Genomic DNA, 115343 nt, shown 5'->3' with positions numbered 1-115343 from the left:
CGCTTTTTAGTGACACAATGGAGACAGCTTGCGGGCCATCCCGTCCGCACCGTGTTTGGCGATTCTTAAGGAGCGCACATGTCCAGCACCTCGTACGACGTCGTTGTCCTCGGAGCAGGCAGTGGCGGCTACGCCGTGGCCCTTCGGTCCGCCCAGTTGGGCAAGAAGGTGGCCCTCATCGAAGGCGATAAGGTTGGCGGCACCTGCCTGCACCGCGGCTGCATTCCGACGAAGGCGATGTTGCACGTGGCCGAGGCGGTCGAGGAAATCAAGGACGCCGAGAAGCTCGGCATTTTTGCCAGCTACGACGGCGTCGACCTCGAGGTCGTCGGCTCGTACCGCCAAAAGACGATCGACCAGCTGCACAAGGGTCTGCAAGGACTCATTGCCTCGCGCAAGATCGACGTCATCACCGGCTGGGGTCGTCTCGTCGACAACCACACAGTCGAGGTCGACGGCCAAAAAATCACGGGCGAGTCGGTCGTGTTGGCGACGGGTTCGTATTCGAAGTCGCTGCCGAACCTGCCGATTGAGGGCCGCGTCATCACGTCCGAGCAGGCGCTTCAGCTCACGTGGGTGCCGCGTCGCGCCGCGATCCTCGGCGGGGGCGTCATCGGTGTCGAGTTCGCCTCGCTGTGGGCGTCCCTGGGTGCCGAGGTCACCATCATCGAGGGCCTGCCCCACCTGGTGAACAACGAGGACATCGATATCGCCAAGGGGCTCGAGAAGCAGTTCAAGGCTCGCAAGATCGCCTTTAAGACGAAGACGATGTTCAAGGGCGTCACCCAGGACGACTCGGGCGTTCACGTCGAAACCGACAAGGGCGACGTCATCGACGCCGACCTCCTGCTCGTCGCCGTCGGGCGCGGCCCGCGCACCCAGGACATGGGCTTCGAGGAGGCCGGGGTGAAGCTCGACCGCGGCTTCGTGCCGGTCGACGAGAACCTCCAGACCTCGTGCGAGGGCGTCTACGCCGTCGGCGACATCGTTCCGGGCCTACAGCTGGCCCACCGCGGATTCGCCCAGGGCATCTACCTGGCCGAGAAGCTCGCGGGCCTCAACCCGGCCCCGCTCATCGAGGCCAACATCCCGCGCGTGACGTTCTGCAACCCCGAGATCGCCTCGGTCGGCCTCACCCAGGCCCAGGCCGAAGAGGAATACGGCAAGGACAAGGTCAAGACGCAGGTCTTCAACCTCGCCGGCAACGGCAAGTCGCAGATTCTCGGCACGGGTGGCCTCGTCAAGCTCGTCAGCGTCGCCGACGGCCCCATCGTCGGCTTCCACGCGCTGGGCAAGCGCATGGGTGAGCAGATCGGCGAGGGCCAGCTCATGGTCAACTGGGAGGCCTACGCGGAAGACGTGGCTGCGCTCATCCACGCCCACCCGACCCAAAACGAATCGATCGGCGAGGCCGCCATGGCCCTCGCGGGTAAGCCGCTTCACAACTAGATAGCTAGAGGAGACACAACCCACTATGTCTACGAAAGTCGAAATGCCCGCCCTGGGCGAATCGGTGACCGAAGGTACGATTTCGCAATGGCTCGTTGAGGTCGGCGAAGAGGTCGAGGCCGACCAGCCGATCGTCGAGGTCGCGACCGACAAGGTCGACTCCGAGGTTCCGGCCCCCGTCGCCGGTGTCATCCTTGAGCTGCTGGCCGAAGAAGACGACACCGTCGATGTCGGCGCTCCCATCTGCGTCATCGGCGACGCATCCGAAGCCGGCGATAGCGGCGACAGCGAGGACTCGGCCGACGAGGCCCCCGCCGAAGAAGAGGCCGAGGACGAGGCGAAGGACGACGAGGCCGAGAAGGTCCCGGCAGAAGCTGAGGACAAGGACGAGAAGAAGGAAGAGTCGATTCCGGCTGCTCCCCCGGCCCCCGAGCTGCCCGGCGAATCCATTCCCTCCTCGGTGTCTCAGGACGACGGCCACTCGGTCGTCTCGTGGGCCTACCCGCAGGTCGGTTCGGGCTACCCCGGCACGCAGACCGCGCAGGGTCAGGTCGCTCCGCCCGAGGCCCCGAAGGCCCCCGCTGCCCCGGCCTCGGCGGACACGGGTTCGGGCGCCCTCTACGTGACTCCGCTCGTGCGCAAGCTGGCGAAGGACAAGGGTGTTGACCTCTCCCAGGTGACGGGCACCGGTCAGGGTGGCCGCATCCGCAAGCAGGATGTCCTCGCCGCGGCCGAGCGTGCCGCTGCCCCCGAGGCCCCCGCCGCCGCGTCGGCTCCGGCTGCCCCGGCCGTCGAGGAAGACACGAAGCTGCGTGGCAAGACCGAGAAGATGTCGCGCATGCGCCAGGTCATCGCCGATCGCATGATGACGTCGCTGAACTCGACCGCCCAGCTGACGACGGTCGTCGAGGTCGACGTCACCCGGATCGCCGCGCTGCGCGCTCGCGCCAAGGACTCCTTCGCCAAGCGCGAGGGCACGAAGCTGTCGTTCCTGCCGTTCTTCATCAAGGCGGCGACCGAGGCGCTCAAGGCGCACCCGAAGATCAACTCGCGCGTCGAGGACAAGCAGGTCACGTACTTCGCCGAGGAACACGTGGGTATCGCCGTCGACACCGACCGCGGCCTCATGGTTCCCGTCATCCGCGACGCCGGCGACCTGACGATCGCGGGGATCGCGAAGAAGGTCAACGAGCTGGCCGAGGAGACCCGCAGCGGCAAGATCGATCCGTCCAAGCTCACGGGGTCGACGTTCACGATCACGAACACGGGATCGCGTGGCGCCCTGTTCGACACCCCGGTCGTGAACTACCCCGAGGAAGCGATCCTCGGTCTGGGCACGATCGTCAAGCGGCCGGCCGTCATTAAGGACGCCGACGGCAACGATTCGATCGCCATCCGCTCGATGTGCTACCTCGCGCTGAGCTACGACCACCGGCTGATCGACGGCGCTGATGCGGCTCGCTACCTGACGAGCGTGAAGAAGCGTCTGGAGGATGGCGACTTCGCGGCCGAGCTCGGCCTCTAAGTCCCCGATCTTCTCTCGTCTCGGCGGGGTCACCGACACGGTGGCCCCGCCGATGTCGTTGCCAGCTGCTATCCGCTGGCGTCGATGGACCTGACGGCGCCCCTCTCGCCGGTCAGGGTGATTCGCACGGTGCGCCCCGGTTGTGCGGGAACGTCCTCGCACGTGGAGCCCTGGCAGCGGCGGTAGGCCTGTTGTTGTACGTGCACGCTGACGACGACGCCGCCGTCTGGCGCGTCGGGTTCGCGAACGACCTCACCGACCTTCGTCGCCAATCCCTCGAGCCTGATGTCGGCGGCCGCGAGGGCATCGGCCAGGGCATCGTCCTCGGCGCGCGCCGGCGAGTCGGGAGCGGTCAGCGCCGCGAGCTTCTCGCGGTTGCCGCGCGCCAGGGCGGCGTCGCGATCGGTGATGAGCGCGCGCACGTGATCCGCGAGCACATCGCGTGTGGCTGCCTGCTGCGTCGTCTTTTCGGCGGCCGCGGGGGTCGCCTGTGAAGAGGAGGGCCACAGGAGGGTGGCGGCGCCGGCACCGATGAGGGCGATGCCGATGACCGTGGCGAGGAGGCCGCGCCGGTTTCGCCCGCGAGCCTGGCGTCGTCGAGCCTCAGCCGAGCGCACCGGCTGGGTGCGCTGGGTGGGCGGGCGGGTGAGTTCCGCACGGATGGGATCATGGGACTGCGGTGGCGGCGCGGGAGTGTCCTCGGGCCGACGCGTGCGCACCGGCGTATCGACGTCAGCAAGCGCGCGGGCGATGTGGCGAGCCGCGGGGCGTTTCGTGGGATCGGCGTCGCAGGCCCGAGTGAGGATCGGCGCGCTCACGCCGAGGTCACGCGCGAGGATTCCCAGGGCGTAGACATCGGCGGCGAGGCTGACGGCGCGCTCGGGCGCGCGATAGTGCGGCGTCGGTTCGGCCTCGTCGAGCAACGGGTCGATGAGGGCCACCCCGCTGCGCGTGGCGTGGATGTTCGCGGCCGACACGTCGCCGTGGGCGAGTCCGGCTGCGTGAATGCGAGCGAGCTGGCAGGCGACCTTGTGAATCGCGGAACGGGCGTGATCGCCACGCCAGCTCTCGTCTCGCGCAAGCACGCCGAGATCGTCGCCCTCGCGGATCTTCGAGATGACCCCGACGCGTCCAAGGTCTGCCGGGGCAATGGCGACGATCCCGCATAACCTGCCCCGGGCAAAGCGATCGGCCCGCTCCCCGGCGTCGGCGCGCACGAGTTTCGCCGCCCACGCGCGCCCGCTCCCGTCGCGGACCCTCCAGACGGTGCCCGCCTGAGAGCGGCCCAGCGGTGCCACTAACTCATAGCCGTCGATCTCCATGTTTCCTACACCACCACAGGAAACGCGGCACGTGGTGACCGCTCACGCATCTGTGGATAACGGCGGCACGACGCGCCGGCGTGCTGGGTTAGACTGAGGAATCATGGCTAACGATCTCACCTCCCAGACTCCGGCGAAGCGGCGCTGGTACCACAATCTTCAAGACGCGTTCCGCGTCACGAAACGCACCTATCCGTGGGTGGGTTGGGTTCTTGCTCTCATCCCGCTTGTGTTGGTGGTCCTCGCCATCGTCGTGTGTCTCGCGACCTCGTCTCCGCTGCTGGCGACGATCGGGTGGGTCGTCGTCGCCCTCACCGCGGGTGCGTTCATCGATACGATATTGCTGACGCGTCTGCTCACCCAGGCGATGTATCGCCAAATCGATGGCACCCAGGGTGCTGTGCAGTGGGTGCTGTCGCAGATTAAGCGCGGCTGGTCGATCGAGTCCGAGCCCGTCGCGATGAACCGGAAGCAGGATCTCGTGTGGCGCCTCGTCGGTCGCCCGGGCATCGTCCTCATTTCCGAGGCTCCCGCACAGCGCGCCGCTTCCCTGCTGGGTGAGGAGGAACGCAAGTGCCGCCGGGTTGCCCAGTCGGTGCCCGTTCACACAATCCAGGTCGGGCATGGCGAGGGGCAGGTTGCCCTCAAGGATCTCATGCGCACGCTGCGTAAGCTGCCGAAGTCGATCGCGAAGGACGACGTTCCGCTCGTCGCCAAACGCCTGGAGTCGCTGCGGATGCGCACCCAGTCGATTCCGCGCAGCGTCGACCCGTCGCGGGCGAAGATCAACCGCCGAATGTTCCGCGGTCGCTAGTTTGTGCGCCTGTCTCGCCCCGCCTGCCTCACCGGTCGGCGGGGCGAGAGCTTATTCGGCCTCGTCGATGCCGTAAATGAGGCGGTGGGCAACGACGCGGGCGCGGCGCGCCGCCCGTCGATAGTCTTCCTGGACGTCCTGCTCGTGGCCGTGGGGATATCCGAGCAGACGTCCGGCAGTGACGAGGTCGCCCGGCTGGGTCGCGATGACGTTGAGCTTGCGAGCGGAAATCGCCCGGTGGGCCAGGGCGTTTGCCGCGCGGATACGGCTGGCAAGCTTCCATGACGTCGCCAGCGTGTCGGCGTCACCCGCGTCAACCAGCCCGGCCTCAACGAGCCCACGAAGGCCCGCGAGCGTGCCCGTATGGGCTAGCTGAGGATGGGCGTGGGCGTGAGTGAGCTGCTGGATTTGCACCGCCCATTCGACGTCGCTGAGTCCGCCGGGACCGAGCTTGACGTGATAGGCAGGATCGCAGCCCCGCGGGAGCCGCTCGTTTTCCATGCGGGCCTTGAGCAACCGGATTTCTCGGAGGCCGCGTTCATCGAGTCCCGTGCCATAACGGTGGGTGTCGGCAATCTCGGCCCAGGCAGCGGCGAGGTCGTCGTCACCAGCGATGACGCGCGCTCGCAGCAACGCCTGGCGCTCCCACACGCTGCCCCACCGCTGGTAGTGATCGCGATAGGCCGCCAGCGACGGTGACAATGCACCCCGGCTTCCCTCGGGACGCAGGTCGTAGTCAATGGAGAGGGCCGGTGCCTGCCCGAACGTCGTGCACAGCTCGGCGAGGCGACGCGCCACCTTCACCGCGATCTCGGCGGCCTCGGCGTCTGCCGTATTCCGGGGATCGTGGAGGACGACGGCGTCGGCGTCGGAGCCGTAGGATGCTTCTCGCCCACCCTGGCTGCCCATGACGATGAGGGCGAAGGCGACGCGCCCATCCGGGTCGAGCTCGCTGCGCGCAGCCTGAAGGGCCGCCGCCAGCACCTCGTCGTTAACTGCCGCAATCGCCTCGTGAGTGCGTTCCTCGTCGATCCCCTGGGTAACTTCGCGCATGGCCTGACGCAGCAATTCACGCGCGCGCAGATCGCGCAACGCGCCGATAGCGCCGGCCGCGTCGTGTCGAGCGCTCAGCGACGCGACCTCGGCGTGAAGGCGCTCGTGCGGCAACGGATGGAGCTCGGCGTCGTCGTCGAGCCAACCGACCGCCGCCGGATGCAGCTCGAGTCGCTCGGCGACGAAGGGCGACGTCGCCAACACCCGGCATAGTCGTGCGGCCGCGACTCGCGAATCGCGCAAAAACCCCAGATACCAGTGCGACGACCCGATCGCGTCAGAGAGGCGGCGAAACGCCAACATGCCCTGATCGGGATCGGGACCCGTCGTCAACCACTCGAGGATGCCGGGCATCAGCTGGCGTTGAATAGCGGCTCGTCGGCTCACGCCCTCGGTGAGTGCCGTCATGTGGCGCAGCGCCCCGTCGGGATCGCGATAGCCGAGGAATCGCAGGCGCTCCTCGCCGGCGCGAGTGCTCAGCCCCACCTCCTGCGTCCCCGCCTGCGCGACGATATTGAGCAGGGGTCGATAAAACAGGTCGTGGTGGAGGTCGCGCACCCGCGCACGAACCGCCAGCCACCTCTCGCGTATCTCTGCCACGGCATCGCCGCTGGCACCCATGCTGCGCCCGATGCGCCGCAACTCGGTTTCACTCGTCGGCACAATGTGGGTGCGCCGCATCCGCCCCAGTTGTGCCCGGTGTTCGAGGACGCGCAAGAATCGATAGCACCTGGCCAATTCGCCGGCGCTGTCGCGCCCAATGTAGCCACCGGCGGCGAGCGCGTCGATCGCTTCCAGGCTCGAGCGACATCGCACGGTCTCGTCGGTGCGCCCGTGCACGAGTTGCAGCAGCTGAAGCGAGAATTCGATATCGCGAAGTCCCCCCGGTCCCAGCTTGATGTGGCGGTCGCGTTGGGTCTGCGGGATATGGTCCTCAACGCGGGCACGCATCGCCCGGGCGTCGTCGACGAAATTCGGCCGCGTCGACGCCGACCACACGAGCGGGGCCACGTCCTCGATGAGGCGACGCCCCAACTCACGGTCTCCCGCGCATACGCGGGCCTTCAGCAGGGCCTGAAACTCCCAGTTCTTCGCCCACGAGCGGTAATAGTCGAGGTAGGACGCGGGCGTGCGCACGAGCGCCCCGTCGCGTCCCTCGGGGCGCAGGCCGACGTCGAGTTCCCATAGGGGTGGCTCGCTACCGGGCCCCGACACCGCCTGAGCCACGGCAACTGCCAGCCGTGAGGCACGCTCGCGCCCGCGCCGGGCATCGGCCCCGTCGCTCTCGGCGACGTACATGACGTCGACGTCAGAGAGATAGTTCAGTTCGCGCGCCCCGGTCTTCCCCAATGCGATGACGGCGAACTCGCACTCTGCCTCGGGGTCGACGTCGCGTCGGGCCAGCGCTACCCCCGCCTCAATGGCGGCATCGGCTAATGCGGCGAGTCGCGCGCTGACGGCACCGACGTGGGCCTGGGGGGCGTCGCCGGCGAGATCGGTCGCGGCCAGCGTGTAGAGGTGGCGGCGGTAGATACAACGGATGTCGTCGCCGCTGCCGCGGCTGGCAACCCACGCCCCCGGGCGAACCTCGCTGGCACCCAACGCGTCGAGCATCTCGGCGCGCACTGCTTCTGCGGCGTCCTCGGCCACCTCATAGGCCTCGGCCAGGTCGAGCGGTAACTCGGGAACCTCGGTGCGCACCGCCTCGATGACGTCGGGGTGGGTGAGCAGATAGTCCGCGCCGGCGCGCGAGGCACCGACCAGTGCGATCAGTCGACGCGCTGCCGCGTCGTCGAATTCTGCCACGTCGATTCCGGCCTCGCGGGCACGGGCGAGAGCGATGACAGCCTGGTCGGGATCGCCCGCGTGCGCCAGAGCATCGATGCGCGCGGGCGTGTCGAGGAGACCGACCTCGCCGGCCTCGATCCAGCCGGCCACGCGTTCGACGTCGCGCACGCCCGCGCGGCGCAGGCGTTGACTCAGGCTCAGGCGACGGCTCATCGTCAGGACAGCGAGATGAAGCGCGCGATTTCTTTGGGCGTGATCTGCTGAGAGTAATCACGCCACTCGTGCTCCTTATTTCGCAGCACGAAGGCGAACACCTCCTCGCCCAGCGTCGTGGCCATGAGTTCGGAACGGCGGAAGTGGACGAGGGCCTCCTGTAGCGAATGGGGCAGCTCGGCGATCCCCAGGGCGCGGCGTTCGGCACCGGAGAGTTCCCACACGTTGTCCTCGGCCTCCTCGGGCAGGCGGTACCCTTCCTCGACCCCCTTCATTCCCGCCGCCAACAGGGCCGCGAGCGCGAGGTAAGGATTGGCCGAGGAGTCGGTGGCGCGGTATTCGATGCGCGCGGCCTTGGGTTTGTCGGGTTTGTACAGCGGCACGCGCACGAGCGCCGAGCGGTTGTTGTGTCCCCAGCACACGTAGCAGGGCGCTTCTCCCCCGCCGTAGAGGCGCTTATACGAGTTGACGTACTGGTTGGTGATGACCGACAGCTCGGCGGCGTGGCAGAGGATGCCGGCCATGAACGAGCGTCCCGTCGCCGAGAGCTGGTATTGGCCGGCCCCGTCAAAGAAGGCGTTGCGCTCGCCCTCGAATAGCGACATATGCAGGTGCATCGCCGAGCCGGGGGCGTCGATGAGGGGTTTGGGCATGAATGTCGCGAGCATGCCTTCTTGCAGGGCGATGTCGGAGACGACGGCTCGGAACGTCATGATGTTGTCGGCGGCGCTGAGAGCATCCGTGGCGCGCAGATCGATTTCGTTTTGGCCGGGACCGCCCTCGTGGTGGCTGAACTCGACCGAGATCCCCATGTTCTCTAGCGCCTCGACGGCGCGGCGACGAAAGTCGTTGGAGCCCCCGCGCGAGACGTGGTCGAAGTAGCCGGCCCGATCGATCGGTTCCAGCGGTGCGTCGAGGCTTGCCGGAGGTTTGAGCAGGTAGAACTCGATCTCGGGGTGGACGTGGAAGACGAATCCCGCTTCGGCGGCCTTCGCGAGCTGGCGCTCGAGCACGCCGCGCGGGTCAGCGCGGGCCGGCTCGTCCAGCGGCGTCATGACGTCGCAGAACATCCGCCCGACCGCGACGTCGTCGTGACGCCACGACAACAGCTGAAAGGTCGAGGCGTCGGGATAGAGCAGCATGTCGGATTCGTATACGCGGGTGAATCCCTCGATGGTCGATCCGTCAAAGCCGATGCCCTCGCTGAAGGCTTTTTCTAGCTCGGCCGGGTCGATGGCCACCGACTTGAGCTTGCCGAGCACGTCGGTGAACCACAACCGCAGGTAGCGGACGTCCTTTTGGGCAATGAGGCGCAGCACCTCGTCTTGTTGGCGATCCATGGCTTACCCGTGTGCCCACCAGCGCTGGTCGTCGTGACGCCCGGCGCGCAGATACATGGAAAACGTCTCGGACAGGTTCTTCGACGTCAATACGTCCTCAAGTTCACCCGAGGTGACGATGCGACCGTCCTTAAGCATGAGTGCGTGGGTGAATCCCGGTGGGATTTCCTCGACGTGGTGGGTCACCATGATCATCATCGGCGACGTCGGGGCCGACGCGAGCTCCGCGAGCGCCCCCATGAGGATCTCGCGTGCCCCCAGGTCCACGCCGGCGGCCGGCTCGTCGAGAATGAGGATCTCGGGATCGGCCATGAGCGCGCGGCAAATGAGGACGCGCTGTCGTTCCCCATCGGACAGGGTGGCGAAATGCCGCTGCGCCAGGTGAGAGATCCCGAAGTTCTTCATCAACCAGTCGGCGCGGGCCTCGTCGACCTGTTCATAGCTCTGGTAGTGGATCTTCACCAACGTGCCGTAGGCCGCCGACAGCACGATGTCGCGCACGCACACCGACGGGTCGATGGTCTTGAGCAGTGCCGACGAGCAGAACCCGACGCGTTCGTGAATCTCTTGGGTCTCGACGTTGCCCAGCTCCTCGCCGAGGATGCTCACCGCCCCCTCGGTGGGAAACAGGCGCGCGGCAAGCATCGACACGAGCGTCGTCTTGCCCGCCCCGTTGGGTCCGAAGATCACCCAGTGCTGGCCGGATTCGGCCTGCCAGGTGACGTGAGACAGCAGCGGGTTGCCGCCGCGGACAACGCTGACGTCATCGAGTTCGACCAGGGATTCCATGTGGTCTACCTTACGGGGAATCCGCCTCACGCACCGCGCGGCAGGCCCGACTCACACGAGCGAGCGATAGAGGGCGACCGTTTCCTCGGCGACAGCGGTCCACGTGAAGTGCTCCTCGACGCGTGCGCGCCCCGCCTTGCCCATGCGCCGGGCCAGCTCGGGATCGGCGAGCAGCGCGTTGATGCGCTCGGCCATGTCGGCCTCGAACTTCTCGGGGTCGAGTGGGGTACCCGTGCCGTCGGTCTTCTGGTCGATCGGCACGAGATAGCCGGTGACGCCGTCGTCGATGCAATCGGGGATGCCGCCGGTCTTCGTTCCGACGACGGGCAGCTCCATCGCCGCGGCCTCGAGGTTGACGATCCCCATGGGTTCGTACACCGACGGGGTGACGAAGACGGTGGCCTGCGACAAGATGTTGACGACGTCGTCGTGGGGCAGCATGTCGGGGATGAGGATGACGCGCGAGCGTTCCTCGCGCAACTCGGCCACCAGCTCGTCCACCTCGCGCTTAATGCCCTCGGTATCGGGAGCCCCCGCACACAAGACGATCTGGGTGTCCTCGGGAACGCGCCGCAGTGCCCGCAGCAGGTGCGGCAGACCCTTTTGCCGGGTGATCCGCCCGACGAAGGCGACCGTGGGGGCGTCCCTGTCGATCCCGTGTTGGGCCAGCGTCGCCTCGATCGCGGCGTCGTCGCTCGGCAGCGCCCAGTCGTCAAGGTCGAGACCGTTGTGAATTACCCGAACGCGATCGGGATCGAGCGAGGGATAACAGCGCAAGATGTCGTCTCGCATCCCGTGCGACACGGCGATGACGGCGTCTGCTCCTTCGTAAGCCGTCTTCTCGGCCCACGACGACACCCGGTATCCCCCGCCCAGCTGCTCGGCCTTCCACGGGCGCAGTGGCTCGAGCGAGTGGGCCGTCACCACGTGAGGAATGTCGTGCATGAGTTTCGACCAGTGCCCCGCCATGTTCGCGTACCACGTGTGGGAGTGAACGAGGTCGGCTCCCTCGGTGCGCTGCGCCATGCACAGATCGACGCCCAGGGTCTTCAACGCGGCGTTGTCATCGGCCTGCTCGGCGCAGTAGTCGTACCCCGTTACCCCATCCTCGCAGCGCGGACCATCGAACGCGTGGACATGAACGTCGACGTGGTCGCGAAGAACCTTGGCGAGTTCGGTGACATGGACGCCAGCACCGCCATACACGTGCGGGGGAAATTCACGGCTGAGCAGGTCCACCCTCATGGTCGACACCTTTCTGCATACGGGCCACGCCCGATCGATCGCGGGGATATTGCCACACTAACGGATCTCAAACGCGCCCGCGGGCGATCGATAAACCCTAGGCTGCAGATATGGCTAAGAACAATGTCCTCGCAATCGTCCTCGCAGGCGGCGAGGGTAAACGGCTCATGCCTTTGACCCTCGATCGCGCCAAACCCGCCGTTCCCTTCGGTGGCCACTACCGACTCATTGATTTCGCCCTGTCGAACCTCGTCAACTCGGGCTATTTGCGCACGATTGTTCTCACCCAGTACAAGTCGCACTCCCTCGACCGTCACATCGTCCAAACCTGGCGGATGTCGGCCAACCTCGGCAATTATGTCGCCCCCATTCCCGCCCAGCAGCGCCAGGGTAAACACTGGTACCTCGGCTCGGGAGACGCCGTTTACCAATCGCTCAATGCCGTGCGTGATGAAAAGCCGGACTATCTCGTTATCGTCGGCGCCGACAACATCTACCGCATGGACTTCTCCCAGATGGTCGAGTCCCACATCGCCTCGGGTAAGCCGTGCACCATCGCCGGGATCCGCCAGCCCATCGAGCTGTCCAGTGCCTTCGGCGTCATCGACCAGGATGGCGGCGATGTCAAGGCCTTCCTCGAAAAGCCCACCCACTGCGAGGGGCTGAGCGACGACCCGACGAAGATCCTCGCCTCCATGGGCAACTACGTGTTCACGACCAAGGACCTCATCGAGGCCCTTGAGCGCGACGCCGCCAACGAGGACTCGGCCCACGACATGGGCGGCGACATCGTCCCCTATTTCGTCGAGCACGGCGGGGTCAACTGCTACGACTTCATCGACAACGAGGTCCCCGGTGCCACCGAACGCGACCGCGACTACTGGCGTGACGTCGGCACGCTGGATGCGTTCTACGACGCCCACATGGACCTCATTTCGGTCCACCCCGTGTTCAACCTCTACAACTTCGAGTGGCCCACCTATACGAAGGCCGACGCGTGGCTGCCGCCGGCAAAGACGACCTTCAACGACGCCGACCGGCGCGGTGTCGCCATCGACTCGATCGTCTCCAACGGCGTCATCATTTCCGGTGGCAACGTCGAGCACTCGATTCTGTCGCCGGGAACCTACGTCCATTCCTATTCCTCGGTCTCCGAATCGGTCCTCATGCACAACACGCGCATTGGCCGCCATACCGTCGTCGCCAAGTCGATCCTCGACAAGGACGTCGTCGTCGAGGAAAACGCGACGATCGGCGTCGATCCGGAGCGCGACCGGGCTCGCGGATTCACCGTCACCGAATCGGGAATCACCGTTGTTCCCAAGGGTTCAATCGTGCACCCGTAAACCACTCCGGATGCGCTGAGCGCCTATACCGCCGGCGGCGACTCGCCTGTCAGGGTGTGTCGCCGCCGGCGCACGTCAATGAGACTCGGACGCGCGCACGTCCTCAAAGGGAACGTCGCGCACGGGAAACGAGCGATAGGCCAGATAGGAGTGCAGGTAGTCGCGGTGCTCGTCGCAGGCCAGCCACGTCTTCTCCCGGCGGGTCGGCAGCGCAGGATTCGACCACACGACGGCCCACCGGGCGTCGGCCTCGCACCCGCGCGCCGAGCAGATATCGTCAGCCGGTCCTGCCGTAAGCGCCATAACTTCCCTCCCCTAACTACCATGAGCCTATGACGACACTACGCACCCTCACGCTCGTCCGCCATGCCCAAGCCGGGTCGGGTTTTGGCGTCGACCACAAGCGTCCGCTCACGGCCACCGGTACGCGTCAGGCCGATGCCCTCGGCCGCTCACTCAGTTCCGTCATCGCACCCCAGGCTATCCATCACTCCTCGGCCCGGCGCACGACGCAGACGGCTCGGGCGCTCGCCGAACAGCTGGGCCCGTGCGATCTCGTGAGCGTCGACAATCTCTACGATGCCTGGTGGGACGACGTCGTCGCCTACGTGCGGGGATTCGACCCCGGCCACACCGACGTCGTGGTCGTCGGGCACCAGCCGACCATCGGGGCGTGTGCGTGGGAGCTTACCCGCGACGATTCGATCGGCGCGGTGGGCACAGCCACGGCATTCGTTCTCGAATGGCGCGGCAGATGGGATGAGCTTGCTGGCGGCCGCTGCCGTCTGCGCGCTCGCCATCACGCCCCCGCCTAGCCGTCGTGTCGCGGGTGAGTTCACCGTCGTACATGCGGTAGACGGCGTCGCAGTAGTCGATGAGCCTCTCGTCGTGGGTAACCATGATGGTGGCGCGTCCATCCTCGTGGGTGAGATCGCGCAACAGCTTCACGGTCTCGAAGGCGCGTGCCGTGTCGAGGGCGGCCGTCGGCTCATCGGCGAGGATGACGGCGGGGTCGTGCATGAGTGCCGTGGCGATCGCCACGCGCTGGCGTTCCCCGCCGGAGAGGGCATCGGGGTATTTTCCGGCCAGCGACGCGATGTCGAGACGGTCCATGAGTTCGTCGCGCCGACGCGTATCCGGCGTGGTCCCGGCGACCTTCGCGTGGAAGACCATCTGATCGCGCACGGTCAGGAAAGGCACGAGCGAAGACGACTGCAAGATGAACCCGAGCTTGGTGAAGCGCTGACGCGACAGCTCTTTGCGCGAAATCTCCGTGAGATCGACGTCGTCAATGCATACCTGTCCCGTGCTCGGCGTCAGCAGCCCGCCCATGATGGTCAACAGCGTCGACTTGCCGGAGCCCGACGGGCCGAGGATGGCACAGAACTCGCCATCAGGGATGGTCAGTGTCGTCGGCTTGAGGGCATGGATCGTCTCGGATCCCTGCGTGTAGTCCTTGGAAACATCGGTCAGTGTGATCATGGTGCTACCCAATCGCCGTCATCGGATCAATCCGCGAAATCACGCGGATGGGGAACAGGCTGCCCAGCAGTGTGAACACGACGAACGCCGCGCTGAGAGCGGCGAAGAGCGGCCACGACACGGCAAAGGGCACGGCGCCCCGCAACGCGCCGCCACTGCCCAGCGCTGCCGCCGCCCCGAGGGCAACACCGCACAGGGATATCAGCAAGGTCTGTGCCGCACCGGCGCGGGCGATATAGCTCGTCGGCACCCCCTGGGCTTTCATCACCCCGAAAACATGGGACTTTTGCAGGGTGAGAACGTACATGAAGATCCCCAACACGAGCGACAAAATGACGATGAGGGCACCGATCATCAGGCTGAACGTCAAGTATTGGGCGCGATAGCCCGGGAGCTCATCGATGAAGTTGTCAACGGGAATGGTCTCGACGTCGACCCCACCAATTGTGCTCGGCAGGCCCGCGCCCGACTCCGACACGATGATGCTCGTGAGATCCCTGCCCTGGGGGCCGGCGATGTCGGCGATGTCGCTTCCCGCAACCATGACGGGGGGATGCCTGGAACCGAGCAGGCTCGGATACTCCGACGATGCGCGCCGTGGCTTCGGGCAGCTCAAGCCGGTCGCCAACGTGCCAGCCTGCACGCTCAAGCGTCGGATCGATGACGACTTCGCTCGCTTCGCGCCCCCACCGGCCCTTTTGCAGGTGCGGACGCAGCCGCTCATCGACACCGGCGATAAAGACGTTGATCCGCTCGCCGTCAGCCCCCTCGGAGCGATCGTCGATCGCGGCCGGCACAAAGGAGATCCCGGCGGCGTCCTCGGGCAGGCCCCTCAGCGCCGATGTTGACAGCCTCGAGGCCAGCGCCGACTTGTTGGCATCCTTAGCCAGGGTCACCGTCTTCGCCGACCACGTATCGATGACTTCCGTGTAAGACGAGGCCAACCCGAAGGCAAGCCCGGTGAGAAAGTACACGAGGTAGCTGACGAGAAAGACCACCAGGGTGATGGCGGCGTAGCGAGTCTTCTGATGGAGGATTTCCTTGATCGCGAGAAACACGACACTCCTTCGGGCAGACGAGAGCACCCTTCGTTGTGCTCACCTATTATTCCCGTCGAGCTCGCTTAGCGCGCGTTGTCCTAGGTCAGTGTGACGTAGTCCAAGTACTCCTCACTCCACAGATCCTCGTCGCCATCGGGCAGGATGAGCACGCGATCGGGGTCGAGCGCTTCGACCGCGCCGGGATCGTGGGTGACGAGCACGACGGCACCGGCGTAGGTTCGCAAGGCCTGAAGAATTTCCTCGCGGCTAGCCGGGTCGAGATTATTTGTCGGCTCATCGAGGAGCAGCACGTTGGCCGCTGACGTCACGAGCGTCGCTAACGCCAGGCGCGTCTTCTCGCCGCCTGACAGGACCGCTGCGGGCTTATCGGCGTCAGCGCCCGAGAACAGGAACTGCCCGAGAATGTTGCGCACATGGGTCTCATCGAGGTCGGGTGCCACCGCCGCGAGGTTGCCGTAAACCGAGCGCGTGTCGTCGAGGGTCTCGTGTTCCTGGGCGTAATAGCCCACCTTCAGCCCCACTCCCGCCACGATCGTGCCGGCGTCTGGCTGTTCGATCCCCATGAGCAGTCGCAGCAAAGTGGTCTTGCCGGCACCGTTCATGCCGAGAACGACGACCTTCGACCCGCGGTCGATGGCGAGGTCGACGCCGGCAAAAACCTCGAGAGAACCGTAGCTCTTGGCCAGTCCCTGCGCGCTGAGGGGGACCTTCCCACACGCCGCGGGCGTGGGAAACCTCAGCCGGGCAACCTTGTCCGGGCCGGTCTCGGGCTCGAGATCGTCCAGGAGCTCCTGGGCGCGGCGCAGCATCTGTTGGGCGGCAACGGCCTTGGTCGCCTTCGCCCGCATCTTCTCGCCCTGTAGGCGCAACGCCTCGGCCTTCTTCACGGCGTTGGCGCGCTCGCGGCGACGCCGCCGCTCGTCGTCGCTGCGCTGGCGCATGTAGGCGTCCCAGCCCATGTTGTACACGTCGAGACGCGCGCGGGTGGCATCGAGGTAGAGCACCTGATTGACGGTCTCGCGCAGCAGGTCGACGGAGTGGGAGATGATGAGGACGCCGCCGGAATAGGAGCGAATGAAGTCGCGCAGCCACACGATGGAGTCGTGATCGAGGTGGTTTGTCGGCTCGTCGAGCAGCAGCGTGTCGGCCCCGGAGAAGAGGCAGCGGGCGAGCTCGACGCGCCGCCGCTGACCGCCCGACAGGGTCGGCAACGGCTGAGCGAGCGTGGCCTCATCAAGACCGAGATTGGCGGCGATGTGGAGGGCCTCGGATTTCGCCGCCCAACCGCCGGCCTGCTCGAACTCGTGATCGACGCGCGCGTAGCGCTCCATCGCCTTGGCCAGGGCCTCCCCCTCGGAGGTGGCCATCGCCTCCTCGGCGCGCCGAATCCTCGCCGCCAGGGCATCGAGTCCGCGCACCGCCATGATGCGTTCGAGTCCGGTCTTCTCTGTTGCCCCCGTATCGGGGTTTTGTTCGAGGTAGGCCAGGGTACCGCGGCGGCTGAGCTGACCGTCGTGCTCGATGACCCCCTCGTCGTCGACGCGCCCGGCCAGCAGGGTCATCGTCGTCGTCTTCCCCGCACCGTTACGGCCAACGAAGCCGACCTTGTCGCCCTTATCGATACGAAACGACGCGTCGGCCACCAATACGCGAGCGCCGATACGGACGCTGAGGTGGGAAGCGGTGATCACAGCCCACCATCCTAGCCGCCCCGCTAAACGTTCTCGCGCACCGCTGTCGTGCGAAAGCAAAAGGAGTCGGGGTGGTGGCGCGACACCGTGTACTCGATGAGGTTGCCCAGGTGATCGAAGGTCTCGGAGGTGACGACGACAACGACACTGGCGTCGCCGAGGTCGAGCAACGACCGATCGCGCGAGGTCGCCGCCTCGACGGTGATGGAGCGCTTCGACAAGGCGACGCGCATACCCAGCGTGTGCTCAAGATGGCGATAGATCGAGTCTTCGGCGATCTCACCGGTGAGGCCCCCGACGAGGCTGAGAGAAAAGAACGAGGTATCGAGAATCAGCGCCGCCGAATCGATGATTCGCACTCGCTCGACACGGGTCAGAGTCTCCCCGGGGGCAAACCCGGAGCGCTCAGCCAGCGAGGGACTCGCGTGCACGGTCGTCAACGACACGACGCGGGTGCGCACGTCGCGCCCGTGGCGCTTCGTCACCTCGGCAAAAGACTCGATGCCCCCCAGCGCCAAATCGGGACGCGGGGTCGGCCGGTAGGCCACGCGCACACCCTTGCCGGGCACGGGCTGAACGTAGCCGCGCTCGTTGAGCATCCGCAGCGCCCGCCGCACCGTGTTATTCGAGCACGAGAAACGCTGCGTCAACTGGGCCTCTGAGGGCAGGTACTCACCGAAGGCCGGGGTTCCTTTTTCGAGGTCGGCGAGCAGGTCGGTGAAAATCTGATCGTAGCGTCGACGCATGGGGCCAAGTGTAGGACAGCCGAACGTGACAAACGCCACGAGGCGACTTATTCAAATAGCTACCCTCGCACCGCGCCGCGCTTTACGATCAACTTATTCACATAGGTTGCATCAATGGAGTGTGACCTCCCCGGTGAGAGGAGAACCCCATGGGGAAATTTCGCGATGACGCGCAGGCGCTCCTCGCGCTCGTCGGCGGCGCCGACAATATCAGCGCCGTCAGCCACTGCATGACGCGCATGCGTTTCGCCCTGGTCGACCCCAAGAAGGCCGATATCGACGGCATCGAGGACCTCCCCTCGGTCAAGGGCAGCTTCACGCAGGCCGGTCAGTTCCAGGTCATCATCGGTAACGCGGTCGCGGACTTCTACGCCGACTTCATCGACGTCTCCGGCGTGAGCGGCGGATCGAAGGACCAGGTCAAGGCTGCGGCGCGGTCGAACCAGAACGTCGCGCAAAAGGTCATGAGTAATCTCGGGGAGATCTTCGCCCCGATCATTCCCGCTTTTATCTGCGGCGGTCTCGTCCTCGGTTTCCGCAACGTCATCACCTCGGTGCCGATGTTCACCGAGGCCGGGGGCTTCTCGCTGGACGCCGGGACCCTCACGCCCGCCGACGTCTCCCAGTTCTGGGCCGGGATCGGTTCGTTCCTGTGGCTCATCGGTGAGGCCGTCTTCCACCTCCTGCCCGTGGGAATCTGCTGGTCGGTGACCCGCAAGATGGGCACCACCCAGATGCTCGGCATCGTCCTCGGCCTCACGCTCGTCTCGCCCCAGCTGCTCAACGGATTCGCGGTCGCCGATACCCCGGCCAAGGACATCCCCGTGTGGGACTTCGGTTTCGCGCAGGTGCAGATGATCGGCTACCAGGGGCAGGTCATCACGGCGATCCTCGCCGCCTTCGTGCTCGTTTACCTCGAGCGGGGCATCAAGCGGATCTGCCCGGAAGTCGTGTCGATGATCGTCGTGCCCGTCTTCTCGCTCGTCCCCGCCGTTTTCCTCGCCCACGTCATCGTCGGTCCTATCGGCTGGTGGATCGGCGACGCCATCGCGGCGGCGGTCTACGCGGGGCTCTTCTCCCCTCTCCGACTGCTGTTTGCCGCCCTATTCGGCTTCCTCTACGCCCCCGTCGTCATGACCGGGCTGCACCACATGACCAACGCCATCGACACCCAGCTCGTCACCGCCTACGGCGGCACGCTGTTGTGGCCGATGATTGCGCTGTCCAACATCGCCCAGGGGTCGGCGGTCCTCGCCATGTCCGTGCTGCAACGGCGCAACGAGCGCGCCCAGCAGGTCAACGTGCCCGCCTGCATCTCCTGCTATGCTATCTCGGCGTCACCGAGCCGGCGCTGTTCGGCGTGTCCCTGAAGTACAAGTTCCCCCTCATCTGCGGCATGATCGCCTCGGCCTGCGCGGCCATGTTCTCGGTTGGCTTCTCGGTCGAGGCGGCGAGCATCGGCGTCGGTGGCCTTCCCGGCATCTTGTCGATCAAGCCCCCGTTCTGGTTGGCCTTCGCCGGCGCCATGCTCATCTCCATCGGCGTGTCCTTCGCGCTGACCTACGTCATCGGTCGGCGCCGCCTCACCCCCACCCAGCGCACCGGCGCCGACCCGGCCGCTATCGCCACAGCCCCCGCCGGGGCCGCGACCAGCGCCGACTCCCCGGCCGAATCTCCCGTTGAGGACGGCTCCGTCACGCTGACCGCACCGGTGTCAGGCGCCGTGGTTCCCATTGAGGAGATGCCCGATGAGGTCTTCGCGAAGAAAACGCTCGGAGACGGCGGCGTCGCCATCACCCCGTCAACCGAGGACGTCCTCGCCCCCGCCGACGGCACGGTCCTCGTCACCATGGCCGACACCGGCCACGCCGTTGGCCTGACTCTCACCGATGGCACCCAGGTCCTCATCCACGTCGGCATCGACACCGTCGCCATGGGTGGGGAAGGCTTCACCTGCCATGTCGCGCGCAAGGATCGCGTCACGCGCGGCCAGCCGCTCATCAGCTTCGACCGCGCCGCGATCGCGAAGGCCGGCAAGTCCGACCAGGTCGCCGTCATCATCACCTCCGAGGGCGAAGCGGGTCCGCTCGACCTGCGCTCGGGCTTCGACGCCGTCGCCGGCGAAACGGTCATCGCGACGACCTCAAGCGAGGCGACGGTCGATGCCTGACTTCTCCTCGAGCGTCGTCTACCAGATCTACCCGCGCTCGTTTGCCGACACCACGGCAACGGGCACGGGAGATCTGCCCGGAGTGATCGGCAAGCTCGACTACCTCGCTGACCTCGGGGTCGACTACGTGTGGCTGACGCCTGTCTTTCCCTCGCCGGGGATCGACAACGGCTACGACGTCGCCGACTACTGCGCCATCGACCCCCAGTTTGGAACGTTGGACGACCTCGACCGACTCATCGCCGCCGGTCGCGAACGCGGAATCGGCGTCATCCTCGACATGGTGTTTAACCACACGTCGACGAGCCATCCGTGGTTCCGCCGCGCACTCGCGGGGGACCCCACATACCTGGACTACTACCACTTCGTCGAGGGCTCGCCCACCAAGCCCCCGACAAACTGGCAGTCCAAATTCGGGGACCTGCGTGGGAGTATGTGCCCAAGCTAAAGCGGTGGTACCTTCACCTGTTCGATCGCACCCAGGCCGACCTCAATTGGGATAACCCCGCCGTGCGTCGCGAGGTCGCCGAGGTCGTGCGATGGTGGAAGCGCCGCGGCGTCGCCGGTTTCCGCTTCGATGTCGTCAATCTCATTTCCAAGCCTGAGCACTGGATCAGCGACGATAGTGGCGACGGCCGCCGGTTCTATACCGACGGTCCCCACGTGCACGACTACATCGCCGAACTCGTGGATCGGGCGGGAATCGGTGAGGACCTCACCGTCGGCGAGATGAGCTCGACGAGTCTCGAGGAATGTGTGCGCTACTCCAACCCGCAGTCTCACGAGTTGGCGATGACCTTCAACTTCCACCACCTCAAGGTCGACTACGCCGACGGGGACAAGTGGGCGGTGTGCGCCCCCGATATTCCTCGCCTGCGCGAATTGCTGTCGACCTGGCAGCAGGGCATGGCTGCCGGCGGCGGGTGTCAGGCGCTGTTTTGGAACAATCACGACCAACCGCGTGCGCTCACCCGATTCGATACGACGGGCGGCGCCTACCGCGACCAGATCGCCCGCATGCTCGCCGTCGTCACCTTCACGATGCGCGGTGTTCCGTTTATCTACCAGGGTGATGAACTCGGGCTGCCCGATCCGTGCTACGGCTCGCTCAGCGACTATCGCGATGTTGAGTCGCTCAATTACGCGCGTATCCTGCGTGAGCGAGGCATGAGCGACGACGACATCCTCGCGGTTATTCAGGCGCGCTCACGCGACAACGGACGCGTGCCCGTGCCCTGGGACGACACCGCGACGTGCGGGTTTTCGGAGGCGACGCCGTGGCTGGCGATCCCACCGTCATTCCGCCAGCTCAACGCCGCCGCGGCCCGACGTGACCCAACCTCCCTGTGGCACCTCTACCGCGACCTCATCCGGTGGCGGAAGCGCCATCGAGTCCTCACCGAAGGGGACGTCCGATTCCTGCCCGTGCGTGATGCAGACGTCATCGCGTATGAGCGCACGCATGGAACACACAGAGTCGTCGTCGTCACCTCGTGGTGCGCGAGGCAGGCCACGGGAATTGATGCCGCCGAGGTGGACGACCTCAGCGAGATCACCGCGTGGGCAACTGCGCCACTCGCTGCCGTGACCGAGACCGTGGACCTGGCGCCCTACCAGGTCCGCGTCTTCGCCACGGCCTCGCTCCACCCCTAGCGCGGGCGGGTAGCGACTAGACGTTGAAGCCGAGGGCGCGCAGCTGGTCGCGCCCTTCCTCGGTGATGCGATCGGGTCCCCACGGCGGCATCCACACCCAGTTCACCCGGGCACTCGTCACCATTCCGGCGAGGATCGTCTGCACCTGGTTCTCGATGACGTCGGTGAGGGGGCATGCCGCGGATGTCAGCGTCATATCGAGGATGACCGAGCCGTCCTCGTTGAAAATGACGCCGTAGAGCAAGCCGAGATCGACGATGTTGATCCCGAGTTCGGGATCGATGACGTCGCGCAGAGCCTCGCGAACGTCTTCCTCGGTGATGCCTCCCGGCCCGGCTGCCGCCGGGGTCGAAGTCTGCTCACCCGGAACCTCGGCGAAGCGCTGAGGAACGGGGTCGGGGTCTGCCATCGGGTTCGTCACTTCTCCTCCTTCGCTCCCCCTCGGCGTGAACGAGGGCGTCACGCAGGGCCATCCATCCCAGCAAGGCGCATTTGACGCGGTTGGGGAACTGCGAGGTTCCCTGCAGACTCGCGGCATCGCCAAGCGTGTCGAGGATGTCGTCGTCAACGTCACCACCGCGCGAGTGCATCATTGTGGAAAAGGCCTCGTCGAGAGCGCGGATTTCCGCGGGAGTTTTGCCGTCAACGAGTTCGCACATCATCGACAGCGACGCCTGCGAGATCGAACATCCCTCGCCTTCCCACACGAGATCATCGATTGTCCCATCCGTGCCGAGGCTCAGCGCCAGCGTCACCTCGTCGCCGCACGTGGGGTTCACCTGGTGCGACGAATTCGTCGCCGTGTCCGGGATCGTGCCGCTGCCCGTGCGAGCCTGGGCGTGATCGAGAATGATCTGTTGATAAAGCTGGTCAAGCGAATGCACGATGCCTACCTTATAAAGAACTGGCGAACCTGCTCGAGGCCGCGAGCCAATCGGTCGATCTCGTCCACCGTTGTCGTCAGCGAGGCCGAGGCCCGCGCCGAGGCGCGCACCCCAAAGAAACGATGCAGAGGAATCGCGCAGTGGTGGCCGACGCGGATGGCCACGTCCGTGGCGTCGAGAACCTGGCCGATGTCGTGGGGGTGGACGTCGCCGAGGGTGAACGCCGCGACGGCAACCCGATCGCGAGTGTGCGCCGGTCCCAACAGGCGCACCCCATCGATGGCCGAGATCGCGTCGATGAGCGCCTCGGTAATGTGCCGCTCGTGCGCAGCCACGCGCTCCATCCCGATGCCGCTGAGAAACTCGACGGCTGCCTTCCAGCCGGCGATTTGGGCGACGGGCTGCGTTCCCGCCTCGAACTTCAGCGGTGGATCCTGATACGTCGTCGTCTCCATCGCCACGTCGGCAACCATCGATCCCCCGACGAGTGCCGGCGGAAGCGCCTCGGCGACCTCGCGACGTACGTACAACGCCCCGATGCCCGTCGGACCGCACATCTTGTGCGCCGACAGTGCGGCGACGTCGACGTCGAGAGCATGCAGGTCGAGCGGCACGTGAGCCGCAGACTGGCACGTGTCGAGGACGACGAGAGCGCCGACGTTGCGAGCGGCGGCGACGATCGGTAACCGGCGAGAACGCCCCCGTGACGTTGGACAGGTGGGTAAAGGCGACGACCGCCGTATTCGGCGTGATGACGTCGAGCGTGTCGAGGTCGATGCGACGTCTGGGGTGAGGTCGAGCCAGGCAAACTCCGCTCCCACCCGCGCAGCCAGCCGCTGCCAGGGCACGAGATTCGCGTGGTGTTCCGCAGTGTGACGACGATCCGAGCGCCCTCGCCCAGCTGGTAGGCCCCGTGCTTGGCCAGCGTGGCGTCAAGCAGCGAATAGGCAACGACGTTAAACGCCTCGGTCGCGTTTTTCGTCCACGCGATCTCATCCGGGTCGGCCCCGACGAAGCCGGCTACTGCGGCGCGGGCGTCTTCGTAGATCGCTGACGCCTCGTCGGCAAGCACGTGAGTGCCCCGTTGACCGCGCCGTTGGAGCGGGCGTAGAAGTCCGCCTCAGCATCGATGACGACCCGAGGCTTTTGCGACGTCGCCGAGGCATCGAGATAGGTAATGGGCGAGCCGGCGCGCCCGGTACGCGCCAGCAGCGGAAACTCGCTGCGCAGGTGCGCCACCTCGTCCGCTGACAGGGGTATGGCCGGGCGCGTCGACTCGCTCATCGTGTCTCCTCGCTACGCCTCGATGTACTTGTCGTAACCGTCGCGCTCGAGCATCTCGGCCAGCTCGGGGCCACCCGATTCGACGACGCGACCACGGGCGAAGACGTGGACGTAGTCGGGCTTGATGTAGTTGAGGATGCGCGTGTAGTGGGTGATGGCATGACGCCGCACCCAACCTGGTCGTGCACGTGGTTGACGCCCTCGGACACGACGCGCAGAGCGTCGATGTCGAGACCCGAGTCGGTCTCGTCGAGGACGGCGAACTTGGGGTGCAGCAGCTGCATCTGGAGGATCTCCAGGCGCTTCTTCTCACCGCCCGAGAAGCCGGCGTTCAAGTCGCGCTCGGCAAATGCCGGGTCGACGCGCAGCTGCTCCATCGCTTCCTTCATTTTCACCCACGACGCAGCGCCGGGGCCTTGCCGTCGATCGCCGTGCGCGCCGTGCGCAGGAAGTTCGACACGGTGACGCCGGGGACCTCCACGGGGTACTGCATGGCGAGGAACAGACCGGCCTTCGCGCGTTCGTCGGGCTGCCCTCGAGGATGTTGTGGCCGTCCAGGAGGACTTCGCCGCCCTCGATCTCGTAGGAGGGGTGCCGGCGATCGCGTAGGCCATCGTCGACTTTCCGGACCCGTTGGGTCCCATGATCGCGTGGATCTCGCCGTCCTTGATCTCGAGGTTGACGCCGTGGAGGATTCTTCGGGCCGTCTTGGGTCTCGACCGAGACTTCCAGGTCCTTAATTTCCAGACTCGACATATCGATAGGTTCCTTACGCTTGAGTTGGGTGATCGACGTCGACGAGGACGCGGTCCTCATCGATCGATAACGGATATACGGGGGGTGCGTCGCCGGCAGCGTGGGCGTGCCGGTGTGAGGTCGAAGCGCGCCGAGTGTCCCCAACACTCGATGCTGCCGTCTTCGACCTCACCCTCGGACAACAGCACGTCGCCGTGGGTGCACCGATCGCCGATCGCGTGCCACGTACCGTCCGAGTCACGGCGATGGCGACGGCCACGTCAGTGGCATCGGCGGTGCTCAGCGTCACGATAGGGCCTCGGCCGGGCCGATGTCAGCTGTTGAGCAGGCGTGCTGAAAGCTCACAGATTGCCCCCCGCTTCGAGTTCCGCATCGACCGCATCCAGCAGCCGCTGCTCGACGTGGGGAATCTCGATCTGATGGATGAGCTCGGCAAAGAACCCGTGGACGACGAGCTTGCGGGCCGTCGATTCATCCATGCCGCGGCTCATGAGGTAGAACAGCTGTTCATCGTCGAATCGACCGGTCGCCGAGGCGTGACCGGCTCCCTCGATATCGCCGTTCTCGATCTCGAGGTTCGGCACCGAGTCGGCTTTCGCCCCCTCGTTGAGAACGAGGTTGCGGTTGAGCTCGTAGGAGTCCGTGCCGAAGGCGCCGGAGCCGATGAGGACGTCGCCGATCCACACCGCGTGGGCACGCTGCCCCTGGAGGGCACCCTTGTACGTCACGCGCGAGCGGCAATTGCGCAGGTCGTGGTCGACGTAGAGCCGGTGCTCGTGGTGCTGATCGGTGTCGGTGAAGTACAGGCCGAGCATCTCGACCTCAGCCCCCTCGCCCACGAAGTTGACGTCGGGGGTCAGGCGCACGGTCTCGCCGCCGAGCGTGACGACGACGTGCTTGAGCTTCGCCCCGCCACCGATGTTCATCCGGTGCGCGCACGCGTGCACGGCTTCGGCGTCCCATTCCTGCAAGGAAACGAGCTCGAGCGACGCGTTCTCGCCGACGTTGACCTCGACGGTGCCATTCATGACGAGCGAGCCGGTGTGTTCGAGGATGATCTGGGCCGACGCGTCGGCGGCAACGTCGATGACGAGGTGGCTAGCCTGCGGAGCACCGCGCTGCGCACCGGCATAGCGCACGTAGATGGGCTCGTCCACCTGCGCGCCTCGAGGAACCGTGAGGACACATGCGCGCTCGAACGTGTTCCACGCGACGACGCTCGTGCGATCGCCGGGGGCCTGGACGCGACCCAGCCGCTCATCGCCGCGCTCAACCTCTTCGACTGTGACCGCGTCAGGTCCCTCGACCGTCGGCAGGACGGTTCCGCCGTAGGTCGCGGGATCAAACAGGTCGCGCACCCGCTCGATCGGGGTAAAACGCCAATCCTCTTCTCGTCCGGTCGGAACCGGCAGATCGGCTAGTTCGAAGGAACTGGCGCGATCGGCGCGCGAGGACGCAGCCTTGTCCTGGGTGATGGAGATCTCGGACACTAGCCCACCGATCCTTCCATTTGCAGTTCGATGAGACGGTTGAGTTCGAGGGCGTACTCCATGGGGAGCTCGCGCGCGATCGGCTCGACGAAGCCACGCACGATCATCGCCATCGCCTCGGTCTCGGTCATGCCGCGGCTCATGAGGTAGAACAGCTGATCCTCGCTGACCTTCGACACCGTCGCCTCGTGTCCCATTTCGACGTCGTCGGTGCGCACGTCGACGTAGGGGTAGGTATCGGTACGCGAGATCTGGTCGACGAGCAGGGCGTCGCAGACCACGGACGACTTCGAGTGGCGCGCTTCCTCGTTGACCTGGACGAGACCACGGTACGACGAACGCCCGCCGTTGCGCGAAATGGACTTCGACACGATCGATGAGGAAGTACGCGGAGCCATGTGGATCATCTTGGCGCCCGTGTCCTGGTGCTGGCCCTCGCCGGCGAACGCGATCGACAGCGCCTCACCACGCGCGTGGGGACCCGTCAGGTACACCGAGGGGTACTTCATGTTCATCTTCGAGCCGATGTTGCCATCGATCCACTCCATCGTCGCGCCCTCGGCGCACACGGCGCGCTGGGTGACGAGGTTGTAGACGTTGTTCGACCAGTTTTGGACGGTCGTGTAGCGGCAGCGGGCTCCCTTGTTGACGAAGATCTCGACGATGGCCGCGTGAAGGGAGTCGGTCGAGTAGATCGGCGCCGTGCAGCCCTCGACGTAGTGGACGTAGGAGTCCTCGTCGCAAATGATGAGGGTGCGCTCGAACTGCCCCATGTTCTCGGTGTTAATCCGGAAGTAGGCCTGCAGCGGGATCTCGACGTGGACGCCCTTGGGGACGTAGATGAACGATCCACCCGACCACACGGCCGTATTCAGCGCGGCGAACTTGTTGTCACCGGCGGGAACGGCCCGGCCAAAGTATTCCTGGAACAGCTCGGGGTGTTCCTTCAGCGCGGTATCGGTGTCGAGGAAGACGACGCCCTGACGCTCGAGATCCTCGTGAATCTGGTTGTAGACGACCTCGGATTCGTACTGCGCGGCCACCCCGGCGACCAGTCGATTGCGTTCCGCCTCGGGAATTCCCAGGCGGTCGTACGTGTTGCGGATTTCCTCAGGCAGGGCCTCCCACGTGTTCGACACCTTGTCCGTCGAGCGCACGAAGTACTTGATCGACTCCATGTCGAGGTTCGACAGGTCCGGCCCCCACGTCGGCATGGGCTTGCGATCAAAGACAGTCAGTGCCTTGAGGCGACGCTTGAGCATCCATTCGGGCTCGTTCTTTTGAGCCGAGATGGAACGAACGATGTCCTCGTTGAGACCACGCTGAGCGGCCTCGCCGGCGGCATCGGAGTCGTGCCAGCCGTAATCGTAGGTCGTTCCGATCGAGTCGATGATCTGCTGGTCGGCACGTTCCTTTTCTTCGGACGTCGCCATAACCGGCGGAGACGATGTCATCTATTTTCCTTCCTGATACATCCGCACGCCCTAGCGCTCCTGATGGGAATGGCGCCTGCGGGGTGTCGGTAAGGCGACGGGAACCGACGTCGTACAGACGTGGTCACCGTCGGCCAACGTGGCGAGACGCTGCACGTGCACGTCGAGCAGACGCGCAAATGCCGCGGTCTCGGCTTCACACAGCTGGGGAAATTCCCCGGCCACATCGCGCACGGGGCAATGCCCCTGGCACAGTTGAATGACGAATCCGCCATCGCCGACGTCACGGATCGTCGCGGCGTATCCATCCGCCGTCAACGCGTCCGCGAGCGCGAGCGCCGCGCGCGCGGATCGGGCCCGGCGTCGCGCACGAGCGGGGCATAGCGCCGCTCGATGACGCGCGAGCGCGCGGCGGCAAACGAATCGACGGCTTCGTCGCCGGCAATCTGGGCGATGTAGCCCATGGCTTTGCGCGCGAGGTCGGAATAGCCGTCAGACAGGCCCGTGTGTCCCTTGCCCGTGGCGACGTAGTGACGGGCAGGGCGGCCGCGTTTGCGCGGCTTGGTCGATGCCTGGCCCTCGTAGACGGCGATCATCCCGTCGTCCTCCAGCGAGGTGATGTGTCGGCGCACGGCCGCCGTCGTCAGGCCGAGGATCTTCGCCATGACGGCGGCGGTGACGGGGCCTTTTTCGATGACCAGATCGAGGACCGCTTGGCGGGTGGGTTCGGACTCGCTCACGATCCCTCCTTGCTGCGCGTCATGTCCTCGGCGTGTGGTCGCTCACCACTCTAAACCCAATTTGGCAACGACGCACTTAAGTAAATACGCGTCGCCGGGTGGGGACTCTCACACGGCGTCACCCGGCATCGCGCGATCGGCCTGCCACGGCGCATCGGCGGGCCGCAGCCCGACGAATCCAGACGTGATTGCGTGAGCGGTCGTGAGGACTCCGACGAGCAGAGACGGGTTGTGCACGTGCCCGCTCAAGATAGCCTCGATGACCTCGGCCAGGGGCACGAAGCGGCATTCCATGTCGGCCTCCTCTCCCTCACGTACGAAGCCCTCGGCGGCGGTCTCGTACAGGTCACGAGCCAGGAAGATCCGCAGCGCTTCGCTCGTGCACCCGGGCGAGGTATAGAAATCGGCGAGCGTGTCCCACCGGCGGGCGCCGAGCCCCGCTTCTTCGGCCAGTTCGCGCTGAGCCGCTTTCACGAGCGATTCATCGGGAACGTCGGTGAGGCCGGCCGGAACCTCCCACAGCCGCATGCCGACGGGGTGGCGGTACTGGTTGACGAGGCAGATCTCGGGTCCGTTCTCGCCCTCGGCGAGCGCGACGATGGCGACGGCTCCCGGGTGATGGATGTAATCGCGGGTAAGCGGCTCGGCTGTGTCGTCGAGAGAGATCTCGTCGGAGCGGAACGAGAAGACCGCACCGCGGTAGATCGTCGCGCTCTTCTTCACCTCGGCGTCCTGAACAGTGTCGCGGATCATCAGTCACTCCTGCCCTGGGTGTGCGCCTGCGGGTGCATCAGTGTCCGGGCGGCCCGCATATATCCGCTCGAGTTGGGCGTAGACGTCTGCTGGTCTCGGCAGCCTCGTCGCCCTCGAGCGTGCGAGCTGTCGCAGCCGCGCCTGGCCTTCCTCGTCACCCATGAGTGTGGAGAGAGTTCGGGCGAGGGCGTGGGCATCGGTGGCCACGATCTCGCCCGCGTTGCCGAGAACCTCTCGCGTCCCGCCGACGTCGGTAGCGACGATGGCGCATCCGGCGGCGAGCGCTTCTTGAACGGCGACAGGTTGGCCTTCGGAGCGCGATGTCTGGACAAAGACCGTGCACCGCATGAGCCGGGAGGCGACGTCGTCGCAGTGTCCATCGAGATGGACGGGCGCGCCACTGCGCGCAATCGCGTCCTCGGTTTCGGCTCGCAGGGGACCGTCGCCGCAAATGTGCCACGCATGGTGGCATCCCGAGGCCGCGAGCAAAGCAGAGGCTTCGACCGCCAGATCGATCCCTTTTTGCGGGGCGAGGCGGGCGATCGTGAGGATCTCGCGATCCGCGCGAGCGATCCCCGCCGCGCGGGCGCGCTCGATACGCCCGTCGCTCACGCTCGGCGGCGGCACGAGGGCACGCTCGACGCGGCGAGCGCCGCAACCGCGAGCGCGCTCCCCCAACGCCTCCGACACAGTCAAGACCACCGCGGCTCGGCGAGCGACGACGTGCATCATGACCTCACTCACGCGCGAGCGCCCGTCGCCACCCGGCACGGAATGCCACGTCGAGACGAGCCGGACCCGACGAGGCAGCGCGAGCGCGGCGACGAACGACGAGCGGATGCCGTGGGCGTGCACGACGTCAGCGCCGCGGGCAACGCGGCGGAGCCGACGCAGTGCCGTCACTAGTTCAGCCCCCGGACGATCGCCAATCTCGACGTCGATGCGGCGAATCGAATCAGCCGCCCGGAAACTCGCCGGAGCCGCCAAGATGACGTCGTTGCCGGCATCGCGGGTGAGTTCGACGACCTGGCGCACGTGCGCAGCCATGCCCCCCTCGGCGCTTCCAACGACTTCAACGATCCGCATGTATACCTCCCTAGTCGCCGCCTACAGCGCCTTCGCACGCAGCGCCCGCACGAGACCGGGACCGCAAATAACGGCGGTGACGACGATACCGATGAGTGAGCGCGCGAGCGCGGCGATGAGCGACGACGAATCGCCGACGAGCAGGTGTTGGAGTCCCCAGGCCAGGGGAATGACGATGACGGCGGCGACAAGACATAGCGCGCAGGTACGGCCAAAGGACGACAGCGCGTCAGGCCGCTGGCGCGCAAGGTAAAAGAGAAGAATCCCCGCGCCGAGGATCATGCCCACGGACTGGGCCAGGCCGAGGCTCACCATCGTCGTCACCTCGCGGCTGGCCGCGCCCTCGCTGAACCGGGCGCGCGACGAACGAGCCAACACCGACCACGATCCAGCCGGTTGACGTTCCCACGACGACCGCGCGCGATGCCGATAGGGCGTAGAGCACCCGCGTGAGGTGGTAGATGAGCGCATACGCGGCCAGGCCCGGGGCCATGGCCAGCAGCCCCTCACGCATTCCCGGCACGGGGTTGATCGTCGCGAATACGTCTTCGGCGGCACGGGCCTGCGTGGCCAGCAGCACCCCCCCGGCGAATCCGAAGGAAGCGACGAGACCTGTCGAGTGCCGGCACCACGCGGCAAAACATGCGGGGTCATCGAGAGTTTTGGCTAACCGCGGGAACATCGCCGTCGCGATCGGCACCGCGCCGACGGCGTAGGGCAGCAGGTAGACGGCTTGCGAATACTGGTACACCGGCAACGTTCCCGGGCCGCCATAGCGACGGGCGACGAGGAGCACGACGAGGACGGCGATCTGTTGGGCGACCAATCCGATGACGCGCGGCGCCTCCGAGGCCAAGCGCGCGACGAACGTCCGCACGTGGCAATTGCAATCCGGGACGCAGGCGAACGCCCAGTCGCGCGACGGGAAGGAACAGCGGCACGCTCAGCATGGCCACGCCCAGCGTCGTGCCCCACCCGAGCACCATGACCTGTGGCGTCGTCACCTGCATGACCTCGTGGTGGCCGCCGCTGAGCCACCCAAAAAGCGCATAGGTGGCGATGACGCTGATGGACGACAGCAGCGGGACGAGTGCCGGCCACAGGAATTTCTCGTGAGCCTGGAGCGTCCCCGTCAGGACGGCACAGATTCCGTAAAGGGGGATCTGGGCACTGAAGATCGCGCAGAAACGTCGTGATGAGTTCGACTTGAGCCTCGGGATTCGCTCCGGCAGGTGTCGGCATGGCGTGCCCGATGATCGGCGCGATCGCCCAGACGATAAGGGCCAGAGGCACCAAGATGATGAGGACCCACGTGAGCAGGACCGAGGCGATGTGATCGGCTCGTGCCCGCTCTCCCCGGCCCAGAGGCTGGGCAATGAGAGGGATCGTCATCCCGGCGAGCGCTCCCCCAACGGCCACTTCATAGGCGACGTTGGGAATTTGGTTCGCTGAGGCGTAAGCGTTGGCGAATTCGCCGGTGCCACACCACGCCGACTGAGCGAACCAGCGAACGAAGCCGACGACGCGTGCCGATAGGGTCAGCACCGAAATGAGGCCGGCGGCCCCCACGAGGGGGCCGAGGACGGCGCGCTTAGGCATCCGCGCGGCGTCCCAGAGAATCGAGGTGACGCAGGAGCGGGGTGGCTTCGATGACGCGCGCGAGAACGAGATCTTCTCAGAGGCGACCATGGCGGCCACGGCGATGCCGGCCGCGCACACTCGCGCGCCGGAGGCAGCGCCGCCGCCGTCGCGACGCCGATCGTCGCCCCCAGGGCGTTCGCACCGGTGTCTCCGAGCATCTCGCGCTCATCGAGGTCGCCGGGCAGCTGCGCGACACTGATCGCGAGCGTACCCGCCGCGAGCGCACCACCGGCGTCATCGCGTCGCGCCAACCCGGCGGCGACGATTGCGGCCGTCTTGAGCGCGCGACCGGGGCGCAGATCGAGAAGATTGGCGACGTTGGCCGAGGACGCGATGAGGATCGTGTCGATGGTCCAGTCAAGCACCGAACCGTTGCCGCGCCGGCGTGCCAGCGCGACGGCCGCCGCGGCTGCTCCCGCGCCGATACCGAGGATCTTGAGCGCTCCCGTCGTCACCTCGCCACGTGCGAGCGCCCCCAGATGCCCGGCAAATCCTTTGGCCGCGCCGGGGTCCGTCTCAGTGTCGTCGACGTAGCCGAGAACGCCGCCGGCACCGGCAGCCACCAGCTGGGCGGCACCGACGTGACCGGAGATGAGGGCGGTCGGTATCCCCAGCGCGGTGAGACCCGCGGCGGTGACGACCCCGCCCTCCAGCGATACCGTGCGCCCGGCATAATTCTGCCGCTCCCACTCGAGGTGCGGCCCCTCAAGGTGAATGCGCTTGCTCACCAGTCGTCGGGCCACAAGCGCGCCGGCGACGCCGTAGAGAACGTGTCGTGCGCTCACGACGCTGCCACCTCCGGCACCAGCTGGGTCGCACCAACGCCCGTACCAAATGCCGCCGGTTTGCCCGCTCGCGCGGCCGCCAAGCCGAGGATAGCGCTGACCCGGCCTCGCGAGGTCGAGATGGAATCGGTGGTCGCCACACTGACGGAGGCATGACGCACGAGCGAGACGAAGTCCTTGTCACTCGTCGCGTCGCCGGCAACCAGTCCGGACCCGTCGAGGGCACCGATGACGCGCGTCGTCGAGCGGATCATCGTCTCATCCTTGCCTTCAGCGGTGTCTTGGCCGAGATCCGCGTGGGTGGCCGTCACCAAGACGACCGCCTGAGCCGGCTCCGAGCCGCTGATCGTCACCAGTTTCCCGTCCTCGCTGCCGAGCAGGTCACGTAGGACCGTTGTGTTGTCGTCCTTTGTCGTCATCGCCCGCACCAAGGCGGTCGACAAGACGTCCGCGTCTGAGCTCGTCGCCGAGACAGCGTCGCCGAGGTAGCCGCTGGCACGCTTGGCCACCGCCGAGCGAGTCGCGGCGCCGTCCTCGCTGAACCACGCGGGCTCGAGCTGGGCCGTCACCGTGACCTTGGCGCCTGCGGCCCCGAGCAGTCGGGAAATGTCGTCAACCGCGCTGTCGGATGCATCGGACGTGCGCACGAGCGCGACGGGAACATCGCTGAGGGTGCCCGCGACCGTGTGTGCCGAGGTTCCCTCGATGAATTCCTGGCCCTGCGTCACCGCTTTGTCCAACCGCGCGTTGGTGTCGGTGAGTTCGCTTTGACGCTCGGCAAGCTTGTCAACCTGTCCGGTCAGTGTGTCCGACAGCGGCCCCTGAAGGGGTCCCGCTCCGAGAATCACCCCGATGGTGAGGGCGACAAGGACCGCCATCAGCGACACCAGGTGGTAACGAAAGTCGATCACGTCTGTACAACCTCTCCTTAGGTCCCCGAAGGCGACAGCCCGATGAGGCTACGCAGGAACGACAAGAAACTCGATAGGTAGATGTCGAGGACGCCGAAAAGCGCCTGGCCGGCCGGGGTGACCGCAAGCGCCGTGATGATGGCGATAATGCCGATGAGAACGAATAGGCCGGCCTGCTTCGTCGAGATGCGCGGCTGATACAGCTGCGACACGCCCTTGGCGTCAACGAGCTTCGAGCCGACGCGCAGGCGCGTGAGGAAGGTCGAGGCCATGCCGGCGCGGCCCTTGTCGAGGAATTCGACGAGCGTCGCGTGCGTGCCGAGCGCAACGATGATCTTTGCTCCGAGCTCGTCGGCCATGAGCATGGCAACGTCCTCGGACGTCCCCGTCGCCGGGAACAGGACGTAGTCGATGCCTTTGTCGTCCAAACGAATGGTTCCCGGTGCCCGCCCATCGCGGTAGGCGTGAACGACGATTTCTGCCCCGCACCGCAGGGCGCGATCCGACACGGAGTCCATGTCGCCAATAATCATGTCGGGGGTCAAGCCCTCATCGAGGATCGCATCAGCCCCACCGTCGACCCCGATGAGCAGGGGCCGGTATTCGCGAATATAGGCCTTGAGCGACTGTAGGTCCTCTTTGAAGTGGTATCCCCGTACGACGATGAGGGCGTGGCGATCCTGGAAGACGGTCTTGACGTGCGGTACGCCGACGCCGTCAAGGAGGAGATCGCGTTCGCGGCGCAGATACTCCATCGTGTTCGCCGCAAAGGCCTCGATCTGAACGGACAGGCCGGCGCGGGCCTCCTCGAGGTTAGTCTCGATCGTGGCCTCGGTCTGTCGGGTGCCCTCGGCGATGAGGTCTCCCGATTCGTTATAGACCGCATCGCCCTCAATGCGGATCTTGTCGAATTCCTTCAACGCCATGATGTCGGTGCCGAGGTCGTCGATGAGGGTGATCCCCGCATCCACGATGATCGACGGCCCCATGTTCGGGTAACGCCCGCTCGTCGAGCGCGCCGCATTCAGCACCGCCGCCGGCTGACACGCGACGAGTGCCTCGGCCGCTACTCTGTCGATGTCTGAGTGGTTGATGACAGCGACGTCGCCGGCTTCTAGGCGTCGAGTGAGGTTCTTGGTTTTTCGGTCCACGCGAACGCGCTGATCGGCACCCGCGCTCGCCGAGGAATCTTCTCGCCTAAACACACTCACCCCGCAATTATGCCATTACGCGCGAGGACAGGAGTTCGGCCGCGTGGGCACGCGCCACGTCCGAGTCCGTCTCACCCGAGAGCATCCGGGCGATCTCACCGACACGCTCGTCTCCGGTGACGTCGCGTAGGCTCGTCGTCGTTCCCGTTCGAGTGACGACGAGATGCGTCGAGGCGTAGGCCGCGACCTGGGCGAGATGGGTCACGACAATCACCTGATAGCGCTCGGCCAAACGCGCGAGGCGCGATCCGACAGCACTGGCCGTCGCCCCGCCGATACCGGCATCAACCTCGTCAAAAATCAGCGTGGGGCGACCAACGGGGTCGCGACGATCGATGAGGGCGGCCTCGAGCGCCAGCATGATTCGCGACAATTCACCACCGGATGCCCCCGATCCCAGCGGCCGCACTCGCCCCTCCGGGTCGGTCAACCCGAAGTTCACCTCGTCACCACCCGCTGCCGTGAGGTTTCCCGGCGCGACCTCGATGACGAATCCCGCACCGGTCATGGCTAGCGAGGCCAGCTCATCGGTAACGTCATCGACAAGCTCGCTGGCGATGGCGCGGCGCGATTGCGTCAGCTCAGCGGCAACGGTTTCGAGCCGCTCGCGCGCGTCGCGTTCGGCCTGGTCGTACGCCTCGACCGAGTGATCGGGATCAGCCAGCTGTGCCACTCGCTCTCGCGCCCGCGTCCCCCACTCCAGGAAATCGGACACGTCCGTCGCGTAGGGCGCAAGCCCGCGCCGCAAATCCGCGAGCCGCTGCTGTTTGGCCTCCAACAGCCGCGGGTCTGCCGACAGATCGTCGAGGTACGAGGCCAGGGATGTCGCGACATCTTGGAGGACGAGGGCCGAGGAGCGCAGCGAGGCCGCATATTCGCCCAGCTCCGCGTCGAGGTCACTCACGCGCTCGAGGCCGCGTTGGGCCTCACCCAAGACGCTCAAGCAGTCCGCGCCCATGTCGCCGGGATCCGACAGGGCCGCGTGCGCCGTCGTCGCGGCGATGCGCAGGTCTTCGACGTTGGCCAGCCGGTCGATCTCGCCGACCAGCACATCATCTTCGCCCGGCGCGGGGTCGAGGTCGTGAAGAACATCGAGGCCCGCCTGTAGCGCCGCCATTTCGCGCTCGCGATCGGCCTCGCTCGCACGTGCCTGCTCAGCAGCTTCTCGCGCCGCCGACCAGTCCCGCCACGCCTGGCGATAGGTCTGCACAAGTCGAGCGTGCTCAGCGTCGCCGGCATCGTCGAGGAGTCGGCGCTGTTCGCCGGCCGATCGCAGCGCCAGCTGGTCGGTTTGGCCGTGCACAGTCACGAGGTGTGCACCGACCTCGGCCAGGATCCCCGCCGGAACGGAGCGGCCACCGGCTACCGCGCGCGAACGTCCCTGCCGCGGCACCGTGCGCCCGAGGATCACCTCGTCGTCATCCGTGTACCCACCCGCCGAGGCGACGACCTCGTGCGCGGGCCCGCCCGCCGGCTCGGTGAACACGCCGTCGACGCCACATACGTCCTCGCCGTGGCGTACGTGCCCGGTGTCGGCCTTCTTGCCCATGAGCAGGCCAATCGACGTCAGCACCATCGTCTTGCCGGCCCCCGTCTCGCCCGTGAGAACGGTCAACCCCGGGCCGGGCCGAAGGTGGGCGTGTTCGATGACGCCGAGATTACGGATATCGATGTCCTCAATCATCGGCGTGCATCCTCCATCCCTTGATCGGCAAATCGAACTTGCGCACGAGCCGACCCGAGAACGGCACATCCGAGACGTGGGCCAGGCGCACGGGCGTGCGCGACTTCGTCGACCGGATCGTCGAACCGGGTCCCCCGGTCAGCCGGCGTCGCCCGTCGCACCACACCTCCACTCCCGACGGCTGGTCGGGAAGGACGAAGACCTCGAGGACGGACGACGGCGAAATGACGAGGGGACGCGTGAACAGACCGTGAGCCGACACCGGCGCCATGACGACCGCCTCGACGTCGGGCCACACGATCGGGCCGCCCGCCGAGAAGGAATAGGCCGTCGAACCTGTCGGCGTGGCGACGATGACGCCGTCGGCGCCGTAGGTCGAGATTCCGCGCCCGTCGATACCGACTCCGAGGTGGGCAGGCTGGGCGCGCATGAGGGACAAGATGGCCGCCTCATTGAACGCCCAGTCCATACTGTGTGTCCCGTCAGATCGGGTCAGCGTGACGTCGAGGGCCATCCGGGTGGACACGTCGTAGGAGCGATGAGCAATCGCGTCGATGACGCTGCCGAGAGCATCGGCATCGACATCGGTGAGGAAGCCCATGTGTCCGAAGTTCACCCCGAGCAGGGGCACATCGCGCGCACGCGCCTTTTCCGCGGCCGCAAGCATCGTCCCGTCTCCGCCCAGAGCGAGGACCAGTTCGATCGGGGACGTCGTATCGTCGGGCCCAACGCACGCGACGCCGGCACGCTCGAGATGGGTCGTGACGGTTTCGGCGTAGGTCGCGGCCTCGGGCCGCCTCACGTGGCTGAGGATCATCACGCACCGCGTTGTCATAGACGCTCCCCGCCTCCCGCCGGTCCGTCTTTCACCGCCGCCGCGATCATATCGCCCAGATCGTCCGCCGACGTCGCCGTCGTGGCCGATCCCTTCACGAGGTGGAGGAAATACTCGACGTTTCCCGCCGGTCCCGGCAGCGGTGACGGGGCAGCATGGGCGACGGTGAGTCCGAGCGAACACGCACACGTTGCCACCCGCGTGACCGTGGCAATGTGATCGGCTGGATCGCGCACCACGCCCCCGGCGCCCAGCCGGTCCTTCCCGATCTCGAATTGCGGCTTCACCATGACGATGAGGTCGGCCTGCTGCGTGCACACGTTCACCAGGGGTGCCAGCACGAGGGTCAGCGAGATAAAGGAGAGGTCGGAGACAACGAGGCTCGGCCGCGGGTCGAAGTCCTCGGGGGTGAGCAGGCGGACGTTCGTCCGGTCGCGAACGTCAACCCGCGTATCTGACGCCAATCGCCAGGCCAGCTGCCCGTATCCCACGTCAACGGCGTAAACCTTGGCCGCCGAGTGTCGCAGCAACACGTCGGTGAATCCGCCGGCAGACGCGCCGGCATCCAGGCATATCCGTCCCTCAATATGCGGCGCCGCAGCGCCCAGATAGTCGAGCGCACCCGCCAACTTGTAACCGCCGCGCGAGGCAAAGTCGGGATCGGTCGTCTCGGCGACGACGATGGCCTGCGCCGGATCGATCTGGCGCGCAGGTTTGCTCGCGACCTGCCCGTCGACGCTGACCCTCCCGGCGTTGATCAGCTGCGAGGCACGCGTGCGCGACGGGGCTAGATTTCGGCGCACCATCTCGGAATCAAGTCGCCGCAACCGCCCCATCAGCGTGCCGCCTCGAAATCCGCGCTCAGTTCCGCGTGGATTCTCGTCAATGCCGCGATGAGCGCGTCCACGTCGCCGTCCTCCACGTCCTCGAGCACGCCGACCCGATCGATCGGCTGGCCCGTGGGCGCGGAGGGGGCGAACATGTGCTCGCTCGGACGCGGCGCCTCACTCATTGATCGGCGCTCTCCTCGGCATCGCGTCCTTCTTCCTCGACGGCCTCAGAGCTGTCATCGCGGTTCTCGGCCGGTTCAGGCTCCCGATCGACTACCGTGCTATCGCCATCGCTCTCGGCAGCCGTCCCCTCGACCGTATCTTCGACGTCGGGGTAAGCCTCAACGACGGTGATCTCGGCCGGAAGATCGACATACGTGCCGTTGTCGCGCGCTTCCCACACCGCCGCGATAAACGCGCGGTAGTCGGGAAGATCGAGGACGAGGGCATCCGTGCTCAGCGCATCGCCGTCACGCAGCACGTGGCCCTCGTGATCGACACGGAATCCCGCGGATCCTCCGCTGGTCCATTCCTTGGTCGGATTCTTCACCGCACCGGGATGCGGCTGCCCGAGCGCGCGAAGATCGAGACCCAGAAATCCGGGCGCTCCTCGCGCTCCGCTAAGGCGACATCGCGCGCATTCGAAACCCCCGTGAGCACGTGCAGCGACCGGTAGCCGGCGGCCCGTGCACCGCGAATATCGGTATTCAGCCGGTCCCCCACCGCGAGGGGGTGGGATGCGCCGGCGCGTTCGACGGGACGGCGGTAGATGCTCGCGAAGGGCTTACCTCCCGCATACGGCTTAACGCCAGTCGCATTCGAGACGCAGGCGACGAGTGACCCGTTACCAATGGCGAAGCCACGTTCAGTGGGCAGCGTCGCATCGAGATTTGTCGCCACATAGGCCGCGCCCGCGTTAATCGCATAGGTCGCTTCGCTCATCTTCACCCAGTCGACGTCGGGAGCATAACCCTGAATGACCGCGGCCGGCTTGTCATCAGCCGATGTCACGATCGTGAAACCGGCCGCTTCAACGGCCTCGTGGACGCCCTCGCCACCGACGATGAGGACCTTCGCCGCCGGCGGCAGCTTGTCCTTCAGGATCTCGACGCCGTCGAGCGCCGCCGTCATAATCTCGTCGGGCTGGGCCGAAATCGAGAAGGTCGCGAGGTGATCGACAACAGCCTGCGGTGTGCGCGACGCGTTGTTCGTGACGAACGCAAGGGCTGTGCCGGCATCGCGGACAGCTTGCAGTCCGTCGCGCGCATGCTCGATCGGGTTCGTTCCCATGTAACACACCCCGTCGAGATCGACCATGACGAGGTCATGAGCCTCGACGAGCGGGCGGCGCGAGCCGTGAAGGTCAGACGCCACGTAGGTTGTGTCTGCCTCGGCGACCTCTTCGAGATCGACGATCGTCACGGCCTCGGGAAGCACCGGCGCCGAAGCGCGGACCTCATCGGCCTCATCCTCGCGGCCCAGTTCCATCAGGACATCAGCCTTGACCGACAGCAGCCGCGCGAGCGCTTCGTCGTCCTCAAGTGAGTGAGCATCCAAAAAATCGTCGATGACGATCAGCGCCGCGTCATGCTGCTCCATGTCGGCACGCGCCCCGCCGCGACGATCGCGAGTTCGGCGAGCTCGAACTCGTCCATTCCCGACGTATCGGTGTCGGCAATAATGTCGAGCGCCTTCTCCGGTTTACCCAGGCCCCGTTCGCAATCCGCCTCGACAGCGCGCAGAACGTCGGAGCCCGACAGCCGACGAGCCGTGCGAACCTCGCGCAGCGCTTCGGTGTATTTGCCACAGGCGTACGCAGCTAGCGCCGCGGCCTCGCGGACTTCGCCGATGCGCGAGGCTCGCGAGACCGCCGCCTGTGCATGACGGTAGGCAGCCTCGGCATCGACGTCGAGCAGCGAGCCCGCCATAACGAGGTGCTTGGCGACGCGCTCGGCGTTATCTGGATTCAGCGGAGCCAGCGCGTCGAGCACGCGGGTGTCGAGATCCTTCGGGTTGACCTTGTCCGGCAAGCGCGGTTCACGTTCCCGCGTCTTGTCGCGATCGCGGTCTCGGCGATCCCACGAGCGGCCCCCACGGCCCGACCGATCACTCCGGTCATGGCGCGGCGACCAGTCCCGATCGCGGCGGTCCCCCCGCCCGCGACCGCGGAAATTGTCGTCGCGGCGACCACGACCCTCAGATTTCCACCCGCCACCATCGCGGCGCGAGCGATCCCGATCGTTACCGTCCCAGCGCCGTTGCGAACTCCGATCACCATCGGTACGGTCCCACCGTCGGGTTGACCGCCGGTCGCCCTCGCTGCGGTCGCGTCCGTCACGCCGATCCCCAAAGCGGCGCTGCCCACCGCCACCGGTGCGACCACCGCGACGATCGTCGCGATCGCCACGGTTCCAGCGCTCATCACGACCGCTACCCCGACGCTCCCCGCGGCCGCCGTCCGAGTAGCTCCGGCCGCCGCGGCCCTCGCCACCCTTGGCCCGACGCTTACGCCACTGCGGCTCGCGCCCGAAAGAGTTGTCATCCCGCGAGCCGCGGTGATCTGAATACTCGCTCACGCTCATCCTTATTCATTGTCCGATTACCGTGACCAGCGTACCCGAGGCGTGGCCCCGAGTTCACGTGGGGCGAGCTAGCTGTGGACGCCTGTCAATGCCCCACGAGCACAGGCCCCTCGTTTTGTTGGGTGTCGCCCCGGCTTCATCTCCCCCCCCGCGTGTCTCATACATCTCGACGCGTGTGTTGTCGTCATGTGTGTTGACGTGGTGTGTGTTCGTGTGTGTGTTGTCGTGATGTGTGTTGATGCATGTCCGTGCCGCCCTGTGTCACCACCACGCACACGCGGGCATAAAAATATGGGTGGTGGGTTGTGGTGGGTCATGTCGTGTGGCAGCGTCTTAGTCTCCCACACCCGCAAAGGTGCAGTACCATCAGCGCTGGCAGGCTTAGCTACCGGGTTCGGAAAGGGACCGGGCGTAACACTACCGCTATGACCACCACACAACACAACCACCACAACCCACCACCCACACGCAACCACCCACACACACGCGCGAGACAGTCACGAAAACTAGGGCAGCGGACCACAAGGGCCGCAACACCACAGATAGTGTGTGCAAGCCACACCCCACACCCCCCCCACAAAAACAAGAGGAGGCACGGCCTAGGGGTGTGTGACGTCTGTTGTGACACCCAACCCACACACGCACCACCCACCACCAACAACAGGCCAGGCGACAGGCACGCGTGTGTGAGCTACAAGAGTGTTCATTGTCTATTTATGGCTCGTCGTGTTTGTCATCAGGCAATTAGTACCAGTCAGCTCCACCACTCACGCAGCTTCCACATCTGGCCTATCAACCCCATCATCTCTAGGGACCCTCCCACACAAAAGTGTATAGAGACCTCATCTTGGAGCCGGCTTCCCGCTTAGATGCTTTCAGCGGTTATCCATCCCGAACGTAGCCAACCAGCCATGCACCTGGCGGTACAACTGGCACACCAGAGGTTCGTCCGTCCCGGTCCTCTCGTACTAGGGACAGCCCTCCTCAAGTCTCTTAACGCGCGCAGCGGATAGGGACCGAACTGTCTCACGACGTTCTGAACCCAGCTCGCGTACCGCTTTAATGGGCGAACAGCCCAACCCTTGGGACCAACTCCAGCCCCAGGATGCGACGAGCCGACATCGAGGTGCCAAACCATGCCGTCGATATGGACTCTTGGGCAAGATCAGCCTGTTATCCCCGGGGTACCTTTTATCCGTTGAGCGACCACGCTTCCACAAGCCATGGCCGGATCACTAGTTCCTGCTTTCGCACCTGCTCGACCCGTCAGTCTCACAGTCAAGCTCCCTTCTACACTTACACTCAACACCTGATTACCAACCAGGCTGAGGGAACCTTTGAGCGCCTCCGTTACCTTTTAGGAGGCAACCGCCCCAGTTAAACTACCCACCAGGCACTGTCCCTGACCCGGATCACGGGCCGAGGTTGAGATGACCAATTACATCAGAGTGGTATTTCACTTGCCGACTCCACCCCCACTAGCGTGAAGGCCTCACAGTCTCCCACCTATCCTACACAAACATAACCAGACACCAATACCAAGCTATAGTAAAGGTCCCGGGGTCTTTCCGTCCTGCTGCGCGTAACGAGCATCTTTACTCGTAATGCAATTTCGCCGAGTTCGCGGTTAAGACAGCAGGGAAGTCGTTACGCCATTCGTGCAGGTCGGAACTTACCCGACAAGGAATTTCGCTACCTTAGGATGGTTATAGTTACCACCGCCGTTTACTGGGGCTTAACTTCAAACCTTCACCCCCAAAGAGGTTGAGTCTTCCGCTTAACCTTCCAGCACCGGGCAGGCGTCAGTGCGTATACATCGCCTTACGGCTTCGCACGCACCTGTGTTTTTGATAAACAGTCGCTTCCCCCCAACATGTGCCCCCCACAAGCCCTAGCCTAGTAAACAGGCTTCAAGCCATGGGGCCTCCTTCTCCCGAAGTTACGGAGGCAATTTGCCGAGTTCCTTAACCACGATTCTCTCGCTCGCCTTGGTATACTCTACCCAACCACCAGAGTCGGTTTAGGGTACGGGCGGCTCATACTCTCACGCCGAGGCTTTTCTAGGCACCACAGGCACACCCTGTTATCCCCACAAAAAAGTGGGCCACCATCACCCCTCACCCTTCACGCCTCCCGGATTTACCTAGAAGACAGGCTGCGGGCTTGAACACGGACAACCACCGCCGCGCCAGGCTACCACTGTGCGTCACCCCTGTTAACACGCTTGACAACCCACCCATGCCCCACCAAGACCACCACACAACCCACACCCCCGAAAGGGCACAGACAGGCAGTAGCGTCGGTGAGACAACACTGATGAGCGCCATGGACGATTATGAGCCGGTACCAGAATATCAACTGGTCAACCATCGACTACGCCTGACGGCCTCGCCTTAGGACCCGACTAACCCAGGGCGGATAAACCTGCCCCTGGAACCCTTGGTTTATCGGCGGACAGGATTCTCACCTGTCACTCGCTACTCATGCCTGCATTCTCACTCCCACGCAATCCACCACACGCTCACACGGCGACTTCAACTCACGCAGGACGCTCCCCTACCCCACACACCACACAGGTGTATAGCCGCGGTTTCGGCGGTATGCTTAAGCCCCGCTACATTATCGGCGCGGAACCACTTGACCAGTGAGCTATTACGCACTCTTTCAAGGATGGCTGCTTCTAAGCCAACCTCCTGGCTGTCACAGCAACTCCACATCCTTTCCCACTCAGCATACTCTTAGGGACCTTAACCGGCGATCAGGGCTGTTTCCCTCTCGACTACGAAGCTTATCCCCCGCAGTCTCACTGCCCCGCTCAACTTAACGCGCATTCGGAGTTTAGCTGACGTCAGTAACCAACACGGCCCATCAGCCAACCAGTAGCTCTACCTCACGCAAGCACACGAGACGCTGTACCTAAATACATTTCGGGGAGAACCAGCTATCACGGAGTTTGATTGGCCTTTCACCCCTACCCACAACTCATCCCCCCAGTTTTCAACCTAGGTGGGTTCGGTCCTCCACGATGTACTACCACCGCTTCAACCTGGCCATGGGTAGATCACCCCGCTTCGGGTCTACAACACGCAACTACACGCCCTTACCAGACTCGCTTTCGCTACGACTACCCCACACGGGTTAACCTCGCCACGCATCATAACTCGCAGGCTCATTCTTCAAAAGGCACGCCACCACCCACCACACAGGCAGGCTCTGACGGCTTGCAGACGCTTGGTTTCAAGAACTCTTTCACTCCCCTCCCGGGGTACTTTTCACCATTCCCTCACGGTACTAATCCACTATCGGTCACCAGGACGTATTCAGGCTTACCCAGTGGTCTGGGCAGATTCACACGAGATTCCACGAGCCCCGCGCTACTCGGGGACACCACTCAAACCCCACCAAACGATCAACCAGCTACACGACTCTCACGCACTCCGGTACAGCATCCCAACTGTTTCACCTCAACCGTCCGATAGGATCTTGGCCACGGCAGCAACCAACAAGCAGACCCCACAACACCGCACATGCAACCCCTGCCGAGTATCACACACACACGGTTTAGCCATCATCCGCTTTCGCTCGCCACTACTCACGGAATATCTTTTCCTGTAGGTACTAAGATGTTTCACTTCCCTACGTCACCCACCACAAGACTATCAATTCACCCTGTGGCAACCCGACACAACTCGGGCTAGGTTCCCCCATTCGGAAACCCCCGGATCAACACTCACTCGCCAACTCCCCGGGGCTATCGCCGGCCGCAACGTCCTTCATCGGCACCTGGTACCAAGGCATCCACCAAACGCCCATACCAACAAACACAACAAACCAAAAACAAACAAGAACAAACTCGCTAAACAAGCATCACAAAGACACTCACACACACTATCCAACACACAAACACCACACCCACACCCACAACCAACCCCAACAACGAGACCAGTCACAAGCGAAGCCAACAACACACACCACCAACCACGGTCACCCCACACCCGCACGCCACCAATCAAGGCGACACACGGAACAACAGGGAACTATCAGCAGTGCACAGACGTGTTGTCCCTACACCCAACAGCATGCCGAGCATCCACACCCAAACCACCCCAACAACAACACCCAACCCCTAACAAGACCAGGCGCCATCACTAAGATGATGTTGTGTATAACCAAAAAAATTCTCCCTAGAAAGGAGGTGATCCAGCCGCACCTTCCGGTACGGCTACCTTGTTACGACTTCGTCCCAATCGCTAGTCCCACCTTCGACCACTCCCCCCACAAACGCGGTTAGGCCGCAGGCTTCGGGTGTTACCAACTTTCGTGACGTGACGGGCGGTGTGTACAAGGCCCGAGAACGTATTCACCGCAGCGTTGCTGATCTGCGATTACTAGCGACTCCACCTTCACGGGGTCGAGTTGCAGACCCCGATCCGAACTAAGACGCCCTTTAAGTGATTCGCTCCACCTCACGGTATCGCAACACACTGTAGACGCCATTGTAGCATGCGTGAAGCCCAAGACATAAGGGGCATGATGATTTGACGTCATCCCCACCTTCCTCCGAGTTAACCCCGGCAGTCTCCCACGAGTCCCCACCACAACGTGCTGGCAACATAGGACAAGGGTTGCGCTCGTTGCGGGACTTAACCCAACATCTCACGACACGAGCTGACGACAACCATGCACCACCTGCACACCGACCCGAAGGAAAACCCATCTCTGGACCGATCCGGTGCATGTCAAGCCTTGGTAAGGTTCTTCGCGTTGCATCGAATTAATCCGCATGCTCCGCCGCTTGTGCGGGCCCCCGTCAATTCCTTTGAGTTTTAGCCTTGCGGCCGTACTCCCCAGGCGGGGCACTTAATGCGTTAGCTACGGCGCAGAAACCACAACAGCCCCCACACCTAGTGCCCAACGTTTACAGCATGGACTACCAGGGTATCTAATCCTGTTCGCTCCCCATGCTTTCGCTCCTCAGCGTCAGTAACAGCCCAGAGACCCGCCTTCGCCACCGGTATTCCTCCTGATATCTGCGCATTCCACCGCTACACCAGGAATTCCAATCTCCCCTACTGCACTCAAGCCTGCCCGTACCCACCGCAAGCTAGAGGTTAAGCCCCTAGTTTTCACGACAGACGCGACAAACCGCCTACGAGCTCTTTACGCCCAATAATTCCGGACAACGCTCGCGCCCTACGTATTACCGCGGCTGCTGGCACGTAGTTAGCCGGCGCTTCTTTACCCACTCAACTCAACACACCCGAAGATGCGCCTAGACCATGAGCGAAAGAGGTTTACAACCCGAAGGCCGTCACCCCACGCGGCGTCGCTGCATCAGACTTGCGTCCATTGTGCAAAATTCCCCACTGCTGCCTCCCGTAGGAGTCTGGGCCGTATCTCAGTCCCAGTGTGACCGACCACCCTCTCAGGCCGGCTACCCGTCAAAGCCTTGGTAAGCCATCACCCCACCAACAAGCTGATAGACCGCGAGCCCATCCCCCACCAGAAAAAACCTTTCCCAACCCCACCATGCGACAAGGCCAGAATATCCAGTATTAGCCACAATTTCTTGCAGTTATCCCGAAGAAGAGGGCAGGTTACTCACGTGTTACTCACCCGTTCGCCACTCTCACCACACGACGACAAGCGCCACGCGGATCCCGTTCGACTTGCATGTGTTAAGCACGCCGCCAGCGTTCGTCCTGAGCCAGGATCAAACTCTCCAAACAAAACAAAACAGAAAAAACCAACCCCAACCAACACACAACCCCAAAACACACCCACCCACACAAGAGCAAGCACACCCCAGAGCCACACGCCAGCCAGAACCAGTCGATCCCAACCATAAAACGACTACCCAACCACAACCACCACACCAACCACCCAGCCAGCCAACACACACCCCACAAAAGAGCACGCATCAACCAAACCAAACAACCAGCGCAACAGTCAGGCCGAGTACCCAAACAAGCATAAACACTCGACACACTGTTGAGAACACAAACAACACACCCACACCCACAACCAACCCCCAAACACGGAGACCAGCCACAGACAAGGCCACACACCCAAGAAACCCAACCACACCAACCGATCCACAAGAACCAGTCCCGGCCAAGCCCTCAACGGCGCAACAGGCATAAACACTACCCACCCCACCCCCACCCGTCAAACCAAAACCACGTGACCACGCACACACCACACAACACACCCACAAACACAACAAAAAAGCGGTGGGACCCGGCCTCAGGCCGAGTCCCACCGCGTGAGGGAGGAGGAGGGATAGTCCTATTCCTTCTTCTTGTCGGTGACTCCGATCGACTTCTTCATCGTCTCGTTCACACGAGCGGCAGCTTGATCGAGGGTGTCGACGCTACCGCCGGACATGATCTCGTCGGTGACGGGCTGCATGATCGATACCAGCTGGGCCCACCGATCGGTCACGGGCGACGTCACGCCCGTGCCCTCTTCCATGTGGGTCGAGAACGCCTTGGCGTCGAAGCCGTTCTTCTCGAAGGCGCTCACCGCCAGCTTCGACGATTCGGAAATCGACGGGAACACGATGGCGTACTCCGCAACCTTGTTCTGGCACTGCGGGGTTGCCATGTACTTGACAAACTCCCACGCCTCTTCCGGATGCCGTGTGCCCTTGTAGATGGAATCGCCGACGGAATTGATAACGGAGGCACGCTTGCCGTTCACACCGATCGGGGTCGGCATGACCTGCAACTTCGCCGCAGCGTCCTTGACGTTGGCCGTGTTCCACGAGCCCTCAACCAGCGTGGCGTAAGCACCCGCCTTGATGGAATCGAGCGCGCCGATACCTGAGGTCACCTGAGCCAGCGACGGCATGTACCCCTTCTCGATCAGCGAGTAGTACCACTGCAGGGTCTTCTTGAACCGCGGATCGGCGTAGTTCCACTTCGTGCCCCACGGATTCTTATCCGCATACGTCCATCCGGTCGTCAGCAAGAACGGCGACCACTGGGTCTGCCCGTAACCGGCACCGGAGTCGTTGAACGAGAATCCGTAGGTTTCGACGTTGTTCTTGTCGAACCCCGGTTCATCCCCGCGCACGCCGTTCTTGTCGATCGTCAGGTGGGCGATGAACTTCTCGAAGGTTCCCCCGTCATCGGGGTTCCACGTGAGGTTCCACAGGTCCTCTTTCGTGTATCCCGCATCGGCCACCATCTTCTCGTTGTAGAAGACAGCTTCGGAGTCCCAGTCCTTCGGCAGACCGTACATGCCCCCATCGGGCGCTTTCCACATGTCGGCCAGACCGGGTTCGTACTGTCCCAAATCGACCTTGTCGCGCTCGATGTAGGGCTTGAGGTCGAGAAGCTGGTCGTACCCCATGAACTTGCCGAATTGGCTCGTGTGATCGATGAACACGTCGGGAGCGGCCTCGGCAACCATGCCGGCGGTGATCTGAGTCCAGTAGTCGTCCCAGCCGTACTGCTCGAGGTTCACCTCAATGTTGGGGTGCTCCTTCTCGAAATCATCGATGCACGTCTGATAGGCGGGCATCTGGGCGGAGTCCCACAGCCAGTATTTCAGTGTCACCTTGTCACCACTGGCACCGGCTTCGCCGGTGCAGGCCGTCAGCGCTCCTACCGCGAGGGCCGCGATTGAGGAGGCGGCGGCGAGTCTTTTCAGTCGCATGAGTCTTCCTCCCTACTTACTTCAGGCCCGAGAAGCCGAGGTTGTTGACGATCTGCTTCCCCAGGATGAGGAAGAGGATGATGATCGGCACGGCCGCCATGAGCGCGCCGGCCATGAGGCCTGCCCAGTCGGGCGAACCCTGCGGCGTCTGCGAGCGGAAGATACCCAGCGCCACCGTGAGGACGCGGACCTCTTCGCGCTGACCGACGAGCAAGGGCCACAGGTAGTCGTTCCACGCCGTAATGAAGGTAAGCACCGCCAGCGTCGTGATCGGTGCTTTCGCCATCGGCACGATGACCTTGAAGAACACGCCCATGCTGGATGCGCCGTCGATCCGCGCCGCCTCTTCGACCTCACGCGGAATCGCGAGGAAGAACTGGCGCAGGAAGAAGATGGCGAACGGCGTCATGAAGAACGTCGGAGCCACGATACCGGCGAAGGTGTTGAGCAGTCCGAGGTCCTTGATGAGAACGAAGTTCGGAATCGTCGTGAAGATCGACGGGATCATCAGGGCCGACAGGAAGAAGGTGAACACAAGATTGCGGCCCTTCCACTGCAGACGCGAGAACGCGTAGGCGGCCATCGCCGAGAACAGCGTCTGCCCCGCCATGACAACCGTCGCGACAATCGCCGAGTTGCGCAGGTAGAGCCAGAAGTTCATCGCGGCGCCCGCTCCACCTTGAGCGAGGTTCTCCTTCAGATCCACCAAACCGAACACGCGCCGGTAGGCGTCGAGAGTGAAATCGACCGGCAGGATCGAGCCCGGATCCGACGACAGCCCCTGCATGGACGACAGCGACGTGCGCAGCATCCAGTAGAAGGGAACGAGGGTAATGACGAGAATGGCGATGAGGCAGGCCCATGCCACCCAGTGCCCGACCGTCTTACGCGGGCCGTTGTGCTGCCTGGCCAGCGCCTTAGCTTCGGCGCTGCGCTTCGTTTGAATAGCCATAGCGTGACACCTCCTACAACTCGTCGGATTCATCGGCGCGCATGAGCTTCAGCTGAACCACCGCGGCGATCATGAGGATGGCGAACAACACGATGGCCAGGGCCGAAGCGTAGCCGAAGTCAAGCTGGCCAAAGGCGAGATCGTAAATGTAGAAGTACAGAACTCGCGTCGCGTTCACCGGACCACCCTTTGTGGTCACGGCAATCGTGTCGAAGATCTGGAACGATCCGGTCACGGTGACGACGAGAACCATCGCGAGGACGGGTCGCAGCGACGGCAATGTCACCGAGAAGAACTGACGCGTCTCAGAGGCTCCGTCGAGGCTGGCCGCCTCGTAGAGGGACGGCGAAATCGTCTGCAAACCAGCGAACAGCAGCAGGGCGGTATAGCCCATGTGGCGCCAGATGTTGATGAACGCGACCGTCGGGATCGCCCACATCGACTCACCGAAGAACGCGACCCGGTCGAATCCCGGTATCGCCTCAAGGACGATGTTCACGATACCGATCTCGTAGTCCATCATGAAGTACCACACGAGCGCGATGACGACGTTAGCGATGAAGTACGGCAACAGCGCCATACCGCGAATCAACGTCGACTTTGTCAGTCGGTGCATGAGCATCGCCAGACCGATGGCGATGATCGTTTGGAACCCAATGTTGAGCACGACGTAATAGATCGTCACCCACAGGGCGTTCCAAAACAGCGGGTCAGAAACCAGCCGAGCGTAGTTCTCGCCTCCGACCCAGCGCGGCGGCTGCAACACCGAGTAGTCGGTGAAGCTGAAGTAGAAGCCGCGGATCGCCGGGATGACGTAGAACACGACGAGTCCAATGGTTGCCGGCAAGAGAAAAATGAGAGCCGTGCGAAAATCCCCACTTAGCGGGATCCTGCGCTTTCTCCCACCTGTGCTGCCGGCGACTGTGCCGGCAGGGGGGGCGGTGCGAGCCATAAGGTACTCCTAATCTTCTTGGGGGTTCATCCTGAGCCGGCGGCTCAGGGCGAGCTAGAGCCGAGTGGCGCGGAGAAGAACCGCGCGCTCGGGATTGACGATGGGACCGGCGACACCGACCTCAGCGAGGAACGCTCCCGACGCGATGACACCGCTCGCCCACCACGCGGGCGCACCCGCAAGCGTCGAGCCGTGGCCACCGTGATCGGGGGGAAGCCCAACCACGGCGTTGTTCGCGATGATCGGTGCCTCAATCCGGTACATTCCATCCGGGTCGAGTCCGGGTAGCGTGAGAATGCCGGCAGGACGCGAGGCACTCGTCCGGGTCTGGATGACGACGTAGTAGGCCTGTGCACCGTCCTCGGCGACAGCACCGACGACACGCGTCGCGTCATCGGGCTGGAGACCTGTGACCAGCGAGCCCGTGTGCGAGACGTCGCGGATATTCTTGTGGGCTGCGACCCATGCCGCGAGTTCCGCGCGCTCGACCTCGCTGGCACGCCGCAGATCCCACTCGATGCCCAGGTGATAGAACTGCGCGTTGAGGCAGCGGAACTGAAGATTCTGGGTGCGTCCAGTCGTGTGCGAGGTCGGGGATGCGATGTGGGAGCCGATGAGTTCAGCCGGCAACAGCAACGACGTACCCGCCTGAATGATCTGACGCTCGAGCGGATCGATGCAGTCAGAGCCCCAAATGCGCTGAGCCCGACGCATAATCCCGAGGTCGACACGCCCGCCGCCACCGGCGCACGATTCGATCTCGAGATCGGGGAACCGCTCGTGGAGACGATCGAGCAGGGCGTAGAGAGCAACGGTCTGGCCATGAACGGCGTATCCGCCGCCGATGCGATCGTAGGCTTCGAGCAGATCCCGGTTGTAGTCCCACTTGATGTAGTCGATCCCCACCTCACTAACGAGGCGTGAGATCGCATCTTCCAGGTAGTCCACGACGCCGGGGGCGGTGAGATTGAGAACCTGCTGATGACGGCTCTCGAGCGGCTCGCGATCCCGCGGACCCATGATCCACTCGGGGTGCGCACGCGCGATCTCGGAATCCATATTGAGCATCTCGGGTTCAAACCACAGCCCGAACTCCATCCCGAGATCGTGCACCATGCGCGCGAGCGGCTGCAGTCCGTCGGGCCAGACGTCCTCCGAGACCTGCCAGTCCCCAAGCCCGGAGCGGTCGTCGCGGCGCGAGCCGAACCAACCGTCGTCAAGGACAAAACGCTCAACCCCCACCTCGGCGGCAAGTCGAGCCAATTCCGACAGGCCCTCAAAGGTTTGCGCGAAGTACACGGCTTCCCAGGCGTTCAACGTGACGGGACGCGGCCTGCTGGGGTGCGCGGTGAAGCCGCGGACATAGCTGTGGAACTTCGCGCTCGCCGCATCGAATCCGTCGCCCCATGTCGCGCTCAGCCACGGCGAGCTGTAGGTTTCGCCCCGAGCCAGCTCGATCTCGCCCGGCATGAGCAGCTCGCCACCGGCAAGGACGAGGTGGCCAAATGGGGTGCGCTCGACCCACTGATCCACATTGCCCGACCACTCCACGTGCCCATAGGCGACGCGGCCCTGGCGAGCGTTGGCGCCGGCAACGGCCGCCCCGAGGATCGTCGAGGCATTGTGATTGCGCGCCCCGCGCGTCGGGCGGTGGTGAACACCAATCGTCGCCTCGTGCATCTGCGTTTGGCGTTCACGCAGGTGGCGACCGGCCTGGTCGACGATCTGGGTGAGCGTCGTTGGCAGCGGCAACGTAGGAACGAGGCGGGCAACACCGAGGGGTTCGTCACCGCTGTTGCGGATGTGAGCGCGCTGCCGGACGATGCCCGAGGGAGTCACCTGGATTTCAATGCGTCCCTCAATCTTGGCCGTGGCATCCGTGACGTCGGCCCACAACCACGCCCCCACCTGCTGTCCCTCGGGACCATCGAGCGGCCACGGCGAATCGTCCGCTCCACCCGATTCCACCCGCGTCGTATGCAGCTTCACAGGGATGAGCCGGCCTCCGCGGGTGAGCATGATGCCAGGCTCGCCCAGCCACCCGGCGGATTCTTCCGGAAGGACACCCACCCGAAGAGGGATGTCGCACGTGCCGGAGGGAACCGAAAGGCCCTGCGACTCGAGCACGGCCTCGACAACGGCTGGATCGTCGCCAACCTCGGGGCCCCAATAGCTCACGCGGGGACAGAACTGCCCAATCGTGTCGACAATGAGCGAGGTACCGCCTGCGCGCAGATGCCATGCCTGCGTACGTGTTGACACGTCGAGCCTCCTTGATCGAGAAATCACATCTTTGTTTCGTTACTAAATTAACCCGTAGCGGTCACGATGTACACTAAGGGAAATGTGACGCCGCGCACAAGATGAAGGAGTTCCTCCATGTCCCGCCTGCTCGATGACTCGACGTGCGCGTTTGCAGCCGAAGTCATCGCCCGCGGTCCCCTAACCCGCACCGATCTCTCGCGGCGCCTGCAACTGTCGGCTCCGTCGATGACCCGAATCCAACGCCTACTCCTAACACGCGACATCGTCGTTGAGGGATCCCCCGAACCCAACCCGCACGCCACCGGACGCCCGACCCACGTCCTCATCCCCTCCCCCTCGCCGCGAACGTTCGTCGGCGTCAAACTCACGGGCGACCACGTGTACGCGGTGCGCACGTCGCTGACGTGCCACCAGGAAGACCAATACGAATGTGCTCTGAGAGACCGCTCGCCCGAGGCGGTCATGGCGCAGACCGCACGCGCCATTGAACGGGTCAGCCCACACACGCCCGACCACGTGGGCATCTCGATCGGTGGTCGCGTCTATGCCGACGGGCGCGTCATCGAGGCCGGCTACCTGGGGTGGGGAAACACTGACGCCGGCCGCCTCCTTCGTGAGGCCGGGTGCCTGGCACCGGTAACCTTCGTCAATGACGTCGAAGCGATCGGCCGCTGGGAACAGTGGTTTGGACTCGGACGCAGCTTCGACAATTTCTCGTCGATCACGCTCGGCGCCGGTGTCGGGCACGTCGTTATTCACCACGGACGCATCCTTCATCGGCGCGAGACTCAACTCGGTTTCATCGGGCACCTTCCGCTAGCCGCCGACTCGCCGCGTACGTGTTGGCTCGGGCATCGCGGCTGTGCCGCTGCCGTGCTCAATCTGGGCGCTCTCGTCGAGGCCGTTCGCGAGGCGTGTCCGGCCTCGCAGCTGCCTGACCTGCGCCCTCGCGTCGCCTCCTCAGTGCCTGGCATCACCGCCGACCCTCAGGTGGCCTGGTTGAAGAGCTGCCTCGACGCCGACATCTCTGGGGCGCGGGAGGTTCTCGACAACGCCTTCGTCTACCTTGCCCGACTGCTGGCCATCATCGTCGATGTCACCGTGGCCGAGGCACTCTCGCTCACCGGCGAACTCGCCGGCATCCTGACCTGGGGATTAGGTGACATTGACGCCGCCTTGAGCGATCTGCGCGATCCCGTCAACACGGGTATCGAGCTGACTATGCGACCTGACACCTTCGATTTCTGGGCCCGGGGCGCCGCCGCCACCGCTATTCGCGCCTGGCTCATCGATACGCTCGACGGGTAAAATCCCGCAGGCGTTCCACGTCGAGCATGCACGAACGTAGGACGCCCTAAGCTTGCGCGCAACGGTGCAACTGCGTCATTTCGGGCACGCACGTTGGTCCAGCGAGGCGGTTTTTTGCCGTAACCGCCACGATCGGCGCCTAACCTAGAGGTGAGCAGACGCGTGCTAGGGCGCACGCACACTGTTCGTTGACTACCTGCTGAGCCCAAGGGGGTGCCTCGAGACCATGGACAGAAGGGAAGCTGACGTCGTCGTCATCGGCGGCGGAGCAACCGGAACAGGATGTGCCAGAGATGCCGCCATGCGTGGATACTCGGTGATCATGGTTGATCGCGCCGATATCGGCCAGGGCACATCGGGGCGTTACCACGGTCTTCTGCATTCGGGCGGACGCTACGTCGTCTCGGACCCGCGCTCAGCCACGGAATGCGCCGAAGAACGCGACATCGTCGCGCGTATTCACGCGGATGCCGTGGAAGAAACCGGAGGGATGTTCGTCTGCACCCCGGGCGATCCCCTTGATTTTGCCGACAAGTTCGCCGCGGGAGCCGTCAAGGCGCGCGTTCCCGCTGAGGAGATCTCCCTCGACCGCGCGCTTGCCCTCGAACCCCGGCTCAATCCCGGCATCACCCGCGCCTTCACCGTCCACGACGGCACTGTTGACGGCTGGCAGATGATGTGGGGCGCCGCTCATTCGGCACAGGAATACGGCGCCGAGATCCTCACCTATACCCGGGTTACCGACATCGTTACGCACGATGACAATGTGCGCGCGGTCATCTGTGAGGACCGCAACGGCGAGGAGATCCGGATCGATACCCGATTCGTCCTCAACGCCGCCGGTCCGTGGTCCGGTCACGTCGCCGAAATGGCCGGGTGTCACGACGTCGAGGTCGTCGCCGGGCGCGGGATCATGATCGCGATGAATCACCGCCTGGTCAACCGGGTGATCAACCGATGCATCTACCCGGCCGACGGAGACATCCTCGTGCCCGTTCACACGGTGTCGATCATCGGGACAACCGACAAGAAGGTCGAGGACGCCGACCGGCTGGCCATTCCCTACGACGAGGTCCAGCAGATGCTGGATGCGGGCGAGGCGCTCATTCCCGGTTTCCGCAAGCAGCGCGCTGTCCACGCGTGGGCGGGGGCTCGCCCGCTCGTCAAGGACAGGCGCGTCGCCGCAGGCGACACCCGCCACATGTCGCGTGGAATGTCGATCCTCGATCACGCCGATCGGGACGGCCTGCGGGGAATGATCACGATCTCGGGCGGCAAGCTGACGACGTATCGGCTCATGGCCAAGAACGCCGTCGACGAGATGGAACGCCAGCTCGGCACGTCGAACCCGTGCCGCACAGCTGACGAAGAGGTGCCGAAGTCGACAGCCGGTCACAACTATCTCGTCACTCATCGCCTGGGTGAACGCGAGAAGGATCGCCTGGACGATCCGGTCATTTGCGAATGCGAACTCATGACGAAGTCGATGTTCGTCGATCTCATGGCCAGCGAAGACGATTTCCAGCTTGACGACCTGCGCCGCCAATTGCGGCTGGGAATGGGGCCGTGTCAGGGCGGATTCTGCTCGATGCGCGCCGCCGGGCTGACGACAACCTGCCACAAGATGACTGCCGAGGAGGCCACCCGGCTGTTGCGGCTGTTCCTGAAGAACCGGTGGATCGGCCTGTGGCCCATCCTCTACGGCCAGCAGGTCCGCCAGACCGCACTGGATAACTGGATTTTCCACGGAATCTTCGACATTGAGCATCTGCCGAACCCCACCGATACGGGACCGGCAATTCCCGACTTGTCCGACACGGACGCCATGGATGGCAGGGAGGACATCAAATGAGCACGGCAATAGTCATCGGTTCGGGACTCGCCGGCCTGACGGCCGCGCTGCGCCTCGACGAGGCCGGTTTCGACACGACGATCGTCACGATGGGTCTGGGAGGGCTCCAGCTCTCGCAGGCACCATTGACGTCCTCGGATACGCGCCCGAGCGGGTCGACAATCCTCTCGAGGCAGCCGGGACCCGCCAGGACCCCACACCCTATGCGGTCACGGGAACCGCGGCGCTGGCCGAGGGAATCGACTGGATTCAGCGGACGCTGCCGGATCTGCTCCACGGCGATGGCGAGCATAACGTCGCATTGCCGAGCGTCGTCGGCGCGATGCGCCCGACTGCCCTCTACCAGCCGTCGATGGCCAGCGGCATTCTGCGCGATGGCCTTGACCTGAGCATTGTCGGTATCAGGCAATATAAGGATTTCTACCCCGAGCTCATCGCCGGCAACCTCGAACGCCAGATGACCCCCGACGGCGGACGCGTGAGCGCAAGAGCCTGCTGGATCGATTTCGAGGTCCGCGACGGCGAGTGCGACTCGTCCGCGGTGACCTTCGCTCGTGCGCTCGATCGGGACGAGGTGTGTGCGCCGTCTTGCCTGGGCGCTCGCCAAGATTCCCGGCGCCGGGCCCATCGGCCTGCCGGCTGTGCTCGGTCTGAAGACGCCGAAACGTCCATGAGCGCCTGCGCGAGCTTGTCGGGCGCGAGGTGTTCGAGATCCCCGGCCTGCCTCCCTCGATCCCCGGAATGCGGCTCAACGAGGCTCTTCGCGCTCTGTGCACTCGGCGTCGGATCCGCCTCGTCCAGGGTGCGAAAGTTATCGGCTTCGACGCCGCCGATTCTCGCGTGAGTTCGATCCGCACCCACGCGGCTGGTCGCGACGTCGATTATCCCGCCGACGTCATCATCTATGCGGGCGGTGGATTTGAATCGGGCGCGCTCGAGGTGACCTCACATGGCCGAGTTCGGGAGTCGATCTTCGGCCTCCCTCTCATCACCCCCGACGGCGCCCTCGTTCACGGGGACTATTGGGGTGAGGAACAGCCTCTGTTTAGCGTCGGTGTCCGCACCGGCTCGGACATGCGAGCGTGCACCGAGGACGGCCACGTCGTCTACGAGAATCTCTGCGTCGCCGGATCGCTGCTCGCGGGATCGTCTCGGTGGGACGAGAAGTCTGGCGAGGGGATTGCCCTCGCGTCTGCTGTCGCCGCGGTCGCCACCGCTAGCTCGATGAAGGAGGACCAATGAGCGAGAACGCTCTCGAATTCGCTGGCCATACGCTCTCGCGGGCAAGCCTCGACTGCTGCGTCAAGTGCACGATCTGCGAGACGCAGTGTCCGGTTCTCGAGGCTACTCCCCTGTTCCCCGGCCCCAAATACGTCGGCCCCCAGGCCGAGCGCTTCCGCAATGGTGCCTCGGGGACGCCAGCGTCGACCTGTGCTCCATGTGCGGGACGTGCACGCTCGTGTGCCCGCAAGGGGTCAAGATCGCCGAGCTGAACACGCAGGCGATCGCCGTCGCCAAGGCCGATCACATGCCGCTGCGTGACCGCCTCATCTCCAACACCCAGCTCATGGGCGCAGCGATGCATCCGGTCGCGCCGGTCGCGAACGCGGCTTTGCAGGTCAAGCCGCTGCGCGTGGCCATCGAGAAGACGGTCGGCATTCACAGGGATGCCCCGATGCCCCACGCACCCACGCAGTCCTTGCGCGGATGGCTGCGCCGACGCGATGAGCCGGTCGCTCCTGCCGCCGGTTCGCGCGGGCCCGTTATTTTCTTCCACGGGTGCGCGGGCTCAAATTTCGAGGTCGATGCCTCAAAGAAGGCGATCGAAGTCCTCGAGTTCCTCGGCTATACCGTGACCGTGCCGAAGCAGGGCTGCTGCGGTCAGGCGGCGAAGTCGAATGGCCTGTTTGAGTCGGCGGCAAAGCAAACGCTCCAGCTGTGCGATCAGCTCATCGCGGCAGGCGCTCAGCTGGGCGAGGACGGCGACGAGATCCCCATCGTCGGTGTGGCCGGCTCGTGCGCGGGAATGATGAAGCACGAAGCGCGCGAAGTCATGGGTATCACCGACGAGCGGTTGGTCAACGTCAGTTCCCGCATGCGGGAGTTCACCGAGTTCGTCGCCGAACTGCTCGACTCGGGTGACTTCCCCACCGAGCTGCTGCGTCCCATGCCCGACACCGTGTTGCCCTACCACCAGTCATGTCAGGTCAAGAGTCAATACATCGGCCAGCCGGCAATCCGCGTCATGGAGGCGATCCCCGGGGTCACCGTTAAGGAATCAGGGCGTGCCTGCTGCGGCATGGCGGGCACGTACGGACTGAAGAAGGAGAAATACGACATTGCCCAGGCCATGGGCAAGCCGCTGTTCGACTTTATTCAGGACGAGAATCCTGCCATCGCCGTGTGTGAGGCGGAACCGTGCCGCTGGCACATCCGCAAGGGCTCGGGAGCCAAAGCCGTTCATCCCTCCCAGGTGCTCCACCACGCATTCGGGCTGTCCGACGACCTCTTCGACAGAAACGTCATCAGCTAATTCGCACCGTTAACGACGTGGCGGGTGTGGCCGGACAGAGCTCCGGTCACACCCGCCACGTCGTGCGAGCCACAGTTCCCGCGCATAGGCCTCGCTATCGGTTGTATTCGCGCATCGCCCGCTCGGCTTCGCGCTTGTCCTGCGCCTCGCGCAGAGCCTGGCGCTTGTCCCAGTCCTGTTTCCCGCGCGCCAGCGCAATCGTCACCTTGACATAGCCGCGAATGAAGTAGAGCTCGAGCGGGACGACGGTGTATCCCTTCGCCTGCGAACGCTGCACGAGCTTGATGCATTCTGCCCGGTGCAGCAACAGTTTGCGTTTGCGCGTGGGAGAATGATTCGTCCACGAGCCGTTGAGGTACTCGGGGATGTGAGCGTGCTGGAGCCACGCCTCACCGCCGTCGAAATCCACCCAGGCCTCGCCAATCGAGGCCCGCCCCATCCGCAGCGCCTTCACCTCGGTTCCCATGAGGGCGAGTCCGGCCTCGATGGTGTCTTCGATGAAGTAGTCGTGGCGGGCGCGTCGATTAGTCGCGATGACCTTCTTGGCATCCGAGCGGGCTTTTGCCTTCTCGCCTTCGGTGGGCTTCGGCTTCTTCCAGGATTTGGGCATGATCCGTCCTAGAGCATTCCCATGGGGTCGATGGTCGACCCGTTCTTCCAGATCTCGAAGTGCACGTGGCATCCCGTGACGCCGCCGGTCGCGCCCGTGTAACCGATGAGCTGTCCCTGGCTGACGGTCTGGCCCGGGCTCACGGCAAATGCCGACATGTGCCGATACGTCGTCACCCACGAGATCCCGTCGATGAGGCCGTGGTTGATCGTCACAGTGTTGCCGCCAGCGCCCTCGTAGCGGGTCGACACGACACGCCCGGCAGCCGAAGCGAATTGTTGTTCGCCGCACGCCGAGGCCAGATCGACGCCCATGTGGAGCTTGCGATATCCCAGGAGCGGGTGGATGCGATAGCCATATGGAGACGTGATCACAAGGGCGTGGTGTAGTGGCGAAGCGAATATCGATGAGCCATGCGTCGTCGTGGTGCCGGGTGTCGGGTTGGCCGGCTGCGCCTGTTGCTGGGCTGCCAATTGCGCGGCGGCCTCAGCCTGGCGACGGTTCTCTTCGTCGATCTTGGCGATCTCGGCCTTCGCCTGCTCGGCCTCGGCTTCGGCACGTGCAAGGTCGTCTTGCAGCGACGCCTTCTTCGTTTCGAGATCGGCCTGAGCCGCCTGCGCCGACGTCTTGAGGTCGGCCACGCGCTGTGTCGCCTGCTCGGCTTTTTCACGTGCCTCATCCGCGGCGGCGACCTGAGTCTTCGCCGTCGCTTCCAGATCCTGGATCTGATCGGTGAGCGCGCTCTGGCGCGCCCGCTGAGCGCGTGCACGGGATAGACGTCGCTCGGCGGCGTTCATCTCGCGGGCATGGACATTGGCAGCCATCCCGGCAGCCTGGGCGGTGGCGGCGAAATCGGCCGTTGTTTTGGACTCGAGCAGCAGGGTCAGGGGACCGCGTTCACCGCGCGAGAGGTACTCCGTGCGCGCCAGCGTGCTGATCGCCTCGCGCTCATGGGCACTCTGCTGCTCGTCGGCGGCGATCGCCTCCTGTGCCGCATCCAGGTTGGCCTGGGCAACGTGAAGTTGATCGAGCGTCGCCTGATGGGTGCGCTGAGCGGCCGCCAGCTGCGCTTCTGCCTCGCTCTGGGCCACCTGCGCCGCGTCAAGCTGATCGGACAACTCGGAGACACGCAAGACGGCCTCAGCCAGATCAGAGTTAATGCCCTCCAGCTCCGAGCGCGCCTTATCTGCCTCGGATGCCGCGCGCTGTTCGCGCGCGACCTGGTCGTCGCGCGCATCGGCGAGGGCCCCGGAGCTACACAACCACGACGCCCCGCTCAACGACAGCACCAGGCCGAGCGTGACACCCGAGCGAATGAACATCCTGCGACGCATGGAACCTCCTTACGCCTTCGTGTATTTGGCCAGCGACACCATGGACGCCACGAGAGCCACGAGGATCGCGGCGGCAACGAGCACGGGGCCGACAATAAGGAGATCGCTCGCGCCGACGACGTTGATGTAGGGCATCGCGGGGGCAATCCACCCCCCGACGACGAAGTGCAGCCCGGCCCACAAGCCAGCAACCGCCAACCCTGCACCGACGAGGGCGGCCAGCGCCCCCTCAATCATGAAGGGCAGCTGAATGAACAAGTTCGACGCACCAACGTAGCGCATGACCGTCGTTTCGCGCTTACGCGATAGAGCCGAGAGGCGAATCGTCGTCGTGATGAGCAGCAGCGCCGCGATCATCATCACGCCCGCGAGTCCCCAAGCCATCACCGTCGCCCGATTCAGTGTGCGCAGAAGGGGCTCGACGACCTGACGCTGATCCTGGACCGATTGCACGCCGGGCATTCCCGACACCTCGGACGAGATGACGTCGTAGTCCTTGGGGTTCTTCATGGCCACTCGGAACGACTCGGGCAGCATGTCTTCGGTGGTCAGCTGTCCCAGTGTCGTGTCACCGATTTGCTCGCGGAACTGCGCATACGCATCAGCGCTGCTCACGTGGGTCACGCTCTTGACGAACTCGCGCAGCTCCGGCGACTTCAGGCGCTCCTCGACGGCCGTGACTTGCTCCGATGTCGCCGACTGTGAATCACAGGCGGGCGTCGGATCGCCCTCGACGCACATGTAGACGGAGACCTCGACGCGCGAGTACCACTGATCCTGAATCTTGCCGACCTGCATTTGGGTGAGAACACCCGTGCCAACGAACAGCAAGGACACGCAGGTGACGAGGATGACGGAGATCGTCATCGCCAGGTTGTGACGCATTCCCTTCGCCACCTGGCCGAGGACAAAACGCAAACGCATAAACTTCCTCCCCTAGCGCAATCCGCCGTAGACACCGCGGTCTTGGTCGCGGATGACCGAGCCGTCGCGCAACTCAATGACGCGCATCCGCATCTGGTCGACGATCTCGTCGTCGTGCGTCGCCATGACAACGGTCGTCCCCGTGCGGTTGATGTGGTCGAGCAGACTCATGATGCCCAACGACGTCGTGGGGTCGAGGTTACCCGTCGGCTCGTCCGCCAGCAGGATCTGGGGGCGATTGACCATCGCACGAGCGATCGCGACGCGTTGCTGTTCACCGCCCGAAAGCTCGTGCGGCATGCGCTTTTCTTTGCCGTCAAGTCCCACCATCGACAACGCCTCCGGCACCATGGAACGAATGTCGGACCGCGAGTGCCCCGTCACCTGGAGGGCCAACGCGACGTTGTCGAAAACCGTCTTTCCCTCAAGGAGGCGGAAATCTTGAAACACTGTCCCGATCTGGCGGCGCAGCTGCGGGACCTTCCACCGCGACATCCGCGTGACGTCGCGTCCCAGCACCATGACCTTGCCCGAGGTCGCGCGTTCCTCGCGCAACACGAGCGACAAAAACGTCGACTTTCCCGATCCTGAGGGACCTACGAGAAAGACGAATTCGCCCTTCTCGATTCCGATATTCGCGTGATCAAGCGCAGGCTTGGCACCGCGTTGGTAGATCTTGGTGACGTTGACAAACTCAATCATAGGCGTGTGGCGGGCAGGGGTTAGGGAGACTGCCGCGCCGTGTCCACCCTAGGGGGCGACGTGCGTGGGCGCAGTCAGACACGCCCGCACGCGCCGAGGTGAGGCGCCTAGTCGTCCTCGTCGCGCTGCTGGGAGTTCGTCCGCCACCTGATACCGGCATCGAGGAAGGCGTCGATATCGCCGTCGAAGACGGCGTCGGGGTTGCCAGCCTCGTGCGAGGTCCGCAGATCTTTCACCATCTGATAGGGATGCAGGACGTAGGAACGCATCTGATCGCCCCACGAGGCCTTGACGTCGCCAGCAAGCTGCTTCTTCTTCGCCGCTTCCTCGTCACGCTGGCGCTGCAGCAGTCGCGACTGAAGAACGCGTATGGCCGCGGCGCGGTTTTGGATCTGCGATTTCTCGTTTTGCATCGACACGACGATGCCGGTCGGCAGGTGGGTGATGCGCACGGCGGAGTCCGTCGTGTTCACCGACTGGCCACCGGGACCCGAGGAGCGAAAAACGTCGATCTTGAGGTCCGATTCGGGAACGTCGATGTGGTCGGTCTGTTCGATCAGGGGAATCACTTCCACGGCCGCGAATGACGTTTGGCGCCTGCCCTGGTTATCGAACGGGCTAATGCGCACGAGACGATGGGTGCCCGCCTCCACGCTGAGGGTGCCGAACGCGTAGGGCGCTGTGATCTCGATCGTCGCCGACTTAATGCCGGCCTCTTCCGCGTACGAGGTGTTGAGGTGCTTGACCGCGTGCCCGTGGCGCTCGGCCCAGCGGGTGTACATGCGCAGCAGCATCTCGGCAAAATCGGCCGCATCGACGCCGCCGGCCCCCGCACGCACCGTGAGCACGGCGTTGCGTTCGTCGTATTCCCCAGACAGAAGCGTGCGGACCTCAAGCGTTTGCAGCGCAGCATCGATCTCGCCGAGCTCCATCTCGGCTTCCGCGACCATCTCGGTCGCGTCCTCTGCGCCCTCTTCGCCGGCGAGTTCAAGGAGCGTCTCGAGATCGTCGATCCGATTGCCCATGCTCTCCACGGCATCGACGCGGGCCTGGAGATGAGAGAGCTTTTGGGTCAGGGCCTGGGCATGGTCCGGGTCGTCCCACAGGTTGGGATCAGCGGCCTGGGTCTGTAGATCGGCAATGTCCGCTTTGAGTTCGTCGGGACGCGTCACCGCCTCGATATTGGCGAGTGTTGAGCGAAGGCGAGCGATCTCAGTCGTAAAATCCGTGGCCACGCTGCCAGTGTAACCGAGGGCTATCGAGCAACCCCGATCTCGGCCGTACTGCTCGCCTCGATAGGGATACCGACGCGGTGCTCGGACAGAAACTCCGGAACGAAGAGGATATGTGCACGCGCCGTAACTCGCACGCGTACTCGCGAGGCACCGTCGAGGCCGACGTCGACGATGTGGGTATCGGGAACGTGGGCGAGAACACTGTCGGGAAGCTGCGCGACGACATCTGCGGCACGCCGACGCACCGACGCGTCCGTCAGCGCCAGGGTGTCGCCGGCACCAGTCGCGTAGTAGGCCGGCCTGTCGTAGCCCGCGGCGACCCCGTCAGCCACCGAATCTGCCAGCGACACGATGTGCCGGTGTTGGAGGTAGACCGATGTAGCCGCAGCCCCCACCCAGACGACGGCGACGACGAGGGCAATGAGCGTGATGAGGAGCAGCGAGACGGATCCGTCCTCGCGCACGCGTGCTGCCTGCCCGGTCACGGGTCGACCTCGGGGGCGAAAACGACGGCCGCCTGGGCGCTCACGGAAACGTCGGTGGGAACGACGGCGCGGATGAATGAGGGAATCAACGGCAGCGGGACGGATGTCGTCACTGTCACCGTCCCGATTCTTCCGCCCTCGCACCCGGAGGGACACTCCAGATGGACCGTGGCCCCAGAACTCAACCCCTGGTCGGCGAGGATCTGGTGCGCCGACACCGATGCGGCCTCGACATCGCGCGGATTCACGCGGAGGATCCGTTCGGCTTCGCGAGCGCCCGAGTGGACGGCGAGTGTGCCGGCCTGAAGCACAGCACACGTGAGAATGAGGTAGACGAGCGGAATGATGACGACGACGGCCACGCCGATGAATTCGATGACGGCATCGCCCCGCTCGTCTCGCCCCTCCGTCACCGCACTCGCCTTTCGACGAGCGCGTGACCGCGCGCGTGCACGTCCCCGGAAAGTCCCCACGGTCCCACGAGCGGGAGCGTGTAGGTGACCTCGATGACGACAAAGTCACGCCCCGGGACCGACGAGGGCTCTCGACGTTCCGTGATGCCGGTAATCCTCAGGCCCGGCGTCGCACTAGCCAGCAGATCACGCACGCGCTGCGCGCCCGCGCCGGGCGGTGAATAGACCAGTGCAGCCTCGCGGGCACCGCCCGCCGCAGCGTCGGTGACGATGGCTCGGGTATAGACGATGCCGGCAAGCTGGAGCATCGCCGCGACAATGGCGACGACGACAACGGTCACCAGCGTGTGAGAGACGACGATCGAGCCGTCTTCGCCGCCTCCCCTAGCCGAGTCCACCGCTGACCATCGTGATTGCTCGTTCAAACAGATCGACGAGCAGCGGCTTGGCAACCACCCAAATCGCGATGACGAGGGCGGCTGTCATGAGGGTGACCATCACCCACCCGGGAACATCTCCGCGCTCCTCACGCAAGCGCAACGACTGACGATTCATGGCATCTCTCCTTTGGGACTACATGGTGAAACGCAAAGCCAACAGGCCGGGATAGAGGGCAAAGAGGACGGTGAGTGGCATGATGAGAAACACGACGGGGACGAGCATGGCGATCTCCTTCTTTCCCGCGCGTTCCATGAGATCGCGCCTGGCGGCCTCGCGTTCGTCGACTGCCTGGTCGCGCAGGACTTGGGCGAGCGGGGTCCCTCGATGAAGAGCCTGAATCGTCGTGTCGATGAGGCGAGCCAGTCCGGGGCAATCGTTCGCCCGCGACACCTCAGTGAGAGCACGCGCAAGGGGCATTCCCGCCCGGGTGCGCGCCGCGACTGAGGCCAGTTCCTGCCCCACCGGGGCCTGTGCCGCGCGAGCGACCCGATCGATCGCCTCCCCGATGGCTTCACCCGCCGAGACCGCGAGCGCCAGCAGTTCAGCCACGTCGGGCACCTGGGCGATAAGGAGACGTTGGCGAGAGCGCGCCTGGCGCGTCAGCCACCAGTCTTTCGCCAAAGCACCGGCAAGGGCACCGACGATCGTGACAATGACGCCGCGCAGTGGCGACGCGCCGAGTGTGAATGTGCTGCTCACGGCAATCGCGAAGCCGCTGGCTGCCCCGATTCCGGCCCACGTCAATTGGACAAGACGGAAAGATTGGAGGTCGGGGACCTGGCCGGCATGGCGTTGCCGGGTGAGTACGGATGTCCCGGTGGAGCCGAGTTTTGCCACGATCCGCTCGCCGACCTGGCACAACAATCGCCCAAGCGAGGGAAAGGTATCGATGCGCGTCGGGGTGCGGCTATCACGCAGGTAGGGTGCCACGCGGCTGACGAGGGTGGGGCGTCCCGAGAGGAACCACGCCCACAGCGACGCGAGGCCGACGCCCCAGCAGATACCGGCGATGAGGTCAATCATGGGAATCACTCCGGCGTGGGGCGAAGGTGCGTGGTGGGCGCGGTAGTCGACCGCACGCGATCATGATCCGATAGGCCAGGGCCGACACGAGCGCGCCGATAATGAGAACGCCGGCTCCCGACGGTGTCGCGTAGGCGGTCGCGCCCTCGGGCTGTAGGCACAACAAAATGACGATGATCCACGGGGCGACAGCGGCAAGTCGGGCACCGTTGACGGTCCAGGATTGGCGGGCGTGCAGCTCACCGCGCGTGCGCTGGTCGAGTCTGACCATGCGGGCCAATTCGCTCAGCATGACGCCGAGATCCGGCCCGCCGACGTCGTGAGCACACCGCAAGGCCTCGATGATGCGGTCGGCGACGGGATCGCTCAGACGCGCCTTTAATCGATCGAGCGCGAGCCCCATGCGCCCCACCGCTCGCAAATCAGCCCGGAACGCCTGAAAATGAGGGCGCAGTTCGCTCGGACCGCGATCGGCGAGTTGTCCCAGTGCCTCGTCAAGGGATAACCCGGCGCGGATGGCCGACACGACGTCGTCGAGGGCGAGGGGCCACACGGCACATCGGCGGGCGATGATTCGGTGAGCCCGCGCGCGGATGAGCGCAACCGGTGTGAACGCGGCCGCGCACGCCGCGAGCATTGCGATCGCAAGCGTTCCCGTGAGCGCTCCCAACATGAGCGCGCTCGCACATGCCGCAAGGGCACAGATCCCCACCAGTCCCCATGTGCTCACCCGGTACAGTTCCGCACTATCGAGAAGCGCGCGGAACCGATTCGTCCTGGGACGCTTTCGCGGGGCGGGATCCGATATCCACGCCCATATCAGGACGCAGCCGGCACCGAGAAGGAGTCCAACGATGATCTCCATGCCTCACCTGCCTAACAGCTCGTCGAGATCGAGGCCCACGCGAGCAAAACGGTCGTGGGCGTCCATAGACGCCGCCGTCCGGCGCAACCGCGTGCCCGAGGATTCATAGAGTTCGGTGGCTTCGATGTGATGGCCCTCGCGTCTGCCGGTAACGGCGACGATTTCACGAACGAAGCGCCTGCCCGTCGCGTCGCGGTGGACGTGGATGACGAGGTCGAGCGCACCGGCAACGGTGGGAATGACGAAGTCGGCCGAGACGTTCGGGCCGGCGAGCAACGGCAGCACGGTGAGTTTGGCCAGGGCGTCGCGCGCCGAATTCGCGTGCACGGTCGACATGGCGGAGACTCCGGCATTCATGGCGATGAGCATGTCGAGGGATTCCGCGCCGCGAACCTCGCCGACGATGATGCGTTCGGGGCGCATCCGCAGAGTCTCTTTGACGAGGTCACGTAGGACGATGGCACCACTGCCCTCGATTGTCGCCGGGCGGGTCTGCAAGGCCACGACGTCACGGTTGGCCAGGTGCAGCTCGAATACCTCCTCGCACGTGACAATGCGTTCAGCCGCGGGAATATCGCCGGCGAGTGCGCGCAACAGGGTGGTTTTGCCCGCCTGAGTTGCGCCCGACACGCAGATGTTCAGGCCGGCTTTGACGCATCCGGACGCGAACGCAGCCGCGGCGGCGTCCAGCATTCCCAACCCGACGAGGTCATCGATGCGTCGCGCTTTCGCCACGTGTTTGCGAATATTGACGGCCCAGTGAGTCGATGTGATGGGTGGGATGACGACATGGAGGCGTTCTCCCCCAGCCAGCGTCGCGTCCACGAAGGGACTGGTGAGGTCGAGGCGACGCCCGGAGCTGCGTAGCATTCTTTCGACGAGGTCGCGCACGGTCTCGGCATCGAGCAGCAGCGTCGTCAGCTCCGCGCGCCCACCGCGCGCGACGAAGACCTTCGTCGGCGAATCGATCCAGATTTCCTCGATCTCGGGGTCATCGAGGAAGGGCTGCAGCGGTCCCAGCCCGATGAACTCGTCGAGAAGCGCCGCTTCGATGTCGTCGCGTGCACTCGAATTCGCCTCGTGAGAGGACTCGGCAGCGAGGGTCTCGGCGATGAGCGCACGCACGCGTTCGGGCTGCGCCCTCGGGTCGATATCGCGCTCGGCGAGTCGATGGGCGATATCGCGCGAGAGGGTGCGCGCCGGACGAGAAGAATGTGTGAGGGACATGGGCGGGCTTCTTGTGGAGGGACGTTACCTCTTAAGCTAATGGGTTTTGCGCGCACATATGCCGAAATCAGGAATTGGGGATAACTGTGACGGGGCGTAATATCGCGAACCTCGCCACGCCCCTGGCACCTCGCGGCGACCCTGTCCTTTACGGTGGAAGGGTGAAGACCTCGTATTCGGCCCCTGCTCTTGCGGCGCTCATCACCCTGGCTGTGCCCGATGCCGACCTCACCGACGTCATCGGCCCCGTGTGGCATAACGACGACGTCATCGCCGTGCGCGCCCGCGACGCCTCGGGCAGGATCTGGGTCGTGTGGGCGCCGACGAGTAAGAGCGCCGTGCTGGGGATCGAATCGCAGCTCGATGTCTTGGCCGCCCTCGCGCGCGAGCATCGCGCCGGGCACCTGTTGCCCGCGGTGCCCGCCCCCGCGGGCCTGGTCCGCCTCATCGGCGGCGGGCGCGCGCTCGTTGCCCACGCTCCAGCCGGGGAAATCCTCACCGACGACGACCTGTCGAGGGGACACAGCTGCGCCTCCCCCTCGCCTATGCGCTCGCGTCGCTTCACTCGCTCGATCCGGCCCCCATTCGGGCAACGGGAATGCCCGATTACTCGGTAGCCGAATGCCGCTCGCGCATTCATTCCGAGATCGATGAGGCCGCTGAGTCCGGTGCGATCCCGGCCACGCTTTTCGACCGCTGGGAGGCGGCTTTGAGCGACGACGATCTGTGGCGGTTCACCCCGCGCGTCGTCCACGGGGCGCTGTCGGCCGAGTGCGTGTGGTTCGACGGCCACGACGTCACCGCCCTCACCGATTTCTCGCGGGTTCACGTCGGCGATCCCGCCGAGGATCTCGCGTGGGTCATGGCCGTCGCCTCGGATAGCGTCCTCGCGGACTTTGAAGACACCTATTACCAGGCACGACGCATGAGCAATGCCCGTGCACTGCGCGCCCGCGCGACGCTGATGAGCGAGATCGCACTGGTGCGCTGGCTTCTCCACGGTGTGCGCACCCGCGACTCCGAGGTCATCGCTGATGCGCGCGAGAGCCTCGCAGCGCTTGCTCGCGCCGTGGGCGATGGCGAGATCGGCAATGCCGACTCGGCTCTCGCCACTCCCCCGCCGAACACACACGGCGACGACACCGCACGGACCGAACAGGTCGACATGGATGCCGTGCTCAACCGCGACGCTAGGTGAGGTAGATACCGCGAGCTCTGTCTCGGGCGCGTTCAAGCACGTCGGCGACCTCACCGCGAATCGATTGTCGGGCGTGCGGACTCACCTCATCGACATCGACGATCCGGTTGGCTCGCAAGAATACGAGGCGCAGATCGATATCGGCCTCGGCAATGCCCAACGTCTCAGCCAGGGCCATTCGATAGATGCACAACTGGGTGACGTAGGCCGGCGGCACCGGGTCTGAGGGGCTAAGCCGGTCGGTCTTCCAGTCGCAGATGACCAACCGTCCACTGCTGCGTGAGCGCATGAGCGCATCCAGCCGTGCCGCAATGACGGTCTCGCCGATGACCGTCGCGACGTCGTATTCGACCTCAACCGGGGCGTATTCTTCGAGCAGATCACCTTCGATGACGACGTCGACGAGGGCTTTCACCTGCGTCGCCTGCTTCGGCTCCAGCTCGTCGTAGGTTGCGTTGACCAGCTCGCGCAGCTGCTCGCGTTCGCCCCCGTTCGCGAGGCTGCGCAAGACGATGGCGAGCACCTCGTGCACACGCGAACCGATCTCGGCCCCACCGCTGCGCTGGGGCGGAACGGGACGGCGCAGGTCGTCAAGAAAACGCGCGAGCTCCTCGTCATCGCCCAGACGCGCGAGCCCGGTCGTCGTCAACCGCCGAGGCAGCTGAACCGATTCGCGGTGCCCCGCCTGGGCACGTTGGGCCAACACCCGCGCCACTTGCCCCAGCGGATCGCCAAGTCCGCAGTCGCGCCCGTCCACGATCGCCGCCTCGACCGGGCCGTGGGGGGCCCGACGACCGGCGACGAGATCGCGCACAGTTTCATCCGTCAACGGCAGCTCGTCCGACCACTCGACGCCACGCTGGTCAACGAGGGCGGCCACGTGGCGCAGAGCCGGGAACAACCGCGGCTCCTCCCATGTAGCCGCCGCGACGTTGTCGGTAAGCGCCGCGACGATGTCCCCGGCCTCGTCTTTCGTCACATCAGCGGGCACGGACACGGGCAACGTAGCAAAACTCGTGTCGGCAAGGAATCGCGATTCGTCACGCACACGCGCATCGGCGTCGGTGCTCATGTACCACGATGACGTGAGGATCAACTGCGTGCGTGCACGCGTGTAGGCGACGTAGGCCAGCCGGCGCTCCTCGAGGATGTGCCGGTGGTGTTCGTCCCTGCGGTAGTTCGCCAATATCGCCGTTTGGGATAGTCCCTCCCCCAGTGCCAGCTCGGGAAGGTAGTCCGCGTCCGAACGCAGGGGGCCGGGAAGCTCGTCGTCGGCCTTCATGAGCAGGGTCGCTCGCCGCGTGCTTTGAGGGAACGTGTCCTCGACCTGGAAAGGAACGATGACGCAGTCCCACTCCAGCCCCTTGGCCTGGTGAATCGTCGTAATTGTCACGGCACCGGGCGTCGGCGGCGGCAGCGCCCGCGAGGGTGCCGACGCCGAGTCCTTCGCGATGTCGAGCCAGGTCAGGAACGACGCGACCGTCGGGCGCTCCGCGGTGCGCGCGTAGTTCTCAGCAAGCGCGATGAACGTCGTGACGTCGCGCTGGGCGAGCGCCGACGTCGAGATGGCCGCCATATCGAGGTCGACACCGAGAAGCTGCACGGCACGTTCGACGAGACGCGGCAACGGACCGCACGACGCGTGACGCAGCTGGCGCAGCACTGCCGACAAGCGGGCGACGCGGGCGTGCGCGGCCGGGCTGAATCCCTTCGCATCGGCATATTCGGCGGCTCCCCAGCCGATCGGAGGCGGCGAGTCGACGGCATCGAGCAGGTAGGCAACACCGGAGCGATCCTGCGCGGAGTCATCGGGATACGCGTCGCGGGCACGCTCGCGCGCCCACCGCCACAACACCTCGAGGTCGGCTGCCCCCACCCCGACATTTGTCAAAAGTCGCATGAGGTGGTCGCCGCGCGCGGCGTTCGCGCTGACGTGAAGGGCCGCGCACACGTCGACGATACCGGGGATCTCGAGCAGGCTCACGGCGTCGAGGACCACCGGAATATCTCGCGAGCGCAATCGCTCAGCGAGGGCGGGGATGTGCGTGCGCGTGCGCACGAGAATCGCGGCGGATCGCGCGGGATCGGCGTGAGCCTGGAGATATTCCGCGATGGCATCGATCTCATCGTCGATGTGGGCGAAACGACCGCGATAGATCGTCCCCTTACCGGCGCCCGGACGCGAATGCAGCCGCAGCGTGGGAATGGAGGCCGTAGCGGCCTTGCCGCGCCAATATTCGGGAGTGAGGGCGAGCTCAGCCGAAACGGTATTGGCCAGGTCGAGAATCGCCTGATCGTTACGCCACGCCGTCGATAGCGTCAGTGACGCCTGCCCGCCAAACAGCTCGTGGAAGCTGTGCAACGCCGCCTGTGAGGCACCACGCCACGAATAAATGGCCTGATTGGGATCACCAACAGCGGTCACCCCGGCTCCGGCAAACAGTCGCGACAGCAGTTCCATTTGCCCCTCAGAGGTGTCTTGGAACTCGTCGAGGAAGATCGCGCGGTAGCGCTGCCCGACAGCGTCGCGAACCGCCTCGTCGCGCACGAGATCACGCGCAAGCAGGATCTGATCGGCAAAGTCGACGAGGTTGTGATCGCGCTTGTAGCGGGTGTAATCGGTGACGACGTCCATGAGCTCTACTCGGCGCAGCCACGAGTCACGGACCTCGCACATGGGGACCGTCAATGACTTTCCATCCGTGTCCGCCTCGATGGCTTGTTCGATAGCCCGCCATTCGGTGCGCAGCGCCTGGGCGCAGGCCTGGGCCCGATCACCAGATTCTGCCTCGCCGTCGACACCACTCAGGCGGTGATTGGCCAGCTGGTCGGCCAATGCGACGGTCGTCTCCACGAGACTCGATCGGGCCTTATCACCTGCGAGGTTCTCGGCGCGAGCATCGATCAGCTGCCCGATGATCTGGTGCCGCTCGGCGTCATCGAGCAGACGGGCGCTGGGATCGACTCCGATCTGCACGCCGTAATCGCGCACGAGCTGGGAGGCAAATGCGTTGTAGGTCGACACCGTGGGCATCCGCGAGCGATCGATGCCGACGTGTGGCAACGCACTCGCAAGCGCCTCCAGCTGGGCGCTGATACGCGCGTTCAGCTCAGCGGCGGCCTTGCGCGTAAACGTCAGACCGAGCACCTCATCGGCACGCACCTGTCCGGTCGCAACCAGGTAAATGACACGTTGCGTCATCGTCGCCGTTTTACCCGAACCGGCTCCGGCGACCACCAGCAACGGCTCCAGATCTGCCTCGATAACGCGCGTCTGTTCCTCGGTGGGGTCGAGGCTGCCCAGGGCGGCCGCGAGGTCGGCAGCGCTCAGAGTGGTCGCGCTCATGGCAGAGTCCTTTCACCTTGGGGCTTGGCTGGGCACGACGATGCAACGGGGCATATCCGGCACGCGGCGCCTGGCGTGGCATCGGTGGCGTTGTCACGGGCCCGCTGCGCCGCAGTGGCGAGGTAATACTCCGCGAGCAGGCGCATACCACCGGGGGCGTGCAGGGCCTCGCGGAGATCGTCGGGCATATCTGCGGGCAGCTTGGCCTGCGTGGGAACGGCATCGGCGAGGGAGCGCTGCGCGCGCATAGTTGGGTCCTTGACGTCTTCTGCCGTGGGATACACGAGAGTCGCCCCGGTGGGGGCCACTCCGGTCTCGGCCTCGAGCGCGTATTGGTACACGGCCAACTGCGGATCGGATTTCGCGGCTGCGTTCGTTGCCGTCTGCCCCGTCTTGAAATCGAAAATGTGTTCCCCATCGTCGCCGTGTTCGATGCGGTCGATCTTGGCGTTGACAACGGCGTGGGCGTCCCCGGCAATGCGGGCACGCACGGGTTTTTCGACATCGGCCGGCGCGTGACGCGTCGACAGGAACTGATAGAGAGAGCGCACGCGCGTCATGAGACGGTTTTTTTCGCGCGTGGCCTCGTATCCCGTGCCAGCTTTGAGATCACGCCACTGTTCCTCGGCGATGGCGAGCATCTCCGCACACGTCATCGACTCGGTATAGATCTCGGCCAAATAGTGAATGATGAGTCCTTTGCCGCGCGAGATATCCGAGGGCTTTTGGCCACCTTGGCGGGTGAGGAACCAGTTCAGCGGGCAATCGAGGAGCTTCTGTACGCTCGACGGCGATACCGAAACGGTGCGCTCCTCTGGCCACACCCGCTGCGTGGACGTGTGCCACGTCGCACGCTCGGCTGGCGTTCCCGCCAGGCCCGTCCATGTGCGCGGAATCGCGGCTTCTTCGCCGCTGGCGGCCAACAGCGTCAGCGCGTCAACCAGCCGCTGGTTCGCGAGCAGCTGGCGTCTCAACTCCGTCGCGAGGCCTCGCGAGGTCAGTGCCGGCTCGGGGTGGCTCAGCGGCGGGACAAAAGCACCTCGATCACGCTCGGCACGTCCCTCATCGGTGTGTGCCCATGCCGATAGCAGGTAGCGCGACGGCGCCTGATCCCTGCTGTCAATGCCGGTCATGATCGTGCGCTCGCGCGCCCGAGTGAGCGCCATCTCGAGCATCCGCCGCTCGTCGGTCTCGGTTGCCCGCGAGGCGGCGGCGATGTCCACACTGGCACCGTGAGCGACGTCGAGGCGCCCACTCGCCAGGTCGACCAGCGTGCCCGCGCGCATGAGCGAGTCGCGCTGAGCGAGATTCGGCCACACATCCTCGTTAACACCGGCGATGACGACCGTGTCGAAGCTGCGTCCCGCAGCCTGAGATGGCGTCAGCAACGCGACCCCGCCGACGCGTTGGGCGTCAACGGCGACGGTGTCGAGAGGCACGTTCAGGTCGCGCACGTAGGCGACGTACTCGGCCAGGCGCGCGCCCAGGTGACGTTGCGACCAGAAGTCGGCGTGACGGAAGAGCGCGAGCGCGTCGTCGAGGTGATCGTGTGCCTCGCCCGATCCCGCGAGCGCCGCCTCACGCCACCGAAGTTCCAGCCCGGTCGCCGCCCACACGGTGCCGAGGCCCTCGAGAGGGTCGCGTATCGCCGCGCGCTCGGCGACGGCGAGGAGCATTGCCGCGCGTGCGAGTTTGTCCGCGGCGTCGGCAAGCGGATCGTTGTCCTCACGCAGCCGCCGTGCGAAGGCGTCGGCCTGTTCCTCACGACCGAGCAGGTCGAGCAGATCGTCGATACCGGGCAAAGCCCCTGCCGCGCCATCCTCCCCCACGTCGGCGCGCACGCGTCGGGCCAGCCGGACGATATCGAGATCGTCGAGCGCAACAAAGAGGGAACCGACGACGGCGCGGACCGCCTCGCGAGTCTCCTCGTCAACCTCGCCGACCTCGCCACCGCGACGCACGCGTGCGGCGCCGCCGATGAGTTCGACGAGCGCACGAGTGAGCGGTTGACGCATGGGAGCGATGCGGCGCGCACGCGCGTCAACGCTGACGCCGCCGAGGCGCAGGGCATAAGCAAGCTGATCAATCATGCCGCCCTGGCGCACGATGACAGCCATGTCGGCGTAGTCAACACCGTCATAGAGGTGGCGTCGTTGCAGCGTCGACGCGATCGCGGCGTCGTGATCGTATTGCGAGGCGTACACGGCGACCTCGGGATGACGCGGCGGCTGATACACGGGCGCGCATTGTTCGGGTGCCCACGTCAGCCGGGTCCATGATTCGCGGCGATCGCACAGATCGACGAGATCCTTCGCGGCGTTGGCCAATGCACCGCGATGGACGTCGACGCACACCGTAGGAGAGGACAGCACGAGCAGCTGGCTACCCTGCCGACGCAGCTGCTCGAGCAGGCGTACGCTGGCGCCCGTCATGTCGTGAATGTCGTCGACGATGACGAGCGGGTACCGCGGTCGTGCCACACCCACCCCGCACTCAGCGGCGTCGCGGTCCCACCGCGACAGGATCGTGCACGCGTCGTCTTGGCAACGCGCGGCATCAATGAGGCCGTCATCGGCGTGGTAGTTCGCGAGGATGTCGGCTCCCCACTCCCACGCGGAAATTCCCAGCTCGCGCCCCCACTGTCGCAATTGCTCGGGTCCGATCCCGTAGTCGCCGCAGCGGGCACACAGATTGCGCACCTGTGTCAACAGCGCCGGGGTCTCGAGGGCATCTTCGGGAACCGGCGGATTCGGTGTCTGCGCAACGAGGCGGGCGATCGCCGCTTCCTCGTCGGCACCGGTACGCAGGGCCGCCGGGGCCAACGGCGCGGCCCGGTTGGTGCGCCACGTGTTGATGATGTCGAAGGCCAGGGCGGCTGGTGTGAGGATCGGGTGAGGTCGGCGCAGCTGGAGGCGCTGAGGCGTGGCCTCAAGGAGCTCGCGGCGAGCACGCGTGGGCACGAGGATGAGCGGATCCGCCGAGGACGGACCAGGCCGGCTCAGCGAGCGGGCGATCTCGAGTGCAAGCGTCGTCTTACCCGAACGTGGCGGCGCGCTCACGCTCACGCAGCCGCCGGCCGCGACCGCGTCCCACGCCATCTGCTGGGCCCTCGTCAGGGTCACACTGGTCGATTCACTCATACCTTCACCCCATCATCCGGTGCCGACATTTTCCTCGCATTAGCCGCGCTCGGCGAACTCGACTAGCGTTGAGGGCCGATAGTAACGGCGAGAGGAGTCCCTCATGCAGATCCACGTGGGTACCACAGGCCCGGGCCAACAGCTCAACCTCACCGTCGACATGACGGCAGACGAACTCGCACAGGTGGCCGAGGCCAACCAGGGCGACAGCGCCCGCGCCATCACCCTGCGTGAGGAATCGGGACGCAGCCTCATCATTGCCCCGCGGCAGCTGTCCTACATCGAAATCCTGCCCGAGCGCACCCAGAAGGTCGGCTTCGGCGTCGGCTAACCCTTCAGCCCGGCCTCACGCATCCGCCGCGTGTGGGCCTCGGTGAGCGTGTGGATGATGTCCTCGCGCTCGGCATCAACGATGCCGGCCAATCCGGGGTAGCCGCTCACGGCCGCCATCGCCGTGGACAGCACGTCGCCGAGGACCCGTCGCCCCCACAGCGACAGCCGCGCATGCAGCGTGGGCTCGTTCACGTCGCCGGCACTGATGAGGTCTCGCGCCCATTCCGTGTGTCCCCACGCGTGTCGAACGTCGTCACTCATACCCTCGGTCTCGCCCATTCGTTCGGCGAGGAGCCACCACAGATCGCCCATCATCCCCAGCGACACGTAGGTTTTGGCGACGCGATCCCACCAGTCCGAGGGGCGCAACCGCTCTTCGAGGTGATTGACGAGACCGTGGGAGGGCCGCATGAGGGTGATGATGTCGTGGCCGTCGGCCTCGCCGGCCTTCTCGAGGAACTCGAACGCCTGCCATGCCCGATCCGCGATGCGCGCAAGCTCGATTTGTTGGACCATGCTCGGTGCCAACTGGGAGTCCTTCACGAGGCGCCCGTGGGCGTTCACGCACAGGTAGGCGCCCAGGCCGATGAGTTCTTTATCCATGCCCCCAGGCTATCGGTGAGCGCGCGGATTCGGGCCTGCGCCACGGTCGTGCTTAGAATAGGCCCGTCCACGGTTGCCCGATCGTGTCCTTGTTTCAGGATCCATCGGTGGTGCAGGCCACGCGCGTACGTGAGCGATCGGCTTCCTCGCACATCGAATGTGCCGCCCGTTGAGACGCCTCCGGGTGGCGCCGGAAAGGCATAGCGTGACTCAGATGTCTTCTGTTCCTTCAGGGGTGGCGAATACCGACGCCGCCCACGCCCCGCGCATTGACGAGGCGACCCCAGACATTACCGATGCTGACGGCTCCAGCCGCGACCTCGACACCGCGTCGTTCGCCGATTTTGGGGTGTCGGCTCCCCTGGTCGAGGCCCTCGCCGAGGTGGGCATCACCCATCCCTTCCCCATTCAGGCCCTCACCCTGCCGATCGCTTTGAAGCGCCAAGACATCATCGGCCAGGCCAAGACGGGCACGGGCAAGACGCTGGGTTTTGCCCTGCCGATCCTCGAAGATGTCCGCGGTCCCGAGGAGGACGGTGCCGATGGCGTCTTTTCGCTCGGCTCGCCCCAGGCAATGATCGTGCTGCCGACCCGCGAGTTGGCGAAGCAGGTTGCCGGTGACGTTCGCCAGGCGGCGACACACCGGCACATTCGCGTGGCCGAGATCTACGGTGGCGTTGCGTTTGAACCGCAAATCGAGGCCCTTGAGCGCGGCGTCGAAATCATCGTCGGCACGCCGGGACGCATGATCGACCTGCTCAAGCGCGGCATCCTTCACCTGTCGGCCGTGCGCACGGTCGTCCTCGACGAAGCCGACGAGATGCTCGACCTCGGCTTCCTGCCCGACGTCGAGACGTTGCTGTCGCGGGCACCGGCCAACCGCCACACGATGCTGTTCTCGGCCACGATGCCGGGCCAGGTCGTCGCGTTGGCACGCCGCTACATGTCGCAGCCGACCCACATCCGGGCGCAGGATCCCGAGGACGGCGGGGCGACGGTACGCACGACGCGCCAGGTCATTTACCGCTGCCACGCGCTGAACAAAATCGAGGTGGTCTCGCGCATCCTCCAGGCGAAGGAACGCGGGCTGACGATGGTGTTCACCCGTACCAAGCGCACAGCGGCTCGCGTGGCTGAGGAACTGGGCGAGCGCGGGTTCGCCACAGCCGCGCTGCATGGAGACCTCGGCCAGGGGGCGCGCGAACAAGCCCTGCGGGCATTCCGCAAGGGCAAGGTCGACGTCCTCGTCGCCACCGATGTGGCGGCACGCGGCATTGACGTTGACGACGTCACCCACGTCATCAACTACCAGTGCCCCGAGGATGCGCGCACGTACATTCACCGCGTGGGCCGCACGGGCCGCGCCGGTCACACGGGTACGGCCGTGACGTTCGTCGACTGGGACGATGTGCCGCGTTGGCGCGTCATCAACAAGGAGATTGGGCTGGATCAGCCCGAACCCCTGGAGACCTACCACACCTCCGCCCACCTCTATTCTGATCTGGATATTCCGACCGATGCCGGCCCGCGTCTGCCGCGTGCCCAGCGCACGCGCTCGGGCCTGAAGTCAGAGGAGATCGAGGATCTGGGCGAAACGGGTACGCCTGCCGGACGCGGTCGCTCACGTGGACGTTCTCGGCGACGCTCGGGTGGCTCGGCGTCGTCGCGTTCGCGCTCGTCGCACGGCGATGCTCCGCGCGGTGGCCGGCGTCGCCGCAACCGTTCGCGCCGTCGCCGCTCCGGCAGCGACGACTAATCCGCTCTCGCTCTCACGATGAAGGCCGGTGCATCAAGTGATGCACCGGCCTTCATCGTCGGTCTTACTCAGGTGCCGCGTCGGTCATTTCGTGTTCTTCATATGCTGAATAACGAGACAGACGACGCCAACAACAATGCCGACAACGGTCCACGCGACCAGTCCTAACGCGGAAAACTCATCGTCGATGGAGTCTCGGCCCAGCCCCGGATTCAGGTCGAGTCCTAGACCCGCCTGGAGGCAATACAGCACGGCGGCAAACACGCCACAGGCTACAACGATCCCGACTTTCTTGAGCATGATTCCTCCATCGCGACGGTTGGGCTCATGCTACGTCCGACAGTCGCGCCATGCGACCGTCACGAATTTCCAGAATGTGCGTGAATCCGAGTTCGCGCGGCGGCAACGGCAGATCGTGCGCCACCGCAAACACGTAATCGCGGTTCATACTCAACGCCGTTTGCAGTACCCGCGCCGCCGAGGGCGTATCCAGACCCGTCGTGATCTCATCGAGCAGCAGCACCTCGCCAGGTGCCGCCAGCCCGGTGGCGACGTGGACTCGCCGCGTCTCGCCGCCCGAGAGTTTGTCTATCGGCTGCGCCGGATTGTCGTTGAGCCTGTCCACAAGTGGCCCTAGGACGTCGCGGTGCCCCGTTCGAGCGAGTTCACCTTGCGTCCCTGTCATGTCGGGGTCGATGTTGTCGGCCAGGCTTCCCGGAATGACGACTGGGCGCTGCGTGATGAGGCGCACGTGTTGCTCGCGCGGCGTCGCCGGCGTGATCGTCGCCCCGTTGAGCGTGATCGTTCCCGCGGACGTCTGGAGGCCCGCCAGACCACGCAGCAGCGACGTCTTTCCCGCGCCCGACGGACCACTGATGAGGACCCGTGCTCCGCGTGGGAGTGTCAGGGAAACGTCCTCGAGCAGAGCGTGTTCGTCGGCGTGGACAGAAAAGTCATCCAGGCGCAGCTCATTGTCACGGGCACCACGTTCATCAGCATTATCATCGGCGACCCGCGGATCCTCCGAGATCTCCTGGGTGTCTGAGGACGGCGCCAGTTTCTGTTTGAGTTCGCGATACTGCTGCCTGCCAGCGATGATCTGCGAATACTGTTCAGCCGCCGATTGCAGCGGTCCAGCCACCTGGGTCATCAGTTGAGCGAGCGCCACGATTCCGCCGATGCTGATCCACCCGAGGGCGGCAAGCTTCGCACCGATTCCCCACACACCAATGATGATGACGAGGCCGAACACCCACGTCAGCGTCCACATGAAGTTGCGCGTCGCGAAGCGAGAATTCTCTGCCGCTTCCAGATCGGCAATCGATTCCTTGACGACGTGCTGTACACGCCGAGTACGGCGAATCGACAGCAGCGATTCCAGACCGGAGCTCACGAGGGTGACTCGATCCAGATACGTGTTATTCGCGTCCGCCACCCGCTTCTGCACGGCAGTGAGCGGCTTTTCCACGCATTTGGGAAGAAGCATCCCGAAAATCGACAGCACCAGCACGATCGGAATAAAAACGGGATTAATGACAGCCGTGCCGATCAGGCCCGCCACCAGCAACATCGCCTGCTCGATCATGAAGAAGAACGCGTATGCGTAGTCTTCACCGATCATCTTCGCGTCATTAATGAGTGCGCCCTGAAGCCCCTCCCCGGTCGCGACGATCGCCCGGTCGCGCGGCAGCGTCGACGCGAGTGCGCTATCAACGATCTCGCCGCGCAATGCCGCGGTAAATCGCGTCTGCAGGCGCGTCACCGTGACGGCTCGCAACCAGTCGAAGAGGGCCAGCGGGATGAGATAGACCAATCCGAAGGCCGCCAGCTTGATCGGCGAATGGCCGTTTCCTCCGGTAACCGAGTTCGCGAGCGCCGCCAAGATGAAGGCCACACCCGTTTCGAGCGTCACCGAGATCAACGCCACAACGAGATAAACAGCAACCCGCCCGGGGTAATGTCGCACAAATAACCGCATAACCGATCCTCCAATGTGCCTCAAGGGCGGTGTTATTATCGGTCCAGCGCGGACACGAGTAATTTCGCGCGTCCGCGATGTGGACAGCAGGCTCCGCGGGCCGTTCCACGGGGCCGGCGAGCTGCCGGTGCTCGGGTTTGTCCTCATTTCCCCGACTCCCAGATCGCGGCGGGTAGACTCGACGCGTCGCATCCTCTACCCCGCTGCCACGTCACCGCGCTGGCAGCGACGAAAGACGAAGGCACCCGCACATGAACAAGCACGAGTTGGCGTCGAAGATCTGGCGTTCGGCCAATGACATGCGCTCGAAGATCGAGGCCAATGAGTACAAGGACTATATTCTCGGCTTCATCTTCTACAAGTTCTTGTGCGGCAAGGTGGAAGATCTCCTGGTCAGCTATGACGTGCCACGCGAGGACTTTGCCGACTACCTGACCGAGAGCGACGACGCCGCGGTGACGCTTGTCCAGAACAAGCTCGGCTTCTTTATTTCCCACGAACACCTCTATTCCACCTGGATGTCAGGGGGGGGGAGAAACTTCGACGTCGCTCGCGTTCGCGATGCGTTAGCGGCCTTTTCCCGCAACGTCACCAGGCATGAGGTATTCGACGGCATCTTCGACACGTTACAGACGGGCCTGTCGAAGCTCGGCGACACCGCGGCGGCACAAACGCGGTCGATCCGCAAGCTCCTCGCCACCATCGACGACATTCCCACGGACGGCAAGCAGGGCTACGACGTCCTCGGATTTATCTACGAATACCTAATCGCCAACTTTGCCGCCAACGCCGGCAAGAAGGCGGGCGAGTTCTACACCCCGCACGAGGTGTCGGAGCTGATGAGCCAGATCATCGCTGCACACCTGGGCGAGCGGTCTGAGATCCAGATCTACGACCCCACGTCGGGATCGGGATCGCTGCTGCTCAACATCGGCCAGGCAATGAAACCGCATATGGACAATGCTGCCGGCATCAAGTATTACGCCCAGGAACTCAAGTCCAACACATACAACCTCACCCGCATGAACCTGCTTATGCGCGGCGTGGAGCCATACAACATCGTCACGCGCAATGGCGACAGCCTGGAACAGGACTGGCCAATCTTCGACGAAGACGATCCCGCCGGAACGTATCGAACGCTCTACGTCGACGCCGTCGTCAGTAACCCGCCGTATTCGCAGAACTGGGATCCCTCACACAAAGAGAACGATCCGCGCTTTTCTCGCTTTGGCCTAGCGCCAGACTCTAAAGCCGATTACGCGTTCGTGTTGCACGACCTCTACCATCTCAAGCCCGACGGGATCATGACGATCGTCCTCCCCCACGGCGTGCTGTTCCGCGGACATTCCGAGGCAACTATTCGCCGCCAGCTCGTCGAGCAGAACCACGTTGACGCGATCATCGGCCTGCCGCCGAATATCTTCTACGGCACGGGCATCCCTGTGATCATCATGGTGTTGAAACAGCGCCGCGATAACGACGACACCCTGTTCATCGATGCTTCACGTGGCTTCATTAAGTCCGGCAACAAGAACCAGCTGCGCGCCCGCGATATCCGGCGTATCGCCGACGCGGTCGCCAACCGGGTCAACATCGATCGCTTCGCCCGCGTGGTCAGTCGCGATGAGATTCGCGCCAACGACTACAACCTCAACATTCCCCGCTACGTCAGCGCGGCCGAGCCAACCGAGAGCGTCGACCTGTTCGCGACGGTTCGAGGCGGTATCCCGGCCAGCGAACTCAACGAGTTCGCCGAGGCATGGACGGCACTTCCCGGGCTACGCGACGACCTGTTCACCCTCGATAACGCGGGATACGCCCACCTCGTTGACGATCCCCAAGCTGTCCTGGATACGCATTCGTCGGTGACCAGGTTCAACGCACGAGTGACGAACGCGCTGGCCGGAATGGATATGTGGCTGAACGACAAGCTTGTCCGCAGCCGTGCCGGTGCACGGCTGGCGACCACAGCCGACGAGATCACGCACGACCTATTCGAGCGCTTCGCCTCCGTGCCGCTGCTCGATGTCTACGAGGCCTATCAGATCGTGCATGACCAGTGGCAGATCGTTCGCGCAGATCTCGAGATGATCCAGACCGAGGGTGACGCCGCCATCCGCGCGGTCGAGCCACGCCTGGTGATGAAGAAGCGGCAGAAGACGAAGGAGACCTACGAGGTTGCTGACGGCTGGACGGGGCGAATCCTGCCGTTCGACCTGGTCCAAGACATGCTGCTAGGCGAGCAACGAGCGCGTGTGGATACGTGCGCCGACCGGCAAACGCGCGCCGAGCGCCAACTCGCCGAGCTAATTGAGGGATTAAGCGACGATCAGAAGACCGAGCTGGCCGAGGTCATGAACGACGACGCGACAGCGTTTGCCAAGGCGACGCTGAGCCGTTCAGTAAAGATGCTGCGCAAGACGGGCGAGGACTACCCCGAGGACAGCAGCGAGGGCATCCAGATCGCGGCCCTGCGGTTAATCAACGAGACCACTGCGGCGAAGAAAGACCTCACGGCTGGCCGCGCTGAGCTGGATGCCGCGACCATCGACGCGCTGCGAAATCTCAGCGATGTCGACGTTGAGCGGCTGCTTGTCGCCAAGTGGATCACCCCGATGATCGCCCGCCTCGCTGACCTGCCACGTCAACGCCTGCGAGACCTGCTGACGAACATCCGCGCGCTCGCCGACAAGTACCGCAATCCCGTCGTTGAGGTCGCTGAGCAGACCACGCAGATCCAGCGCGAACTTACCGGCATGCTCGACTCTCTAGTGGGCAGCCCGACGGACATGGAAGCGCTGCGTGCCCTGAAGGCGGTGCTCGAGGGATGAGCACGGAACTGATCCCGGAGCTGCGTTTCGAGGGATTTAACGGGTCGTGGAAACATACGCACATAGGCGACGTTTCCACTATCGGAAATGGCCGAGACTATAAGCACCTCAAGCCGGGCCCGATACCCGTATACGGAACAGGCGGGTACATGTGTTCGGTAAATTCTGCACTTAGCTTTGAACGCGACGCTATCGGCATTGGCCGAAAAGGCACTATCGATCACCCCTACATCCTCAAGGCGCCGTTCTGGACTGTAGATACCCTATTCTTCGCAATCCCCAAGACAAACCTCGGAATCAACTTTCTCCAGTGTTGCTTTGATCTCGTCAATTGGAAGGAACTAGACGAGTCAACAGGATTACCCAGCCTTTCCAAGAGAGCAATAGCAAGCGCGGGGATCACACTACCAGCGCCCTTTGCCGAGCAGCGCGCCATCGGGGCGTTCTTCGCGAAGCTGGACGAGCTCATCGCGCAGCACCGAGTCAAGAGGGAGACACTCCAGCGGACGAAGACGGCCCTGCTGCAAAAGATGTTTCCCCGCAAGGGAGCAGACGCCCCGGAGCTGCGCTTCCCGGGCTTCGACGGCCCCTGGCATACGGTGAAACTTGAGGACATTTGCGACCTCGTAATTGGCCGCACGCCCAGCCGAGACAATCCGAGTTTATGGGGTGGCACACTCCCGTGGGTCTCAATCTCAGACATGCGTCACGGTTCTACGGTGACGGAAACGACAGAGCACATCACACCGAGCGGCGCAGTTGGTGGCAGACTCATACCCACTGGCACAATATTACTTAGCTTCAAACTGACACTTGGTCGCTTGTCGTTTGCCGGAGTGGACCTTTACACGAATGAAGCAATCGCAGCCCTCCCCATAAAAAATCAATCCAAACTTGACAGTACATACCTACTACACCACTTGAGCTCCTTCGATTTTTATGCCGGGCGAAACCGGGCCACCAAGGGCGTCACTCTAAATCAGCAATCATTACAGGACATCCCCATTTACTTCCCAAAAGCTCTCGCCGAGCAGCGCGCCATCGGTACGTTCTTCGCGAAGCTGGACGAACTCATCTCAGCCGAACAGACCTATGTCGACAAGCTCCAGCAGACCAAGGTCGCGCTGTTACAGAAGATGTTTCCCCGCCCGGGAGGTGCACGATGACGTTCATCAGTGAAGCCGAGTTCGAGGATGCGGTCGTCGCGATGCTTCAACGCTACGGCTGGGGCGAGGTGCTCACCTATCCCAGCGAACAGGATCTCCTCGACAACTGGGCACAGATCCTCTACGAGAACAATCGCTCGGTTGACCGGCTGGGAGACGTACCGCTGACGAACACCGAGATGGCGCAGATCCTCGAGCAGGTCACCGCCCTGCGCACTCCCCTCGCCCTGAACGAGTTCATTAACGGCCGTACGGTGGCGATCAGACGCGATGCACCGGGCGCGACAAACCGGGGCAGCGAGGTGAGCCTAAAGATCTATGACCGCCGAGAGATCGCGGGCGGTCAATCGCGCTACCAGATTGCCCGTCAGCCCCGCTACCGGGCCAGCAAGCGGGTATTGCCACAGCGCCGCGGCGACCTCGTGCTCCTCATTAACGGAATGCCCGTCATTCACATCGAGCTCAAGCGTTCGGGAATACCCGTCAGCCAGGCGGTCAACCAGATCGACAAGTACGGACACGAGGGCGTATTTAGCAACCTGTTCTCGCTCGTGCAGATCTTTGTCGCCATGACCCCAGAAGAGACGCTCTATTTCGCCAACCCCGGACCCGGCCACCGCGTCAATCCGGCCTATACCTTCCATTGGGCCGACTTCGAGAACTCCCCCGTCAACGAGTGGAGCCAGGTCATCGAGCGGCTGCTGTCGATCCCCATGGCGCATCAGCTCATCGGCTTCTACACGGTGGCCGACAGGGCGAGCGGCGTGCTCATGGTCATGCGCAGCTACCAGTATTACGCCGCCAGCCAGATTGCCAATGCCGTGGCAAAGACCGCCTGGGGCAACCACGACCAGCGCGGCGGCTACATCTGGCACACGACAGGCTCCGGCAAGACCGTCACGTCGTTTAAAACAGCTCAGCTCATCGCGGATTCCCAAGACGCGGATAAAGTCGTCTTCCTGCTCGACCGCCGCGAACTCGGTGAACAGTCACTGCAAAGCTACAAGAGCTTCGGCGGTAATGCCATCGAGGTCGAAGACACGGCCACCTCCCACGAGCTACTCGACAAGCTCACCGACGCCACTTCGGTGCTCATTGTCACCTCCATCCAGAAGATGAGCCGCCTCAACGAGGACGCGGGACTCACGACCGCCAATCGGGCAGCGCTGGGAGCCAAACGAATCGTCTTCGTCGTCGACGAGGCACACCGTTCGACGTTCGGCGACATGCTTGCCACCATCAAGCGCACCCTGCCCGATGCGCTGTTCTTCGGCTTCACCGGCACCCCGATCCAGGCTGAGAATCAGCGCAAACACACGACCACCACCGACCTATTTGGCGACGAGCTGCACCGCTACTCCCTCGCTGACGGGATCCGCGACCACAACGTCTTGGGCTTCGACCCCGTCATGGTGCAGACCTACGAAGAAAGTGAGGTGCGTGAGGCCATCGCCCTGTCAAAAGCCCGAGCGACTTCCGTGGCCGAGGCCCTGGCGGATCCTGATAAGGCGCGCGTCTACAACCACTACATGAATCCCCAAGCGGTGCCGATGGCGGGAAAAGTTGACGGACAGGACGGCACCTATGTGAGGGGGATCGAAGACGAATTACCGACGTCGCAATATACGCGCGACGAACACCACCGCGCTGTCGTTGAGGACATCACCAAGCACTGGGAGCAGCTGAGCCGAGGTGGCAAATTCCATGCCATCCTCGCCACCAGTTCGATCCATGAGGCCATCGAATACGCGCGCATTTTCCGCACCGAGCATCCTCAACTGAACGTCACGGCTCTGTTCGATCCTGCCATCGACAATACGGGTGAGGCCCAGCTCGACAAGGAAGACGGCTTGGTCGAGATTCTCGACGACTACAACAGCCGGTTCGGGCAGAGCTTCACCCTGGCGACGCATGCTCAGTTCAAGGCCGACGTCATCAACCGGATTGCCCATAAGGTCCCCTACAATATCGGGACGTTCCGACAGCTCGATATCGTCATCGTCGTTAACCAGCTACTGACGGGGTTCGACTCGAAATGGGTGAACACCCTCTATCTGGATAAGGTCATCGAATACGAGAACATCATTCAGGCATTCTCGCGCACTAACCGTCTCTTTGGTGCCGACAAGCCCTTCGGATCGATCCGCTACTACCGGCGTCCGTGGACGATGAACGCCCATATCAACCAGGCCGTCGCCCTGTACGCTGGGAACACGCCCCGGGGGTTGTTCGTCGACCACCTCGAGCACCAGCTGTTCAAGATAAACATGTATTTCCACCAGATCATCCGGGCCTTTGGTGGGCGTGATTTCTCAAAGCTGCCCACAGCCCGTGCCGATCGCCTCGCATTCGCGCGAGCATTCCGCGAGCTCTACCGCAGGCTACAATCGGTCCTCATCCAAGGATTCACGTGGGATAAGCGCACCTATGAGTTTGAAACTCGCAATATCACGGTCGAGATCACCGAAGATGACTACCTGAGCCTGGTCATGCGTTACCAGGAACTCGCGGCCCGCAAACGCCCGCGCAGGCCAGGAGCAGAGGTACCCATCGACCTCGACCCCTACATCACCCGCATCAACACCGGGGCGATTGATGCGCGCTACATGGAGGAGAGATTTCGCGCCTATATGGAAGCCCGCAATACCCACCAATCCCGAGAGCGCTTGGCCGCACTGCTGGAAGAGTTGCATGCGAGCTTCGCCCGGCTCAGTGCCGACGACCAGGCGTTTGCCAGGTCATGGCTGCACGACGTCGAATCCGGGCGCGTCGAATTCGTCGAGGGTAAGACGGTGGGCGACTACATCAACGACTATAAGATGGCGCATCAGCAAGCACAGATCGCGCGGGTCGTTCGCGCCCTCGGAGTCGATGCTCAGCTGCTTGCCGAGATCCTCGACATCCACAGCGCTGGTGGCGACATCGAGGAATACGGACGTTTTTCCCGATTGTGTAACGGCGTCGATCTCCAGCGGGCAAAGCACTATTTTGAGCAACGCGACGCCACTAACCTGTCGCCTCTCCACGTGGACAGCATGAGTACTCAGCTACTGCGCGAATTCATCAACCACGGTGGACTGCTAGCCGACCTGCGTAACGCCGCGTCGTCCTGATCGTGACCGCAGCGCGGGATCGCGTACCACCACAGCACGTGATCACTTGCTGACCTTCCCGGCGGCCTTAGGGCACCCGTGTATGCTGAGGCGAAAGGGCAGCAGGCGACGAAGCGGGGACTCATGTTTTTTAAACGCAAGAAGCACAACCAGCCCTCACCGACGCAGCTCGCGCAGAGCGTGACGTATGAGTTGCTGCAACGTCGTGGAATCGAGGTCGTCTCAGATACCTTTGACGATGGAACTCCCTACTTCGAACTCGTTACCGGCCATCCCGGCGCGAGGCTGACCTTGTCGCGGCCTATTGAGTGGGCGACATTGTTGTCCGAAGACGAGTTGAAGGCCCAAATCGACGGTTGGCTTGACTCCCTGCTGAATTCCCCAAACTACACTGAGGAAAACATCGAAGATATTGACCTGTCGGAACGGCTATTCGTCCGCGCACTCCCCGACGACGCCACGTCCGATCCCGCCGCGCGAGACGACTTCGCGTATACGCGCCAGTTGGTACCGGGCATGTCGTTGCTTCTCGTCATCGATTATCCCGAGACGCTGCGGTGGGTGACATCGGCGGATATCGAGCGGCTGCCGCAGAGTCTCGACGAACTCTACGGCATGGCCATCGAAAACACCCTAGCCATGCCTCTTGTCGATCAGCATGTCAGCGACGACGGATCGGTGAGGTGGCTCCAGGGTCAATCACTGTGCACGAGCGCCGTTGTGTCTCGCGTCGAGCTGCTGGCACCTAACACGGGCTACGGGATAGTTTTCGCTATACCAACCACCTGGGACGTCGTCGTTGCCGGGGTGGAGACCCATGACGATCTCGTCCCGACCTTTGAGAAGGTTGCCAAGGTGGCGGGACAGATCCTTTTTGCTCCGGAAAACGAAAAGGCGGCGACGTGCCCGCATATCTTTTTCCGCTCTCCTGACGGAGACATATCGCTCGGTGCCACCCTGTCGATATCAGAGGACGACTGAACGTCAGCGAATGTGACCTGAGCTAGCTTTTAAGCGGTGAAGGGTCTGTTCCACTACACGGTCAGTGCGCTTCTCGAGCTTCTTACTGGGCGTGGAAAGCCAGCGGATGCGACCATCGGCCGGACGCACCGCCACCAGCCGTCCACGATAAATGATCAACGGCTTAAACATGCCGTTGCGGGCCGGGCAAATAAGCCGGTCCCCGGCGTTGTCGGTCAGGCAGGTCCGGTTGGCGTAGCCGACATAGATCTCGTCAAAGGACGGCAGAAATAGCAACCCTAACGCTTGCTCGCGATGTTCGGACGCCACGTCGCGAAGATCCGTGCGCATGTACACCTGCGCTCGGTCGCTGCGCGGCGACGCACGTCTCAGGCCATCGGGCTCCATATCGAAAACGCCAATGCTGGGGTCGACTTCACTAGCTGCGGTGATTGCGGCCGTCGCTGTGGTCTTCGACAGTCCGGCCCACCAAGCAAAATCACCGGTGGTGACAGGCCCGTGTCCGAGGATGTAACGGCGAGCGATCTCGACGATCCCCTCATCACGCCGAGCAGGTGGGAGCGCGAACCCAGACTGCGGGCTATCGGCAGCGGGAAGCTGGCGCGCATCAATAAACAGATGCTGATTCTTCCCCATCGGTCCTTCCACGATGGCGCCCAGGTGCATCGTGGCGTACATAAGAAACGTGCACCACCGTCGCTGCTGAGGTGAACCCGCCGGATGCGTCGTGTTCAGCCGACGAACCCACGCGTCGAACAGCTCTGCTCTGGGGATCTGCCCGCCATGGTTGGCGATTTCCTCCCACGCCACGGTGCAGGCCTGATCGATGAGGGGCACATTGATGCCCAGGCGGTCATAGTTGCGCCGGTCTGTCGGAGAAAAATCGCGCTTCAACGCCACCCTCATCCAATGGAAATCCTGCGCGGTGGTGATGTGGACGGTTCCCCGCATCGGCCGGTGTCGCACAAGCACCTGCGAGTTGAATAGCGCCGCAACATCTGAGCCTGTCGCCTCGGGACACCTCGCCAATAGAGCGTGAGGAAGCGCCGAGACCTGCTGGCCCTGCACAGCAAGCAAACCCGAGACGACATCGTCGATGTGCGTGCAGCTCGTCGCAGGAATCAGAGATTGCGCGCATATGCGCAACAGCCCCACCTCGACAGGCAATTCTACGTGCGCGACCACCATGCTGAGATCCTAACCGGCGAGGCACACGCCAAACCCAGATACAGCTGCGCTACTCACCTCCGAACCTTGCCATGTACGCAGATCCGGGCGGGACAACAGATCAGTTATCGCAGTTTTATCCGCAGCGGCTCGATGCTACGCACCCATTCGCGGCGCTCATCTTCATCGGCTTCTGACCACAGCTGCGCCAGCTCGCTGCGCTCTTCATCTAATACCGCGCTCAAACGCTCAGATAGCTTCTCATTGGTCATTGCATCGACTGGCGATACAGCGGCTCGGCTCGTGATCCAAGCCGCGAGCCCCACCAGGCCCTCTCCAGCGGAAGCGTCGATATTATCCGGATTCTCAGCTAGCAGCTCCGCGATGATCTGCTACCGCTGTTCGGACGTCGCTTCCTGTAAGTCCAGGACCAAGTCCGCAGCCGTATCGTTCTCAAGGGACCTACCCCCATGCTCCCATGTCTGCTACCAATCTTGCCAGCCGCATCGCTTAACCAGTCTGACCGAGTCATACCGATCGCCCACCAAGCGGTCCCGGGACACGAGGTCACAGCACTCAAGACCGCTTCATTGCAATGCATTCATAGGCCCGATGGAGCCGCTCGAGGCACATCGCGATGTTAGCGACATCATCAAAATCACTCACCGTTTTCCATCCGAAGTCGCAATCCCCCAGGACCTCGCCCGGGGCCGGCTTTCACCCATACGCCCCCCGTTGCCAAGACGGCAGTGGCGGCGTTCCCCGTTGCCGTAGTCACCACGGATGACCGCGTCAAGCCAGGGCATCGATGTTTACCGTAAGGTTAGGGGAAGGAGGATAGATTTTCGAAGTGTCGATTACTTGCAGCGTATAGACAAATACGCACCCTAGCCTCCCTTGAGTGAAGAGGATGCGCATTTGGCTTGGCTGCAAGGCCTATAGAAGACTAGCTCCAACTTTCTAACACTGCAAGAACCGTAGCGAACATAAGGCTGATTGCCAATCCTGCAATAATGGCTAGAAATCCGGAGATGTTGATCGCAGTCGGAGTGTTATGTGCATAGTAGAAGAATGAGCCCCAACCGAGTAGACAAAGGCATACCCCAAATATATACATACCCCTAAGCAATACGGCGCTCTTCAGCGCGATGGCTGCACTTAGACCTACTAGTGATTCAACAACGAGAATCAGTAGAATCAGCCATTGCCCCCAAAGCGGAGTACTAGTTGTTGTTCGCAGCGCATAGATCCAAAGGCCAACAGATGTCGTAGCAAGTGCTAGCGATGACAAAATGGGGACGTAACGCTTTCGCATAAAAAATACCTCCCTTTACGGACAAGAACTAAATACGTGAACTCCCGTCACCGAGCTGTAAGTAGCGGGCGCGGTCGCGGTGCTGGTGATCGTACCAGTACTGGGCGTCCGCCATGTAGGCGGCGTGCCGGGTGCCGGTGAGGGAGGCAGGGCACTCGGTGGAGGAAAATGCCGGTGCCAACCAGAGGACTCTATTTGGTGGAGCTAGGGGGATTCGAACCCCCGACCTCTTCCATGCCATGGAAGCGCGCTACCAACTGCGCCATAGCCCCGCGGACAGGCTCAAGGATACGCGCCGAGACTCAGAGTGCCAAATCGGGTGACCGTGCCCTAGCGATCGGCACCGCGATTGTAGGCGTGAATGCGCCAGCCGGGAGCACGCTGTGCCTGAGCGATCTCGGCCCAGTGACAGTTATCGAGGCCACGAATACCCGCCCACGTGCCGGGATCCAGCCCCATCAAGGTCACGAGTCCCTGGGTGAGCGCCGATCCGTGCGAGACGACGACGAGCGTGCGTCCCGCCTCGGCGCGTTCGCACTCCTCGCGGATGAGGTCGGCGACGCGAGCGCCCACGCTGCGGCGCGCCTCTATGCCGGCGGCGGGGCACTCCCCCGTCGCCCGCCACTGCTCGTAATAGTCCTCGTAGCGCGCCCGCATTTCTTTCGACGTCAGGCCCTCGAGCTTGCCGAAGGCCCGTTCGCGCGCGCGTTCGTCCACGCGGACCTCCTGGTCGACGACGTCGCCCAGAGCCTGAGCCGTCTGCCGGGCACGCTCCAAATCCGATGACACGATCGTCACGGGCTGATAGGTCTGCCCCAGCACGTGGGCGGCCCGCTGGGCCTGCCCCAAGCCACGATCATTGAGGGCGACGTCGACAATCCCCTGGACTCGGCCCTCGATGTTGTAATCGGTTTGACCATGCCGCCACAAGACGACCCGCGTGGCAGCCACGACTAATCGGTGCCTTCCGCAGCCACGGGGGTCTGTGGGCTGTCGTGCCACAGGCGTTGCAGGTCGTAATGCTCGCGCTCATCCCGGTGGAACACATGCACGACGATGCGACCGGCATCGATGAGCAGCCACCGATAGGTGTCTGCACCCTCGATCCGACGCGGGCTCACGCCACGCGCGGCCAGCGCCTCATCGCAGGCGTCGGCAACCGCACGCACGAGGCGCTCGTTATCAGCCGAGGCAATGACAAACGCATCAACCATGGGCAGACGCTCGTGCACGTCGACCACGACGACATCTTCGGCCTGCTTATCAGCGGCAGCCGCCGCGATCTCACGCGCCAACTCCAGTGACTGTTCTACGCTATCCATCCGTTACATCCTTTCAGACGCCACGCGTCACGTTTATCAGTTCGGCCCCAGCACGTGCACCTCCGGGCGAAGATACCGATCGATCCATCATCGTCACAAGTGCGAAAGCAACAAAAACCAGCACGATGATGAGGATCACCCACCGCACGATCCACGACCACCAGGCCGGCCGTTGCCGCGAACCACCGCGGGCATCCACCCGCGACGGATACCGCTCGGACACATCCGGGCGCTGCATCGACTCAACACGATGGTCATCCGCCATTGCGTCGTCGGGTCCCATCTCGGCCTGCCACAGCGCATCCGCGGTATCGCGTTCGCCCTGCGCCGGTTGCGCCGCGTGTGCGCGCGCCAGACGCCGGGAAGGCAGGCCAGAAGGAGAGGTCACCGAGCGGTCTCCCGGTACAGCCCGTACTTGCCGATGTATTGAACGACCCCATCGGGAACGAGGTACCACACCGGCGCGCCCTGGGTCGAGCGCTCGCGCACCTCGGTTGAGGAGATGGCGAGCGCCGGCACACTCAGCAGCGACACGTTATCCCGCGGGGCACCGATGTCGATGGTGAGATCGTGACCGGGCCGCGTCACGCCGACGAAGTGCGCCAGCCGGAACAGCTCGTCAGTGTTCTTCCATTCCATGATCTTCGCCAACGCATCCGCGCCGGTGATAAAGAAAAACTCAGCGCCCGGGCGTTGTTCCGCGAGGTCACGCAGCGTGTCGACCGTATACGTGACACCCCCGCGTTCAATGTCGACCCGCGAGACGCTAAAGCGCGGATTCGACGCCGTCGCGATGACGGTCATGAGATAGCGGTGCTCGGGATCGCTGACCCTGCGGCCCTTCTTGAAGGGCTGGGTGGCCGTCGGCACGAAAATGACCTCATCCAGCCCAAAGACATTTTGCACTTCGGAGGCTGCCACCAGGTGCCCGTGATGAATGGGATCGAATGTTCCGCCCATCACCCCGATACGCAACCGCTCCACCGGCGCTCGCGCGTCCATAGACGTCCTCCCGCTAGTCATAACTGGCTCGTCGCCATGATTCTACGTATCTATGCGCGCAGCTTCACGGGCGGATGTGCCCGGTGCCGGTAAGGATCCACGTCGTTGACGTCAACGCGTGAACTCCCATCGGTCCGCGCGCATGCAGCTTCTGAGTGGAAATACCGATTTCTGCGCCCAGTCCCAGCTGCCCACCATCGGTGAACCGCGTCGACGCGTTCACGGCCAACGCCGCCGCATCCACGCCGCGGACGAAACGCGAAATGGCAGTGGCGTCTTGGGCGACAATCGCCTCGGTGTGACCTGACGAGTAGCGTCGAATATGCCCGATGGCCTCGTCAACGCCATCGACGACCTCAACGGCAATGTCGAGGGACAGGTATTCCGTCGCGAAGTCTGTCTCATCGCCGTCAACCCACTCGTAACCGGCGAGATTGAGGATCTCCCGGGCCTGCGGCCCCACGTGGAACTTCACACCGCGCTCGGCCAGCGCCGGCACAATCGCCTCCCACGCCGTCTGCGCGGTAGCCCGATCGAGCAGCAGGGTCTCGATAGCGTTGCACACGCCGACACGCTGGGTCTTGGCGTTCACGGCGATCGCGCAGGCGTCATCGAGATCGGCAGATGCATCGACGTAGAGGTGGCAGTTACCCGTGCCGGTTTCGATGACAGGCACCTGCGAAGAACGCACGCATTCCTCGATGAGACCCGCCCCGCCGCGCGGTATGAGGACATCGACGTATCCGCGCGCCCGCATGAGCGCGGCAGCGCCCTCGCGTCCCCACGGGTCGACCGTGGAGATGGCGTCGACCGGCAGATTCGTCTCGGCCAGCGCCGAACGCATGACGTCAACGAGCGCGGCGTTGGAGTTGATCGCCGCCGAGCCCCCGCGCAAAATCACGGCATTGCCTGCCTTAAGGGCGAGGGCCGCAGCATCCACGGTGACGTTGGGGCGTGCCTCGTAGATCATGGCGACGACGCCGAGGGGCACGCGTACCTGCGTGGCCTCGAGGCCATTGGCCAACCGCCTGCCCTGGGTGACCTCGCCCACCGGATCGGGTAGGGCGACGATCTCGCGTACGGCCTGCGCAATCGCGCCGACGCGGTCGTGGTCCAGGCGCAGCCGGTCGATAAGCCCTGTGCTCATTCCTCGCTCGGTCGCGATGCGAACGTCGCGTTCGTTGGCGGCGCAAATCGCCTCGGCGTGAGTCTCCAGAGCGTCGGCGATAGCCGCCAGGGCGACATCGCGCTCGTCGCCCGACGTCGGAGCTAGCTCACCGGCGGCGCGCTTCGCCGCCGCCAACAGATCGTCGAGTTCACACGCATGTGCCGTCATCGTCATGCTCCCACCGTAGTGTCAGGGTCGCGTCCGTCGCGGAAGAGGACCAAATCGTCGCGATGAACCAGCGGGCGCGGCGTGTCAACGTGGGAACTCATCTGCGACATGCGTAGGCCCACGATCGAGGAGGCGACCTCGGAATCAAATGCGACAATGCCACGCCCGACCTCAGCGCCGTCACACCACAGGCCGACGACCTCGCCGGCGCGGAACGCGCCGTCAATAGCGGTTACGCCCGCTGCCAACAATGACGACCCGTGACGTCGCAGCGCCCGTAAGGCGCCGCGGTCGATCGTGACCCTACCGGCGACTCCTGCCGCGTGGGCGACCCACGCCAGCCGCGAGGGACGACGCACGGGCGAGGGGGTGAACCACGTGCCGCACGTGCCCGACGTCAGCACGCGATGCAGCTCATCTGCCGCCGCCAAGTGAACGGGAATCCCGCAGGCGACGGCGATGCGCGCGGCGGCGAGCTTGGTCTCCATTCCGCCGGTGCCCACGCGCGACCCCGCACCGCCGATCTCGACCTGGGGCAGCGCGGCAATGTCGTCGACGCGCGTGATGCGGCTGGCCGACGGATTCGACGGCGGGGCCGTGTAGAGCGCATCGACATCGGTCAGCAGGACGAGCAGATCGGCGTGAACGGCCTGCGCCACCATCGCCGCCAACCGATCGTTATCGCCGAAGCGGATCTCGTCCGTGGCCACCGTGTCGTTCTCGTTGACGATGGGGATGATCCCGGCCTCTAGGAGCTCATGGAGAGCCTGGCGAACGTTCAGGTAACTGCTGCGGCGCGTCACGTCCGAGACCGTCAGCAGCACCTGAGCAACGTGGCGGTAGTGGGACTGGAACGCCGAGCGCCAGTGCGCGAGCAACAATCCTTGCCCCAGCGCCGCCGCGGCCTGTGCTTGCGCGATCACACGGGGCCGCTCACTCAGTCCCAGCGGTGCCAACCCGGCGGCAATGGCACCCGAGGAGACGATAACGACCTCGACGCCGCGACTCGCCAGCCGAGCGACCTCGGCCGCGACGATATCGAGTCGATTGAGATCGAGGCCGCCGTCGTCGCGAGTCAGGGACGACGATCCCAACTTGATGACGAGGCGACGCAGACCGGCCAGATCGCCGGGTCCGCTCGGGCGGGTGTCTGCGGCCTCGTTCACCATCTCACTCCTCGGGGCTTGTCCACACGCCTGCCTCGCGTTCGCGGGCGAGTTCTTGACGCGCAGCCTCCTTAGCGTCCATGCGTTCATGGTATTCGCGACGACGTTCCGAACGCGGGGTGCGTCCGCCCTCGGTGAGCCGCAGGTCTTCCCCACGCGCGCCCAACAGCTCGGCACCTCCGACCATCGTCGGATCGAAGTCGAAGATGACGCCACCGTCGAGATCGCCGATGACGACGGCATCTCCCATTCGCGCGCCGGCCTTGATCAGTTCGTCCTCGACTCCGGCCTTTGCCAGGCGATCGGCCAAATACCCAATGGCCTCGTCGTTCGTGAAGTCGGTCTGCGCGACCCAGCGTTCGGGCTTGTCGCCACGCACCTGGAAACGGGCCTCGTGTCCCTCGGGCAGAGCCGTCACGCTAAATTGCGCGCGGCGACCGAGCGGACGCGGACGCAGCACGACAGGCGCCTCGTCCTCAATTGGGTGTGCGGCGCGATGCGCGGCGACGATGCGGGCCAGATCAAAGGCCAGGTCGTCGAGACCGCGGTGCGTCACCGCCGAGACCCAGTGGATCGGCCAGCCGAATTCGGCCAGCTCGTCCGCGACGAAATCGGCCATCTGTTCACCGTCGGGAATGTCGACCTTGTTGAGGACAATCAGCCGCGGCCGCTCCATCAGGGGAACGTAGTGGGACAGCTGATCCAGGTCGGAGCGGTAAGCCGCCAGCTCCGCCTCAAGCGCCTTAATGTCGTCGACGGGGTTCCGGTCGGCCTCAAAAACGGCCGTGTCGACGACGTGGACGATGACGGCGCAGCGCTCGATGTGGCGCAGAAACTCCAGCCCCAGGCCCTTGCCCTGCGAGGCCCCGGCGATGAGGCCGGGAACGTCGGCCATGGTGAACCGGGTATCGCCCGCGGTGATGACGCCGAGGTTAGGGACGAGCGTAGTGAACGGATAATCGGCAATCTTCGGGCGCGCCGCCGACATCGCGGCGATCAGCGAGGACTTGCCCGAGGAGGGGAAGCCGACGAGGGCCACGTCGGCCATCGACTTGACCTCGATGATGAGGTCGCGTTCGTCGCCCGGCAGGCCGAGCAGGGCAAATCCTGGCGCTTTGCGCTTCTTCGATGCGAGCGCGGCGTTACCCAACCCGCCGATGCCACCCTCGGCGGCAACGAATTGGGACCCGAGGCCGTGCAGGTCGGCGAGAACGGTCCCGTCGGTGTCCTTGACAACCGTGCCGTCCGGAACGGGCAGCACGAGGTCTTCACCGTTCGCGCCCTGCCGGTTCGCTCCCATCCCGGGCGTGCCGTTTTCTGCCACGCGCCGGGGTCGGTGGTGATAGTCGAGCAGGGTCGTCACCTGATCCGACACCTCGAGGATGACCGATCCTCCGCGCCCTCCATCGCCGCCATCGGGTCCGCCGAGCGGTTTGAATTTCTCGCGGCGCACCGAGGTGCAGCCGTGTCCGCCGTTGCCCCCGCGCACGTGGAGCCGGACGCGATCTACGAAACTTGCCATGCGTGCCTCACTGGTGAAACGAAGCGGGGCCAGGGAAATCCCCAGCCCCGCTTACGACGCGTCGTCGCTTAGGACGCGATGACGTTGACGACCTTGCGGCCGCGCAGGCGGCCGAACTCGACCGCGCCCGCGCGCAGCGCGAACAGCGTGTCGTCCTTGCCGCGCCCCACACCGTTGCCCGGGTGGAAGTGCGTGCCACGCTGACGCACGAGGATCTCGCCAGCCTTGACGACCTGGCCACCGTAGCGCTTCACACCCAGGTACTGCGGGTTCGAATCGCGCCCGTTCTGGGAGGAACCCAGACCCTTCTTATGTGCCATTGCTCGACCTTCTTCCCTTAGCTGCGACCGCTCACGCGATCGAGGTGATCTTGACCTCGGTCAGCTGGGCGCGGTGGCCCTGGCGCTTCCGATAGCCCGTCTTGTTCTTGTACTTGAGGATGCGGATCTTCGGCCCCTTGGTCTGCGCGAGAACCTCGCCACTGACGGTCTTGTCCGCAAGAGCCGCGGGATCGCTCACCACCTGGTCGCCGTCGACGATCATGACAGGCGCGAACGAGACGGAGTCCCCCGCCTCGGCGTCGAGCTTGTCGACGACAACGACGTCTCCCACGGAGACCTTTTCCTGACGGCCACCCGCCTTGACGATCGCGTAGACCACGTTGCTGCTCATTTCCTACTCGGTTATCTTCACTTCTTGCCGCGGCGAACCCCATGAATCGGGTTCCCACTTGCCCACAAACGTGGGACTAGCACCGACGAATCAGCTTAGCCTAGGCCTGCAAGCCCGGGCAAACTCTATGCCGGAGATGGGCTGTGGTGTCAGACACGACTACCCATCGATGATGAGGGCCGCGGAATCCGAACTCGAGCACGATGGCGCCTGCCGCGTCGACGCCTTACGCGTCGAGGCGCGGGGTGTCTGGCGCGCCTCGCGCGGCCCTTCTCCCAGCTCGATGTCGGGCGTGGCCGGCGCTGACTTGCGTTCGCGCTTGGGTGCCGCAGCCCGCTCGGCCTTGAGATCGTCGAGGTCGGAAATGATGACGGCCTCGACGCTCGACGACGTCGCGGCACTCGTACGCGTAGCCGCACCCGCGGCACGCTTGGCCCCGCGAGGTGTCTCGGTCGTCGCCGGAGTCCGAGCCGATGCGTCCGCGTTCTCGGGGTTCTCCACCGGCGCTTGCGACGCCTTCGTGGCGGTCCGCCCACTGTCACCGGAATCATGCTTCGATGCCTCGGCGATCTTGCTCATCGAGCGCGCCGCCTGCTTTTGCGCCTTCGCCTTGGCGTCCTCGACCGCGTTCTTGTCCTCGCGCTTGCCCGAGCGCTTAGAACGCTTCGGCGATGCCTGAGCGCCCGGCTTTTCCACCGGCTCGTCGTGAACGATGAACCCCCGTCCCTCGCAGTGAGCGCACGGAGTCGAAAACGCCTCGACGAGGCCTTGCCCAACGCGCTTGCGCGTCATCTGGACGAGGCCGAGCGAGGTGACCTCGGTAACCTGGTGACGCGTGCGATCGCGCCCGAGACACTCGATGAGGCGACGCAACACGAGATCGCGGTTGGCCGGCAACACCATGTCGACGAAGTCGATGACGATGATGCCACCGATGTCGCGCAGGCGGAGCTGGCGAACGATCTCTTCGGCCGCCTCGAGGTTGTTCTTGGTGACGGTTTCCTCCAGGGTGCCGTCAGCACCACCGGTGTATTTGCCGGTGTTGACGTCGACGACCGTCATCGCCTCGGTGCGATCGATGACGAGATGACCACCCGAGGGCAGCCAGACCTTGCGATCCATCCCCTTCGCCAGCTGCTCGTCGACGCGATTGGCCGCAAACAGGTCATCGTTCTCGACCCAGCGCTCCATCCGGTCAGCCAGATCGGGAGCATACTCGTTGACATAAGCCGACACCGACGCCCACGTCTCTTTGCCCTCGATGATGAGCTGATTGAAGTCCTCGTTAAAGACGTCGCGAACGACACGCAGGGCAAGTTCGGGCTCACCGTGCAACAACTGCGGGGCCTTCTGCGTCGATTTCTGCTTCGCGCAGATGGCCTCCCACTGCCCGAGCAGCCGTTCGACGTCGGCCGCGAGCTGTTCCTTCGTCGCCCCCTCGGCCGCGGTGCGGATGATGACGCCGTGGTCGGCCGGCACAATCGTCTTTAGCAGCTTCTTCAGCCGCTTGCGTTCTGTCTCGGGAAGCTTGCGCGAGATCCCCGTCATCGCCCCGTCGGGCACGAGGACGAGATAGCGCCCCGCCAGAGTCACCTGCGCCGTCAGTCGCGCTCCCTTATGACCGATGGGATCCTTGGTGACCTGGACGAGCACGGTGTCGCCGGGCGAGAGCGCCTGCTCGATACGGCGCGGATGACCCGACAGACCGGCGGCGTCCCAGTTGACTTCGCCGGCGTACAGAACGGCATTGCGTCCCTTGCCCAAGTCGATAAAGGCGGCCTCCATGGACGGCAGGACGTTTTGCACCTTGCCGAGGTACACCGAGCCGACCATCGTCGTCTGGGTATGGCGCGCGACGTAGTGCTCGACGAGCAGGCCGTCTTCCGTCACGGCGATCTGGTTGAGGCCATCGCGCTCGCGAATGAGCATGCGCCGATCGACGGATTCACGACGTGCCAGGAACTCCGACTCCGTGATCGCGTGGTGACGGTGAGACTCACGGCGTCCCTCGCGGCGACGACGCCGCTTTGCCTCGAGTCGGGTCGACCCCTTCAGCGCAGTGATTTCGTCGCTCGGTGTCGAATCGCTCGACCGGCGCGAGCGGCGACGCCGGCGCCGATGCGACTCCGATTCCGAATCATCCTCGCCATCGGTGGCCGCCTGTTCGCCGGACTCAGCGGATTCATCGCTCGCATCCGAGGGAGCGTCCTTGTCCTTGCCCCTGTCTTTGCGCGAGCGGGTGCGCTTGCGCGACTTCGGCTTATCGTCGTCGCCGCGCTCGGAGCCGGCGTCGTCATTCGTCTGTGGTGCCTCGTCGTCCGCCGGAGCCGAGTTCTTCTCAGACTTCTTCTCGCCCGATTTTTTGGCCGAGTCCTTCTTGCCCCCGGACTTCTTCGCGCCGCCCTTCTTCTGCTTGCGCTCCTTGTCGGCACCGTCCTTGCCCCGGCGAGATGTCGAGGAGTCGTCGCGGTCGCGCGAGTCATCGCCGTCGTCGTCACGGCTACGGCGCGGTTGCGGTGCCGCCATGGCGGGATCCGGTGCCTGGAACAAAAGCGCGGCGGCCGGACGCGGACGTGCCGAGGGCTGCGGCTGGTCAGCGTTGTCGTTATTCACGTTGGTCTCTTCCTGGCGCGCCCGCCCACACCCGCGCACGCGCTCTGGCTTACCCCGCCCCGCTCTGACGAAAGCGCTCAGGGAGGCGGAAACCTCTGGCCGTACCCCTGAGGGGCCGCGAACGCCACCTCGGGCGTCGCTCCACCGCCGGGGTGTGCCGGCGGACAGCCGCGCTCATTATCGCACAACCGGCTGCCTCCGGCCCCACGTAGGCGCGAGTGGGCGACGCAAGCTGGATGCCAGCTTCATCACATTGGCAGGGGGGACTTTAGTATGCTTGATGACAGGGTTGTCACCACAGGTTTCACCGTCGGTGACAGCTTTCTATGTCCAGTCCCATTCTCGAACGGAAAGGCGAACTCATGACGGTCGCCCCCGCAGCGCTCGATGCGCTCATGTTGGCGCGGTGGCAATTCGGCGTTACCACCGTCTACCACTTCATCCTCGTTCCGTTCACCATCGGCATGTCCCTACTCGTCGCGGTCCTGCAAACCATGTGGTATCGCTCGGGCAAGGATCACTGGCTGAAGGCGACACGGTTCTTCGGGAAACTCTTCCTTATCAACTTCGCGCTCGGTGTGGCCACCGGTATCGTCCAGGAGTTCCAGTTCGGCATGAACTGGTCGCAGTACTCCTCCTACGTCGGCGATATTTTCGGCGCCCCGCTCGCGTGCGAAGCGCTCATCGCGTTCTTCCTCGAATCGACGTTCCTTGGCATCTGGATCTTCGGTTGGGGACGGATTTCGGCGAAGGCTCACACCGCGTGCATCTGGCTTGCCGCTGCCGGTGTGAACATCTCCGCCGCCTTCATTCTTGCGGCGAACGCATGGATGCAGCACCCGGTTGGCGCGGTCGTCAATCCGGAAACGGGTCGCGCCGAGCTCGACGGCGTGTCCGGCTTCTTCAAGGTGCTGACGAACTCGGCGTTCGTGTGGGAGTTCACCCACGTCGTCACGGCGTCGTGGATGCTCGCCGGCACGTTTGTCGCCGGCGTCGCTCTGTGGTGGATGGTCCGGGCCGCGCGCTCGGGCGGAGAGGCCGAGGCGCGCAACGTGTGGCGTCCCATCGCGCAATTCGGCCTCGCTGTCCTCGCGATCGGCATCGTCCTGGTCGGAGCGACCGGCCACATCCACGGCCAGCAGGTATTTGAGCACCAGCCCGCGAAGATGGCGGCAGCTGAAGCCCTGTGTGACTCGGGCCCGAACGCGCCGTTCACGATTGCGGCATTCGGTCCCCTCGATGCCACCTGCGACCAAATCACCCATGTCGGCGAGATCCCCGGGGTCTACTCGTTCATGGCGACGAACTCGTTTAGTGGCGAGGTCTCGGGCATCAACGATCTCAACGCCCTGTATGCGCAGGCCTTCGACGTGCCCTCGATCGCTCCGTCAATCATGCTGACCTTCTGGTCGTTCCGCCTCATGATGGGCTTCGCGGCGTTCTCGGTCATCCTCCTCATCTGGGGATTCTTGGCCACCCGCGGCGGCAAGGTCTCGACCTCGAAGGGCCTGTCGAAGTGGGCGCTGCTGTCGCTGCCCATGCCGTTCCTGGCCGCGACGTTCGGCTGGCTGTTCGCCGAGTTCGGCCGCCAGCCCTTCGTCGTCTACCCGCTCAACATGGATCCCAACAACGTGTTCTTGCGGACCCAAGACGGCCTGTCGACCGTGGTTCCCGCCGGCCAGGTGCTCGTCACCTTGGTCGTCTTCACCCTGCTCTATCTGGCGCTCGGCGTCGTGTGGTTCCTCCTCATGCGCCGCTACGTCCGTGAGGGCATCCATACGACCCATCCCGTGACGACTCCCGAGGGGAAGGCCACCGATCAGGCCCTCTCCTTCGCGTACTGAGAGGAGACAGGAGAAACATCATGACTCTCACGTGGCTCCAACTCATTTGGTTCGTCCTCGTCGGTGTGTTGTGGACCGGCTACCTCGTTCTCGAGGGATTCGGAGTCGGTTCGGGCATGGTCATGCATCTCGTGGCCAAGAACGATGCCGAACGCACTCAGGTTCAGCGCACGTTCGGTCCCGTGTGGGACGGCAACCAGGTGTGGTTGCTCACCGCCGGTGGCGCGACGTTCGCGGCATTCCCCAACTGGTACGCGACGATGTTCTCGGGCATGTACTTCGCCCTGTTCGTCATCCTGCTATGCCTCATCGTGCGCATCTGCGCGATCGAGTGGCGCTCGAAGGTGGCCTCGACGCAGTGGCGCGCCCGCTGGGACAAGTTGCAGACGGGCGCGACGATCCTCGTGCCGATCCTGTTCGGGTGCGCCTTCGGCAATCTCGTCCAGGGCATGCGCATCGAGGTCGTTGAGCGCGCCAACCAGACGCAGGCGGTCCCCGTCACCGATTCGATGACGGCGGCCGACATCAACATGGCAACCTCCGTTCACTACCTCACCGGCACCGGTGGACTGGCTGACAACGGTTTCTTGTCGCTGCTGACCCCGTTCACGATCCTCGGCGGGATCATGCTCGCCCTCGTGTTCGCGACCCAGGGTCTGCTGTGGCTGCGTGTGCGCACCGACGGCCCCGTTCACGATCGCGCCGCACGCCTGGTCAAGCCGTTCGGACTTGCCGCCACTGTCGTCACCGCGGTCTTTGCGCTGTGGGGACAGTTCGCCTACTCGACTCAGGTGCTGGCGTGGATTCCGCTCGTCATCTGTGCCCTGTCGCTCATCGCGTCGGTCGCGATGTCGCATTCGGGCCGCGCTTTTGGCGCCTTCCTCGCCCACTCGGTAGCGATCGCCTTTGCTGTCGCCTGGGTGTTCTCGTCGATGGCGCCCTACGCGATGAAGTCGTCGATTCACCCGGCCTACTCGCTGTCACTGCCGCAGGCGGCGGCAACGGGATCGACCCTGACGCTCATGCTGTGCGTCTCGGTCGTCATGGTTCCGGTGGTCCTCGCCTACACGGCGTGGTCGTATTCGCGCATGCCGATGATCGTCGAACTCGACAAGTTGGGTCCGAATGCCGGCTTGCCGTGGAAGCGCATTCGCGAGGGCGCGACGTTCTTGTCCGCCTAAGCATCACTATCGCGCGGGGCCGCATCCTTTTCAGGGTGCGGCCCCGTCGCTTTTCGCCCGGCCGCAGGCGAAAGCGGCGGGTAGGATAATCGCGATACTTTCGTCGCACCTGGGGGTCATGTCCCTGTGAAACCTCTCGATCCGCGACTGATGCACTACGCGTCGGCCGCCCGAACGTGGATTGTCCTCACGGCCGTGCTGGGGATCGTGCAAGCCGGTGCGATCATCGCCCAGTCGATAACGATCTCGAGCGTCATCTCACCTGTCATTGCCGATGGCGCGGGGCTTAGCGATGTCGTGGGGGGGCTGTGGATGCTCGCCGAGATCGGTGTCGTGCGAGTCTTACTCACGCTGATCCGCCAGACGCAAGCACATAAGGCGGCACAGGCGGCGACGCGCCAGCTACGCAGGCGACTGCTCTCGCACGCGTCGCGACTCGGACCCCGATGGATGGCGGCAAAAGGTGCTGACACGGCGACGCTGGCGACGCGCGGGCTCGACGACCTCGAACCCTATTTCGTCGATTACCTGCCCCAGCTCATGCTTGCCGTCACCGTGACCCCGCTGGCGCTCGTCGTCATGGTCGTCCTCGACTGGATATCGGCACTCGTCGCCGTCATCACGATCCCCCTCATTCCCCTGTTCATGATCCTTATCGGTCGCCTCACGCAGACGTATTCGGATCGACGCCTGGCCGCGATGCAGCGTCAGGGGCGGCAGCTTCTCGATCTCATCGCCGGTTTGCCCACTCTGAAGGCGCTCGGTCGCGAGAAGGGCCCCGAACGCGAAATCACCTCAATCGGGCGGGTCTACGTGTCGACGACGATGGCGACGCTGCGGATCGCCTTCCTATCGGGCGCAGTCCTCGAGTTCATCGCAACCCTCTCGGTGGCCCTGGTCGCCGTCGAGGTGGGAATGCGCCTGGTGTACGGCATGATCGACCTGCATACCGGTCTCATCCTCATCATGTTGGCTCCCGAGGTATACCAACCCATTCGCGAAGTCGGCAAACAGTTCCATGCCTCTGCGAATGGGGTTGCCGCGGCGAACGCCACTTTTGACGTTCTCGATACCGAGGTTTCGGTGCCCGAGGGATCCCGGCCGCTGCCAGCAGGCGATGCGGAGATCGTGTTTGACGACGTGTGGGTCGCTGCCCGCGGCGCGTGGGCCCCGGCTGGGCTGAGTGGGCGGGTTCCGCGCGGGAGTCTGTGTGTCCTCGCCGGGGAATCAGGGGCGGGAAAGACGACGGCCCTCATGGTCGCGTTGGCTCGGCTGGCTCCCGACCGCGGTGCCGTGCGAGTCGGCGGAATCGATGTTCGCGATATCGACCGCACCGCGTGGTATTCGCAGGTGACGTGGCTGCCCCAGTCCCCCGTTATCTTCCCGGGATCTCTGCGCGACAACGTTGCGCCCGAGGGTGCGGATGGGTCTGGCCTTGCTGCCGCAGCGCACGCGTCCGGCTTCGACGAGGTCGTCGCCGAACGCGCAGAGGGGTGGGAGTCGCCGGTGGGCGCGGGCGGCGTCGGCCTGTCCGTCGGCCAACGGCAGCGCCTGGCGCTCACGCGGGTGATCCTGTCGGACGAGCCGATCGTCGTCCTCGATGAACCGACCGCCCACCTGGATGCGACGCTGGAGACCCACGTGCTTGCGGCCATTGACGAGCTGCTGGCCCAGGGGCGCACGGTCATCGCGATCGCCCACCGCCCGGCGTTGATCGCCAGGGCCGACGTCGTTCTTCACGTCCACTCGCAGCCGTTCACCGCCGAGGAATCGCGGCACCACGCCGATCAGGGCGTCGAACCCGCGAGCGCCAGCGACATCGAGCTGCCGACACTGCTGGGCGAATTTGCGACGGAGGTGCGTTACTGATGTCCATCGGGTTGAGCCGACGTGAGCGCGCAAGTCTGCGCCGCATCGTTCCCCTTCTCGGAGTCGACTGGCGTCGCTTCGCGCTCGCGTGCGTCCTCGGTGCTGCCGGGCTGGGTGCATCGGTCGCGCTCGGTGCCACGTCGGCGTGGCTTATCGCGCGCGCTTCCCAAATGCCGCCGGTCCTCCACCTCAACACCGCCGTCGTCGCCGTGCGGTTCTTCGGAATTTCCAAGGCGCTTCTGCGCTATCTCGAGCGCCTGGCATCCCACCACGTCGCACTGAGCGGGATGTCGAGGCTGCGCACCGCCATTTATTCGGGACTCGCCGCGCGCGATGGTGCCGCCGTGTGGAGCCTGCGCCGCGGTGACCTGCTCGAGCGCGTGGGCACCGATGTCGACGCTATCGGTGACATGGTCGTCAAATCGCTGTTGCCGTTTGCCCTCGCCGCGATCATCGCCGTGACGACGAGCGCGGGGATCGCCCTCATCGATCCCGCCTCGGGACTGGTGTTGTTCGTCTGCCTCGTCATCTCCGGCGTCATTGCTCCGCTGCTCGTCATGCGCTCGGCGCGTCTGAGCGAGGCGGCGCGTCGCCTCGCTCGCACCGAGGTGTCGGCGACGAGCATGCGCATTCTCGATCACGCCGACGAACTGAGCATCGATGGACGCCTGCACCAGGCGTTCGACGACCTAGACCGCGACGAAGACGTGCTGGCGCGGGCAACGAATCGCGCGGCGTGGCCCGCGGGATGGGCCGGGGCCGTCGACGTCGCTGCCCTCATGTGCGCCCTCATCGCGGCCACGTGGTTCGGCATCGTCGGCGTCGGCGGTCACGACGTCTCGCACGTCGCCCTCGCCGTCCTTGCCCTCACTCCCCTGGCAACGTTCGAGGCTACCGCCCAGTTGGGGCCGGCCGCGATCGCTCTCATTCGCGCTGCCGAGGCGGCGGAGCGCATCGGGGATCTCCTCGACCGCGGCGATGACGTCGTCGTCGAGCGCATCCACGTCGACGAGGCGGCTCCTCGCCTCGAGGCACGCGATCTCGCCGTCGGCTGGCCCGGCGGGCCGACACTTCTCAGCGGGATCACCCTGAGTCTCGAACCCGGGCGTGCCCTGGGAATCGTCGGGCCATCCGGCATCGGCAAGACGACCCTGCTCTACACACTTGCCGGCATGATTCCCCCTCACGCGGGCACGCTCACGCTCGGCGGTCACGACGTGTGGCGACTCGAACGTGCCCGTGCCGCGGCCAGCATCTCACTGACCACGGAGGACGCGCACATCTTCGATACCTCGGTCATCGAAAATCTGCGTGTTGCCCGCGGCGATCTCACGCAAACCGATGCCCTCGCTGTCATCGAGCAAGCTGGCCTGGGCACCTGGGTGAATGGGCTCGCTCGCGGGCTGGACGAGCCGGTGACCGCGGGAGCGCGAACGATCTCGGGTGGAGAGCGGCGCCGGCTGTTGTTGGGCCGGGCGCTGGCCAGTCCGGCCCCGCTCATGCTCGTCGACGAGCCCGGGGAGCATCTCGATCCCGAGCTCGCCGATTCCCTCATCGCCGACCTGCTGGTACCGGCGCACTCTGGGGAGCGCGGAGTCATCGTCGTTACCCACCGGCTCTCCGGCTTGGGTGCGGCTGACGAGATCCTCGTCGTCGGCCCGACCTCGCACGGCGCTCGTATCATTGCTCGCGGCGCCCATGCCGATCTCGCTCGCACGCACGCGGCCTACGCCGATGCCCTCGCTCAGGAGTCTCTGTGACCACGTCCTCGCACAAGCGCCTACCGCTCGGCGCCCTGCTCTCTCTCGTCGGCACCCTCGATCTCGACGGTGTCCTCCAGTCGTTCGTCGATGTGGCCTGTGACATCTCCGACTCGCCCTACGGCGCCCTGTCCGTTCTCGATAACCGCGGGGAGACGGCGGCGTTTTACTACCACGGCATCGACGAGAACCTGGCGCGTCGCATCGGTCACCCACCCGTGGGCCGCGGCATCATCGGCCAGATTCCCGTTGACGATGGAATTATCATCGACGATTTGTCGACGTCGGAGCAGTTCACGGGGTTTCCCGAGCATCACCCACCGATGACATCGTTCCTCGGTGCCCCGCTGCGCATTCACGAGCAGGTATTTGGCCGCCTGTACCTGTGCGATAAGCCGGGCGGCTACAGCGATGAGGATCTCGACGACCTACGGTTCCTCGGCGCGATTGCCGCCGTTGCCGTCGAGAATTCCCAGCTCTATGCCCAGGCGCGCGACGCGGAACGGTGGACACGGGTGTCGCAGCGAGTGACGACGACGCTGCTGGAAGGCGCCGAGGAAGAGGATGCGCTCGCCCTCATCACCGAGGAGATCCGGCAGGTGGCTGATGCCGATACGGCGCTGATGATCCTGCCAAGCGTGGGCGAGACCTGGGCGTGCGAATTTGCCGATGGCGCGTTGAGCGAGGGACTGGTGGGCACGGTTTTTCCGCCCAAGGGCCGCGCGATGACGGTGCTGCGCGAGGGACAGGGCCTCCTCGTCGATTCGATGTGTCGAGCGAGCACCATGCGCGTGCGGCCTCTCGCGCAATTCGGTCCCGCCCTCTATGCCCCGCTGCTCGCGCGCGGCAAGTCCTCGGGGGTCCTCCTATTGCTGCGCTTGCCGGGGCGCGAAGAGTTTTCCCGTGAGTCCCTCTCCCTCGCCGAGGCCGTCGCATCTCAGGCGGCCCTCGCGCTGGAGCTGGCCTCGGCGCGCCACGCCGAGGACGTCGCGACGCTGCTTGACGAGCGCACCCGGATCGGCGAGGACCTGCACGATCTCGCGATCCAGCAGCTGTTCGCGACGGGAATGGTGCTCAGCCGCATTCGCGAGCGCATTGCCTGTGGCGAGACCCTCTCGCCGGATTACCAGGTTCAGGCGCTCGATCAGGCGCTTGCCAGCGTCGACGATTCGGTCAAGCAGATCCGCTCGATCGTCCACAACCTGCGCGATCCCGATCCGACCGTGATCTTTGTCGAGCGGCTGCGCCGCGAGACCTCGCTGGCACGCAACGCCCTGGGATTTGCCCCGTCCCTTGTGTTTTCCCTCGACGGCCAGCCGCTCAGTGACGCCGAGGTTGACGACGTCGCGGACATCTTCGATGCCCGTCTGGGAGCCGACCGCGCCGATGACGTCGTCGCCGTCGTGCGCGAGGCGCTGTCTAACGCGGCCCGCCACGCGCACGCGTCATCCGTGCGCGTCGGCATCGCGCTCGTTGGTTCGGGACCGGGCGGGCTCATCGTCGTGTCTGTTCACGACGACGGGCGCGGCCTCGATCCCGCCCAAACACGACGTTCGGGACTGGACAACCTGGCGTCACGCGCGCGCCGCCACGGCGGCTATTTCGCGACGGGGTCATCCCCCGAGGGCGGCGTCGCCATCGAATGGCGAGTTCCCCTGGGATAGCGGCTACTTCTTTTCGTTCTCCCGCCAGGCAACCGAGCGCTGCCCCGCGACCCACGCCGCCACCTGCGTGCGCCGCTGGAGTCCCATCTTCGACAGCAGCGACGTGATGTGGTTCTTCACCGTCTTCTCGGCCACCCCCAGGCGCTCACCGATCTCGCGGTTTGAGAGGCCGTCGCCGATCAGGGCGAGCACGCGGCGCTCAGACGGGGTCAGATCGGCGGTCGGGTCCTCGTGATCGGCGCGCCGACGCGTTACCGTGCGCTCGTCGAGGAGGACGCGACCATCCGCGACCGCCTTGATAACGTCGGTGATCTCGGCACCGCGAACCGTCTTGAGGACAAACGCCCGCGCCCCGGCGGCCAGCGCCTCGGATAGGGCGCCGTCGTCGTCGAAGGACGTCAACACGATCGGGCGAGCCTCGGGAACGTCGTGACGCATCTTCTGCATGACCTCAATCCCCGTCCCGTCGGGAAGCTGTAGGTCGACGAGAACGACATCGGGGCGCACGAGTTGAGCCCGGCGGAGGGCATCGGCGACGGAACCCGCCTCAGCAACGACTTCGAGGCCGTCGGTGCGATCGACGATCTCCGCGATGCCGCGGCGAACGATCTCGTGGTCATCGATGATCATGACCCGCACCGACGCGGGAGTCGTGTTGTCCAGTGTCGCGCTCATAGGGCTATGGTAACCGGATCAGCGCGCTCGCCTGGGCCGCCGCGGTGGGATCTGGCACGCCGGGCACACGTGCGTGCCGCGCCCTGCGACTTCCATGCGCTCAATCGGCGTCTCGCACGTCCTGCATGGCTGCCCGGTTCGCCCATACACGGCGAGCTCGCGCTGAAAATAGCCGGGGTGCCCGGCGACGTCGACGTAGAGGGAATCGAACGACGTGCCGCCGGCCGCGAGCGCCGCCATCATGACGTCGCGCGAGCTGGCAACGATGTCTCTGAGCTGCGCCAGTGTCGCGGCGTTGGCGCGCCGCAGCGGGTGGACGCGCGCCGCGTGGAGGGTCTCGTCGGCGTAAATGTTGCCGATCCCGGACAAAACCGACTGGTCGAGAAGGACCGCTTTGATGCAGCGTCGCGATGCGCGCATGGTGCGGGTGACGTCCTCTACCGCGAGTGAGGGGTCCAGCGGGTCGCGGGCGATGTGGGCCAGCGGGCGCGGCAGCGCTGGCAGATCGGTTCCGGTTCCACCCGGGTGCCCGTCTGTCGTAGGGACGAGTTCGCTGATCCAGCAGCTGCCAAAAATCCTCTGGTCGACGAAGTCGAGTCGCGTGTACTCGTCAAGGTGCAGGCTGAGGCGGGTATGGCGGGGCAAACTCATGCGCACACGAGCGTCATTGGCGAGGATCTGCCCCGACATCCCCAGGTGGATGACAACGGCCAGGCCATCGTCAAGGACGAGCCACAGGTATTTGCCGCGTCGAGCGACCTCGTCAATGCGTCGCCCACACGCCTGGCTCAGCGGGGCCGCGACGTGACGGGAGCGGCGAAAGATCCGCTCGTCGTGGACCTCCACGCGGGTAATTACATGCCCGCGGGCGTGGTCGACGAGCCCGCGCCGAACAACTTCGACCTCGGGAAGCTCAGGCATGAGGCGGGGTGATGACGACGTCGTCGAGGCTGTGGGCACCCGAGATGTCGTAGGCGCGCGATAGCGCATCAACCGCGGCTTCCGCGGCATGGCTCTCGGCGACCTTCTTGGAACGCCCCTCGCCACTGCCCCACAGCTTTCCGTCGATGAGCAACCGGGCGGTGAATTCGCGGCAGTGGTCCGGCCCCGTCCCCGTGACGTCGTAGAGGATGGGCCCTAGTTCGAGGTGCTGGGCGATGACATTGACGCGCGTCTTCCAGTCCATGCTCACCCGCGCTCAAGAGCGGTGGCGAGCAGATCGGCGAGGTGATGCTCGACAATGGCGCGGGTTGGCTCCAGGCCGTGGCACAGGTAGGTCGCGCCGATGAGCGCCTCCATCGTGTCGGAGAGGATGGAGTCTTTGTCGCGTCCGCCCGTCTTTTCCTCGCCGCGACCCAGCAGGAGATAGTCGCCGAGGTTGATCGAGCGGGCCACGAGCGCCAGCGGGGTCTGCGACACCGTGGCCGCGCGCATCTTGGCCAGATGTCCCTCGGGATGGTCAGGGTGCGCGAGATAAAGTCGCTCGGTCACAATGAGCTGCAAGACCGCATCGCCGAGAAATTCCAAGCGTTCGTTCGTCGGGATCTTGCCGCGTTCGTTGGCAAAGGAGCGGTGGGTGAGCGCGAGGATCAGCATCTCGGGATCGATGTCGATTCCCCACGCCGTGAGGAGCTGGTCGCGTGCCGCACGCGCCGTCATGTCGTCTCCTTTACCTCGCCGAGCAGACCAGCCAGCGCAGACCAGCGGGGGTCGACGACGTCGTGATGGTGATCGTCCTCGAGATCGCGCAGCGGCTCGCCACAGGTCGAGCACAGGCCCAGGCAATCCTCAGAACACAGGGGTTGCAGGGGCAGCTGCCCGACAGTCGCGTCGCGCAGCACCGGGGTCAGGTCGATGGCGTCGCCCTCGATAACGGGCTCGTAGGCGGCATCCTCGTCTCCGTCAGCGACGAGCTTGTCGCGTTCGTCGGGCAGATAGAACACCTGGTAGAGGTCGACGTCCCTCGTGAGGTCGACCCGGTCTAGGCAACGCACGCACTCGGCTTCGGCCGGCACCCGCGTGCGCACGTGCGCGAGCACGCCCTGATCGATCGCCTGAAGCGAGATGTCCATGTCCAACTCGACCCCCGGCGTGATGTGAGCGACCGGCGTGGTCCACTCCTCGCCGACGGTGTACGTCACGTGGCGCTGCAACGTCGCGCCACTGCGTTGGGGAAGCTCACGCAGGTCGAGGCACAGCTGGCTCACCGGCGCCCCACCTTGTCGCGTCCCGACCGCGCCTGCGTCGCGATGTGGTGGGCGAGTTCCTCGAGCTTGCCCAGCTGCTCGGCGACGTAGTCGTTGGATTCGGCGCTGAGCTGCTGGGCTTTCGCGCGCGCGGCGCTCAGCGTTTGCTCACCGCGGGCCACGGCCTCGCGATAGACGTTGTGCTCGTTGACGAGATCATTGGCCTTCGCGCGGGCTTCCTCAATGATCTGGCGTCCCTGAGCCTTGGCCTTCTCGACGAGCGTAGTGCCGTGTTCCTTGGCCTGCTCGGTGATCTGGGCCGCGGCTTCATCGCCCTGGCGACGCTGCTCGTCGGCGTAGGCGTCGGCATCGGCGCGCACCGACTGGGCATACGCGTCGGCATCCTCGCGCAGCTTCGACGAATAGCTCTCGGCATCACCCATTGCCTGCGCGGCCTCGGCATCGGCACGATCGAGGACAACGGAGGCGTCGGCGACGATCCGATCGGCGCGCACGACGTCATCGGGCAGGGCTTCGCGCGCGTTTTCGATGAGCTCGAGGATCTGGGCCTGATTGACGACGACATTCGCCGTCAGGGGAACCGTGCGGGCTTCGCCGACCATCGCGGCGACCTGGTCAAGGATCTCGATGACTTCCGAGGGCGCGTAGGCCGGTTCGTTCGCGGGTGCGTCAGTGCTCATGACGGTGTCCTTCATCTAGTCGGGTGGCGAGCGCCTGCGCGACCGCCACGGATACGAATGGTCTCACGTCTCCGCCGCACCGCGCGATTTCGCGCACAGCCGAGGAGGAGACGTGTGCCCATTGGGGCTGAGCGGGCAACAGCAATGTCTCGACGCCGCCGAGGTCGGCGTTGAGGCGGGCCTGCGTGATCTCGTTTTCCGCGTCCAGCGCCCCACGCACGCCCTTGACGATCTGAGCGCCCTCACGCCTGGCGAGATCGGCGACGAGGCCGCTCCACGCGACGATCTCCACGCGCGGGTGCTCGGTCAAGCTGGCACGCAGCAGGTCGACGCGTTCGGACGCGCTGAACAGCGGCGTCTTGCCCGCATTCGTCGCCACGGCAACGACGACACGATCGGCGAATGCCAAGCAACGCTCGATCACTGCGCAATGCCCCAGCGTGGGCGGATCAAAGGATCCGGGGACGATGACGGCGCTCATGTCTTTAGGCTAGGCCGCACTGGCCGCGAGATCGCTCAGCCACACGGTCGTCTCGCCGTATTTGTATCCCCTCCACGCCCCGGGCCACGCCTGCGGAGCCGGGCAACCATCGCGACGAGCCCGTTCGACGACGACGACGGCGTCACCGCTCACGTGTGAGGCGAGCCGGGTGAGCACGGCGTCGAGATCGGCCCCAGACAGGTCGTAAGGCGGATCGGCGAAGACGAGATCCCATTCGGAACGAGTCTCCTCGAGAAACGTCATGACGCTGGCACGGTGGAGCCGAGCCGGCAGCCCGGTCGCGGCGATGTTGTCGCGACACACCTTCGCGGCTGCGGCCGCGCGCTCGACGAGATCGGCGTGGAGGGCACCGCGCGATAGCGCCTCGAGACCGAGCGCACCCGAGCCCGCATACAGGTCGAGGACGCGAGCACGCTCAATCGCCCCCAGAGACGTCAGCCGTGAGAACACGGCCTCGCGCACGCGATCGGCGGTAGGACGCGTTCCCTGAGCGGGCACGGCAAGGCGGCATCCTTTTGCGGAGCCCGCGATGATTCGTGGCATCACTTCCCCTAGCTGCGTTCCAAATAGGCGCGTTTACTCGGATCGACGTCGTCGAGGGCCGCAACGAGACCCGGCACGCTCTCCAGCGTCGGATCAGCCTCGAGCAGCGCGCGAGCGTCATCACGAGCCCGCGAGATGAGGTCTGCGTCGCGCCTGACCGACAACAGCCGCAGTCCCGAGCGCCTCCCCGACTGGGTGTCGCCAAGGATATCGCCCTCCGAACGCAACTCGAGGTCCTCTTGGGCAAGCAGAAAACCGTCCGTCGTCGAGGCGAACGCCTCGAGACGACGCATCGCCGTCGTATTCGGGGCAGCCGATGTCAGCGCGAGGCACACGCCGGCCTTTGATCCTCGCCCGATCCGCCCGCGCAATTGGTGGAGTTGGGAGAGGCCAAAGGACTCGGCGTCGCAGACAATCATCATCGTCGCTTCGGGCACATCCACCCCCACCTCGATGACCGTCGTCGAGACGATGAGATCGAGGCGGCCCGCGGCAAAATCGCCCATGATCCGGTCTTTGTCGGCGCTGTTCATGCGCCCGTGGAGCTCGCCGATGGCGACGCCCGCAAGGGCCGGCGTAGCCCGCAACGTTCGGGCGACCGACTCGACCGACGCGCGTGCCTTCTCGCCCTCTGCCTCGTCGATGCGCGGACACACGACGAAGACGCGCCCGCCCGCAGCGATTTCCTCCCTCGCTCGCTGCCACGCGCGCTCAACCCAGGCGCGCCTGGCAGTGGACACAAGAAAGGTATCGACGCCCACGCGACGTGCCGGCACCTGGTCGAGCACGACAGTGTCGAGATCGCCGAACACCGTCATGGCGACGGTACGCGGGATGGGGGTTGCCGTCATGACGAGCATGTGCGGATGCGCCGGGGTATCGCTTCGTAGCCGGTCGCGTTGGTTGACGCCGAAACGATGCTGCTCGTCGATCACCGCGAGCGCAAGGCCCGGCAGCTGGACGTTGTCACTGAGCAGGGCGTGCGTGCCGACGACGAGAGCCGGCGTTCCCGACGCCAGTGTCGCGAGGACCTGGCGGCGGTGGGGAGTACGCGAGGAACCGGTGAGAAGTTCAATCGCGACGCCACCGCTCGCGCTGGTAGCCAGCGGGCCGAGCATGTGGGTGATCGTCCGAAAGTGCTGATAGGCCAGGACCTCTGTCGGCGCCAACAGCGCCGCCTGGGCGCCGGCGTCCAATGCCCGGGCAATGGCCAGCAGCGCGACGAGGGTCTTGCCGGCACCGACGTCACCCTGGAGGAGAACGTTCATCGCTCGCTCGGAATCGAGCCGGCGGTCGAGTTCTCTACCGGCACGAACTTGGGCGTCGGTGAGATCGAACGGGAGGGCAGCGAGGATCGCGTCGTGAATACCTCCCTCGCGCGGGGGGCAGCGGGTCGCCGGGATCGCCTCAGCCGCGAGGCGCGCCCGCGCAAGCGCGACCTGAAGGACGAGGGCCTCCTCGTAGGCGAAGCGACGGCGCGCGGGCCGATCGTCACCGATCCTGGCGGGGCGGTGAATGGCGTTGAGGGCCTCGATGATGCCGGGCATGCCATCGCGAGCGCGAATATCGTCGGGAATGGTCTCGTCGATGTCGGCAGGACTCAGCGTGTCGAGGATGGGACGCAGCGCCGCCTCGATCGTCCACGTCGCGACGCCCTGCCCCCTCGGGTAGATGGGGGTCGGCGTTGCCGCGAGTTCGCGGGCCTGCTCGGCCGTGCCCACTTCGCCGCGGTCTTCAAGCACCTGATAGGCCGGGTGCGACAGCTGCCAACGGTCACGGTAGCGGGCGATTTTTCCCGAACACAGGACGCGAGTACCGACGCTCAGGCGCTCCTGGTGTCCCCTGAGCATTCCCGACGAGCGGGCGAAAAACGTCGCGGACACCTCCGTCACCCCGTCGGTGAGGGTGACGGTGAGGATCCACAGCCGTCGATTGCGATGAGACTGGCTCACGCGCTGATCGACGACCTCGGCCACGAGCGAGGCTTCCTCGCCCTCGCTCAGATCCGTCATCGGTGTGAGCTCGGCGAACGTCTCGTAGCGGCGCGGAAAATGAAAGAGCAGATCCTTAACGCTCACTAGGCCAAGCTTCGCCAGCGCCGTGGCGGCGCGCGCTCCGCACACGCGCTCCAAATCTTGCGCGAGGAAGTCGCTCACCGCGTCATCACTCCGATAACCGTCGGGCCGGGCTGATCGCCCTGCATGAGGTCGACGCGCAGACTCGGCGAGATCTCATCGAGATCGGCGACCACCTGCGCGCGCCCCGGCCCCTCCTTGCCGACGAGGACGAGGACCTGGCGATCGTGGTCGGTGACGATGCCGTCGAGCGAGAGCGTCTCGTCGAGATCGATCGTCTGCAGGGCCTCAAGCGCCTGCATGATGCGGGCACGTTGAAGCTGGGCGAGATCGCCGACCCCCAGATGCGCACCGACCTTCGTCGCGGCCTCACTTGAGACGTGGAGAACCTCCAGGTCATTCGACGTC

The 115343-nt window shown here is 64.6% G+C and carries 100 protein-coding genes, 1 tRNA gene, 3 rRNA genes and 8 pseudogenes (1 of these 112 only partly in view); 26 read left to right on the top strand and 86 right to left on the bottom strand.

Annotation, left to right across the window (positions count from 1 at the left end):
* The first annotated feature begins 78 nt into the window (after window positions 1-78).
* Entirely contained in the window at window positions 79-1449 is a 1371-nt protein-coding gene (gene lpdA / locus H8R18_RS03700; protein ID WP_191070778.1) for a dihydrolipoyl dehydrogenase, read from the top strand.
* Window positions 1450-1474: 25 nt separating this feature from the next.
* Complete coding sequence (gene sucB / locus H8R18_RS03695; RefSeq protein WP_191070777.1) at window positions 1475-2974, top strand: 2-oxoglutarate dehydrogenase, E2 component, dihydrolipoamide succinyltransferase; 1500 nt, start codon at window positions 1475-1477, stop codon at window positions 2972-2974.
* A gap of 68 nt (window positions 2975-3042) precedes the next feature.
* Here sucB and H8R18_RS03690 read toward each other — a convergent pair whose 3' ends face one another.
* On the bottom strand, window positions 3043-4296 hold the full coding sequence (locus H8R18_RS03690; RefSeq protein ID WP_191070776.1) for a hypothetical protein: 1254 nt from the start codon (window positions 4294-4296) through the stop codon (window positions 3043-3045).
* A gap of 103 nt (window positions 4297-4399) precedes the next feature.
* Here H8R18_RS03690 and H8R18_RS03685 point away from each other — a divergent pair, with 103 nt between their 5' ends.
* Window positions 4400-5110: a DUF4191 domain-containing protein gene (locus H8R18_RS03685; RefSeq protein ID WP_191070775.1), complete on the top strand. Its 711-nt coding sequence runs from the start codon at window positions 4400-4402 to the stop codon at window positions 5108-5110.
* Between the two features lie 51 nt (window positions 5111-5161).
* On the opposite strand, the gene H8R18_RS03680 is transcribed toward H8R18_RS03685, so the two are convergent.
* The 4 genes from H8R18_RS03680 to glgA are packed head-to-tail and all read right to left on the bottom strand — an operon-like array spanning window position 5162 to window position 11538.
* Window positions 5162-8164: a bifunctional [glutamine synthetase] adenylyltransferase/[glutamine synthetase]-adenylyl-L-tyrosine phosphorylase gene (locus H8R18_RS03680; RefSeq protein WP_191070774.1), complete on the bottom strand. Its 3003-nt coding sequence runs from the start codon at window positions 8162-8164 to the stop codon at window positions 5162-5164.
* Between the two features lie 2 nt (window positions 8165-8166).
* A complete protein-coding gene (locus H8R18_RS03675; RefSeq protein ID WP_191070773.1) occupies window positions 8167-9504 on the bottom strand; it encodes a glutamine synthetase family protein in 1338 nt (445 codons plus the stop codon).
* Window positions 9505-9507: 3 nt separating this feature from the next.
* Entirely contained in the window at window positions 9508-10293 is a 786-nt protein-coding gene (locus tag H8R18_RS03670) for an ABC transporter ATP-binding protein (protein WP_191070772.1), read from the bottom strand.
* 51 nt (window positions 10294-10344) lie between these two features.
* Window positions 10345-11538 (bottom strand): glycogen synthase, encoded by a 1194-nt coding sequence (glgA, locus tag H8R18_RS03665; protein ID WP_191070771.1) that lies wholly within the window; start codon window positions 11536-11538, stop codon window positions 10345-10347.
* 110 nt (window positions 11539-11648) lie between these two features.
* Here glgA and glgC point away from each other — a divergent pair, with 110 nt between their 5' ends.
* Window positions 11649-12884 (top strand): glucose-1-phosphate adenylyltransferase, encoded by a 1236-nt coding sequence (glgC, locus tag H8R18_RS03660; RefSeq protein ID WP_191070770.1) that lies wholly within the window; start codon window positions 11649-11651, stop codon window positions 12882-12884.
* Between the two features lie 75 nt (window positions 12885-12959).
* On the opposite strand, the gene H8R18_RS03655 is transcribed toward glgC, so the two are convergent.
* Window positions 12960-13187 carry a hypothetical protein gene (locus tag H8R18_RS03655; RefSeq protein WP_191070769.1) on the bottom strand — a complete coding sequence of 76 codons (228 nt, stop codon included), beginning with the start codon at window positions 13185-13187 and terminating at the stop codon, window positions 12960-12962.
* Between the two features lie 29 nt (window positions 13188-13216).
* Between H8R18_RS03655 and H8R18_RS09195 the strand changes: the two are divergent.
* Window positions 13217-13450: pseudogene (locus H8R18_RS09195) on the top strand (SixA phosphatase family protein); the annotation flags it as partial.
* A 121-nt stretch (window positions 13451-13571) separates the two neighbouring features.
* Here the strand turns inward: H8R18_RS09195 and H8R18_RS03650 are convergent.
* The 5 genes from H8R18_RS03650 to H8R18_RS03630 all read right to left on the bottom strand — a co-directional run bounded on the left by H8R18_RS03650 (window position 13572) and on the right by H8R18_RS03630 (window position 17864).
* Complete coding sequence (locus H8R18_RS03650; RefSeq protein ID WP_191070768.1) at window positions 13572-14366, bottom strand: ABC transporter ATP-binding protein; 795 nt, start codon at window positions 14364-14366, stop codon at window positions 13572-13574.
* Between the two features lie 4 nt (window positions 14367-14370).
* Complete coding sequence (locus H8R18_RS03645) at window positions 14371-14844, bottom strand: FtsX-like permease family protein (RefSeq protein ID WP_194189386.1); 474 nt, start codon at window positions 14842-14844, stop codon at window positions 14371-14373.
* On the bottom strand, window positions 14777-15424 hold the full coding sequence (locus H8R18_RS03640) for a hypothetical protein (protein ID WP_194189385.1): 648 nt from the start codon (window positions 15422-15424) through the stop codon (window positions 14777-14779). Before H8R18_RS03640 ends, H8R18_RS03645 begins: the two co-directional genes overlap by 68 nt.
* A gap of 80 nt (window positions 15425-15504) precedes the next feature.
* Complete coding sequence (locus H8R18_RS03635) at window positions 15505-17118, bottom strand: ABC-F family ATP-binding cassette domain-containing protein (protein ID WP_191070766.1); 1614 nt, start codon at window positions 17116-17118, stop codon at window positions 15505-15507.
* A gap of 23 nt (window positions 17119-17141) precedes the next feature.
* The gene (locus H8R18_RS03630; RefSeq protein WP_191070765.1) at window positions 17142-17864 is read right to left on the bottom strand and encodes a UTRA domain-containing protein; all 723 of its coding nucleotides are present in this window, start codon (window positions 17862-17864) and stop codon (window positions 17142-17144) included.
* Between the two features lie 149 nt (window positions 17865-18013).
* Between H8R18_RS03630 and treB the strand changes: the two genes are divergently transcribed.
* From treB to H8R18_RS09530, 3 genes and pseudogenes are all read left to right on the top strand, one after another.
* The gene (gene treB / locus H8R18_RS09190; RefSeq protein WP_227712874.1) at window positions 18014-19234 is read left to right on the top strand and encodes a PTS trehalose transporter subunit IIBC; all 1221 of its coding nucleotides are present in this window, start codon (window positions 18014-18016) and stop codon (window positions 19232-19234) included.
* Window positions 19225-20034, top strand: coding sequence for a PTS sugar transporter subunit IIA (locus H8R18_RS09185; protein ID WP_227712873.1), 810 nt, complete (start codon window positions 19225-19227; stop codon window positions 20032-20034). The genes treB and H8R18_RS09185 overlap by 10 nt, the downstream gene beginning before the upstream one ends.
* A pseudogene (locus H8R18_RS09530) lies at window positions 20027-21687 on the top strand (alpha,alpha-phosphotrehalase). The gene H8R18_RS09185 and the pseudogene H8R18_RS09530 overlap by 8 nt, the downstream one beginning before the upstream one ends.
* Before the next feature lie 16 nt (window positions 21688-21703).
* On the opposite strand, the gene H8R18_RS03615 reads toward H8R18_RS09530, so the two are convergent.
* From H8R18_RS03615 to H8R18_RS03480, 33 genes and pseudogenes are all read right to left on the bottom strand, one after another.
* Entirely contained in the window at window positions 21704-22108 is a 405-nt protein-coding gene (locus H8R18_RS03615) for a metal-sulfur cluster assembly factor (RefSeq protein ID WP_191070762.1), read from the bottom strand.
* Window positions 22047-22571: a Fe-S cluster assembly sulfur transfer protein SufU gene (gene sufU, locus H8R18_RS03610; protein WP_194189384.1), complete on the bottom strand. Its 525-nt coding sequence runs from the start codon at window positions 22569-22571 to the stop codon at window positions 22047-22049. The genes H8R18_RS03615 and sufU overlap by 62 nt, the downstream gene beginning before the upstream one ends.
* 5 nt (window positions 22572-22576) lie before the next feature.
* Complete coding sequence (locus H8R18_RS03605; RefSeq protein WP_227712872.1) at window positions 22577-23419, bottom strand: aminotransferase class V-fold PLP-dependent enzyme; 843 nt, start codon at window positions 23417-23419, stop codon at window positions 22577-22579.
* A 131-nt stretch (window positions 23420-23550) separates the two neighbouring features.
* Window positions 23551-23855, bottom strand: a pseudogene (locus H8R18_RS09175) (aminotransferase class V-fold PLP-dependent enzyme); the annotation flags it as partial.
* A gap of 12 nt (window positions 23856-23867) precedes the next feature.
* A complete protein-coding gene (locus H8R18_RS09930; protein ID WP_227712871.1) occupies window positions 23868-24026 on the bottom strand; it encodes a hypothetical protein in 159 nt (52 codons plus the stop codon).
* 131 nt (window positions 24027-24157) lie between these two features.
* Window positions 24158-24499 (bottom strand): annotated as a pseudogene (locus tag H8R18_RS09925) (ATP-binding cassette domain-containing protein); the annotation flags it as partial.
* A gap of 168 nt (window positions 24500-24667) precedes the next feature.
* Entirely contained in the window at window positions 24668-24799 is a 132-nt protein-coding gene (locus tag H8R18_RS03595; RefSeq protein WP_265087398.1) for a Rieske (2Fe-2S) protein, read from the bottom strand.
* 153 nt (window positions 24800-24952) lie between these two features.
* Window positions 24953-26101 carry a Fe-S cluster assembly protein SufD gene (gene sufD, locus H8R18_RS03590; protein ID WP_227712870.1) on the bottom strand — a complete coding sequence of 383 codons (1149 nt, stop codon included), beginning with the start codon at window positions 26099-26101 and terminating at the stop codon, window positions 24953-24955.
* Window positions 26101-27555: a Fe-S cluster assembly protein SufB gene (sufB, locus tag H8R18_RS03585; RefSeq protein ID WP_276529462.1), complete on the bottom strand. Its 1455-nt coding sequence runs from the start codon at window positions 27553-27555 to the stop codon at window positions 26101-26103. The genes sufD and sufB overlap by 1 nt, the downstream gene beginning before the upstream one ends.
* Before the next feature lie 30 nt (window positions 27556-27585).
* Window positions 27586-28277, bottom strand: a pseudogene (locus tag H8R18_RS03580) (helix-turn-helix transcriptional regulator).
* Window positions 28278-28382: 105 nt separating this feature from the next.
* On the bottom strand, window positions 28383-29027 hold the full coding sequence (locus tag H8R18_RS03575) for an NUDIX domain-containing protein (RefSeq protein ID WP_191070756.1): 645 nt from the start codon (window positions 29025-29027) through the stop codon (window positions 28383-28385).
* 3 nt (window positions 29028-29030) lie between these two features.
* Complete coding sequence (locus H8R18_RS03570) at window positions 29031-30113, bottom strand: glycosyltransferase family 4 protein (protein WP_191070755.1); 1083 nt, start codon at window positions 30111-30113, stop codon at window positions 29031-29033.
* Window positions 30114-30134: 21 nt separating this feature from the next.
* Window positions 30135-30395 (bottom strand): hypothetical protein, encoded by a 261-nt coding sequence (locus H8R18_RS03565; protein WP_194189383.1) that lies wholly within the window; start codon window positions 30393-30395, stop codon window positions 30135-30137.
* Window positions 30343-30990 (bottom strand): MATE family efflux transporter, encoded by a 648-nt coding sequence (locus H8R18_RS09520; protein ID WP_265087397.1) that lies wholly within the window; start codon window positions 30988-30990, stop codon window positions 30343-30345. Before H8R18_RS09520 ends, H8R18_RS03565 begins: the two co-directional genes overlap by 53 nt.
* 37 nt (window positions 30991-31027) lie before the next feature.
* Window positions 31028-31249, bottom strand: a pseudogene (locus tag H8R18_RS09920) (lipid II flippase MurJ); the annotation flags it as partial.
* 103 nt (window positions 31250-31352) lie between these two features.
* A pseudogene (locus tag H8R18_RS09915) lies at window positions 31353-31712 on the bottom strand (MATE family efflux transporter); the annotation flags it as partial.
* A complete protein-coding gene (locus H8R18_RS03555) occupies window positions 31652-32539 on the bottom strand; it encodes a hypothetical protein (protein WP_194189381.1) in 888 nt (295 codons plus the stop codon). The gene H8R18_RS03555 and the pseudogene H8R18_RS09915, both read right to left, overlap by 61 nt.
* Window positions 32536-33450, bottom strand: a complete 915-nt coding sequence (locus tag H8R18_RS03550) for a copper transporter (RefSeq protein WP_191070752.1) — start codon at window positions 33448-33450, stop codon at window positions 32536-32538. Before H8R18_RS03550 ends, H8R18_RS03555 begins: the two co-directional genes overlap by 4 nt.
* A gap of 17 nt (window positions 33451-33467) precedes the next feature.
* On the bottom strand, window positions 33468-34661 hold the full coding sequence (gene steA / locus H8R18_RS03545) for a putative cytokinetic ring protein SteA (protein ID WP_191070751.1): 1194 nt from the start codon (window positions 34659-34661) through the stop codon (window positions 33468-33470).
* Window positions 34662-34668: 7 nt separating this feature from the next.
* The gene (gene recN, locus H8R18_RS03540; RefSeq protein WP_191070750.1) at window positions 34669-36345 is read right to left on the bottom strand and encodes a DNA repair protein RecN; all 1677 of its coding nucleotides are present in this window, start codon (window positions 36343-36345) and stop codon (window positions 34669-34671) included.
* Window positions 36338-37180, bottom strand: coding sequence for an NAD kinase (locus tag H8R18_RS03535; RefSeq protein ID WP_191070749.1), 843 nt, complete (start codon window positions 37178-37180; stop codon window positions 36338-36340). Before H8R18_RS03535 ends, recN begins: the two co-directional genes overlap by 8 nt.
* Complete coding sequence (locus tag H8R18_RS03530) at window positions 37177-38016, bottom strand: TlyA family RNA methyltransferase (protein ID WP_191070748.1); 840 nt, start codon at window positions 38014-38016, stop codon at window positions 37177-37179. The genes H8R18_RS03535 and H8R18_RS03530 overlap by 4 nt, the downstream gene beginning before the upstream one ends.
* Window positions 38016-38192, bottom strand: a complete 177-nt coding sequence (locus H8R18_RS03525) for a hypothetical protein (RefSeq protein ID WP_191070747.1) — start codon at window positions 38190-38192, stop codon at window positions 38016-38018. The genes H8R18_RS03530 and H8R18_RS03525 overlap by 1 nt, the downstream gene beginning before the upstream one ends.
* Window positions 38189-38560, bottom strand: coding sequence for a hypothetical protein (locus tag H8R18_RS09155; protein ID WP_227712869.1), 372 nt, complete (start codon window positions 38558-38560; stop codon window positions 38189-38191). Before H8R18_RS09155 ends, H8R18_RS03525 begins: the two co-directional genes overlap by 4 nt.
* On the bottom strand, window positions 38557-39609 hold the full coding sequence (locus tag H8R18_RS03520) for an HAD hydrolase-like protein (protein WP_227712868.1): 1053 nt from the start codon (window positions 39607-39609) through the stop codon (window positions 38557-38559). The genes H8R18_RS09155 and H8R18_RS03520 overlap by 4 nt, the downstream gene beginning before the upstream one ends.
* A complete protein-coding gene (locus H8R18_RS03515; RefSeq protein ID WP_194189380.1) occupies window positions 39585-40586 on the bottom strand; it encodes a hypothetical protein in 1002 nt (333 codons plus the stop codon). The genes H8R18_RS03520 and H8R18_RS03515 overlap by 25 nt, the downstream gene beginning before the upstream one ends.
* Window positions 40587-40912: 326 nt before the next feature.
* Window positions 40913-41029 (bottom strand): 5S ribosomal RNA (gene rrf, locus H8R18_RS03510).
* Between the two features lie 287 nt (window positions 41030-41316).
* A 23S ribosomal RNA gene (locus tag H8R18_RS03505) occupies window positions 41317-44417 on the bottom strand.
* A gap of 363 nt (window positions 44418-44780) precedes the next feature.
* Window positions 44781-46321: ribosomal RNA gene (locus tag H8R18_RS03500) — 16S ribosomal RNA — on the bottom strand.
* The 16S, 23S and 5S rRNA genes sit together here, the layout of an rRNA operon.
* A 559-nt stretch (window positions 46322-46880) precedes the next feature.
* The gene (locus H8R18_RS03495; RefSeq protein WP_191072269.1) at window positions 46881-48254 is read right to left on the bottom strand and encodes an ABC transporter substrate-binding protein; all 1374 of its coding nucleotides are present in this window, start codon (window positions 48252-48254) and stop codon (window positions 46881-46883) included.
* Window positions 48255-48270: 16 nt separating this feature from the next.
* Window positions 48271-49206, bottom strand: a complete 936-nt coding sequence (locus tag H8R18_RS03490; RefSeq protein ID WP_191072270.1) for a carbohydrate ABC transporter permease — start codon at window positions 49204-49206, stop codon at window positions 48271-48273.
* A gap of 13 nt (window positions 49207-49219) precedes the next feature.
* Entirely contained in the window at window positions 49220-50053 is an 834-nt protein-coding gene (locus tag H8R18_RS03485; protein ID WP_420826902.1) for a carbohydrate ABC transporter permease, read from the bottom strand.
* A gap of 159 nt (window positions 50054-50212) precedes the next feature.
* Window positions 50213-52420 carry an alpha-galactosidase gene (locus H8R18_RS03480; protein ID WP_227712867.1) on the bottom strand — a complete coding sequence of 736 codons (2208 nt, stop codon included), beginning with the start codon at window positions 52418-52420 and terminating at the stop codon, window positions 50213-50215.
* Window positions 52421-52537: 117 nt separating this feature from the next.
* On the opposite strand from H8R18_RS03480, the gene H8R18_RS03475 reads away from it, so the two are divergent.
* The 5 genes and pseudogenes from H8R18_RS03475 (at window position 52538) to H8R18_RS03455 (ending at window position 58116) form a co-directional block, all read left to right on the top strand.
* Window positions 52538-53731: an ROK family protein gene (locus H8R18_RS03475; protein ID WP_191072273.1), complete on the top strand. Its 1194-nt coding sequence runs from the start codon at window positions 52538-52540 to the stop codon at window positions 53729-53731.
* 226 nt (window positions 53732-53957) lie between these two features.
* Window positions 53958-55583: an anaerobic glycerol-3-phosphate dehydrogenase subunit GlpA gene (gene glpA, locus H8R18_RS03470; protein ID WP_191072274.1), complete on the top strand. Its 1626-nt coding sequence runs from the start codon at window positions 53958-53960 to the stop codon at window positions 55581-55583.
* On the top strand, window positions 55580-55972 hold the full coding sequence (locus tag H8R18_RS09910) for an FAD-binding protein (protein ID WP_194189379.1): 393 nt from the start codon (window positions 55580-55582) through the stop codon (window positions 55970-55972). The genes glpA and H8R18_RS09910 overlap by 4 nt, the downstream gene beginning before the upstream one ends.
* A 313-nt stretch (window positions 55973-56285) precedes the next feature.
* Window positions 56286-56825: an FAD-binding protein gene (locus tag H8R18_RS03460; RefSeq protein WP_194189378.1), complete on the top strand. Its 540-nt coding sequence runs from the start codon at window positions 56286-56288 to the stop codon at window positions 56823-56825.
* Window positions 56822-58116, top strand: a pseudogene (locus tag H8R18_RS03455) (anaerobic glycerol-3-phosphate dehydrogenase subunit C). Before H8R18_RS03460 ends, H8R18_RS03455 begins: the two are co-directional and overlap by 4 nt.
* A gap of 94 nt (window positions 58117-58210) precedes the next feature.
* On the opposite strand, the gene smpB reads toward H8R18_RS03455, so the two are convergent.
* From smpB to H8R18_RS03395, 12 genes are all read right to left on the bottom strand, one after another.
* Entirely contained in the window at window positions 58211-58726 is a 516-nt protein-coding gene (gene smpB / locus H8R18_RS03450; RefSeq protein ID WP_191072277.1) for an SsrA-binding protein SmpB, read from the bottom strand.
* An 8-nt stretch (window positions 58727-58734) separates the two neighbouring features.
* Window positions 58735-60060 carry a M23 family metallopeptidase gene (locus tag H8R18_RS03445; protein ID WP_191072278.1) on the bottom strand — a complete coding sequence of 442 codons (1326 nt, stop codon included), beginning with the start codon at window positions 60058-60060 and terminating at the stop codon, window positions 58735-58737.
* 9 nt (window positions 60061-60069) lie between these two features.
* Window positions 60070-60984: a permease-like cell division protein FtsX gene (ftsX, locus tag H8R18_RS03440; RefSeq protein ID WP_191072279.1), complete on the bottom strand. Its 915-nt coding sequence runs from the start codon at window positions 60982-60984 to the stop codon at window positions 60070-60072.
* A 12-nt stretch (window positions 60985-60996) separates the two neighbouring features.
* Window positions 60997-61686: a cell division ATP-binding protein FtsE gene (gene ftsE, locus H8R18_RS03435; RefSeq protein WP_191072280.1), complete on the bottom strand. Its 690-nt coding sequence runs from the start codon at window positions 61684-61686 to the stop codon at window positions 60997-60999.
* Window positions 61687-61793: 107 nt separating this feature from the next.
* Window positions 61794-62921 carry a peptide chain release factor 2 gene (gene prfB / locus H8R18_RS03430; protein ID WP_191072281.1) on the bottom strand — a complete coding sequence of 376 codons (1128 nt, stop codon included), beginning with the start codon at window positions 62919-62921 and terminating at the stop codon, window positions 61794-61796.
* A gap of 20 nt (window positions 62922-62941) precedes the next feature.
* Window positions 62942-63406 (bottom strand): hypothetical protein, encoded by a 465-nt coding sequence (locus H8R18_RS03425; protein WP_191072282.1) that lies wholly within the window; start codon window positions 63404-63406, stop codon window positions 62942-62944.
* Window positions 63403-63819, bottom strand: coding sequence for a hypothetical protein (locus H8R18_RS03420; protein ID WP_191072283.1), 417 nt, complete (start codon window positions 63817-63819; stop codon window positions 63403-63405). The genes H8R18_RS03425 and H8R18_RS03420 overlap by 4 nt, the downstream gene beginning before the upstream one ends.
* Window positions 63816-64217, bottom strand: coding sequence for a pilus assembly protein (locus H8R18_RS03415; RefSeq protein WP_191072284.1), 402 nt, complete (start codon window positions 64215-64217; stop codon window positions 63816-63818). The genes H8R18_RS03420 and H8R18_RS03415 overlap by 4 nt, the downstream gene beginning before the upstream one ends.
* On the bottom strand, window positions 64204-64374 hold the full coding sequence (locus H8R18_RS03410; protein WP_191072285.1) for a hypothetical protein: 171 nt from the start codon (window positions 64372-64374) through the stop codon (window positions 64204-64206). The genes H8R18_RS03415 and H8R18_RS03410 overlap by 14 nt, the downstream gene beginning before the upstream one ends.
* 18 nt (window positions 64375-64392) lie before the next feature.
* Window positions 64393-65283 (bottom strand): type II secretion system F family protein, encoded by an 891-nt coding sequence (locus tag H8R18_RS03405; protein WP_191072286.1) that lies wholly within the window; start codon window positions 65281-65283, stop codon window positions 64393-64395.
* The gene (locus tag H8R18_RS03400) at window positions 65276-66148 is read right to left on the bottom strand and encodes a type II secretion system F family protein (RefSeq protein ID WP_191072287.1); all 873 of its coding nucleotides are present in this window, start codon (window positions 66146-66148) and stop codon (window positions 65276-65278) included. Before H8R18_RS03400 ends, H8R18_RS03405 begins: the two co-directional genes overlap by 8 nt.
* A gap of 3 nt (window positions 66149-66151) precedes the next feature.
* Window positions 66152-67375: a TadA family conjugal transfer-associated ATPase gene (locus tag H8R18_RS03395; RefSeq protein WP_191072288.1), complete on the bottom strand. Its 1224-nt coding sequence runs from the start codon at window positions 67373-67375 to the stop codon at window positions 66152-66154.
* A 161-nt stretch (window positions 67376-67536) separates the two neighbouring features.
* Here H8R18_RS03395 and H8R18_RS09150 point away from each other — a divergent pair, with 161 nt between their 5' ends.
* Together H8R18_RS09150 and H8R18_RS03390 are read left to right on the top strand one after the other, a co-directional pair.
* Window positions 67537-67992, top strand: a complete 456-nt coding sequence (locus tag H8R18_RS09150) for a hypothetical protein (protein ID WP_227712866.1) — start codon at window positions 67537-67539, stop codon at window positions 67990-67992.
* Window positions 67974-68573, top strand: a complete 600-nt coding sequence (locus tag H8R18_RS03390; RefSeq protein ID WP_265087394.1) for a phosphotransferase — start codon at window positions 67974-67976, stop codon at window positions 68571-68573. The genes H8R18_RS09150 and H8R18_RS03390 overlap by 19 nt, the downstream gene beginning before the upstream one ends.
* Here the strand turns inward: H8R18_RS03390 and H8R18_RS03385 are convergent.
* On the bottom strand, window positions 68566-71919 hold the full coding sequence (locus H8R18_RS03385; protein WP_191072290.1) for an ATP-dependent DNA helicase: 3354 nt from the start codon (window positions 71917-71919) through the stop codon (window positions 68566-68568). The genes H8R18_RS03390 and H8R18_RS03385 overlap by 8 nt on opposite strands.
* A complete protein-coding gene (locus tag H8R18_RS03380; protein WP_191072291.1) occupies window positions 71916-75059 on the bottom strand; it encodes a PD-(D/E)XK nuclease family protein in 3144 nt (1047 codons plus the stop codon). The genes H8R18_RS03385 and H8R18_RS03380 overlap by 4 nt, the downstream gene beginning before the upstream one ends.
* A 103-nt stretch (window positions 75060-75162) precedes the next feature.
* Between H8R18_RS03380 and H8R18_RS03375 the strand changes: the two genes are divergently transcribed.
* Entirely contained in the window at window positions 75163-75390 is a 228-nt protein-coding gene (locus H8R18_RS03375) for a DUF3107 family protein (RefSeq protein ID WP_191072292.1), read from the top strand.
* Here H8R18_RS03375 and H8R18_RS03370 read toward each other — a convergent pair.
* Window positions 75387-75995 carry a ferritin-like fold-containing protein gene (locus H8R18_RS03370; protein ID WP_191072293.1) on the bottom strand — a complete coding sequence of 203 codons (609 nt, stop codon included), beginning with the start codon at window positions 75993-75995 and terminating at the stop codon, window positions 75387-75389. The two genes, H8R18_RS03375 and H8R18_RS03370, sit on opposite strands and share 4 nt — an antisense overlap.
* A gap of 214 nt (window positions 75996-76209) precedes the next feature.
* Here H8R18_RS03370 and H8R18_RS03365 point away from each other — a divergent pair, with 214 nt between their 5' ends.
* Window positions 76210-77751 (top strand): DEAD/DEAH box helicase, encoded by a 1542-nt coding sequence (locus H8R18_RS03365; RefSeq protein ID WP_223875409.1) that lies wholly within the window; start codon window positions 76210-76212, stop codon window positions 77749-77751.
* An 84-nt stretch (window positions 77752-77835) separates the two neighbouring features.
* Here the strand turns inward: H8R18_RS03365 and H8R18_RS03360 are convergent, their stop codons facing one another.
* Together H8R18_RS03360 and H8R18_RS03355 are read right to left on the bottom strand one after the other, a co-directional pair.
* A complete protein-coding gene (locus H8R18_RS03360) occupies window positions 77836-78051 on the bottom strand; it encodes a hypothetical protein (RefSeq protein WP_191072295.1) in 216 nt (71 codons plus the stop codon).
* A gap of 25 nt (window positions 78052-78076) precedes the next feature.
* Entirely contained in the window at window positions 78077-79729 is a 1653-nt protein-coding gene (locus H8R18_RS03355; protein WP_191072296.1) for an ATP-binding cassette domain-containing protein, read from the bottom strand.
* A 251-nt stretch (window positions 79730-79980) separates the two neighbouring features.
* Here H8R18_RS03355 and H8R18_RS03350 point away from each other — a divergent pair, with 251 nt between their 5' ends.
* The 4 genes from H8R18_RS03350 (at window position 79981) to H8R18_RS03335 (ending at window position 87820) form a co-directional block, all read left to right on the top strand.
* Window positions 79981-82560: a type I restriction-modification system subunit M gene (locus H8R18_RS03350; protein ID WP_191072297.1), complete on the top strand. Its 2580-nt coding sequence runs from the start codon at window positions 79981-79983 to the stop codon at window positions 82558-82560.
* Window positions 82557-83726 (top strand): restriction endonuclease subunit S, encoded by a 1170-nt coding sequence (locus tag H8R18_RS03345; RefSeq protein ID WP_191072298.1) that lies wholly within the window; start codon window positions 82557-82559, stop codon window positions 83724-83726. The genes H8R18_RS03350 and H8R18_RS03345 overlap by 4 nt, the downstream gene beginning before the upstream one ends.
* Complete coding sequence (locus H8R18_RS03340; RefSeq protein ID WP_191072299.1) at window positions 83723-86839, top strand: type I restriction endonuclease subunit R; 3117 nt, start codon at window positions 83723-83725, stop codon at window positions 86837-86839. The genes H8R18_RS03345 and H8R18_RS03340 overlap by 4 nt, the downstream gene beginning before the upstream one ends.
* A gap of 123 nt (window positions 86840-86962) precedes the next feature.
* Window positions 86963-87820, top strand: a complete 858-nt coding sequence (locus tag H8R18_RS03335) for a hypothetical protein (protein ID WP_191072300.1) — start codon at window positions 86963-86965, stop codon at window positions 87818-87820.
* A gap of 3 nt (window positions 87821-87823) precedes the next feature.
* Here the strand turns inward: H8R18_RS03335 and H8R18_RS03330 are convergent, their stop codons facing one another.
* From H8R18_RS03330 to H8R18_RS03265, 15 genes are all read right to left on the bottom strand, one after another.
* On the bottom strand, window positions 87824-89008 hold the full coding sequence (locus H8R18_RS03330) for a DNA glycosylase AlkZ-like family protein (protein WP_191072301.1): 1185 nt from the start codon (window positions 89006-89008) through the stop codon (window positions 87824-87826).
* Window positions 89009-89112: 104 nt separating this feature from the next.
* The gene (locus H8R18_RS03325; RefSeq protein WP_191072302.1) at window positions 89113-89259 is read right to left on the bottom strand and encodes a hypothetical protein; all 147 of its coding nucleotides are present in this window, start codon (window positions 89257-89259) and stop codon (window positions 89113-89115) included.
* Window positions 89260-89649: 390 nt separating this feature from the next.
* A complete protein-coding gene (locus H8R18_RS09905; RefSeq protein WP_420846896.1) occupies window positions 89650-89793 on the bottom strand; it encodes a hypothetical protein in 144 nt (47 codons plus the stop codon).
* Window positions 89794-90330: 537 nt separating this feature from the next.
* Window positions 90331-90483, bottom strand: coding sequence for a hypothetical protein (locus H8R18_RS09145; protein ID WP_223875410.1), 153 nt, complete (start codon window positions 90481-90483; stop codon window positions 90331-90333).
* 15 nt (window positions 90484-90498) lie between these two features.
* A tRNA-Ala gene (locus H8R18_RS03315) sits at window positions 90499-90574 on the bottom strand.
* 58 nt (window positions 90575-90632) lie between these two features.
* On the bottom strand, window positions 90633-91253 hold the full coding sequence (locus tag H8R18_RS03310) for a histidine phosphatase family protein (protein ID WP_191072304.1): 621 nt from the start codon (window positions 91251-91253) through the stop codon (window positions 90633-90635).
* A 2-nt stretch (window positions 91254-91255) separates the two neighbouring features.
* The gene (gene rsfS, locus H8R18_RS03305; RefSeq protein ID WP_191072305.1) at window positions 91256-91624 is read right to left on the bottom strand and encodes a ribosome silencing factor; all 369 of its coding nucleotides are present in this window, start codon (window positions 91622-91624) and stop codon (window positions 91256-91258) included.
* 13 nt (window positions 91625-91637) lie between these two features.
* The gene (locus H8R18_RS03300; RefSeq protein WP_191072306.1) at window positions 91638-92012 is read right to left on the bottom strand and encodes a hypothetical protein; all 375 of its coding nucleotides are present in this window, start codon (window positions 92010-92012) and stop codon (window positions 91638-91640) included.
* On the bottom strand, window positions 92009-92647 hold the full coding sequence (gene nadD, locus H8R18_RS03295; RefSeq protein ID WP_420826903.1) for a nicotinate-nucleotide adenylyltransferase: 639 nt from the start codon (window positions 92645-92647) through the stop codon (window positions 92009-92011). The genes H8R18_RS03300 and nadD overlap by 4 nt, the downstream gene beginning before the upstream one ends.
* Before the next feature lie 43 nt (window positions 92648-92690).
* Window positions 92691-93962 (bottom strand): glutamate-5-semialdehyde dehydrogenase, encoded by a 1272-nt coding sequence (locus H8R18_RS03290; protein WP_191072383.1) that lies wholly within the window; start codon window positions 93960-93962, stop codon window positions 92691-92693.
* A gap of 2 nt (window positions 93963-93964) precedes the next feature.
* Entirely contained in the window at window positions 93965-95131 is a 1167-nt protein-coding gene (gene proB / locus H8R18_RS03285; RefSeq protein WP_191072308.1) for a glutamate 5-kinase, read from the bottom strand.
* 1 nt (window position 95132) lies between these two features.
* Window positions 95133-96650, bottom strand: coding sequence for a GTPase ObgE (gene obgE, locus H8R18_RS03280; protein WP_191072309.1), 1518 nt, complete (start codon window positions 96648-96650; stop codon window positions 95133-95135).
* A gap of 68 nt (window positions 96651-96718) precedes the next feature.
* A complete protein-coding gene (gene rpmA, locus H8R18_RS03275; RefSeq protein WP_191072310.1) occupies window positions 96719-96970 on the bottom strand; it encodes a 50S ribosomal protein L27 in 252 nt (83 codons plus the stop codon).
* A 31-nt stretch (window positions 96971-97001) separates the two neighbouring features.
* On the bottom strand, window positions 97002-97322 hold the full coding sequence (rplU, locus tag H8R18_RS03270; protein WP_191072311.1) for a 50S ribosomal protein L21: 321 nt from the start codon (window positions 97320-97322) through the stop codon (window positions 97002-97004).
* 159 nt (window positions 97323-97481) lie between these two features.
* A complete protein-coding gene (locus H8R18_RS03265; protein ID WP_191072384.1) occupies window positions 97482-99848 on the bottom strand; it encodes an Rne/Rng family ribonuclease in 2367 nt (788 codons plus the stop codon).
* Between the two features lie 449 nt (window positions 99849-100297).
* Here H8R18_RS03265 and H8R18_RS03260 point away from each other — a divergent pair, with 449 nt between their 5' ends.
* The 5 genes from H8R18_RS03260 (at window position 100298) to H8R18_RS03240 (ending at window position 108253) form a co-directional block, all read left to right on the top strand.
* Window positions 100298-101779, top strand: coding sequence for a cytochrome ubiquinol oxidase subunit I (locus tag H8R18_RS03260; protein WP_191072312.1), 1482 nt, complete (start codon window positions 100298-100300; stop codon window positions 101777-101779).
* Window positions 101780-101799: 20 nt separating this feature from the next.
* Window positions 101800-102960 carry a cytochrome d ubiquinol oxidase subunit II gene (gene cydB, locus H8R18_RS03255; RefSeq protein WP_191072313.1) on the top strand — a complete coding sequence of 387 codons (1161 nt, stop codon included), beginning with the start codon at window positions 101800-101802 and terminating at the stop codon, window positions 102958-102960.
* Window positions 102961-103110: 150 nt separating this feature from the next.
* The gene (gene cydD, locus H8R18_RS03250; protein ID WP_223875411.1) at window positions 103111-104829 is read left to right on the top strand and encodes a thiol reductant ABC exporter subunit CydD; all 1719 of its coding nucleotides are present in this window, start codon (window positions 103111-103113) and stop codon (window positions 104827-104829) included.
* Complete coding sequence (gene cydC / locus H8R18_RS03245; RefSeq protein WP_191072315.1) at window positions 104829-106589, top strand: thiol reductant ABC exporter subunit CydC; 1761 nt, start codon at window positions 104829-104831, stop codon at window positions 106587-106589. The genes cydD and cydC overlap by 1 nt, the downstream gene beginning before the upstream one ends.
* Window positions 106586-108253 carry a sensor histidine kinase gene (locus tag H8R18_RS03240; RefSeq protein WP_191072316.1) on the top strand — a complete coding sequence of 556 codons (1668 nt, stop codon included), beginning with the start codon at window positions 106586-106588 and terminating at the stop codon, window positions 108251-108253. The genes cydC and H8R18_RS03240 overlap by 4 nt, the downstream gene beginning before the upstream one ends.
* A gap of 3 nt (window positions 108254-108256) precedes the next feature.
* Here H8R18_RS03240 and H8R18_RS03235 read toward each other — a convergent pair whose 3' ends face one another.
* The 10 genes from H8R18_RS03235 to H8R18_RS03195 form a co-directional block, all read right to left on the bottom strand.
* Window positions 108257-108883, bottom strand: a complete 627-nt coding sequence (locus H8R18_RS03235; protein ID WP_191072385.1) for a response regulator — start codon at window positions 108881-108883, stop codon at window positions 108257-108259.
* 63 nt (window positions 108884-108946) lie between these two features.
* Entirely contained in the window at window positions 108947-109849 is a 903-nt protein-coding gene (gene mutM, locus H8R18_RS03230; protein ID WP_191072386.1) for a bifunctional DNA-formamidopyrimidine glycosylase/DNA-(apurinic or apyrimidinic site) lyase, read from the bottom strand.
* Complete coding sequence (locus H8R18_RS09140; protein WP_227712865.1) at window positions 109842-110114, bottom strand: putative dsRNA-binding protein; 273 nt, start codon at window positions 110112-110114, stop codon at window positions 109842-109844. Before H8R18_RS09140 ends, mutM begins: the two co-directional genes overlap by 8 nt.
* Before the next feature lie 2 nt (window positions 110115-110116).
* Window positions 110117-110587, bottom strand: a complete 471-nt coding sequence (locus H8R18_RS09135) for a ribonuclease III family protein (RefSeq protein WP_227712864.1) — start codon at window positions 110585-110587, stop codon at window positions 110117-110119.
* Window positions 110584-111135 carry a YceD family protein gene (locus H8R18_RS03220; protein ID WP_191072318.1) on the bottom strand — a complete coding sequence of 184 codons (552 nt, stop codon included), beginning with the start codon at window positions 111133-111135 and terminating at the stop codon, window positions 110584-110586. Before H8R18_RS03220 ends, H8R18_RS09135 begins: the two co-directional genes overlap by 4 nt.
* On the bottom strand, window positions 111132-111815 hold the full coding sequence (locus H8R18_RS03215) for a hypothetical protein (RefSeq protein WP_191072319.1): 684 nt from the start codon (window positions 111813-111815) through the stop codon (window positions 111132-111134). The genes H8R18_RS03220 and H8R18_RS03215 overlap by 4 nt, the downstream gene beginning before the upstream one ends.
* On the bottom strand, window positions 111805-112296 hold the full coding sequence (gene coaD, locus H8R18_RS03210) for a pantetheine-phosphate adenylyltransferase (protein ID WP_223875412.1): 492 nt from the start codon (window positions 112294-112296) through the stop codon (window positions 111805-111807). Before coaD ends, H8R18_RS03215 begins: the two co-directional genes overlap by 11 nt.
* Before the next feature lie 9 nt (window positions 112297-112305).
* Entirely contained in the window at window positions 112306-112860 is a 555-nt protein-coding gene (locus H8R18_RS03205; protein ID WP_191072320.1) for an RsmD family RNA methyltransferase, read from the bottom strand.
* 8 nt (window positions 112861-112868) lie between these two features.
* The gene (locus H8R18_RS03200) at window positions 112869-115016 is read right to left on the bottom strand and encodes an ATP-dependent DNA helicase RecG (RefSeq protein ID WP_191072321.1); all 2148 of its coding nucleotides are present in this window, start codon (window positions 115014-115016) and stop codon (window positions 112869-112871) included.
* Window positions 115013-115343 carry the 3' portion of a hypothetical protein gene (locus H8R18_RS03195; protein ID WP_191072322.1) on the bottom strand. The gene runs 1193 nt beyond the window's last position, so only the last 331 of its 1524 coding nucleotides appear in the window; the start codon falls outside the window, past its right edge — the gene reads right to left on this strand; its stop codon occupies window positions 115013-115015. Before H8R18_RS03195 ends, H8R18_RS03200 begins: the two co-directional genes overlap by 4 nt.

Origin of the sequence: Nanchangia anserum (genome assembly GCF_015240065.1) — a bacterium.
GTDB lineage: Bacteria > Actinomycetota > Actinomycetes > Actinomycetales > Actinomycetaceae > Nanchangia > Nanchangia anserum.
Note: the sequence above shows the minus strand (reverse complement) of the source record. Positions and strands in the feature narration are given on the sequence as shown.

Bases quoted from the DNA above. Each gene is read 5' to 3' on its own strand.
- lpdA (WP_191070778.1), top strand. From the start codon at position 79: ATGTCCAGCACCTCGTACGACGTCGTTGTCCTCGGAGCAGGCAGTGGC.
- sucB (WP_191070777.1), top strand. From the start codon at position 1,475: ATGTCTACGAAAGTCGAAATGCCCGCCCTGGGCGAATCGGTGACCGAA.
- H8R18_RS03690 (WP_191070776.1), bottom strand. From the start codon at position 4,296: ATGGAGATCGACGGCTATGAGTTAGTGGCACCGCTGGGCCGCTCTCAG.
- H8R18_RS03685 (WP_191070775.1), top strand. From the start codon at position 4,400: ATGGCTAACGATCTCACCTCCCAGACTCCGGCGAAGCGGCGCTGGTAC.
- H8R18_RS03680 (WP_191070774.1), bottom strand. From the start codon at position 8,164: ATGAGCCGTCGCCTGAGCCTGAGTCAACGCCTGCGCCGCGCGGGCGTG.
- H8R18_RS03675 (WP_191070773.1), bottom strand. From the start codon at position 9,504: ATGGATCGCCAACAAGACGAGGTGCTGCGCCTCATTGCCCAAAAGGAC.
- H8R18_RS03670 (WP_191070772.1), bottom strand. From the start codon at position 10,293: ATGGAATCCCTGGTCGAACTCGATGACGTCAGCGTTGTCCGCGGCGGC.
- glgA (WP_191070771.1), bottom strand. From the start codon at position 11,538: ATGAGGGTGGACCTGCTCAGCCGTGAATTTCCCCCGCACGTGTATGGC.
- glgC (WP_191070770.1), top strand. From the start codon at position 11,649: ATGGCTAAGAACAATGTCCTCGCAATCGTCCTCGCAGGCGGCGAGGGT.
- H8R18_RS03655 (WP_191070769.1), bottom strand. From the start codon at position 13,187: ATGGCGCTTACGGCAGGACCGGCTGACGATATCTGCTCGGCGCGCGGG.
- H8R18_RS03650 (WP_191070768.1), bottom strand. From the start codon at position 14,366: ATGATCACACTGACCGATGTTTCCAAGGACTACACGCAGGGATCCGAG.
- H8R18_RS03630 (WP_191070765.1), bottom strand. From the start codon at position 17,864: ATGCGTCGACGCTACGATCAGATTTTCACCGACCTGCTCGCCGACCTC.
- treB (WP_227712874.1), top strand. From the start codon at position 18,014: ATGGGGAAATTTCGCGATGACGCGCAGGCGCTCCTCGCGCTCGTCGGC.
- sufB (WP_276529462.1), bottom strand. From the start codon at position 27,555: ATGACATCGTCTCCGCCGGTTATGGCGACGTCCGAAGAAAAGGAACGT.
- H8R18_RS03575 (WP_191070756.1), bottom strand. From the start codon at position 29,027: ATGATCCGCGACACTGTTCAGGACGCCGAGGTGAAGAAGAGCGCGACG.
- H8R18_RS03570 (WP_191070755.1), bottom strand. From the start codon at position 30,113: ATGCGGATCGTTGAAGTCGTTGGAAGCGCCGAGGGGGGCATGGCTGCG.
- H8R18_RS03565 (WP_194189383.1), bottom strand. From the start codon at position 30,395: ATGATCCTCGGCGCGGGGATTCTTCTCTTTTACCTTGCGCGCCAGCGG.
- recN (WP_191070750.1), bottom strand. From the start codon at position 36,345: ATGATTGAGGACATCGATATCCGTAATCTCGGCGTCATCGAACACGCC.
- H8R18_RS03535 (WP_191070749.1), bottom strand. From the start codon at position 37,180: ATGACAACGCGGTGCGTGATGATCCTCAGCCACGTGAGGCGGCCCGAG.
- H8R18_RS03530 (WP_191070748.1), bottom strand. From the start codon at position 38,016: ATGGGGCGGTTGCGGCGACTTGATTCCGAGATGGTGCGCCGAAATCTA.
- H8R18_RS03525 (WP_191070747.1), bottom strand. From the start codon at position 38,192: ATGAGTGAGGCGCCGCGTCCGAGCGAGCACATGTTCGCCCCCTCCGCG.
- H8R18_RS03520 (WP_227712868.1), bottom strand. From the start codon at position 39,609: ATGGAGCAGCATGACGCGGCGCTGATCGTCATCGACGATTTTTTGGAT.
- H8R18_RS03495 (WP_191072269.1), bottom strand. From the start codon at position 48,254: ATGCGACTGAAAAGACTCGCCGCCGCCTCCTCAATCGCGGCCCTCGCG.
- H8R18_RS03490 (WP_191072270.1), bottom strand. From the start codon at position 49,206: ATGGCTATTCAAACGAAGCGCAGCGCCGAAGCTAAGGCGCTGGCCAGG.
- H8R18_RS03475 (WP_191072273.1), top strand. From the start codon at position 52,538: ATGTCCCGCCTGCTCGATGACTCGACGTGCGCGTTTGCAGCCGAAGTC.
- glpA (WP_191072274.1), top strand. From the start codon at position 53,958: ATGGACAGAAGGGAAGCTGACGTCGTCGTCATCGGCGGCGGAGCAACC.
- H8R18_RS09910 (WP_194189379.1), top strand. From the start codon at position 55,580: ATGAGCACGGCAATAGTCATCGGTTCGGGACTCGCCGGCCTGACGGCC.
- smpB (WP_191072277.1), bottom strand. From the start codon at position 58,726: ATGCCCAAATCCTGGAAGAAGCCGAAGCCCACCGAAGGCGAGAAGGCA.
- H8R18_RS03445 (WP_191072278.1), bottom strand. From the start codon at position 60,060: ATGCGTCGCAGGATGTTCATTCGCTCGGGTGTCACGCTCGGCCTGGTG.
- ftsX (WP_191072279.1), bottom strand. From the start codon at position 60,984: ATGCGTTTGCGTTTTGTCCTCGGCCAGGTGGCGAAGGGAATGCGTCAC.
- ftsE (WP_191072280.1), bottom strand. From the start codon at position 61,686: ATGATTGAGTTTGTCAACGTCACCAAGATCTACCAACGCGGTGCCAAG.
- H8R18_RS03410 (WP_191072285.1), bottom strand. From the start codon at position 64,374: ATGAATCGTCAGTCGTTGCGCTTGCGTGAGGAGCGCGGAGATGTTCCC.
- H8R18_RS03405 (WP_191072286.1), bottom strand. From the start codon at position 65,283: ATGATTGACCTCATCGCCGGTATCTGCTGGGGCGTCGGCCTCGCGTCG.
- H8R18_RS03400 (WP_191072287.1), bottom strand. From the start codon at position 66,148: ATGGAGATCATCGTTGGACTCCTTCTCGGTGCCGGCTGCGTCCTGATA.
- H8R18_RS03395 (WP_191072288.1), bottom strand. From the start codon at position 67,375: ATGTCCCTCACACATTCTTCTCGTCCGGCGCGCACCCTCTCGCGCGAT.
- H8R18_RS03390 (WP_265087394.1), top strand. From the start codon at position 67,974: ATGCCCGATTACTCGGTAGCCGAATGCCGCTCGCGCATTCATTCCGAG.
- H8R18_RS03385 (WP_191072290.1), bottom strand. From the start codon at position 71,919: ATGAGCGCGACCACTCTGAGCGCTGCCGACCTCGCGGCCGCCCTGGGC.
- H8R18_RS03380 (WP_191072291.1), bottom strand. From the start codon at position 75,059: ATGAGTGAATCGACCAGTGTGACCCTGACGAGGGCCCAGCAGATGGCG.
- H8R18_RS03375 (WP_191072292.1), top strand. From the start codon at position 75,163: ATGCAGATCCACGTGGGTACCACAGGCCCGGGCCAACAGCTCAACCTC.
- H8R18_RS03370 (WP_191072293.1), bottom strand. From the start codon at position 75,995: ATGGATAAAGAACTCATCGGCCTGGGCGCCTACCTGTGCGTGAACGCC.
- H8R18_RS03365 (WP_223875409.1), top strand. From the start codon at position 76,210: ATGTCTTCTGTTCCTTCAGGGGTGGCGAATACCGACGCCGCCCACGCC.
- H8R18_RS03360 (WP_191072295.1), bottom strand. From the start codon at position 78,051: ATGCTCAAGAAAGTCGGGATCGTTGTAGCCTGTGGCGTGTTTGCCGCC.
- H8R18_RS03355 (WP_191072296.1), bottom strand. From the start codon at position 79,729: ATGCGGTTATTTGTGCGACATTACCCCGGGCGGGTTGCTGTTTATCTC.
- H8R18_RS03350 (WP_191072297.1), top strand. From the start codon at position 79,981: ATGAACAAGCACGAGTTGGCGTCGAAGATCTGGCGTTCGGCCAATGAC.
- H8R18_RS03345 (WP_191072298.1), top strand. From the start codon at position 82,557: ATGAGCACGGAACTGATCCCGGAGCTGCGTTTCGAGGGATTTAACGGG.
- H8R18_RS03340 (WP_191072299.1), top strand. From the start codon at position 83,723: ATGACGTTCATCAGTGAAGCCGAGTTCGAGGATGCGGTCGTCGCGATG.
- H8R18_RS03335 (WP_191072300.1), top strand. From the start codon at position 86,963: ATGTTTTTTAAACGCAAGAAGCACAACCAGCCCTCACCGACGCAGCTC.
- H8R18_RS03330 (WP_191072301.1), bottom strand. From the start codon at position 89,008: ATGGTGGTCGCGCACGTAGAATTGCCTGTCGAGGTGGGGCTGTTGCGC.
- H8R18_RS03325 (WP_191072302.1), bottom strand. From the start codon at position 89,259: ATGACCAATGAGAAGCTATCTGAGCGTTTGAGCGCGGTATTAGATGAA.
- H8R18_RS09905 (WP_420846896.1), bottom strand. From the start codon at position 89,793: ATGCCCTGGCTTGACGCGGTCATCCGTGGTGACTACGGCAACGGGGAA.
- rsfS (WP_191072305.1), bottom strand. From the start codon at position 91,624: ATGGATAGCGTAGAACAGTCACTGGAGTTGGCGCGTGAGATCGCGGCG.
- nadD (WP_420826903.1), bottom strand. From the start codon at position 92,647: ATGACTAGCGGGAGGACGTCTATGGACGCGCGAGCGCCGGTGGAGCGG.
- H8R18_RS03290 (WP_191072383.1), bottom strand. From the start codon at position 93,962: ATGACGGCACATGCGTGTGAACTCGACGATCTGTTGGCGGCGGCGAAG.
- proB (WP_191072308.1), bottom strand. From the start codon at position 95,131: ATGGTGAACGAGGCCGCAGACACCCGCCCGAGCGGACCCGGCGATCTG.
- obgE (WP_191072309.1), bottom strand. From the start codon at position 96,650: ATGGCAAGTTTCGTAGATCGCGTCCGGCTCCACGTGCGCGGGGGCAAC.
- rpmA (WP_191072310.1), bottom strand. From the start codon at position 96,970: ATGGCACATAAGAAGGGTCTGGGTTCCTCCCAGAACGGGCGCGATTCG.
- rplU (WP_191072311.1), bottom strand. From the start codon at position 97,322: ATGAGCAGCAACGTGGTCTACGCGATCGTCAAGGCGGGTGGCCGTCAG.
- H8R18_RS03265 (WP_191072384.1), bottom strand. From the start codon at position 99,848: ATGGCGGCACCGCAACCGCGCCGTAGCCGTGACGACGACGGCGATGAC.
- H8R18_RS03260 (WP_191072312.1), top strand. From the start codon at position 100,298: ATGACGGTCGCCCCCGCAGCGCTCGATGCGCTCATGTTGGCGCGGTGG.
- cydB (WP_191072313.1), top strand. From the start codon at position 101,800: ATGACTCTCACGTGGCTCCAACTCATTTGGTTCGTCCTCGTCGGTGTG.
- cydD (WP_223875411.1), top strand. From the start codon at position 103,111: ATGCACTACGCGTCGGCCGCCCGAACGTGGATTGTCCTCACGGCCGTG.
- cydC (WP_191072315.1), top strand. From the start codon at position 104,829: ATGTCCATCGGGTTGAGCCGACGTGAGCGCGCAAGTCTGCGCCGCATC.
- H8R18_RS03235 (WP_191072385.1), bottom strand. From the start codon at position 108,883: ATGATCATCGATGACCACGAGATCGTTCGCCGCGGCATCGCGGAGATC.
- mutM (WP_191072386.1), bottom strand. From the start codon at position 109,849: ATGCCTGAGCTTCCCGAGGTCGAAGTTGTTCGGCGCGGGCTCGTCGAC.
- H8R18_RS09140 (WP_227712865.1), bottom strand. From the start codon at position 110,114: ATGGACTGGAAGACGCGCGTCAATGTCATCGCCCAGCACCTCGAACTA.
- H8R18_RS09135 (WP_227712864.1), bottom strand. From the start codon at position 110,587: ATGACGGCGCGTGCGGCACGCGACCAGCTCCTCACGGCGTGGGGAATC.
- H8R18_RS03215 (WP_191072319.1), bottom strand. From the start codon at position 111,815: ATGAGCACTGACGCACCCGCGAACGAACCGGCCTACGCGCCCTCGGAA.
- coaD (WP_223875412.1), bottom strand. From the start codon at position 112,296: ATGAGCGCCGTCATCGTCCCCGGATCCTTTGATCCGCCCACGCTGGGG.
- H8R18_RS03205 (WP_191072320.1), bottom strand. From the start codon at position 112,860: ATGCCACGAATCATCGCGGGCTCCGCAAAAGGATGCCGCCTTGCCGTG.